The organism is Desulfitobacterium dehalogenans ATCC 51507 (genome assembly GCF_000243155.2).
In the GTDB taxonomy this organism is placed as follows: domain Bacteria; phylum Bacillota; class Desulfitobacteriia; order Desulfitobacteriales; family Desulfitobacteriaceae; genus Desulfitobacterium; species Desulfitobacterium dehalogenans.
The window spans coordinates 2880361-2995703 of the sequence record NC_018017.1 but is presented as its reverse complement, the minus strand read 5'-3'; the positions used below and the strand labels follow the sequence as shown (position 1 = coordinate 2995703).

The 115343-nt window shown below is 45.9% G+C and carries 130 protein-coding genes (2 of these 130 only partly in view); 113 read left to right on the top strand and 17 right to left on the bottom strand.

The genetic code is table 11. The features are described 5' to 3' along the window. The 22 genes from DESDE_RS14530 to DESDE_RS14430 form a co-directional block, all read left to right on the top strand. A protein-coding gene (locus DESDE_RS14530; RefSeq protein ID WP_014794777.1) for a hypothetical protein crosses the window boundary here: on the top strand, positions 1–119 show its 3' portion. The gene continues 76 nt to the left of window position 1, outside the view; the window shows 119 of its 195 coding nt (coding positions 77–195); its start codon lies beyond the left edge, outside the window; its stop codon occupies positions 117–119. A 22-nt stretch (positions 120–141) separates the two neighbouring features. Next, positions 142–273, top strand: a complete 132-nt coding sequence (locus DESDE_RS22805) for a hypothetical protein (RefSeq protein ID WP_014794776.1) — start codon at positions 142–144, stop codon at positions 271–273. A 156-nt stretch (positions 274–429) separates the two neighbouring features. Continuing rightward, the gene (locus DESDE_RS14525; protein ID WP_014794775.1) at positions 430–1464 is read left to right on the top strand and encodes an AI-2E family transporter; all 1035 of its coding nucleotides are present in this window, start codon (positions 430–432) and stop codon (positions 1462–1464) included. Positions 1465–1583: 119 nt separating this feature from the next. After that, the gene (locus DESDE_RS14520) at positions 1584–1856 is read left to right on the top strand and encodes a type II toxin-antitoxin system Phd/YefM family antitoxin (protein ID WP_014794774.1); all 273 of its coding nucleotides are present in this window, start codon (positions 1584–1586) and stop codon (positions 1854–1856) included. A gap of 1087 nt (positions 1857–2943) precedes the next feature. Then, positions 2944–3234 (top strand): hypothetical protein, encoded by a 291-nt coding sequence (locus tag DESDE_RS14515; protein WP_014794773.1) that lies wholly within the window; start codon positions 2944–2946, stop codon positions 3232–3234. Position 3235: 1 nt separating this feature from the next. Then, positions 3236–3427 carry a helix-turn-helix transcriptional regulator gene (locus DESDE_RS14510; RefSeq protein WP_014794772.1) on the top strand — a complete coding sequence of 64 codons (192 nt, stop codon included), beginning with the start codon at positions 3236–3238 and terminating at the stop codon, positions 3425–3427. 617 nt (positions 3428–4044) lie between these two features. Continuing rightward, positions 4045–6672, top strand: coding sequence for an alanine--tRNA ligase (gene alaS, locus DESDE_RS14505; RefSeq protein WP_014794771.1), 2628 nt, complete (start codon positions 4045–4047; stop codon positions 6670–6672). Positions 6673–6755: 83 nt separating this feature from the next. After that, positions 6756–7007 (top strand): IreB family regulatory phosphoprotein, encoded by a 252-nt coding sequence (locus tag DESDE_RS14500; RefSeq protein ID WP_014794770.1) that lies wholly within the window; start codon positions 6756–6758, stop codon positions 7005–7007. Between the two features lie 57 nt (positions 7008–7064). After that, positions 7065–8027, top strand: coding sequence for an aldo/keto reductase (locus DESDE_RS14495; RefSeq protein WP_019850923.1), 963 nt, complete (start codon positions 7065–7067; stop codon positions 8025–8027). 15 nt (positions 8028–8042) lie between these two features. After that, positions 8043–8471: a Holliday junction resolvase RuvX gene (gene ruvX / locus DESDE_RS14490; protein WP_014794768.1), complete on the top strand. Its 429-nt coding sequence runs from the start codon at positions 8043–8045 to the stop codon at positions 8469–8471. A gap of 86 nt (positions 8472–8557) precedes the next feature. After that, on the top strand, positions 8558–8863 hold the full coding sequence (locus DESDE_RS14485) for a DUF1292 domain-containing protein (protein ID WP_014794767.1): 306 nt from the start codon (positions 8558–8560) through the stop codon (positions 8861–8863). Between the two features lie 143 nt (positions 8864–9006). Further along, positions 9007–10314: a VanW family protein gene (locus tag DESDE_RS14480; protein ID WP_014794766.1), complete on the top strand. Its 1308-nt coding sequence runs from the start codon at positions 9007–9009 to the stop codon at positions 10312–10314. A 92-nt stretch (positions 10315–10406) separates the two neighbouring features. Beyond that, positions 10407–11432, top strand: a complete 1026-nt coding sequence (gene mltG, locus DESDE_RS14475; RefSeq protein ID WP_014794765.1) for an endolytic transglycosylase MltG — start codon at positions 10407–10409, stop codon at positions 11430–11432. A 47-nt stretch (positions 11433–11479) separates the two neighbouring features. Continuing rightward, the gene (locus tag DESDE_RS14470) at positions 11480–12772 is read left to right on the top strand and encodes a peptidase U32 family protein (RefSeq protein WP_041917279.1); all 1293 of its coding nucleotides are present in this window, start codon (positions 11480–11482) and stop codon (positions 12770–12772) included. Positions 12773–12856: 84 nt separating this feature from the next. Continuing rightward, positions 12857–13090: a DUF4911 domain-containing protein gene (locus tag DESDE_RS14465; protein WP_014794763.1), complete on the top strand. Its 234-nt coding sequence runs from the start codon at positions 12857–12859 to the stop codon at positions 13088–13090. A 169-nt stretch (positions 13091–13259) separates the two neighbouring features. Next, positions 13260–14009, top strand: coding sequence for an RNA polymerase sporulation sigma factor SigK (gene sigK, locus DESDE_RS14460; protein ID WP_014794762.1), 750 nt, complete (start codon positions 13260–13262; stop codon positions 14007–14009). Positions 14010–14185: 176 nt separating this feature from the next. Further along, positions 14186–15367, top strand: coding sequence for a thiolase family protein (locus tag DESDE_RS14455; protein WP_014794761.1), 1182 nt, complete (start codon positions 14186–14188; stop codon positions 15365–15367). Between the two features lie 12 nt (positions 15368–15379). Then, the gene (buk, locus tag DESDE_RS14450) at positions 15380–16462 is read left to right on the top strand and encodes a butyrate kinase (RefSeq protein ID WP_014794760.1); all 1083 of its coding nucleotides are present in this window, start codon (positions 15380–15382) and stop codon (positions 16460–16462) included. Positions 16463–16473: 11 nt separating this feature from the next. Further along, on the top strand, positions 16474–17391 hold the full coding sequence (locus DESDE_RS14445) for a phosphate butyryltransferase (protein WP_014794759.1): 918 nt from the start codon (positions 16474–16476) through the stop codon (positions 17389–17391). Between the two features lie 231 nt (positions 17392–17622). Continuing rightward, positions 17623–18105: an Lrp/AsnC family transcriptional regulator gene (locus DESDE_RS14440; RefSeq protein WP_014794758.1), complete on the top strand. Its 483-nt coding sequence runs from the start codon at positions 17623–17625 to the stop codon at positions 18103–18105. A 20-nt stretch (positions 18106–18125) separates the two neighbouring features. Beyond that, positions 18126–18890, top strand: a complete 765-nt coding sequence (locus tag DESDE_RS14435) for an AzlC family ABC transporter permease (RefSeq protein ID WP_014794757.1) — start codon at positions 18126–18128, stop codon at positions 18888–18890. Continuing rightward, positions 18887–19222 carry a branched-chain amino acid transporter permease gene (locus DESDE_RS14430; RefSeq protein WP_014794756.1) on the top strand — a complete coding sequence of 112 codons (336 nt, stop codon included), beginning with the start codon at positions 18887–18889 and terminating at the stop codon, positions 19220–19222. Before DESDE_RS14435 ends, DESDE_RS14430 begins: the two co-directional genes overlap by 4 nt. A 27-nt stretch (positions 19223–19249) precedes the next feature. Here the strand turns inward: DESDE_RS14430 and DESDE_RS14425 are convergent, their stop codons facing one another. Further along, positions 19250–20152 carry a phosphatidylserine decarboxylase gene (locus DESDE_RS14425; protein ID WP_014794755.1) on the bottom strand — a complete coding sequence of 301 codons (903 nt, stop codon included), beginning with the start codon at positions 20150–20152 and terminating at the stop codon, positions 19250–19252. Between the two features lie 176 nt (positions 20153–20328). Here DESDE_RS14425 and DESDE_RS14420 point away from each other — a divergent pair, with 176 nt between their 5' ends. From DESDE_RS14420 to gltA, 36 genes are all read left to right on the top strand, one after another. Continuing rightward, positions 20329–20859 carry a YqeG family HAD IIIA-type phosphatase gene (locus DESDE_RS14420; protein ID WP_014794754.1) on the top strand — a complete coding sequence of 177 codons (531 nt, stop codon included), beginning with the start codon at positions 20329–20331 and terminating at the stop codon, positions 20857–20859. Positions 20860–20938: 79 nt separating this feature from the next. Next, positions 20939–21763: a shikimate dehydrogenase gene (aroE, locus tag DESDE_RS14415; RefSeq protein ID WP_014794753.1), complete on the top strand. Its 825-nt coding sequence runs from the start codon at positions 20939–20941 to the stop codon at positions 21761–21763. Positions 21764–21781: 18 nt separating this feature from the next. Beyond that, on the top strand, positions 21782–22258 hold the full coding sequence (locus DESDE_RS14410) for a prepilin-type N-terminal cleavage/methylation domain-containing protein (RefSeq protein ID WP_014794752.1): 477 nt from the start codon (positions 21782–21784) through the stop codon (positions 22256–22258). An 11-nt stretch (positions 22259–22269) separates the two neighbouring features. Then, on the top strand, positions 22270–23418 hold the full coding sequence (gene aroC, locus DESDE_RS14405) for a chorismate synthase (RefSeq protein WP_014794751.1): 1149 nt from the start codon (positions 22270–22272) through the stop codon (positions 23416–23418). Between the two features lies 1 nt (position 23419). After that, positions 23420–24037 carry a shikimate kinase gene (locus DESDE_RS14400; RefSeq protein ID WP_014794750.1) on the top strand — a complete coding sequence of 206 codons (618 nt, stop codon included), beginning with the start codon at positions 23420–23422 and terminating at the stop codon, positions 24035–24037. Beyond that, positions 24018–25100, top strand: coding sequence for a 3-dehydroquinate synthase (gene aroB / locus DESDE_RS14395; protein WP_174270175.1), 1083 nt, complete (start codon positions 24018–24020; stop codon positions 25098–25100). Before DESDE_RS14400 ends, aroB begins: the two co-directional genes overlap by 20 nt. A 193-nt stretch (positions 25101–25293) precedes the next feature. Continuing rightward, positions 25294–25710 (top strand): type II secretion system protein GspG, encoded by a 417-nt coding sequence (locus tag DESDE_RS14390; RefSeq protein WP_014794748.1) that lies wholly within the window; start codon positions 25294–25296, stop codon positions 25708–25710. After that, positions 25707–26090 (top strand): hypothetical protein, encoded by a 384-nt coding sequence (locus tag DESDE_RS14385; protein WP_014794747.1) that lies wholly within the window; start codon positions 25707–25709, stop codon positions 26088–26090. The genes DESDE_RS14390 and DESDE_RS14385 overlap by 4 nt, the downstream gene beginning before the upstream one ends. A gap of 35 nt (positions 26091–26125) precedes the next feature. Next, the gene (locus DESDE_RS14380) at positions 26126–26641 is read left to right on the top strand and encodes a PulJ/GspJ family protein (RefSeq protein ID WP_014794746.1); all 516 of its coding nucleotides are present in this window, start codon (positions 26126–26128) and stop codon (positions 26639–26641) included. Beyond that, entirely contained in the window at positions 26602–27012 is a 411-nt protein-coding gene (locus tag DESDE_RS14375; protein WP_014794745.1) for a hypothetical protein, read from the top strand. Before DESDE_RS14380 ends, DESDE_RS14375 begins: the two co-directional genes overlap by 40 nt. Then, positions 27005–28768: a GspE/PulE family protein gene (locus DESDE_RS14370; RefSeq protein ID WP_014794744.1), complete on the top strand. Its 1764-nt coding sequence runs from the start codon at positions 27005–27007 to the stop codon at positions 28766–28768. The genes DESDE_RS14375 and DESDE_RS14370 overlap by 8 nt, the downstream gene beginning before the upstream one ends. A 50-nt stretch (positions 28769–28818) precedes the next feature. Beyond that, complete coding sequence (locus tag DESDE_RS14365; protein ID WP_014794743.1) at positions 28819–30045, top strand: type II secretion system F family protein; 1227 nt, start codon at positions 28819–28821, stop codon at positions 30043–30045. Between the two features lie 33 nt (positions 30046–30078). Continuing rightward, a complete protein-coding gene (locus tag DESDE_RS14360; RefSeq protein WP_014794742.1) occupies positions 30079–30567 on the top strand; it encodes a type II secretion system protein in 489 nt (162 codons plus the stop codon). Between the two features lie 68 nt (positions 30568–30635). Beyond that, complete coding sequence (locus tag DESDE_RS14355; RefSeq protein ID WP_014794741.1) at positions 30636–31397, top strand: prepilin peptidase; 762 nt, start codon at positions 30636–30638, stop codon at positions 31395–31397. Positions 31398–31422: 25 nt separating this feature from the next. Then, the gene (locus DESDE_RS14350; protein WP_014794740.1) at positions 31423–32883 is read left to right on the top strand and encodes a PilN domain-containing protein; all 1461 of its coding nucleotides are present in this window, start codon (positions 31423–31425) and stop codon (positions 32881–32883) included. Then, positions 32876–33379, top strand: coding sequence for a hypothetical protein (locus tag DESDE_RS14345; protein WP_014794739.1), 504 nt, complete (start codon positions 32876–32878; stop codon positions 33377–33379). The genes DESDE_RS14350 and DESDE_RS14345 overlap by 8 nt, the downstream gene beginning before the upstream one ends. A gap of 21 nt (positions 33380–33400) precedes the next feature. Then, the gene (locus DESDE_RS14340; RefSeq protein WP_174270148.1) at positions 33401–33973 is read left to right on the top strand and encodes a LysM peptidoglycan-binding domain-containing protein; all 573 of its coding nucleotides are present in this window, start codon (positions 33401–33403) and stop codon (positions 33971–33973) included. A 265-nt stretch (positions 33974–34238) separates the two neighbouring features. Further along, a complete protein-coding gene (gene aroQ, locus DESDE_RS14335; RefSeq protein WP_014794737.1) occupies positions 34239–34676 on the top strand; it encodes a type II 3-dehydroquinate dehydratase in 438 nt (145 codons plus the stop codon). Positions 34677–34813: 137 nt separating this feature from the next. Continuing rightward, the gene (gene efp / locus DESDE_RS14330) at positions 34814–35371 is read left to right on the top strand and encodes an elongation factor P (RefSeq protein ID WP_014794736.1); all 558 of its coding nucleotides are present in this window, start codon (positions 34814–34816) and stop codon (positions 35369–35371) included. 92 nt (positions 35372–35463) lie between these two features. Further along, on the top strand, positions 35464–37122 hold the full coding sequence (locus tag DESDE_RS14325; protein ID WP_014794735.1) for a ribonuclease J: 1659 nt from the start codon (positions 35464–35466) through the stop codon (positions 37120–37122). A 221-nt stretch (positions 37123–37343) separates the two neighbouring features. Then, on the top strand, positions 37344–38423 hold the full coding sequence (gene spoIIIAA / locus DESDE_RS14320; protein WP_014794734.1) for a stage III sporulation protein AA: 1080 nt from the start codon (positions 37344–37346) through the stop codon (positions 38421–38423). Next, positions 38420–38929: a stage III sporulation protein AB gene (locus DESDE_RS14315; protein ID WP_014794733.1), complete on the top strand. Its 510-nt coding sequence runs from the start codon at positions 38420–38422 to the stop codon at positions 38927–38929. The genes spoIIIAA and DESDE_RS14315 overlap by 4 nt, the downstream gene beginning before the upstream one ends. 18 nt (positions 38930–38947) lie before the next feature. Continuing rightward, positions 38948–39145 carry a stage III sporulation protein AC gene (gene spoIIIAC / locus DESDE_RS14310; RefSeq protein WP_014794732.1) on the top strand — a complete coding sequence of 66 codons (198 nt, stop codon included), beginning with the start codon at positions 38948–38950 and terminating at the stop codon, positions 39143–39145. 12 nt (positions 39146–39157) lie between these two features. Beyond that, positions 39158–39544, top strand: a complete 387-nt coding sequence (gene spoIIIAD, locus DESDE_RS14305) for a stage III sporulation protein AD (RefSeq protein ID WP_014794731.1) — start codon at positions 39158–39160, stop codon at positions 39542–39544. A 9-nt stretch (positions 39545–39553) separates the two neighbouring features. Next, a complete protein-coding gene (gene spoIIIAE / locus DESDE_RS14300; protein ID WP_014794730.1) occupies positions 39554–40723 on the top strand; it encodes a stage III sporulation protein AE in 1170 nt (389 codons plus the stop codon). A 13-nt stretch (positions 40724–40736) separates the two neighbouring features. Next, a complete protein-coding gene (gene spoIIIAF / locus DESDE_RS14295) occupies positions 40737–41327 on the top strand; it encodes a stage III sporulation protein AF (protein ID WP_014794729.1) in 591 nt (196 codons plus the stop codon). A gap of 851 nt (positions 41328–42178) precedes the next feature. Further along, complete coding sequence (locus tag DESDE_RS14290) at positions 42179–42739, top strand: stage III sporulation protein AH (protein WP_014794728.1); 561 nt, start codon at positions 42179–42181, stop codon at positions 42737–42739. After that, positions 42736–43305 (top strand): SpoIIIAH-like family protein, encoded by a 570-nt coding sequence (locus DESDE_RS14285; RefSeq protein ID WP_014794727.1) that lies wholly within the window; start codon positions 42736–42738, stop codon positions 43303–43305. Before DESDE_RS14290 ends, DESDE_RS14285 begins: the two co-directional genes overlap by 4 nt. Before the next feature lie 233 nt (positions 43306–43538). Further along, a complete protein-coding gene (gene accB / locus DESDE_RS14280) occupies positions 43539–45410 on the top strand; it encodes an acetyl-CoA carboxylase biotin carboxyl carrier protein (RefSeq protein ID WP_014794726.1) in 1872 nt (623 codons plus the stop codon). Between the two features lie 16 nt (positions 45411–45426). Beyond that, a complete protein-coding gene (accC, locus tag DESDE_RS14275; RefSeq protein WP_014794725.1) occupies positions 45427–46773 on the top strand; it encodes an acetyl-CoA carboxylase biotin carboxylase subunit in 1347 nt (448 codons plus the stop codon). Between the two features lie 90 nt (positions 46774–46863). After that, a complete protein-coding gene (locus tag DESDE_RS14270) occupies positions 46864–47262 on the top strand; it encodes an Asp23/Gls24 family envelope stress response protein (RefSeq protein WP_014794724.1) in 399 nt (132 codons plus the stop codon). A gap of 62 nt (positions 47263–47324) precedes the next feature. After that, positions 47325–47849, top strand: a complete 525-nt coding sequence (gene amaP, locus DESDE_RS14265) for an alkaline shock response membrane anchor protein AmaP (RefSeq protein WP_014794723.1) — start codon at positions 47325–47327, stop codon at positions 47847–47849. Positions 47850–47931: 82 nt separating this feature from the next. Beyond that, positions 47932–48378, top strand: a complete 447-nt coding sequence (gene nusB, locus DESDE_RS14260) for a transcription antitermination factor NusB (protein ID WP_014794722.1) — start codon at positions 47932–47934, stop codon at positions 48376–48378. Then, positions 48356–49309, top strand: coding sequence for a tRNA (adenosine(37)-N6)-threonylcarbamoyltransferase complex transferase subunit TsaD (locus DESDE_RS14255; protein ID WP_014794721.1), 954 nt, complete (start codon positions 48356–48358; stop codon positions 49307–49309). The genes nusB and DESDE_RS14255 overlap by 23 nt, the downstream gene beginning before the upstream one ends. 76 nt (positions 49310–49385) lie before the next feature. Then, positions 49386–50234, top strand: a complete 849-nt coding sequence (locus DESDE_RS14250) for a sulfide/dihydroorotate dehydrogenase-like FAD/NAD-binding protein (RefSeq protein WP_014794720.1) — start codon at positions 49386–49388, stop codon at positions 50232–50234. 2 nt (positions 50235–50236) lie between these two features. After that, positions 50237–51628, top strand: a complete 1392-nt coding sequence (gltA, locus tag DESDE_RS14245; RefSeq protein WP_014794719.1) for an NADPH-dependent glutamate synthase — start codon at positions 50237–50239, stop codon at positions 51626–51628. An 88-nt stretch (positions 51629–51716) separates the two neighbouring features. On the opposite strand, the gene DESDE_RS14240 is transcribed toward gltA, so the two are convergent. The 9 genes from DESDE_RS14240 to DESDE_RS14200 all read right to left on the bottom strand — a co-directional run bounded on the left by DESDE_RS14240 (position 51717) and on the right by DESDE_RS14200 (position 57233). Further along, a complete protein-coding gene (locus tag DESDE_RS14240; protein ID WP_014794718.1) occupies positions 51717–52193 on the bottom strand; it encodes a DUF4829 domain-containing protein in 477 nt (158 codons plus the stop codon). A 93-nt stretch (positions 52194–52286) separates the two neighbouring features. Beyond that, complete coding sequence (locus DESDE_RS21280) at positions 52287–52865, bottom strand: amidase domain-containing protein (protein ID WP_014794717.1); 579 nt, start codon at positions 52863–52865, stop codon at positions 52287–52289. Further along, positions 52826–53146 (bottom strand): hypothetical protein, encoded by a 321-nt coding sequence (locus DESDE_RS14230; protein WP_041917277.1) that lies wholly within the window; start codon positions 53144–53146, stop codon positions 52826–52828. Before DESDE_RS14230 ends, DESDE_RS21280 begins: the two co-directional genes overlap by 40 nt. A gap of 158 nt (positions 53147–53304) precedes the next feature. Next, complete coding sequence (locus DESDE_RS14225; protein WP_019850899.1) at positions 53305–53634, bottom strand: hypothetical protein; 330 nt, start codon at positions 53632–53634, stop codon at positions 53305–53307. Between the two features lie 537 nt (positions 53635–54171). Then, positions 54172–55107: a hypothetical protein gene (locus DESDE_RS14220; RefSeq protein ID WP_014794716.1), complete on the bottom strand. Its 936-nt coding sequence runs from the start codon at positions 55105–55107 to the stop codon at positions 54172–54174. Between the two features lie 65 nt (positions 55108–55172). Continuing rightward, positions 55173–55601 (bottom strand): hypothetical protein, encoded by a 429-nt coding sequence (locus DESDE_RS14215; protein ID WP_014794715.1) that lies wholly within the window; start codon positions 55599–55601, stop codon positions 55173–55175. Positions 55602–55914: 313 nt separating this feature from the next. Continuing rightward, positions 55915–56382: a hypothetical protein gene (locus tag DESDE_RS14210; protein ID WP_014794714.1), complete on the bottom strand. Its 468-nt coding sequence runs from the start codon at positions 56380–56382 to the stop codon at positions 55915–55917. Positions 56383–56399: 17 nt separating this feature from the next. Next, a complete protein-coding gene (locus DESDE_RS14205) occupies positions 56400–56837 on the bottom strand; it encodes a hypothetical protein (protein WP_014794713.1) in 438 nt (145 codons plus the stop codon). Between the two features lie 213 nt (positions 56838–57050). Further along, positions 57051–57233, bottom strand: coding sequence for a response regulator transcription factor (locus DESDE_RS14200; RefSeq protein ID WP_242831258.1), 183 nt, complete (start codon positions 57231–57233; stop codon positions 57051–57053). Positions 57234–57523: 290 nt separating this feature from the next. Between DESDE_RS14200 and DESDE_RS14195 the strand changes: the two genes are divergently transcribed. From DESDE_RS14195 to DESDE_RS14085, 23 genes are all read left to right on the top strand, one after another. Continuing rightward, positions 57524–58084 carry an RNA polymerase sigma factor gene (locus DESDE_RS14195; protein WP_014794712.1) on the top strand — a complete coding sequence of 187 codons (561 nt, stop codon included), beginning with the start codon at positions 57524–57526 and terminating at the stop codon, positions 58082–58084. Then, complete coding sequence (locus tag DESDE_RS14190; protein ID WP_014794711.1) at positions 58077–58838, top strand: DUF4367 domain-containing protein; 762 nt, start codon at positions 58077–58079, stop codon at positions 58836–58838. Before DESDE_RS14195 ends, DESDE_RS14190 begins: the two co-directional genes overlap by 8 nt. A 120-nt stretch (positions 58839–58958) precedes the next feature. Continuing rightward, positions 58959–59813: a bifunctional 5,10-methylenetetrahydrofolate dehydrogenase/5,10-methenyltetrahydrofolate cyclohydrolase gene (locus DESDE_RS14185; protein ID WP_014794710.1), complete on the top strand. Its 855-nt coding sequence runs from the start codon at positions 58959–58961 to the stop codon at positions 59811–59813. Further along, entirely contained in the window at positions 59813–60448 is a 636-nt protein-coding gene (locus tag DESDE_RS14180; protein ID WP_014794709.1) for a cyclodeaminase/cyclohydrolase family protein, read from the top strand. The genes DESDE_RS14185 and DESDE_RS14180 overlap by 1 nt, the downstream gene beginning before the upstream one ends. 562 nt (positions 60449–61010) lie before the next feature. Next, the gene (locus DESDE_RS14175) at positions 61011–61961 is read left to right on the top strand and encodes a magnesium transporter CorA family protein (RefSeq protein ID WP_014794708.1); all 951 of its coding nucleotides are present in this window, start codon (positions 61011–61013) and stop codon (positions 61959–61961) included. Positions 61962–62045: 84 nt separating this feature from the next. Further along, positions 62046–63257: an exodeoxyribonuclease VII large subunit gene (gene xseA / locus DESDE_RS14170; RefSeq protein ID WP_014794707.1), complete on the top strand. Its 1212-nt coding sequence runs from the start codon at positions 62046–62048 to the stop codon at positions 63255–63257. A 27-nt stretch (positions 63258–63284) separates the two neighbouring features. Beyond that, the gene (gene xseB, locus DESDE_RS14165) at positions 63285–63530 is read left to right on the top strand and encodes an exodeoxyribonuclease VII small subunit (protein WP_014794706.1); all 246 of its coding nucleotides are present in this window, start codon (positions 63285–63287) and stop codon (positions 63528–63530) included. 4 nt (positions 63531–63534) lie between these two features. Continuing rightward, positions 63535–64404, top strand: a complete 870-nt coding sequence (locus DESDE_RS14160) for a polyprenyl synthetase family protein (protein WP_014794705.1) — start codon at positions 63535–63537, stop codon at positions 64402–64404. 8 nt (positions 64405–64412) lie between these two features. After that, positions 64413–64856 carry a divergent PAP2 family protein gene (locus DESDE_RS14155; protein ID WP_014794704.1) on the top strand — a complete coding sequence of 148 codons (444 nt, stop codon included), beginning with the start codon at positions 64413–64415 and terminating at the stop codon, positions 64854–64856. A gap of 23 nt (positions 64857–64879) precedes the next feature. Then, positions 64880–65485 (top strand): hypothetical protein, encoded by a 606-nt coding sequence (locus DESDE_RS14150; protein ID WP_014794703.1) that lies wholly within the window; start codon positions 64880–64882, stop codon positions 65483–65485. Next, on the top strand, positions 65463–67358 hold the full coding sequence (gene dxs / locus DESDE_RS14145; protein ID WP_014794702.1) for a 1-deoxy-D-xylulose-5-phosphate synthase: 1896 nt from the start codon (positions 65463–65465) through the stop codon (positions 67356–67358). Before DESDE_RS14150 ends, dxs begins: the two co-directional genes overlap by 23 nt. Further along, entirely contained in the window at positions 67351–68157 is an 807-nt protein-coding gene (locus tag DESDE_RS14140; protein WP_014794701.1) for a TlyA family RNA methyltransferase, read from the top strand. Before dxs ends, DESDE_RS14140 begins: the two co-directional genes overlap by 8 nt. 9 nt (positions 68158–68166) lie before the next feature. Beyond that, positions 68167–68973 carry an NAD(+)/NADH kinase gene (locus DESDE_RS14135; RefSeq protein ID WP_014794700.1) on the top strand — a complete coding sequence of 269 codons (807 nt, stop codon included), beginning with the start codon at positions 68167–68169 and terminating at the stop codon, positions 68971–68973. Then, positions 68966–69547, top strand: coding sequence for a tRNA 5-(aminomethyl)-2-thiouridylate-methyltransferase MnmM (gene mnmM, locus DESDE_RS14130; RefSeq protein ID WP_014794699.1), 582 nt, complete (start codon positions 68966–68968; stop codon positions 69545–69547). Before DESDE_RS14135 ends, mnmM begins: the two co-directional genes overlap by 8 nt. Further along, on the top strand, positions 69544–69996 hold the full coding sequence (gene argR / locus DESDE_RS14125) for an arginine repressor (RefSeq protein ID WP_014794698.1): 453 nt from the start codon (positions 69544–69546) through the stop codon (positions 69994–69996). Before mnmM ends, argR begins: the two co-directional genes overlap by 4 nt. Before the next feature lie 30 nt (positions 69997–70026). Beyond that, on the top strand, positions 70027–71691 hold the full coding sequence (gene recN, locus DESDE_RS14120; RefSeq protein ID WP_014794697.1) for a DNA repair protein RecN: 1665 nt from the start codon (positions 70027–70029) through the stop codon (positions 71689–71691). A 209-nt stretch (positions 71692–71900) separates the two neighbouring features. After that, on the top strand, positions 71901–73160 hold the full coding sequence (spoIVB, locus tag DESDE_RS14115; protein WP_014794696.1) for a SpoIVB peptidase: 1260 nt from the start codon (positions 71901–71903) through the stop codon (positions 73158–73160). Positions 73161–73471: 311 nt separating this feature from the next. Further along, on the top strand, positions 73472–74296 hold the full coding sequence (gene spo0A, locus DESDE_RS14110) for a sporulation transcription factor Spo0A (RefSeq protein ID WP_014794695.1): 825 nt from the start codon (positions 73472–73474) through the stop codon (positions 74294–74296). Positions 74297–74437: 141 nt separating this feature from the next. Further along, complete coding sequence (locus DESDE_RS14105; protein ID WP_014794694.1) at positions 74438–74782, top strand: helix-turn-helix domain-containing protein; 345 nt, start codon at positions 74438–74440, stop codon at positions 74780–74782. A gap of 39 nt (positions 74783–74821) precedes the next feature. Then, positions 74822–75697 (top strand): methionyl aminopeptidase, encoded by an 876-nt coding sequence (locus DESDE_RS14100; RefSeq protein WP_014794693.1) that lies wholly within the window; start codon positions 74822–74824, stop codon positions 75695–75697. A 158-nt stretch (positions 75698–75855) separates the two neighbouring features. Beyond that, a complete protein-coding gene (locus DESDE_RS14095; protein ID WP_014794692.1) occupies positions 75856–76344 on the top strand; it encodes a hypothetical protein in 489 nt (162 codons plus the stop codon). Between the two features lie 269 nt (positions 76345–76613). Continuing rightward, a complete protein-coding gene (locus tag DESDE_RS14090; protein WP_014794691.1) occupies positions 76614–77279 on the top strand; it encodes a hypothetical protein in 666 nt (221 codons plus the stop codon). A gap of 19 nt (positions 77280–77298) precedes the next feature. Beyond that, the gene (locus DESDE_RS14085) at positions 77299–77781 is read left to right on the top strand and encodes a hypothetical protein (RefSeq protein ID WP_014794690.1); all 483 of its coding nucleotides are present in this window, start codon (positions 77299–77301) and stop codon (positions 77779–77781) included. Positions 77782–77870: 89 nt separating this feature from the next. Here the strand turns inward: DESDE_RS14085 and DESDE_RS22100 are convergent, their stop codons facing one another. The 3 genes from DESDE_RS22100 to DESDE_RS14070 form a co-directional block, all read right to left on the bottom strand. After that, positions 77871–78023 (bottom strand): hypothetical protein, encoded by a 153-nt coding sequence (locus tag DESDE_RS22100; protein WP_014794689.1) that lies wholly within the window; start codon positions 78021–78023, stop codon positions 77871–77873. Positions 78024–78534: 511 nt separating this feature from the next. Further along, complete coding sequence (locus DESDE_RS14075; RefSeq protein WP_014794687.1) at positions 78535–79806, bottom strand: sigma-70 family RNA polymerase sigma factor; 1272 nt, start codon at positions 79804–79806, stop codon at positions 78535–78537. 168 nt (positions 79807–79974) lie between these two features. Further along, positions 79975–80835 (bottom strand): GGDEF domain-containing protein, encoded by an 861-nt coding sequence (locus tag DESDE_RS14070; RefSeq protein ID WP_014794686.1) that lies wholly within the window; start codon positions 80833–80835, stop codon positions 79975–79977. Between the two features lie 284 nt (positions 80836–81119). On the opposite strand from DESDE_RS14070, the gene DESDE_RS14065 reads away from it, so the two are divergent. The 22 genes from DESDE_RS14065 to DESDE_RS13965 all read left to right on the top strand — a co-directional run bounded on the left by DESDE_RS14065 (position 81120) and on the right by DESDE_RS13965 (position 103339). Continuing rightward, on the top strand, positions 81120–81485 hold the full coding sequence (locus tag DESDE_RS14065; RefSeq protein WP_014794685.1) for a helix-turn-helix domain-containing protein: 366 nt from the start codon (positions 81120–81122) through the stop codon (positions 81483–81485). A 134-nt stretch (positions 81486–81619) separates the two neighbouring features. Further along, positions 81620–83686 (top strand): beta-propeller domain-containing protein, encoded by a 2067-nt coding sequence (locus DESDE_RS14060; RefSeq protein WP_014794684.1) that lies wholly within the window; start codon positions 81620–81622, stop codon positions 83684–83686. A gap of 223 nt (positions 83687–83909) precedes the next feature. Further along, the gene (locus tag DESDE_RS14055) at positions 83910–84482 is read left to right on the top strand and encodes an NUDIX domain-containing protein (protein ID WP_014794683.1); all 573 of its coding nucleotides are present in this window, start codon (positions 83910–83912) and stop codon (positions 84480–84482) included. After that, positions 84479–85642, top strand: coding sequence for an endonuclease Q family protein (locus tag DESDE_RS14050; RefSeq protein WP_014794682.1), 1164 nt, complete (start codon positions 84479–84481; stop codon positions 85640–85642). The genes DESDE_RS14055 and DESDE_RS14050 overlap by 4 nt, the downstream gene beginning before the upstream one ends. Positions 85643–85731: 89 nt before the next feature. After that, positions 85732–86328: a stage II sporulation protein M gene (gene spoIIM / locus DESDE_RS14045; RefSeq protein ID WP_014794681.1), complete on the top strand. Its 597-nt coding sequence runs from the start codon at positions 85732–85734 to the stop codon at positions 86326–86328. A 243-nt stretch (positions 86329–86571) separates the two neighbouring features. Further along, positions 86572–86862, top strand: coding sequence for a FeoA family protein (locus DESDE_RS14040; RefSeq protein ID WP_014794680.1), 291 nt, complete (start codon positions 86572–86574; stop codon positions 86860–86862). A 72-nt stretch (positions 86863–86934) separates the two neighbouring features. Further along, positions 86935–87159, top strand: a complete 225-nt coding sequence (locus DESDE_RS14035) for a FeoA family protein (protein ID WP_014794679.1) — start codon at positions 86935–86937, stop codon at positions 87157–87159. Positions 87160–87219: 60 nt separating this feature from the next. Then, complete coding sequence (gene feoB / locus DESDE_RS14030) at positions 87220–89367, top strand: ferrous iron transport protein B (RefSeq protein ID WP_014794678.1); 2148 nt, start codon at positions 87220–87222, stop codon at positions 89365–89367. Positions 89368–89413: 46 nt separating this feature from the next. Next, the gene (locus DESDE_RS21275; RefSeq protein WP_014794677.1) at positions 89414–89590 is read left to right on the top strand and encodes a FeoB-associated Cys-rich membrane protein; all 177 of its coding nucleotides are present in this window, start codon (positions 89414–89416) and stop codon (positions 89588–89590) included. Between the two features lie 225 nt (positions 89591–89815). Next, entirely contained in the window at positions 89816–90196 is a 381-nt protein-coding gene (locus DESDE_RS14025) for a metal-dependent transcriptional regulator (protein WP_014794676.1), read from the top strand. A gap of 228 nt (positions 90197–90424) precedes the next feature. Next, positions 90425–91663: an acyl-CoA dehydrogenase family protein gene (locus DESDE_RS14020; RefSeq protein ID WP_014794675.1), complete on the top strand. Its 1239-nt coding sequence runs from the start codon at positions 90425–90427 to the stop codon at positions 91661–91663. Positions 91664–91747: 84 nt separating this feature from the next. Next, positions 91748–93499: a long-chain-fatty-acid--CoA ligase gene (locus DESDE_RS14015; RefSeq protein WP_014794674.1), complete on the top strand. Its 1752-nt coding sequence runs from the start codon at positions 91748–91750 to the stop codon at positions 93497–93499. 24 nt (positions 93500–93523) lie between these two features. Continuing rightward, complete coding sequence (locus tag DESDE_RS14010) at positions 93524–94684, top strand: 2-hydroxyacyl-CoA dehydratase subunit D (protein ID WP_014794673.1); 1161 nt, start codon at positions 93524–93526, stop codon at positions 94682–94684. Beyond that, entirely contained in the window at positions 94681–95910 is a 1230-nt protein-coding gene (locus DESDE_RS14005) for a 2-hydroxyacyl-CoA dehydratase subunit D (protein WP_014794672.1), read from the top strand. The genes DESDE_RS14010 and DESDE_RS14005 overlap by 4 nt, the downstream gene beginning before the upstream one ends. A gap of 25 nt (positions 95911–95935) precedes the next feature. Beyond that, entirely contained in the window at positions 95936–96721 is a 786-nt protein-coding gene (locus DESDE_RS14000; protein WP_014794671.1) for an acyl-CoA dehydratase activase, read from the top strand. Positions 96722–96746: 25 nt separating this feature from the next. Next, positions 96747–96977 (top strand): hypothetical protein, encoded by a 231-nt coding sequence (locus DESDE_RS13995; RefSeq protein WP_014794670.1) that lies wholly within the window; start codon positions 96747–96749, stop codon positions 96975–96977. Between the two features lie 71 nt (positions 96978–97048). Beyond that, complete coding sequence (gene xerD / locus DESDE_RS13990) at positions 97049–98014, top strand: site-specific tyrosine recombinase XerD (protein ID WP_014794669.1); 966 nt, start codon at positions 97049–97051, stop codon at positions 98012–98014. 23 nt (positions 98015–98037) lie between these two features. Beyond that, positions 98038–99204, top strand: a complete 1167-nt coding sequence (locus DESDE_RS13985; protein ID WP_014794668.1) for a phosphopentomutase — start codon at positions 98038–98040, stop codon at positions 99202–99204. A gap of 41 nt (positions 99205–99245) precedes the next feature. Further along, entirely contained in the window at positions 99246–100079 is an 834-nt protein-coding gene (locus tag DESDE_RS13980; protein ID WP_014794667.1) for a purine-nucleoside phosphorylase, read from the top strand. 90 nt (positions 100080–100169) lie between these two features. After that, the gene (locus DESDE_RS13975; RefSeq protein WP_014794666.1) at positions 100170–101462 is read left to right on the top strand and encodes a pyrimidine-nucleoside phosphorylase; all 1293 of its coding nucleotides are present in this window, start codon (positions 100170–100172) and stop codon (positions 101460–101462) included. 67 nt (positions 101463–101529) lie between these two features. Beyond that, positions 101530–102006: a CoA-binding protein gene (locus DESDE_RS13970; protein WP_014794665.1), complete on the top strand. Its 477-nt coding sequence runs from the start codon at positions 101530–101532 to the stop codon at positions 102004–102006. Positions 102007–102196: 190 nt separating this feature from the next. Beyond that, positions 102197–103339: a D-alanyl-D-alanine carboxypeptidase family protein gene (locus DESDE_RS13965; protein WP_014794664.1), complete on the top strand. Its 1143-nt coding sequence runs from the start codon at positions 102197–102199 to the stop codon at positions 103337–103339. 16 nt (positions 103340–103355) lie between these two features. Here the strand turns inward: DESDE_RS13965 and sigF are convergent, their stop codons facing one another. Genes sigF through spoIIAA form a run of 3 tightly spaced genes read right to left on the bottom strand, consistent with a single transcriptional unit; the run spans position 103356 to position 104942 of the window. Beyond that, on the bottom strand, positions 103356–104147 hold the full coding sequence (gene sigF / locus DESDE_RS13960; protein WP_014794663.1) for an RNA polymerase sporulation sigma factor SigF: 792 nt from the start codon (positions 104145–104147) through the stop codon (positions 103356–103358). Between the two features lie 13 nt (positions 104148–104160). Continuing rightward, the gene (gene spoIIAB / locus DESDE_RS13955) at positions 104161–104598 is read right to left on the bottom strand and encodes an anti-sigma F factor (protein ID WP_014794662.1); all 438 of its coding nucleotides are present in this window, start codon (positions 104596–104598) and stop codon (positions 104161–104163) included. Further along, complete coding sequence (spoIIAA, locus tag DESDE_RS13950; RefSeq protein ID WP_014794661.1) at positions 104595–104942, bottom strand: anti-sigma F factor antagonist; 348 nt, start codon at positions 104940–104942, stop codon at positions 104595–104597. The genes spoIIAB and spoIIAA overlap by 4 nt, the downstream gene beginning before the upstream one ends. 201 nt (positions 104943–105143) lie before the next feature. Between spoIIAA and spoVAC the strand changes: the two genes are divergently transcribed. The 7 genes from spoVAC to DESDE_RS13915 are packed head-to-tail and all read left to right on the top strand — an operon-like array spanning position 105144 to position 111834. Further along, positions 105144–105611: a stage V sporulation protein AC gene (gene spoVAC / locus DESDE_RS13945; protein ID WP_014794660.1), complete on the top strand. Its 468-nt coding sequence runs from the start codon at positions 105144–105146 to the stop codon at positions 105609–105611. A 49-nt stretch (positions 105612–105660) separates the two neighbouring features. After that, a complete protein-coding gene (gene spoVAD, locus DESDE_RS13940) occupies positions 105661–106665 on the top strand; it encodes a stage V sporulation protein AD (RefSeq protein ID WP_014794659.1) in 1005 nt (334 codons plus the stop codon). Positions 106666–106679: 14 nt separating this feature from the next. Continuing rightward, entirely contained in the window at positions 106680–107042 is a 363-nt protein-coding gene (spoVAE, locus tag DESDE_RS13935; protein WP_014794658.1) for a stage V sporulation protein AE, read from the top strand. Positions 107043–107102: 60 nt separating this feature from the next. Continuing rightward, on the top strand, positions 107103–108593 hold the full coding sequence (locus tag DESDE_RS13930) for a spore germination protein (protein ID WP_014794657.1): 1491 nt from the start codon (positions 107103–107105) through the stop codon (positions 108591–108593). A gap of 11 nt (positions 108594–108604) precedes the next feature. Further along, positions 108605–109714: an acyl-CoA dehydratase activase-related protein gene (locus tag DESDE_RS13925; protein WP_014794656.1), complete on the top strand. Its 1110-nt coding sequence runs from the start codon at positions 108605–108607 to the stop codon at positions 109712–109714. Next, entirely contained in the window at positions 109656–110795 is a 1140-nt protein-coding gene (locus tag DESDE_RS13920; protein WP_014794655.1) for a 2-hydroxyacyl-CoA dehydratase, read from the top strand. Before DESDE_RS13925 ends, DESDE_RS13920 begins: the two co-directional genes overlap by 59 nt. Continuing rightward, complete coding sequence (locus DESDE_RS13915) at positions 110782–111834, top strand: acyl-CoA dehydratase activase (protein WP_014794654.1); 1053 nt, start codon at positions 110782–110784, stop codon at positions 111832–111834. Before DESDE_RS13920 ends, DESDE_RS13915 begins: the two co-directional genes overlap by 14 nt. Here DESDE_RS13915 and DESDE_RS13910 read toward each other — a convergent pair. After that, positions 111787–112143, bottom strand: coding sequence for a hypothetical protein (locus DESDE_RS13910; protein ID WP_014794653.1), 357 nt, complete (start codon positions 112141–112143; stop codon positions 111787–111789). The genes DESDE_RS13915 and DESDE_RS13910 overlap by 48 nt on opposite strands. Before the next feature lie 327 nt (positions 112144–112470). On the opposite strand from DESDE_RS13910, the gene DESDE_RS13905 reads away from it, so the two are divergent. The 3 genes from DESDE_RS13905 to DESDE_RS13895 all read left to right on the top strand — a co-directional run. After that, positions 112471–113766 (top strand): LCP family protein, encoded by a 1296-nt coding sequence (locus DESDE_RS13905; RefSeq protein WP_014794652.1) that lies wholly within the window; start codon positions 112471–112473, stop codon positions 113764–113766. A gap of 88 nt (positions 113767–113854) precedes the next feature. Beyond that, positions 113855–114196 (top strand): hypothetical protein, encoded by a 342-nt coding sequence (locus tag DESDE_RS13900; RefSeq protein WP_014794651.1) that lies wholly within the window; start codon positions 113855–113857, stop codon positions 114194–114196. Positions 114197–114335: 139 nt separating this feature from the next. Further along, on the top strand, positions 114336–115343 hold the start of the coding sequence (locus tag DESDE_RS13895) for a CBS domain-containing protein (RefSeq protein WP_014794650.1). The gene runs 1614 nt beyond the window's last position; 1008 of the gene's 2622 nt are visible here — the first part of the coding sequence; its start codon is at positions 114336–114338; the stop codon falls past the right edge of the window.

Below are 115343 nucleotides of genomic sequence, written 5' to 3'. Positions count from 1 at the left end.
TGGAATTTACCAGCTCTACGGACAAAGTCGTTATCTATGATTTAGCTGAAGACGGTTCTTTAGTAGCGTGGAATGATCCGGCAATCAACGAAGAGCTCAGTGAGGCTGTACTGGAGTAAAGAAATAAGGGAGGGATATACCTTGAGGTCAGGACAAGTTATTGGAGGAATTGTAGCAGGTAGTATCCTTGGGATGACCGTCGGTTATATGATGCGTCCAAAGAATAAAGCTATGTCTGCGATGCGTAAGGGTATGAAGATGATGAAATTCTAGTCTCTCTCCACAGTATCAACAAAGAAAATCATGTGTTTCTTGGAAAGATAAGAGCGTAAGAACGGATTGAAAGCCGGTTTACGCTCTTTTTGCATTTAGGGTATAAAACCTTTCGGAACGGGGTAAGACAATCTCAAAAGAGGGTTGGAGGAAACTATGAAGAAGGAAAAATGGCGCTGGGCTTTCCTCATTAGTATTATTTTGTTAGGATTGCTCCTGATCCTTTCAGTGCGTTCTATATTGGGCCCTTTTATCCTGGCTTTTGTCTTAGCCTATTTATTGGCTCCTGTGGTTGAGGCTTTGGTGAGGCGAGGGGTTGGACGTAAAATGTCCATCGCTTTTGTTTTTATTGGAATTCTCCTGACTCTTGCCTTGCTCATCTTTATTGTTATTCCTAAACTTTATATCGAGTTATCCAAGCTGACTCAGGTACTGCCGGAAACCATCCGGACCCTGGAGCAGGCCATTCAAGATTTCCGGGCCAATTTCAGAGCGACCGGGCTTCCCAATCAGGTGGTCAGTGTATTGGATGAACATTTGGGTGAAGGAGAATCCTTCCTTATCCATTGGTTGGAAGACTTTCTGGATAATCTGCCTAAGGCACTGACCTCGATGAGTCTTTTTATCCTGTCACCGGTTATAGCCATTTATTTATTGGCAGATTGGAATCGGCTTCGGGTAGGATTTTTGAGAATAGTTCCTCAGCGCAAGCGGGTAGCCTGGCAGAGAGTAGTTCAGGATATTAGTCATATTGTCCGCAGTTTTATCCGTGGTAACGTTATAGTAGCTTTGATTGTAGGAATTCTCTCTGGTGTCGGAGTAAAGCTGGTGGGAATGGATTATGCCTTGCTGATTGGGGTGATTTGCGGTGTCTTTGATTTGATCCCTTATTTTGGTCCCTTAATCGGTGCCGTCCCCTCGGTGCTCCTTGGCCTTATTCAATCCCCCATGATGGCCTTAAAAGTTGCCGTAGTTATCCTTATCGTTCAACAGCTTGAAAGCAGTATTATCTCACCGAAGCTCATGGGAGACAGTGTAGGACTGCATCCTTTGTGGATTATCTTTGCCCTCTTGGCAGGAGGAGAAATCGCCGGCTTTTGGGGGATGTTGTTTTCGGTCCCCTTTGCCGCAGTATTGCGGGTTATCATTCGTAATATCTACTTCTGGCTGGTTTCACCTGAGATAAAATGAGGGGATTGATCCGCACTCCGACCAACATAATGCGGTTTACCCCCTTGAACCCTCTTGTTTTATTTTGCATATTCTTGATAAAATTATATCAGAAATACGATATAAGGTGCGTGTGGACTATGATAATCAAACCATCGGCAGCATTGCGGAATGAATACTCTACGATATCAAATCTGGCAAAAGAAACAAAAGAACCTATATATATTACAAAAAATGGCGGGGGAGATTTGGTTCTCATGAGTATTGATGCTTTTGAAAAAAGGGAACAGATACAGATTTTACAGCTTCGTGCCAGGATTTTACAGGCAGAACAGGAAAGAATCAGTGGAGCGGAAACCCTCAGTATTTCAGAAGCCAGAAGAAGATTAAGGGAGCGGGCAGATGAAGTATGACATTGGTTGAATGAACAAGGCTATCGGATGGTTATTTCTAAAAAGCATGCAGTGATTTATCGTAAGATTATGGATGTGATATATATTTACCATATCGCTGATACTCGGACAGAATACACGAAGTTATTTTATTGAGAGCCTGGCCGTGCGCCAAACTACTGAAATATTAACCTCCCTGTACAATTGAAGGTATAGGGAGGTTTTGGGTTTTGTGGAAGGAAGTCTCTTAATGGAGGTGGAATTATCAATTTAGGCAGAGAAGCTAAGTGTTGAAACGATTGGCAAAGGGGGAAGCCGAAATAAGCTTGAACGTCTCTACTCCCTCTATAAAGAGGAGATGTTTTATGTAGCTTATAGTAGACTAAAAGACTATCACCTGGCCCAAGGTACCCACTTATGCTGGAGAAGGGATTTATCCTTATCCGGATAGTGTGAAAGAAAATCAGTATGGTCCCTGCGGCCGGGGAAGAGACTATGTACATGGTCTATGACACTTGGATTCACGAAGGGATGAAAACCAACGAGTTTCCGGTGAAGGTGGATTATCGCTATAAGAAATAAGGACCGGTACACAAAGAATGTCCCAGAACGCGACAACGTTGTCCGTTCTGGGACAGGTTTCGAAGTGGATGATGGTGATGATTGTTTTTATGATTGAGACGAGCTGAATGATGCTACGGCTGCCCCCCATATAAGGGGGATTGGGGAATCTATAATTCATGTATAAGCGGGTGAAGTCATGTTTGTACCAAATACGAAAGGGCTTTCGTATTTGGTACGGACTGTGACTAACTCATAGACTACGGAATATCACAAAAGAAGGGTTTCTTTGATGACATTGCAAAATCCGTACAGGACGAAGTATTCTCTGGTGCGAAGAAATTTGTCTGTGCTAAAGAATAAAGGCGGTTAGCCCAGGAAATATTCAGAAACATAAAAAAGACTTCTCAAACAATAAATAGTTAAGAACTCTATTTCTAAAATGTCAAGAACTCTTGACATTTATTATTTTGCGCTCTATACTAAAAATGTCAAAGAAATTTGACATTTTTGGTTGAATGGCATGATATAGAAAGGAGTCAATTTTATGGAATTATCTGCACTAATTACTTTTGGTGTTGTCTTGCTGGTATTTATTGTTTTGGATATTGGTATGGTAGTATCATTGGTCAAACCGGGTGATGAACGCAATCAGATAATCGTATGGAAAGCCAGCACATATACCTTACTTGTAGCAGTGGGAGCAATGATTCTTGACGTCATTGAAAACCTTGTGACGGCACGGCCAGCGACGATAAACCCGTTCATCCAGTTGACAGTTACAGCCATAGTTTATTTTATTGCACTTCTGTTTTTTAAGAAAAGGCATAGTGGTTGATATGGAAAACATGATTAGGAATAGACGAAAAGAACTAGGATTGTCACAAGAGGAATTAGCCAAAAAATGTGGAGTTTCCAGACAGACAGTAAATGCGATAGAAAACAATAAATATGACCCGACATTGATGTTAGCATTTAATCTTGCAAAAGAATTAAATACAACAGTTGATGAACTTTTTAAACCCATTTAAAAGGAATTGGCAGCGCCTTATGGTACGAATCTTAGCAATTATGTAAAAGATAGAGAGAATGCCTCAACGCGACAACGTTGTCGCGTTGAGGGACCGGTTTTAGAGTGGATGATGGTGATAATTATTTTATGATTGAGATGAGCAGAAAGTTGACAAGAACCCAGGTCCTCCGCTATACTTTAGATTAATTTGTAAGATTTAAACTGATGACGGAATGAGTAATACCTAATTCCTTTGTAGAGAGGCTTTCGGAGGTGAAAGGAAGCCAAGGGATTTTGTATGAAGGCTATTCCCGAGGGCGAGGAAAAACCTTGACGAGGCATGCGTTAAATGCGATGACAGTAAACTGTCGCTAAGCGACTCATTCTGAGGAACCTCCGGATGAGTAAGCAGGGTGGTACCACGGTAATATAACCCGTCCCTGATTCAGGGGGCGGGTTTATCTTTTTTTACACTGTCAAGTATAAACTTGCGTTATATACTTTCTAAGCATAAGGGCAACCAGCGGCTTCACCTCGCTTGAGGTAGGCGTTTAAGGCACGGCGAAGCCGGGTTTTCTATGATTTTGTTCAAATTGGACGTTTAGATTATGATTCATTATTAAGGGAGGAATAATCATGTATACAGGTAACCAGCTCAGAGACATGTTCTTAAAATTCTTTAAATCCAAAGGTCATAAAATCTTACCCAGCGCATCCTTGATTCCTAAGGATGACCCCACCTTACTCCTTACCGTAGCCGGGATGGTTCCTTTTAAGCCTTATTTTATGCGCAAGGTCGAGCCACCTTTTCCTCGGGCTACCACATCACAAAAATGCGTCCGTACACCAGACCTGGAAGTAGTGGGTAAAACAGCCCGCCATCATACCTTTTTTGAAATGTTAGGGAACTTCTCCTTCGGCGATTATTTCAAATCCCAAGCCATTCCCTGGGCCTGGGAGTTTGTGACCGAGGTATTGAAGCTGCCCATCGATCAGTTGTGGATTACCGTTCATCCGGAAGATGAGGAAGCCAAGAACCTTTGGATCGAAAAGACGGGTGTTTCCCCGGAGCGGATTAAGTACGACCCGGAAAACCTATGGGCAGCCGGTCCTGTTGGACCGTGTGGGTATTGCTCGGAAATCTATGTGGATTTGGGAGAACAACGGAGCTGCGGCAAACCGGGCTGTGCCTTAGGCTGTGATTGCGACCGCTTCCTGGAGATCTGGAATCTCGTTTTTATGCAGTACAATCGGGATGAATCCGGTATGCTTACTCCACTGCCCAAGCAAAATATCGATACAGGGATGGGCCTGGAGCGGATTGCTTCCGTCATGCAAGGTGTGGCCTCCAACTTTGATACCGATTTATTCCTGCCTATCATTAATAAGGTAGCCGAGCTTTCCGGAACCCCTTACCATGATAATCCAAAAAGCGATACTGCGATGAAGGTGGTCGCCGACCATACCCGGGCTGTTTCCTTTATGCTTTCCGATGGCATCCGTCCGGGTAGCGAAGGCCGCGGATATGTGCTGCGTCGAATTCTGCGCCGGGCCATTCGCTATGCTCGTCTTTTGGGTATCGACAAACCCTTCCTGGAGCAAATCTTCCTGATCATTCAGAGAGACTACAGCCATCATTATCCCGAGCTTAAGGAAAATGAAAATTTCATCCTCAATCATTTACGCCTAGAGGAAAAAAACTTTCAAGCGACTTTAGAGCAAGGAACGCAAATTCTCCAGGAAAAAGTCAAAACCCTTCAAGAAGCCGGGGAAGCAGTTCTCAGTGGAGGGGATGCTTTCTATCTCTATGAAACCTATGGCTTCCCGGTAGAATTGACGGAAGAAATGCTCATCGAGCAAGGGATGAGCGTAGATATGGAGGCATTTAATGCTGCGGCTGAAGAGCATCGCCGTCTGGCTAAAGAGCAATCCCAGCAAATGAAGGCGGTTCAAGAAAGTGCCGCCATCTCGGAAAAAGCCAAGGCCTTGGGTACGACGCCCTTCCTGGGTTATCATGAACTGGCTGCCAACACTAAGGTGGAAGCCCTATTCCGGGATGGAGAAGAGGTTAAGGATGCCGCTGAAGGGGACGAGGTCCTGATCTTCCTAAGAGAGTCTCCTTTCTATGCGGAAAGTGGGGGGCAGATCTCAGACAGTGGCGTGATTCGCACCCAAAGGGCAGAGGCAAAGCTTATGGAAGTGAAAAAGGGTGTCACAGGTACCGTTTATCATCGCTTCCTGATCACACAGGGGGTTTTGAATACTGGAGATGAAGTAGAGGCTTTGGTGGATGAGCACCTTCGCCTGGCTACAGCCCGCCATCACAGTGCGACTCATCTTCTCCAATCAGCCCTTCGTACCGTATTGGGAGAGCATGTTCAACAAGCAGGCTCCCTGGTTACACCGGATCGTCTCCGCTTTGACTTTACCCATTTCTCTGCCTTGACTCCCGCTGAGTTACAGCGAGTAGAGGATCTTTTAAACGAGGCAGTCCTTGCCAATATGCCCGTTACAGCTGAGGAAATGAGCCTAGATGCGGCGAAAGCCAGCGGAGCCACTGCCCTTTTCGGAGAGAAATACGGGGACACCGTTCGCGTCGTCTCTATGGGAGATTACTCCATGGAGCTTTGCGGAGGAACCCATATTCATGCTACCGGAGATATCGGCCTGGTCAAGATTATCTCTGAAGGGGGTATCGGGGCGGGTTTGAGACGAATCGAGGCTGTAGCGGGAGCAGAGACTCTTAAATATATGCGTTCCCTCAATGATCAGATTCACGATGCGTCTCAACTTCTCAAGGCTCAGCCCTCGGATCTTACCAAGCGAATCCAGGGGCTCTTAGTCCAAGTCAAGGATCTGGAGAAGGAAGTTCAGCAGCTTCATGCCAAAGTGGCAAAATCCGAAGTGGAATCTCTCCTGGAACAGGTTAAGGATATCCACGGGGTACCTGTTCTGGCGGCTAAAGTCTCCGCCCAGGATATGGACGCTCTCCGCAATACAGCGGACCTTTTAAAGGATAAGATGAAGACCGGTGTCCTCGTTCTGGGAGCAGCTGTGGAAGGAAAGGTCAACTGGGTAACCGTTGTCACCCCGACAGGTTTAAGCGGGCTTCATGCGGGGCAGATTATTAAGGAAGTGGCCAAAATCACCGGCGGTGGCGGGGGAGGCCGTCCCGATATGGCACAAGCCGGGGGAAAAGATGCGGCTAAATTAGGGGAAGCTCTTGATCAAGTTCCGGCCATTATAAAGAGCTATTTAAAATAAAAACTTTTTGACCCCGAAATAAAGGAAAATCCCTTCTTCGGAGAGAAATATTCACCTAACTGGTAAGCAAAGGGGGAACGCTAATGGATCGTTTAGAACACACTATGATGTTTAAATCTCAGGGGGGCGATATTTCACCCCAGGAAATTTTGCAGCAAGTGTATGTGGCACTGGAAGAGAAAGGATATGACCCGATTAATCAGTTGGTAGGATATTTAATGTCCGGTGATCCGGTCTATATCACAAGCCACAATCAAGCGCGCTCCCTCATACGGAAGCTGGAACGGTATGAACTTCTGGAAGAGCTTGTTCGTTCGTATCTGCAAAAGAAGTAGTTCTTAGGAAACCCTCACTTCAAGGTGAGGGTTTCTGTGCGAGGAAGTGAAGCAACTATGAAACAAGTCTCTCTGGGTTGGCATGGCCCTATGGTATCTGAAGTATGTTTTGGCAGCTTAGCCATTTCTCCTCTGCAAGGGCGTGTATCCTTTGCGGAGGGAGTGAGGGTTCTTCGCTATGCTTTAGAGCAAGGAATTGATTGGATCGATACGGCAGAAATATACGCTAATTATTCCCAGATCGCCCAAGCCCTTCAGTATCACCCGGAAGTCAGGATGGTGAGCAAGTCTTACTCGGTGACAGCTGAAGAAATGTCCGAAAGCATTGAAAGAGCAAGAAAGGAACTCAATCGGGATGTCATCGACTTTTTCCTCCTCCATGAGCAGGAAAGTGCCCTTACCCTGAAAGGACATCAGGGGGCCTGGGAGGAATTGATGAAAGCCAAAGCTGATGGAAGGGTGAAGTACATCGGTATCTCTACCCATGCTGTGGATGCGGTGAAGGCCGGTGCCCTCCTTCCAGGTATCGATGTGATTCACCCCATAGTCAACCGTCAAGGGTTAGGTATCATCGACGGTATCTTAGAGGAAATGCTGGAGGCCATCCGGTTTGCCTCTGAGCTGGGAATCGGAATCTATGCTATGAAAATTTTTGGCGGGGGGCATTTGGCGACCCATCCTGAGGAAGCCCTGGACTTTATCACTGACATTCCTTGGATCCAGGCCATGGCCTTAGGTATGTCCAGTGTAGAAGAAATAGATTTTAATCTTAACTATCTGGCAGGCCAGGAGATATCTGAAGAATTAAGACGATCCGTCACCTATAGGGAACGTAAGCTCTATATAGCGGATTGGTGTCAGGGCTGTGGCCGCTGTTGTGAAGCCTGCCCACAAAGCGCCTTATCCCTGGAGGAAGTTGTAGAAGGTGGGATGGTGCAGGCTACAGTGGAAGCCGGTCAATGTGTCCTTTGTGGGTACTGCGGAAGGGTATGCCCTCATTTTTGTCTAAAAATTGTCTAAGTCAGGGGTGAGCCAATGAGAGTTATGGGTCTGGACTTTGGTGAACGGACCATCGGAGTGGCGGTAAGTGATGCTATGCTCCTTACAGCCCAAGGGATAAAGACTATCCGAAGGTCGAAAAAGGAGCTTGAAGAGCTTAAAACGATCCTTCAGGACTATGAGGTGGACCACATTGTCCTGGGTTATCCGAAAAACATGAACGGTACTCTGGGACCTCGTGCCCAAGCCACTGAGGAATTTGCCCAAATTCTCAAAGAGGAATTCGGGTTGCCGGTCACCCTCTGGGATGAACGCTTAAGCACCATGGGGGCACAACGGTCTTTGCTGGAAGCAGATGTGTCACGAGCAAAGCGCAAGCAAGTGATCGACAAAATGGCAGCTGTTTTTATTTTGCAGGGATACCTGGATTATATAAGGCTAAAAAATGGGCAGAATAAAGGATAAGTGAAAAATCTGAAATATTCAGATGTATTTGACATTCTTCCCCTCGGGGAGTACAATGACTATATCTTTAATAAGAGGTGAATCAAATGACCGAACATAAGCATGGTCCTCATTGCGACCACGAGCATGACGTTGAAGAGTTTGACACAATCATTCTGACCGATGATGAAGGAAACGATCATGAATTTCTCCATCTCGATACGTTGGAAGTTGAAGGGTCTACATATTTTGTTTTAATGCCTATCAGTGCCGAGGAAGATGAAGAAGCTGATGAAGCCATCATCCTCAAACTTGGCAAAGATGCTGAAGGCAACGAAATGCTCCTCGACATCGAAGATGATGAAGAGTGGGAAAAAGTCGCAGATGCTTGGGAAAGCATGGAAGAAGAATAAACATAAGTTTTTGAAAGCAGTCGGGTTCGAGTTATCGAATCGACTGCTTTTTTATTTTTTTACTCAATATTTTTTGATCAAATTGCAGACCCTATAGAAAGGTAAAATAAATGATAAACTTTCTATGCTAAGGGGGAAAAACGATGAGCCTAAAGTGGAAGTGCTGTTCCTATCTTTTCTTACTGGCGTTGCTGGCCTTTACAGGCTGCACGACGAATGAAGCACGCCTGTTAAATCTTACCCCGGAAGCCGTTTCCACTGACCAAAACCAGTTTCCCCCAGGGTCACGTCTGGACGACTTGGCACTAGGGGGAATAACACCCCAGGAAGCCAAGGAGAAGATTCAGAGTTGGTCCAAGGACAAACTGGAAGAAAATCTATTCTTAGTGTACAATGAGACGGAGATTCAGTTTACTCCGGAAGAGCTTGGTATTACGCTTGATTTCGAAAGAACTTGGGAGAACCTCTCAGAGAACACCGGCAAACAGACTCACAGTGTTTTAGCCATTAATGATTTAATGGCTAATCAGGTTCTACAAGAGAAGCTTGCTGAATTTAGCCGCTCCGCTGTGGATGCCACCTTCAAAGTTGAGAACGATCAATTTAAGATTACCCCGGCCACTTCAGGGGAGGCCGTAAATGTGGACGCTTTTTTGGCTGAGGTTAAGAAAGCTTCGTTAGGTGATTTGCCCAGGAGAATCCCCATAACAAGTGTAGAGATTCCCGCTACGGTCACTACCGAGTCCTTAAAAGCGTTAGCTTTTGATGGTGTCATCGGTGAATATACCACCAAATACAATGCCGGTGATAAAAACCGTACCGCTAATCTCATAGCAGCCGCGCAGAAAATGGATAAAGTTCTTTTAAAACCCGGGGAAAGCTTTTCCTTTAATGGAACCATTGGACCGCGGACAGCGGAGACAGGTTTTAAAGACGCCTATATCGTCATCAATAATGAGTATGTCAAAGGAATCGGGGGAGGAATCTGTCAAGTATCCTCTACCTTATACAACGCTGCGCTGCTGGCGAATCTATCAATAGTGGAAAGACACCCTCATGCGGTTGTGGTTGCCTATATTCCTCTTGGCCAGGATGCTACGGTCAATTATCCCACCCTTGACTTGAAATTGCGCAATGATAGTTCATCCTATATCTATTTCCGTACCAAAGTAGAAGCGGGAAACCTCACCATTAAGATATACGGTAAAAAAACAGGAGCAAAGGTTCGCTTTGAGAAGGAGATCGAGAAGGAATTGAGTTATCATACTATACGTAAAATAGATCCTGACTTGCTTCCCGGTGCGGTGATTCAAGAACAAAGCGGAAGCAAGGGATATATCGTAAAGACCTGGAAGATTGTCACCGATGCTCAAGGTAAAGAGACGAAACAGCTCTTAAGCCGTGATAGTTATGCGCCCACCAATAGAATTCTTAAGATTGGTGCCGACTAAGGCAGATTAATAGGAGATTACACCGAGGGTCGGTATAGCCTTTAAGGGTGCAACTAATATGTAGTAGAGGAAGAGAAAGAGAGAGTGTGAAGATGGGAAGACGCTGGTTAAAAGGGTTATTCAGTACTTTATTCATTATAGTAATTCTTGCAGGGGTGGGAATTGCAGCCTGGTGGAATTGGGCTATACAACCCTACGCTGAGGAAGGAAGCAATGCAGCAGAAGTGCAGTTCATGATCGTCCCGGGAATGAATGCTTCCCAGGTAGCCCAGGAGCTGGAGCAAAAGCAGCTTATACGCAATGCTTTGGCTTTTCGCTTTTTGGCCAGTCAGCAAAATGTAGATTCCAAGCTTCTCGCCGGAGAATACCAGCTTTCTGCCCAAATGGCTCCTCAGGAAATGATCGATAAAATTCTTAAGGGACCTGCCGTGCATACTGAAAAAATAACTATCCCCGAAGGATATACCACGGCTCAGATTATTGATCTCTTTGTGAAGAACGGGCTGGGAACAAAAGATGACTATCAGAGGGTCATTGAAAGCGAGTCCTTTGGCTATTCTTTTCTTGCAGATATCCCTTCAGGGCCGCAGCGATTGGATGGGTTTCTTTTTCCTGATACCTATTTCTTTGATCCGGAGGCCAACCCCAAGGAAAATATCAATCGAATGCTTCAACGCTTTGAGCAGGAAGTAACCCCGGAAGTGATGACTAAATTAGCGGAAATGAATCTTACTCTGCGGGAGTGGGTGAATCTTGCTTCCATTGTGGAAAAGGAAGCAGGTAAGGATACGGACCGTCCGATTATTGCTGGAATCTTCCTCAATCGTCTTAAGATCGATATGGCCCTCCAGTCCTGCGCCACTATTCAATATGTATTGGGAACTCAAAAGTACATTCTCTCTCTGGAGGATATCCAGGTGGAGTCCCCCTATAATACCTATAAATACCCAGGATTACCCCCCAGTCCCATCTCCAGTCCAGGGCATGCTTCTCTGGATGCGGTGCTCAACAGCACAGCGTCGGACTATCTTTATTTCTTAGCTACCCCAAGCGGAGAAACGATTTATGCGAAAACTCATCAGGAACATTTACAGAATCAGGCTAAGTATATGAAATAGAAAATAAGAATGATTTTGTGTTTAGAGAGAGGTTGAAGATAACCGTTATGATAGATCAAAACAGACTGAAGAAACCCGAACTCCTTGCACCGGCAGGAGATTATGAAAAATTGAAATTCGCCATCGCCTATGGAGCCGATGCGGTCTATATGGGCGGGCCTGCCTTTGGGCTTCGAGCTTATGCAGGAAATTTTACCATGGAGCAAATGGGGGAAGCTATTCGCTATACCCACGATGCCGGCCATAAGCTCTATGTGACGGTGAATATCTTTGCGCATGAGCAGGATTTTGAGGATTTGGCTGAGTATTTAAAGCAATTGGAATCATTAGGAGTCGATGGAGCCATTGTCTCAGACCCCGGCATTATCGCCCTGGCACAAGAAACAGCTCCCCGCCTTCCGCTGCACCTCAGTACTCAGATGAATAGCACCAATTCTTACAGCATGAACTTTTGGCTGAAGCAGGGAATTGAGCGGGTTGTTCTGGCCCGGGAGTTGACCATTGAAGAGATTCAAGCTGTAGGGGAGAAGGTCCCCGGGGAACTGGAAATGTTCATTCATGGAGCTATGTGCATGTCCTACTCCGGAAGATGTCTTCTGTCCAATTATCTCACCGGAAGAGATGCCAACCGAGGAGAATGTACCCAGCCTTGCCGTTGGGGATACGGTCTCGTGGAAGAAAAACGGCCCGGTCAGGTATTTCCCGTGGAGGAAGATGAGCGGGGAACCTATATATTTAACTCCCATGATCTTTGTCTGCTGCCGTATTTGCCCATGCTTAAGCCTTTAGGAATCGAAAGCTATAAGATCGAAGGCCGCATGAAGAGCATTCATTATGTATCCAGCACGGTGAAGGTTTATCGGGAGGCCATTGATACCCTTTGGGAACAGGGGGAAGAGGAGTTTGAAGCTAAACTCCCCGGCTGGCTGGAAGAGATGGATAAGGTCAGTCATCGTGATTACTCTCCGGGATTCCTCTTTGGCAAGCCTGGAGCAGAATCTCACAATATTGAGAGTTCTAATTATATCCGGGATTATGAGTTTGTAGCCTTTGGCTTAGCTTCAGATAATCGGGAACATCCCCAAATTCCGACCTCAGTCAAAGATGAATTCAGTCAGGGGTATTGGGTAGAGCAGCGTTATCATTTCAAAAAAGGGGAGATGATCGAGGTCTTCTCACCCAAGGAAGAGCCCTGGTCCTTTGAAGTCAGAGGAATCTATACGGTGGAAGGGGAAGAAGTAGATGTTGCCCGACATGCCAAGGAGATCCTCAAGCTGGAGCTGCCCAGACCGTTACCGCCTTTTGCTATCTTGAGAAGGGCGAAGAAGGATAAGAAATAGGTCCACGCTTCTGCCTTGCTGAGGGTAGGGAAGTATCTAATAAATTTTTTAAGTGGGTTATAAGGTTTGGAAAGGAAATTATAAATGAATAGAGAAATACCTTATGCTGATTCTGACGTGCTTATCAAGGCTCAGGTCCCCAGATCAGAAATCCAGATGTTGGTGAAATATGTGGAAGGTCTCGGGCATTTAGGAGTGGTCACCACTACGGATCGTCAGGCCGGGGAAGTGCTGATCCAGGCGACTCAATATACCTGGCCGGATCTAAAAAAGGCTCTGGAGGCTATGCCATTTGAGATTGTCTTCAAAAATGAATAGAAAGTAAAACGAGAATGCTGAGCGATCGGATTAAAATGACCCAAAGGGTCATTTTTTGTTATATAAACTTGATATCATAAAAATGGGTTTGAATTAAAAAGGCCAGGCAGAAATTGGACTCCTTTTGCATAGGTATTAAAACGTAGGCGTGAAAGGAGTGGCTTAAACCATGTTGACAGAAATCCTTGTTGTCAGTGTTGCTTTAACTGTCTTGAAGGGGGTAACCCTTCTTGTCTCCTATATCAATAATAATGCTTTTCCTCATCCTCTTAATGAGCAGGATGAAACACACTACCTTAAAGTTCTCAGAGCCAGCAAAAGTCCGGAAGCTACTCTCAAAGATCTTACCAAGGCCGAGTATGCCCGGAATAAGTTGGTAGAGCATAATTTGCGGTTAGTGGCCCATTTAGTCAAGAAGTTTGATGGGACGGGGGAAGACAGTGACGATTTGATTTCTATCGGTACGATTGGCCTGATTAAAGGAATTGACACCTTTGATCCTGGGAAAGGGACGAAGCTCGCCACCTATGCGGCCCGCTGCATTGAAAATGAGATTCTCATGCACCTTAGATCCCTCAAGAAATCCCGCGGTGAAGTCTCTATCTATGATCCCATCGGTGTGGATAAAGAGGGGAACGAAATCTCGCTTATGGATGTTCTGGCGTCGGAAGGGGAGGCAATATCGGATCGGATCGAAAATGAATTTGAGCAGCGAATTCTTCTGGATAAAGTTAAAAATTTGACTCGTCGGGAGCGGCATGTTTTGCAGCTTCGCTATGGCTTAATGAACAGCCCTAGAAGAACTCAACGAGAGATAGCTAAAGCTTTGGGCATCTCCCGGTCCTATGTCTCTCGCATTGAGAAGAAAGCCATTCAGAAGTTGATGGAGCAGATGGAGGACCATGATCCGAAAAAATAAAAGAACCCGTACGTACCCGCTAGTTCTGCTTTAGTGAATGGCGGGTTCTTGATTTTTTTGGAGGAGTTTAAACCAAAAAGAAAAAAGGAAAAAAGACAAAGTGGTAGAATATTAGGAATATTCGTATAAACAAACGCCTTTAAAGGCGAAAAAGGGATTAGAGGAGGGGTTTATCCATGCATGAGGTTGTCATTGTCAGCGGTATGAGAACACCGATCGGAGATTTTAATGGAATGTTAAAGGATTTCAGGGCTGTGGATTTGGGAATTGTGGCTCTCAAAGGGGCACTGGAAAAGGCAAAGCTAGAGCCATCTCAGATCGAAGAGGTAATCGCAGGTCAGGTTTATCAAGCCGGCTGCAAAGGGAATACAGCCCGCCAGGTAGCCATGGGGGTCGGTTGCCCGGTGGAAACAGTGGCGGCAACGATCAATCAGCAATGTCCCTCCTCCATGCGGGCAATGGAGATGGTCAGCCAGGAAATTATGCTGGGCAAGATCCATATGGGGGCGGCAGTGGGGATTGAGAGCATGACCAATGTCCCTTACCTCCTCTTAAAAGCTCGGGGAGGTTATCGGATGGGTTCCGATACCCTTTATGACGGCCTATTATACGATGCCTTAATCGACGCATTCTACGACTATCACGTGGGGGTTACCGCTGAGAATCTGGCGGATCTTTATAGTATTTCCCGGGAAGAGCAGGATGAATTTGCCGTGGAAAGTCACCGGCGGGCTTGCCAGGCCATACAGGAGGGGAAGTTCAAAGAAGAGATCGTTCCTGTGGAGCTTGTGACGAAAAAAGAAACCAAAATTTTCACAGAGGATGAGCATCCGCGTTCTGATGCTACCCTGGATGGTTTAACTAAGCTAAGGCCGGCCTTTAAAAAGGAGGGAACGGTTACAGCGGGGAATGCCTCCAGTCTTAGTGACGGAGGGGCGGCCCTGATCTTAATGTCCAGGGAGAAGGCTGAAGAGTTGGGACTGAAACCCCTGGCCCGGATTGTGGCAACAGCTTCCGCCTCTGTAGATCCCAAGTTCATGGGAATCGGCGTGGTGCCCGCGGTGAAGCGCGCTTTACAGTATGCAGGGATGAGTATTGGCGATATTGATCTCTGGGAAATCAATGAAGCCTTTGCAGCCCAGGTCTTAGCCTGCAACCGCGAACTTAAGCTGGATCTGAACAAACTTAATGTCAACGGGTCGGGGGTTTCTCTCGGACATCCAGTGGGGATGACCGGTGCCCGGCTTATCTTGACCTTAATCCAAGAAATGAAGCGGAGAAAGAACCAATTCGGCTGTGCTTCACTTTGTGCCGGGGGAGGGCCGGCTATGGCTGTAATTATCGAGGCATTGGCTTAAGGAGGCATTGGCTTGGGTGACAGAATATTACGGATCTTAGCCGTCAATCCTGGTTCCACCTCCACTAAAATTGGCTTATATGAAAATGAACGGTGCATTCTGGAGAAGAGTATCCGTTATAATCGCTCCAATCTGGAAGGGTTCGCCGGCATTTTAGAGCAAAAGGCAATGCGTAAGACCTTTGTCATGGATTCCCTTGAAGAAGCGGGTATACCTTTAAATTCCCTGAATGCAGTGGTGGGCCGTTGTGGAATGGTCAAGTCTGTAGAATCAGGAACCTACTTAATTAACGATAAGCTTCTTCATGATTTAAGCCATGGGGAAGCGCTGCAGCATGCTTCAAGTCTAGGGGGAATTATTGCTTATGAACTTGGTCGGAGTTTGTCCATACCGGCTTATGTAGTGGACCCTGTTACGGTGGATGAAATGATTCCCGTGGCAAGAGTTACGGGAATAAAGGATATAGCCAGAAGAAGTATCTTCCACGCCTTGAATTCCCGGTTTGTAGCCAAGCGTTTTTGTCGGGAACGGCAAAGAAAATATGAGGAATGCCACCTTATTGTCGCTCATCTTGGGGGAGGAATCACGGTGAGTGCCCATCTTAGGGGCAAAACAATCGACGTTAATGATGGTTCCGCCGGAGAAGGCCCTTTTTCCCCGGAAAGAACCGGAGGACTGCCGGTCTCAGCCATTATCAATCTCTGCTTTTCCGGTTTATATACAAAGGAGCAGCTTCTGGCCTTGGTCATGTCCAACGGTGGCATGCAAATGCTCTTAGGAACCAATGATCTCCGGGAAGTGGAAAGAAGGATCGACGATGGAGATGATGAGGCCCTATTGGTAGTGGAGGCCATGGCTTATCAAGTAGCGAAGCAAATCGGAGCTATGGCTGCTGCTCTGGAAGGAAACGTCGATGGAATCGTACTTACAGGCGGTCTGGCCTATAGTCAGCGTTTCATCCAATTAATCCGGCAGCGAGTAGAAAAAATGGGACCGGTGACTGTATACCCTGGGGAAGACGAACTTCAGGCTATGGTGGAGGGTGCCTTAGCTGTATTGACTGAGCAAGAGCAAGTTAAACACTATGGAACATAAGGAGATAGGCTATGTTTGAGCAAATTTTAAAGGAAAGCAAAAAGTCCCCCCAAAAGATTGCAGTAGCAGCCGCCCAGGACAAGGCTGTTTTGGAAGCGGTTTTTAGCGCGAAAGAGAAAGGAATTGCTCAGCCCATCCTGGTCGGGGCTGAAGGGCAGATACGCCAAATCGCTGAGGAAATGGGTGTGGATCTTGCTGATACTCCCCTTGTCCATGAACCTAATGCCATGAAGGCCGCCTTATATGCCAGCAATCTGGTCAGGGAAGGTCAAGCCGATCTATTGATGAAAGGGATGCTGCAAACCTCTGAAATCCTTAAGGCTGTCCTGGATAAGGAAAAGGGCTTGAGAGAAGGTACAACCTTAAGTCATATAGCTATTATCGAGGCTGCAGGTTTTGACCGTTTATTGTTCATTACTGATGCAGGAATGAATATTGCCCCGGATCTGAAGCAAAAGGCCGATATCATCCGCAATGCGGTGACTGTAGCTCAGGCTTTGGGAGTGCAGAGGCCTAAAGTTGCGGCCATCTCTGCATTGGAAATTGTGAATCCCAATATGCCGTCTACTCTGGACGCGGCTATTCTGACCCAGATGAATCGGCGGGGGCAGATCAAGGACTGTGTGGTGGATGGACCCTTTGCTCTGGATAATGCCTTAAGCTTGGAAAGAGCGGAACATAAAGGAATCCAGGGCAGCGAAGTCGCAGGTCGCGCCGACATCATTCTGGTGCCGAATATCGAGACGGGCAACGCTATCTATAAATCAGCCACTTGTATGGCCTCTTTCCGTTCCGCTGGCATGGTCGTGGGGGCAAAAGTACCGATTATCCTGCCCAGCCGTGCGGATAATCCTGAAGCGAAATTCCTATCGATTCTGTGCGCTTCCCGTGTGGCGGCTTATTTGGCAGAACGCAAAGGGCAAGGGTGATCATAAGGAGATAGCAAGAAAACACCAGCCGTGCTTTTCTTTAAAATCGTCGACGCTGACGATTTTGAGGAAAAGCACGGCTGCTATTATTACAGTAATGGATGCGGTGTTTTACTGAGGAAGTGCGGACGAATAATCTTTTTTGCTTGTCAGAATTCGAAGAATAATATATATTAAAATGTAAAAGAACAGAATTATATTTTGAGATGGCTCCTGAAAGGAGAATTAAAATTGGAGACTGACTTTGATATACAGGATAAAGCGATTATTCATGCTTTGCAGGAAGATTCCTCTATTTCTAACTTAGAATTATCAAAGAAAATTGGTTTATCTCCTTCCGCATGTCTGGCACGAACGAAAAACCTGAGAGAACAAAGGGTTATCAAGCAGTATACGGCATTTGTTGATGAAAAAAAGATCGGTATTGAATTAATCGCGTTTACAATGGTGAATCTTTCCCCGCTCAACCGGGAGATTGCCAATAATTTTTTAGCTACAATTAACGAAATACCCAATGTTCTCGAATGCTATACGGTTACCGGCAGCCGGGACTTTTTATTAAAGGTGGTAGCGAAGGATATCGCAACGTTCCGGGATTTTATTATCGATACGATTATGGCCATTCCAGGGGTGGATAAAGTAGAAACCAGCATTGTCATGAATACGGACAAACGCACGCTAACCATACCCTTGGACTTGGATCAGGTAAAATAGTGGAAGAGGAGTAATCCAGAATGCAGGAAAAGAGAAAAGCCCTGAAAGCCGCCTTTCCTTATACCCTACCCGTTATGGCCGGTTATCTATTTCTCGGCATGGCCTTTGGTATTCTTTTGAATAGTAAGGGATATCACTTTGGCTGGGCCATACTTATGAGCGTTTTTATCTACGCCGGCTCCATGCAATATGTGGCTATAAACTTGCTTACCATGGCTTTCAGCCCTTTAAATGCCTTTCTTATGACTCTGATGGTTAATGCCAGACATTTATTTTACGGACTTTCCCTCTTGGGAAAATTCAGCGAAGGGGGAAAGAAAAAGCCCTATCTGATGTTTGGGCTGACGGATGAAACCTTTTCCATTCTCTGTGCCGCGAACCCTCCTCAGGGAGTGGACCGAGGGTGGTTTATGTTTTTCGTCACTTTGCTTAATCAGAGTTACTGGGTTTCTGCCTGTGCATTGGGTGGAATTTTAGGCTCCATGGTGTCCTTTAATACGAAAGGAATCGACTTTGTCATGACGGCCTTGTTTGTTGTCATCTTTCTTGAACAATGGAAATCGCAAAAGCAGCATGCACCGGCTCTGATCGGAATAGGAGCGTCAGTTTTTTGCTTATGGGTGTTTGGACCGGTAAACTTCATAATTCCTTCAATGGCTTTGATTATTGCTGTTTTTTCACTGTTCAGGAGGCCTCTGGAGAATTTAGATAAGCTCAATAGGTTGGATATTCTCGATGAGGCCGACGGCACAGGAAAAGTTCTTAAGGAGGAGAACGTCGTATGATGCTCACCGCTCAACAGTCACTCATTATTATCGTCGTGATCGCTCTGGGGACCTTTCTCACCAGGTCCTTGCCCTTTCTTTTATTCCCATCCGGCAGGGAAACTCCCCCTTTTATCCTTTATCTGGGGAAGGTGATTCCCTTTGCTGCCATTGCTATGCTAATCGTTTACTGTCTAAAAAATGTATCCCTCCTGACCGCCTCATATGGGCTGCCTGAAGGGATTGCAATTGGGTTTATTGTCTTGATTCATCTCTGGAAGAATAATGTGCTTCTGAGCATCGGCGGGGGAACAGTGCTCTATATGGCCTTGGTACAATTCGTATTTGTGTAAGAGGGGGTGCCGCAGCAGCATGGCCGCCTACCCTGAAAAAGACCCGCCCCGGACACCGACTTTTTCACCAAAGAGAACATAGGTCTCATAACCTAATTTCGTTTGCTCAATAATTTCCGGGTCGATCCTAACCTTATTTTCTTCGAAAAAAAGCAGAACGGTGGAGCCGCCGAACTTAAAATAGCCTTTTTCATCTCCTCGAGCCACTTTTTGATGGGGAGGGTAAGTCTGAATGATGGAGCCTACAAAGGTAGCCCCTACTTCAATGGTAAGGATATCTCCAAAATGATCAGAATGGAAAATGCTCCATTCTCTTTTGTTTTCGCAAAAAAGCTTTTCAACCTTTTGCAAGGCAACGGGATTAACTGAATAGTAAGCTCCTTTAATACGGTGAGAGGGCTCACAGATACCGCTGTCGATAAAATGAAAGCGGTGGTAATCCGTAGGGCATAGCCTTAGAATTAAGCAAGTGCCTCTGTTGTATTTTAACGCCACCTCTGGGCTTTTAATCAGTTCTTGAAGGCTATAGGTAATACCTTTAACCTGAACCAAACGGTCTAAATTAATATGTTCATAAGCCAGTAATTTCCCATCCCCCAAAGAGATGAGGGAGTCCTTATGTGGGTCAATAGAGCGGGCTGAAGGTTTTAGCTTACGGTAAAAGAAATCATTAAATGAGGAAAATTCTTTTACGTTCTTCTCCGCAATGGATAAGTCCAAATCAAATTTATGGACAAAAGGATGGATTTTCCGCCGGCTGATTCGCTGATCCAGATACCAGCCATAAAAGCTGGAGCACATTTTTTTCTTGACTACCGCTTCCAGAAGTCTCATCCCTACAGGAGAGGTATAAGTCCAGCGAATCATTTTCTCTCCGGCCACTTTTTCTGTCTGATAGGTTTGGGTTTTTCGGTCATAATATTTAATCAAGCAATTTCAACTCCTATACAGGACATTTTATGATATTTTCTCAGGTTTCACCAGAGGTTAGTGAATGAATATATTGTAAAAGAACCTCGATATTTCTAAAGCCCTATTCCATTTAGCTTGCCCAGAGTAAAACTCTGGGATATAATAAGTAAAAAATGCCATGTGGGGAGGACACTATGTTTGATCTCTTCAAACCGACTTTTCAAGCGGATTCACTGGATAGTATACCCGTGGACGTTTTGAAGAGGGATGGTATTCGCGGGCTTATTATAGATCTTGACAACACGATGACGCCCTGGAATGACTTAGAAGTTGGACCAAAAGTTGTAGCATGGTTTGAGAAACTTAAAGCGGCAGGGATTCAGGCATGTGTCGTATCCAATAATAAGCGCAAACAACGGGTGGCCGTTGTAGCGGATCGTTTAGGAATACCTTTTGTTTTTCGGGCAACGAAACCACGTCGTAAGGCTTTTCAAGCAGGAATGAATATTTTGGGGACCGGGATTTCGGATACCGCTGTTATTGGGGATCAATTGTTTACTGATATCCTGGGAGGGAATCGTATGGGAATGTATACGATTTTGGTTCTTCCCATTAATGATAAGGAATTTATCGGTACACGGTTCTTGCGCAGAATGGAGCGGGTCTTGGTCTGGTTGATGAAGCGTTATGAAACGTCGGAGCCCCATGGTACAAAGGTACGCTAAACAAGGAATTTCATGACGAAGATGACGGAATGGGAAAACCATTCCGTTGTGCTATCCAAAAGCTTTGGGGGGTGTAAGCTTGGTAAAGCATTTTGCAGTGATTGGCTGCCCGATTGCTCATTCCCTATCTCCGGTGATGCATAATGCAGGATACAAGGCTTTAGACTTAGCCGCAGACTATCAAAAGTTTCAAGTAAGCCCTGAAGATTTGGGCGAGGCTGTACTTGGTCTTAAAGCCCTGGGGTTCAGCGGCTGGAATGTGACCGTCCCCCATAAAGAAGCCATCCTCCCTTTTCTGGATGAACTGACTGAGGAAGCCAGGCGGGCTGGAGCGGTGAACACCGTAAAAGTGCACAAGGGTCGGTTGATCGGCCATAATACCGACGGTTCAGGTTTTGTTCGTTCCCTGCAGGAACATATGGAGCTCGGTGAGGGCAAGAAAATTGTTCTCCTGGGGGCTGGAGGTGCTGCTAAGGGGATTGCCATGGCCCTGGCACCTTTCGGAGTCCAGCTTTGCATTATGAATCGCACTCCTGAGCGAGGGGCGGAACTGTTGGAAAAAATACGGGAGTGGGGCGGACAGGCACGCCAAGAGGTATGGGGAAGGGGAGAGTGGCTGACACAGGCGGATTGTGTTATCCAAACGACCAGCCTGGGATTAAAAAAGGAAGACTACCCTTTTTCACTGGAAGGGATACATCCAGGTACTTTGGTGGTGGATATCATCTTTAACCCCTGGGAAACTCCTTTTTTACAGTCGGCAAAAGTCTTGGGCTGCAAGATTGTCAACGGAATGGATATGCTTCTTTATCAGGGTGTCAATGCCTGGGAATTTTGGCTGGAAGATAAGGCCCCTGTAGATGCTATGAGGAAGGCTTTGTATCAAGCCTTGGCTCAGGTGTAGCAGAAGGAGCGAGCACGAATGAGGAGAAAGAGTCAGCCTAAGGACGGCCAATCTGACAAAGCAAGGGGTTTTACCCTCCTTGAGGTCCTTCTGGTCCTGACCCTTTTGGCAGGGGTAGGCTTTGTGCTTTTGGTGAAGCTCCCTGTGGAGGCGGAAAACCGTAATTTGTCTTTAGCCAGCACTCAACTCATTCAGGAACTGCGGGATGTAAGGGCAAGCGCCCTAGCCGAAAATACCTGGTATGAAATCCGCTTTTACCCAAGCAATAATACCTATCGCATTTTTAGAGAAGGTGTGTTGGAGAAGACTATCGCACTTCCGGAGAAAATTAGTTTCGCCAATCAACCGAATACTGTGCGCTTTTCAGCAGAGGGAGTCCCTATATTTCTAGGGGGGCCAATCCTAAGCGGCAGTATATTCTTAACCAATGGAAAAGACACCAGGTATGTCATTACAGCCTTGATTACGGGAAGAGTTCGGGAAGAAATCAGGTGAGGAGGTAAGGAATGCGTTATTTGACAGCAGGTGAATCTCACGGACTAAAGCTTGTAGGAATCCTCGAAGGGGTTCCCTCAGGGGCTAAGATAGATAAGGAAAAGATCGATCAAGCATTGCAAGAACGGCAAAAGGGTCCCGGCCGTGGGGGGAGAATGAAGATTGAGAAGGATCAGGTCACTATTCTTTCCGGAGTCCGGGGGGGGCTGACCACAGGTGCGCCGATAGCCTTAGAGATTATCAACCGGGACTGGTCCAATTGGGAAAAAATTATGGCTTGGGACGATGAAGCGGATTTGGAAAGTCGTAAAGTCATCACACCACGACCGGGCCATGCGGATTTGACGGGACATTTGAAATATCGGACAGAAGTGCGCAATGTACTGGAGCGGGCCAGTGCCCGGGAGACAGCCATGCGGGTCGCCATCGGGAATATTGCCTTGCAGATCTTGGAAGCCTTAGGGGTGGAGATGGGCGGGCAGGTCCTATCTGTCGGAAAAATCCATATGGACAGCGAGGATACCCCTGAGTATTGGGAACGGGTCCAGGCTTCCGAATGGAAGGTAGGAGATCCCAAGGGTGAAGAAGCGTTATATGCCCAATTGCAAGAGGCTCGGAACAAAGGAGAATCATTGGGGGGCATACTTCGGATCCAAGTGAAGAACCTGGTACCGGGCTTAGGCTCCTATGTCCAGTGGGATAGAAAATTGGATGGCCGGTTGGCTCAGGCTGTCTTATCTGTCCAGGCGATGAAGGGAGTATCCTTTGGCATGGGCTTTACAGCAGGCCAACGCTTTGGGTCCGAAGTCCATGATCCCATCGGTTATGACAGCGGGCGGGGGTATTACCGTTATAGCAATAATGCCGGCGGGATTGAAGGCGGAATGACCAATGGGGAACCGGTGATGATTGAAGCAGTCATGAAGCCAATCCCTACCTTATACAGTCCTTTGCCAACGGTTAATCTGGAGACGAAAGAAGTCATGGAGGCCAGTGTAGAGCGCAGTGATGTGTGTGCGGTTCCTGCCGCCCTGGTGGTTCTCAAGCATGTAGTGGCTTGGGAAATACTTCAGGCTGTCCTGGAAAAATTCCCTTCCGATACATGGGATGAGCTGTATAAGGCTTGGCAGGATTATAAACGATTTGTGAGTGAGCAATAGTATGAGCAATGACTTTTCTAATAATGAGATGAACCCCTATAAAAACAATCCCCCGGAGTTAGAACCTGAGGGACCTCCACATGCCGTACCAAAGGATAATATTGTTCTTGTGGGGTTTATGGGTACCGGCAAAAGCACCGTGGGCAGGCGCTTGGCCAAACTCCTGGAACGGGAGTTTATCGATACGGATGTGGAGATCGAAAGATTAACGGAAATGACTGTATCAGAAATTTTCCGCCGGCATGGAGAAACCCGTTTTCGTTCGGAGGAGCGGCTTTTGGTGAAACGCTTGGCTGAACATAAAGGGTATGTTATTGCTACGGGGGGAGGAACCGTGTTGAATCCTGAGAATTGGCAGGATTTAGCACGAAGCGGTGTTATTATCGGCTTATATGCGCCGCTGGATGAGATCTACAAACGGATTGGTTATCGCAACGACCGCCCTCTCTTAAGAGGAGACCGCCAAGAGGTTGAACTGCTGTGGGCAAAGAGACAGCCTATTTATGACCAAGCGGATTGGACCATCGATACCACCCATAAAGGAATTGAAGAAGTGGTAGAAGAAATTTTCAGCCTATATGAAGGAGGTTTTATGAATGATGCAAGGACAGAGGATTGATGTTGTCTCTGTGAAGCCCTATCCCGTTTTCCTGGGGGCCAGGCTGGAAGATCTGGGTGAGTATCTGACCACCCGTATCGGGGCTGGAGAGCATCTTTTAGTGATTACTCATCCTAATATTGCGGCTGACTATATGGATACCTTGAAAAAAGGATTAGGTGCATTTAGTGTAAATACCCTGATTGTACCTCAAGGTGAGGACGAAAAATCCTTGAACCGTCTCAGTGATTTAACCAGTGAAGCCATTGCTTGTGGTGCGGATCGCAAGACTGTGGTCTTGGCCTTAGGCGGAGGGGTTATTGGAGATTTAGCCGGCTTCTTTGCCAGCATGTTTATGCGGGGGATACGTTATGTTCAGATTCCCACCACTCTTCTGGCTATGGTGGATAGCAGCATCGGTGGTAAGGTCGCGGTAAATCATGCTGCAGGGAAGAACCTGCTGGGGGATTTTTACCCACCTCTGGCTGTATGGACTGATTTTAGTACATTAGAGACCTTGCCTTGGGAAGAAATGCTCAATGGCTTGGCAGAGACTATCAAGCATGCTGTCATTGCTGATGGAGAACTTCTCTCCTTTATCGAAAAACACCAGGAAGAAATCAAAGCACGGAAGCCTGAGTTGTATAAGGAATTGACTTCTCGCTCCTCAGCGGTAAAAGTCAGGCTGGTTTCTGAGGATGAGACAGAACAAGGGAAGAGGATGTTTCTTAATTACGGTCATAGCTTTGGCCATGCTCTCGAGGCTGAGATGGCCTATCAAGGGATTACGCATGGACAGGGTGTCAGCATCGGCATGGTAGCGGCTGCGCATCTGGCTCATGAACGAGGATTTATGAATAATGGGGAAGTGGAACGACTGATTAAGCTTCTCAAAGGTTTCGGTCTGCCGGTAACCATTAAGAATAAAGATTCTCAAGCATTGATCAATCTTATGGGAGCAGATAAAAAGAACTACAAAGGACAAAAAGTTCTGGTCTTACCTAAAGGGATAGGTCAAGGGATCGTGATTCGTGATGCGGATAATGAGGAAATTCTAAGAGCTTGGAATAAAGTGATTGAGTAAGAAATTTAACTTCAAACATAAAAGAAAACCACGGCTTTGCGTCGTGGTTTTTTAGTATCTCTACGGTTTAGGGTCTTTGAAGAGCCTTAAAGTCGAATAGCACTAAAATAAGTAAGAAAACCTTTGAATAAGAAAAATTCTCCCTAAATTAAAGAAAGATTGTCTAATAAGAGTTCTAAAGAAGGAATTCTTCATGGAATTGGTAGAATATTATGTTTGTATCCAAAATAGGACTAAATTACTATGGAATATAGGAGAATGGTATGATTTTATGGGGAATCAACGTAAACAGGAAGGTTTTACACTGCTTGAAGTCCTTTTGATTCTTTGTTTGATGATGGTAATTATCGGTATTGCATCACCCCGATGGAGCTCAGCTGAGAATTACACTTCTACCCAAGGAGATTTAGCCAATCGAGTGCGTATCGAAGGGGCAGTGGAGCTGTACAAATTGGATACAGGAATGTTGCCTGAAGGAATTGATGCTTTATATTCACCCCCTCCGGGAATAAAAGGCTGGCGGGGGCCTTACCTCAGACAAGATTTTGTCAAACCTACCCGTAATGGAGAAAGTTATGAACTTAATGAGCGAGGTAAAGTCATCCCATGAAAAGTTATGGTGAAAAAGGCTTTGTTCTCTTGGATGTCATCCTGGCCCTCTTTCTTTTTACCGTAGGTTTTGTGGCTTTGTATGGTTTAAGCGAGAATGCTTTGGCTGAAGCGGACCAAGCCCTTCGTCTTACGGAAGCGGCCAATCATGCTCAAAGTATCATGGAAACCTTAGGGGCGGAGTCTTGGCTCGACAACATCCATAGAGGACGCATTATTCCTGGTGGAGAAGTGGGAGGGGAAGAGGGGCTTTTCCGCTGGAAAGTTCATGCCGATTGGGATATCCCGGACGAACTTTTGAGAGTTAAGGTAGAGGTTTCCTGGCCGGAACAAGGAAATGTTCAGAGTTATGCCTTAGAAAGCCTCTATTCATTGCAATGAATCCAATAGTCCCGATTAGGCGGAGGGGCTTCGTTATGCAAAATATTCGAGGGAATCAAAAAGAGCGTTTAGACAGAATAGGACAGGATAGGGGCTTTACCTTAATAGAAGTTTTATTTGCCCTTTTAATAACCGGCATACTTTTAACTGTCGCCTTGAGGTTTTTTTACGGGGAGTGGAATACCAGCCGGACCATAAAAGATAAAATGGAGGCTCATTATGCTGTGGTCACTGCCGGAAGATGGGTGAGTGATGCCATCCGCGAAGCCGAGTCGGTTCAGTGGGCCCATCTAGGAAAATGGACTCTGACAGTAACCCCCAGCGGGGAGACCTATAGTGACCAGTATTATCTTGATGATAAAGATTATGATGGGGTTAAAGATTTGTATCGTTATCATAAAGGTGCCCATAACCCCGTAGTGGGCGGGATTGTGGATTGGAATTGCACTCAAGGAGTATCAGGGTTGTGGACGATAACCTTTCAAGGAGAAATAGGGAAGCAGAAGGTTTATTGGCAGGGAAGGATCAGAGCAAGGGACGAGGTGAATTAGGGTATATTACCCTCTTAATCCTCATTCTCGTTGCCACATTTTCGTCGTATGGTTTGGAAATGTATGTGAAGGCCCATTCGGAAAATAAGATTGCCCGGCGGGAGGTGAGCTCCCGTCAGGCAATCTACGGAGCTGAAGGCGGTATTGAATGGGCTAAGGTGATGCTGGAAAAGGATCCGACCTTTATGGGAGGAGACATCAGCATCGGGGAAGGTACAGTGAAGGTTAAGGTCATAGCCAGGGAAGGAGATTATACTATAACTTCTTTGGCTCAATACGGCCGGGCCCAACGGAAGCTTAAAGTGGAACTGGAAAAGGTGGACGGGCGTTGGCTGATTACAAAGTATCAGGAGATTCACGGGAATGAATAAGATACCCCTTTGGCTGAATCGTCGCAAGAGGGCTGGAGGCCAGGAGAGTTTTCGAGAAGAGTGGAAGCAACAGACCTCCCGTGAGGGAGGATTTGGACAATATTTAATAAGTCAACAGAAAATTGACTTCGGTCAGTTGTCCAGTGCTTTACAGGAGCAAGAAAAAACAGGCGCCCGTTTGGGAGAAATTCTTGTCCGGCATAAGGCACTCGCCTTGGAGGAATTGCTCATCGAGCTTAGCAGATATCTGGGTGTCGTTAAAGTGGATTTGACTCAGGTCGATATCGACCCTGAAGTAGCCTCCCTGCTGAGTGAGCAGGCTGCATTGCGTTATGGTGCTATTCCTGTAGGACTTAAGGATAGAATTTTGCAGGTCGCCATGTTTGACCCGGGAAACCATCGTTATGTGGAGAATATTCGGATATTAACAGGTTTTGAGGTCGAGCCCCTGCTGGCAGAGGAGGCCCAGGTGGTGACGGCCATCAAGAAATATCTCACTGTGGAGAAAAGCATTGCGGAACTCACCTTAGGACAGGATGAACTATGGGGCAAAAGGAGGGGGCGGATAGATACACTTGATTCCGAGGAGGGAAAAGATGCCCCAACGATTCAGTTGGTGGATTTTCTGCTTCGGGATGCCATTATGCTGGGAGCCAGTGATATTCATTGGGAGCCGGGTGAGGTGGTAATGCGAGTGCGTTACCGGATTGATGGGAAGTTGGAAACCAAGCGTACCTTTCCCTTGGGGGTTGTCCGAAATGTGCTGGCCCGGATTAAGATTATGTCCGGCATGGACGTGGCGGAGCGGAGGCTGCCCCAAGACGGAAGAAGCAGCTTTTTTGTCAGCGGAAAAACGATTGATCTACGAGTATCCAGCCTCCCAACGGTCTATGGGGAGAAAATCGTAATACGTATTCTGGATCAGGATACGGCACAACGTTCCTTGCAATCTTTGGGGATGAGCGGATCGGTTGAAAAGAGTATTCAACGCTTAATCAAGGAGCCCCACGGAATTATCCTCGTAGTAGGTCCTACCGGCAGCGGGAAAACCACTACCCTTTATGCTTTGCTGCAAGAGCTCATTTCTGAGCAGCTTAATTTGGTCTCCATCGAAGATCCGGTGGAATATCAGTTGCCCGGAGTTGTATCTGTTCAGGTTCAGCCAAAGATTGGTCTAACCTTTGCCCAAGGGTTGCGCTCCATATTACGACAGGATCCCGATGTAATTATGATTGGGGAAATACGAGATGAAGAGACAGCCCGCATTGCTATTGCTGCGGCCTTGACGGGCCATTTGGTTTTGTCTACCTTGCATACCAATACAGCTGCTGAAGCGTTTACCCGCCTTTTGGATATGGGTATAGAACCCTATCTGGTGGCGGCCGTTTTGAGGGGAGTTCTGTCACAACGTTTGGTTCGCCGTCTTTGTGAACATTGTAAAGAACTTTGGCGCCTGGATTCCCATGAAAAAGATGCCATGGATTTACCGGAGGGCATCCAGCAGGTATTTAGAGCAAGAGGCTGCCCTCAATGCCGGGGCACCGGTTATTCCGGACGTATCGGCATCCACGAATTACTGCTTTACCACCAGGATATCAGGGATTTGGTGTTGGAAGGTCAAGGCGCAGGGGCAATAGAAGAAAAAGCTATTGCCAATGGAATGATCCCCCTGCGCCGGGACGGGTATAGCAAAGTACAGCAGGGCTTAACAAGCCTGGAGGAAATCTGGTATTCAACCAGCGGCATAATGAGATGAGGAGAAGCCACTCAAAAAGTATACAGAGTGCGGGGAATGAGGGATGGTTTATGAGATGTCGTACCTTTGCATGGAGGGCTTTGGATCAAGAGGGGAATATACTCGAAGGGATTTGGGAAGTCCGGCAGGGGAGAGAAGTCAGAAGCCGTTTATTTGCCAAAGGATATTACCCTTTATCCATCAGCCCCCGCCGCCGCAGGCTTTTCGATATCCTCTCATACCTTGAATTCCTGAATAAGAAAAGTGATCAACTAAGGATCTGGGCAGGTATCACTCAGCACCTATCCCTTCTTTCAGGGGCTGGTCTGCCTTTGCTCAAAGCTATTAATATTTTGGAAAAGCGGAGTAAGGGACTGCGGATAACACCCTCAGCCTGGATTGGGGCGAAAGAACAACTGGAAGCGGGTGTGGAATTATCAGAAGCCCTTGACTTCCTGATACCCCCTCCTACACCTTATATCCGGGCCATGGTTCAGGCCGGTGAACGTGCTGGCAGATTGCCGGAGATTCTCGATAATCTTTCCAGAGACCTTTTTGAGGAGCATACTTATCGTCACAGACTCAAAGGCGCCCTGGCTTATCCTCTATTCTTGCTTGTGCTGACATTAGGGTTGATTTATGTTCTAAACCGCTTGGTTTTACCTGTATATGAACAGATCTTCCTAGATATGGATGCTGAATTATCAATTCTGACTCAAGTCATATTTCAGGTCTCCCATGGTTTGCCGTTTTTGGTCCTGGGGGTGTTAATCGTGGGAATTATTTATTTTCTCGTTCTGCGCTTTCGTCGGCCGGATGATTGGAGAGAGAAACTATGGGATGCACTGAGTAAGGTACCTCTCTTTGGAAGAATATATCAGCTTAATGATTATCTGCAATTTTCTCAGGTGCTGGGGACATTACTGGAGGCAGGAATTCCACTTCTGGAGGCCTTAAAGCTGACCCAAGGGGCAGTACTCACCTCTTCTATGAAAAGAGTGGTCGGAGACCTTGAGGAAGGGGCACGGACGGGGAAGGGGCTGGCTGCTGTTCTGGTCAATCGATCCGATTTTCCTGGGGATGCGGCACAGATGCTTGAAGTAGGAGAGGAATCGGGTCAACTGAGCACAATGCTGCACCACTTGAGTCGATTGTTTCGGATGGAGCTTGAAGAGCAGATGAATAAAGTGCCCCACCTGGTGGGACCGCTGCTCGTCATGGTTTTAGCGGGAGTCATCGGCCTGGTGGCTGTCGGTGTACTATTGCCTATCTTTGATTTGGGGACGCACCTTCAATAGGGAGGAGTTTTGATAAAGGGAGAGTAGGATATGATGCACTTTGGGCAGAGAAAAAGAGGCAAAGGACAGGAGGGCTTTACCTTAATTGAAATATTAATGGTGGTCTTTATCATAGCCATACTGTCTGCAATCATCATTCCCAGGGTAAGTGCAAGTTCAGAAACAGCACGGAAGAACTCAGATATTGCTACAGGTCATCAAGTGAAGTCTGCTTTAGATCGTTATCAAGTGGAGAATGGGAGATATCCAAAATCCGCCGAAGTAACCCAAGATGGAGGGAATATTTCTATACCTGTACTTATCCCTAAATATATCGCCAAGTTGGGTGTGCACACTACACAGCAAGAAGTGTCTGAAGGGAAAAAGGGCTTTGGCATCGGAACCTTGGCTGCCGATGGGTCCATACCTGAGGGTAGCCAGACCCATCTTATTATGCTCTATCTCACTGCCGATGGATCGGCTGCGGAAGTACGAGTCTATGACGCAAACTTAACCAAGGTACTTTGGAGCTCAGCTAATTAAGCCAGCGAGCTCATTGAACTAACCTTCAGTGATACATCATTATTTCCATAATAGAAAGGACGAAGCGAGTGGGAGTTGAATTCAGTATATTATCCGGAATAGTGGGGGTGATCATCGGGAGCTTTTTAAATGTGGTGATTTATCGTGTTCCTCAAGGAAAGTCTATTGTTTTCCCCGGTTCTCATTGTGCCGCATGTGGTCATAATCTTCGCCCTTGGGAACTGGTTCCGGTTCTAAGCTTTCTCATCTTAAAGGGACGATGTACTCAATGTCAGGAGAAGATTTCATGGCGTTATCCCTTAATTGAGGTCCTCAATGGATGTTTGTATTTTTATGCTGCTTGGCTAAACAAAAGTGGCTCATTTCTCCAGTTGGGGATCAATTTCTATTTTCTATCTGTGCTTTTAGTTCTCGCTGCTATTGATTGGGATACCTACAGTCTGCCGGATGTTTTCACTCTTCCTTTACTGGGCGTCGGCATTATGGCAGGCTTTTTTCTGCCCCAGGGTCCATCGGGGTGGGAAAGTCTGGCTACAGCTCTGGGGGTAGGTGGAGTATTTTGGATGATCACTCGGATCTATCCTGAAGGGATGGGCTTGGGGGATATAAAGCTTATTGCCGGACTGGGCGCATTTTTGGGGTTTCCGGAAGCTTTAATAGCTATTTTCATTGCTAGCTTTACAGGGTCCATAGGTGGACTTTTGATCCTATCCTTCAAAAAAAGAAGTTACAGGGATCCGATTCCTTTTGGACCTTATTTGGTATTGGGGGCTTGGATTGTGTTCTTTTGGGGACAAGATATCCTTTCTTTTTATAATTCTCTGTTTTGATATTGGTTTTTGGAGGATTTGATGCATGAGGTTTGCAGATCAAGGTCGAGTCTGTGTTGAACTAACCGATCACGAACTGCGTTGGCTTTGGTATACCCAAAAAGGGAAGGACAAGTGGTCTTTTCTACCTACTCAGTTCGAGATTACCCCTCTTCCCAGAGGGTTAATAAAGCAGGGAAAAATTCTCCATCCAGACACCTTCCTGGCGATTTTACAAGGATACCTTGAGCAACGAAAGGCGGATTTCAAATTCTATCGTAGCCCAAAGATTTGTATTGGGTTACCTCTCCAGAACCAATTCATTCGTGAGTATCATTTGCCTTGGGTGAAAAAAGGAAACCGTGCCGGACTTCTTCACTATCTGGCTGAGGAAGAAATCCCTATTCCTCAAGAAGAATTGGTTTACGATTACTCCCTTGAAGAGCAAAAGGAGTCATCCCAGGGATTGAAGGTGATTTTATCAGGGATAAGGGATTCGGTTTTATCTCCGGTCATTCTTTGCTTTAGGAAAGCAGGCTTTGAGATTAACAGGGTATGCTTTTCTCAGCTGGCTTGGGGAAAGGCATTGGGGTTTGGCTCAGATGGGAATACTCTGTTTCTCAGGGAAGATGAGGGGCAGATTCAATATATCTTCTATAAAGGAAGGATACCTGAGATCGTTCGCAGCCTTCCCTTCGCCCTTCAATCCTTCGGCGAGAAAGAATGGAATCATGAGATTTATCGGATGCTGCTCTATCTTTCATCACTTCATGACCAAGTGGAGTTGAATAGAATCCTCTGGGGCCAGAACAGGGAGGCCGAAAAAACAGGGAAAAGAATAGGGGAATACCTAAAGGGCGTCGGAGGAAAAGTACCCGCCTTGCAAGGGGTGGATGAAGCTTTCTATGCTTTTTGGGGAGCGAAATCTTTCGATGCCTTTCATTCTTATGACCCGGAAAAGTACTTAACCGTATTAGGGCTGGCCCTTGAGGAGGAGAAATGGGCGCTGAATAATTTCCATAGAACCGAAAATCTAAGGAAAAAGGAACAACAGATAAAGTGGATTGCCGCAGGGGTCATGTTGCTTGTGAGTATAAGCGGTTCGGGAATGCTTGTATCCACCCGGCAGACCCTTGATAGCTTGCAGGTAGAGGCTCAACGGCTAAGTGAAATAAACACCAGCCAGACTTGGGAGAATGAGAAGCAAACTGCCCAAAAGCAGACCTGGGATAAGATTGCGGGGAACCCCACCGCTGTGGGTCAGGGGATAAAGGAGTTAACAGCCAATGCACCTAAGGGGATTCACCTTGAACGGATTGAGATTAAAGGGCGGACTTTGTCAATACAAGGCCTTGCCACAGAATCCCTGGAGGTTCAAAGGATGTTTCAGCAACTTCAAGCATTAGGATGGGGGAAGGTCCAATTGGCAAAATATCAAACAGCAGGGGATTCAATTAGGGAGGGAATGCTGATTCAATTCGTTTTGAAGGCGGAGGGATATGATTAAAAAGAAAGAGATCATGAGGAAACACCTCCCAAAGCTCAGCCATATCGTCCTGTTAACCCTGGTGATTGTGCTCTGCCTGATTGGTGGGATATTGGTTCTTCGCCGACAAGAGGTTGGGGCTCTTCGCAAAGAGATAAGCCATATAGAAGGGCTTATCCTTCAGACTTCGGCAAAAGAGGCTGCTTCAGATCCATTGCTGATGGATGATTTGCTTGTGATCATGGATGAATGTGTTAAGGGTTTCACGGATGAAAAGCTAACGGTCTTTTCTTATCATCTTGAAGGGATTCTTGAAGGAGAGGTTAATCCATCTATTCTCCGCTTCGCATTAATTCGTTTACGGGTGCAAGGCTCGTGGGCAGAGATAGAGAGAGGATTAACCCATATTGAAACCATGCCCCGGGGTGGTATTCATGTGGAAGAAGTAGTTTTAGAAGAGAATGGGGGAGAAATTCTCCTTAAGCTCTTTTTCCTTGAACCTGACAATCTCTCTTAACCATAAGATGGGTAAGAGGGGGTGGACCCAGTGGAAGACTATCTGATTCAACCGGGAGATACCTTTTACCGGCTTGCCCAAAGATGGGGGGGAACCTGTGAGGAGTGGCAATTAGCCAATCCGGGGATGAACCCGGATTATCTGCAAATTGGCCAGAAGGTTTATCTTCCCCGATTGGCGAATCCCAGAGGGAATGAGCACTATGCTGTTATTACACCACATCAGGGAATGGAGTATTCGGGAGATCATCTTGACGAAGTGGAGATGGAAGTCGAGGGAGTAAAGTTCAGAATCAAACGGATAGGGGAAAGTAGAATTCCTCATGAAGTTCATCTTACAGTACCGAGAACCGAAATACGTAAGATTCAGCCTTATGGTGATAATGGTCCCTGTGAAGTACAGATTATGCTAAGTAATGTCAATCTCATTCATTCTCCCCGCTTAATGAGCGATCGGCCCCGCACTGAAACCCAGAATAGCGCTACAACCCAAGGTAATCAAGAGAATGCTCAGCAGAATAATAGCGGAGCGCCGGAACTTTCTCAAGTCAGGGAGCTTTACTCCGATGTGCGGCAGGATCGGCCTATTTTTTAGTCATTTGACGACCGATGGAATCCCTTGATATGGCAAAGAATAGAATATCATGACTTTTTGGGCGTATGCTAATATTCGTTTTTAGAAATGATCTTACACCTAACCGTAGGGAGAGACCTCTGTGGTATTCTGAAAGGGAAAAAACCTTCCTTTTCGGATGTTCTGAGGGTCAATCTCTACGTTTTTTTGTCGTGGACACTGGTGGAAAGAAGAAAATTATGATAAAATTCTGGGGTGTACGGCGTGTATTAAGGAAGTGAATACTATGGGAAAGATTTGGGTGCTTCATGGCCCTAATTTGAATTTGTTGGGACGACGTGAGCCGGATAAATACGGGGTTCAGACTCTCGAAGAAATTAACAAGGAACTTATACATAAGGCTCAAACTGTAGGAATTCCTATACAGGTGGAGCAGACCAACTTCGAAGGGGAGTTAATTCAGTGGATTCATAGTATGGGACCGGATGACTTTCTGATTATTAATCCTGGAGCATGGACCCATTACAGCTACGCTGTACGGGATGCCATAACCAGCGTTCAGGTGCCGGCTATCGAGGTTCATTTATCCAATATCCATGCCCGGGAAGAATTCCGAAAGACCTCGGTCATTGCTCCTGTCTGCCGTGGACAAATTTCCGGCTTGGGTGGAAAAAGCTATAGTTTGGCCTTGGATTATGCCCTGGAGGTCTTGACACAGAATTAAAGAAAGTTCATTATATAGGAAGCTTGCTTGTTCACAAGCTTAGCCGACTTATCCTCTGTGAGGACAATTAAGAAGTAAATTTGGTTCGATTGGGATAAGCTAAACAACAATAAAAATGAATATTTAGGAGGATAATTATGATTTCATCCAATGAATTTAAGACGGGTCTAACAATCGAAGTGGACAATGATGTGTATACAATTATTGAGTTCCAGCACGTTAAGCCAGGTAAAGGTGCGGCTTTTGTAAGAACTAAATTGAAGAATGTAAAAACCGGCGGTATTATCGAGCGGAAGTTCAATGCAGGTGAAAAAGTGCCGAAGGCTCATGTGGAGCGTCGCGAAATGCAATATCTCTATAAAGATGGCGAGCATTTCGTGGCTATGGATAATGAGACCTATGAGCAAACCTCTTTGACTGAGGCTCAAATCGGTGATGGAGTAAAATATCTTAAAGAGAATATGAACTTAGGTATCCTTTTCTTCAACGGCACTGTCATTGGCGTCGACCTTCCTAACACCGTAATTCTTGAGGTTGCTCATACTGAACCCGGTGTTCGCGGCGATACAGCTACAGGCGGCTCCAAACCGGCAACTTTGGAGACTGGTGCAGTGGTTCAGGTTCCTTTCTTTGTCAACGAAGGAGAAAAATTGATCATCGATACCCGCACAGGAAACTATGTCCAACGGGCTTAAGGATAGCATATCTTCATAGATTCTCGAATCATAATACCTCCTTTAGGGAACCCTTTTGTTAGAAAAGGTGTACCAGAGGGGGTTTTTATTGTATGAAGTTAAGTATTATCCCTTTAGGGGGAACCGGTGAAATCGGCAAAAATCTCTTGGTATTTGAATTTGGAGATTCCATTATTGTCATTGACGGTGGGGTTAAATTTCCCGACGATGAACTTTTAGGAATCGATCTTGTTATACCGGATATTACTTATTTAGAGAAACGGAAGAGCAAAATTCAAGGTATCTTCATTACCCATGGCCACGAAGATCATATTGGCGGTCTGCCCTTTATTCTGCCTAAATTAGAAGCCCCCGTTTACGGCACTAAGCTCACCATGGGTTTGGTTCGGGCTAAGCTAAGAGAACGTGGCGGATACCCGGAAAATTTACTGAGGATCATTAATCCAGGGGAGCCTGTTAAGATGAGGGACTTCGAGGTCGAAGCCTTTAGGGTAACCCATAGTGTACCGGATGCCGTAGGATATGGAATTCTGACTCCCATAGGACGAGTGGTATACACCGGGGATTTTAAAGTGGATTATACTCCCATTGATGGTCAGGAGATGGATTTAGGAAGGTTGGCAGCCTGGGGTCAGGAAGGAGTTTTGGCGCTGCTCTGTGATTCTACCAATGCAGAGCGCAGCGGCTCCACCATTTCAGAGAAGGTTGTGGGGAAAACTTTGAGGGATGCTTTCTCCAGGGCTGAAGGAAAAATAATTATGGCTACCTTTGCATCCAATGTTCATCGTATACAACAAGCACTTGAGGCAGCGGCCATACTTAAGCGGAAGGTATGCGTGGTAGGCCGGAGTATGGAAGCGGTAGTGGCCACTGCCAAGGAACTAGGGTATCTCCACTTTCCTGATCCGGATATGCTGATTGATCCCGGTTCAGTGAATGAGATATCACCATCCCGTTTACTTATCCTAACCACGGGCAGCCAGGGAGAACCCTTGGCGGCTTTGACACGGATGGCTACCGGAAGTCACCGTCAGGTGAATGTTTCGGCAGGGGACACTGTAGTTATCTCAGCCACACCTGTTCCAGGGAATGAAAAACTCATTGGAAGAACGATCAATCATCTGTTCCAGATAGGAGCAGAGGTCATTACGAAGGATATGGGATTGGTTCATGTCTCCGGACACGCCAATCAAGAGGAGATTAAGCTCATCATTCGCTTAACCCGGCCGAGATTTTTAATTCCTCACCATGGTGAAGTAAGACATCAGGTGGCCTTCCGCAAGATTGGCAATCTTATGGGTTATGATGATCAAAAGATTGCCATAACTCAGATTGGAACTCGTGTTCTTCTGGATACGGATAAGATGGAATGTGCCGAACGGGTGGAATCCGGCAGCGTTTTTGTGGATGGATTGGGGATTGGTGATGTGGGGCAGATCGTCCTCAGGGATCGTCAGCAGCTCTCCCAGGATGGAGTGGTAGTGGTAGTGGCGGCACTTAGTAAAGGATCTCCTACCACATTGGTGTCAGGACCGGATATTATCTCCCGCGGCTTTACTTTTATGAAGGAGGCAGAGGAACTGGTGGAGGGGGCAAAGAAGGTTGTCGCGGCCAGTATCGAAGCTCAGATCAGCAAAGAGCGCTGGGAATGGGGAGTTCTCCGAGGGTCCATCCATGAATCCTTAAGTCAATACCTTTGGGATAAAACCCGCAGAAGGCCCATGATCCTACCTGTGCTCCTCCAGTTTTAGGAGCTATGGCTGGGAACCAAGGGAACTGATAAAGTGGTCCTCCGGACCAAGGTGCTTGTTGTGACAGCAAAGAGACTCGATGAGCCTGGATAGGCAATCGGGTCTCTTTTTTTTCCTGAAAAAGGTGACTGCCCATGGACAAGTTTTTTGGCGGGGAGTACGAAAAGCATGTCTAAAACTTTAGGTACAGACATACCTTTTTAACAAAGGGGGACAACACCGTGTCGCTGCGTTATACCTTACATTCCGCGAAACCCAATCCTGAACTCAAATCCAAATCGATAACTTTTTCTGTAAATCAGGAGAAAGAGGAAGAAAAAAAGTCCCTGGAGGATTTTGGACGTTGGTTCGGAAACAATCTCGCTCATATTTTCATGCAGATTCATGCTATGGCTTTCAAAGATATGGAAGAAATCCGCTTGCGCGTCAATCGGCCCCTTTTGATCCGGGGTCATCATAAAGAACTGTTCATTGATGGACAGGGTAGAGTTGTTGCAGCAGAAAAAGGGTATCGGGTTCAGCGGGAAGATGTTTTGCAAGCCTTGGAACGCATGACTCAAAGCTCCCTATATGCTGCCGAGGAGGAAATGAAACAGGGGTTTATCACTCTGCCTGGGGGGCATCGGGTTGGGATCACGGGTGAAGCTATCATGAAGAACGGGGAAGTACAGACTCTGAAGCATATTTCAGCTTTGAATATCCGCTTGGCCAAGGCCGTTGAAGGCAGGGCAGAGCTTATTTTACCAAAGCTTTTAACGAAAGAAGGGGCTTTGCATCATACTTTAATTCTTTCACCTCCACGAGGAGGGAAGACCACCCTGCTGAGAGATTTAATCCGAAGACTCAGCGATGGCAGTCCTGGACTAAACCTGCCGGGGCAGACTGTAGGGGTGGTAGATGAACGGAGAGAACTGGCCGGTATGTGGCAGGGGATTCCTGCTTATAACTTAGGGTGCCGTACCGATATTCTGGATGGCTGTCCCAAACGCATGGGCATCAACATGCTCATCCGCTCCATGGCTCCTCAGGTGGTGGCCGTGGATGAGCTAGGGCATCCTGAAGATGTGGAGGCTGTCTTGGATGCTTTGAGAACGGGGGTAAAAATTTTAAGTACCGCCCATGCATCCAATATGGACGAGGCATTGAAACGTCCCACCCTAAGGTCTTTGTTCGAGCTCGGGGTTTTTGAACGGGTGGTTGTACTCAGTCGCCGCCAAGGGCCCGGAACCGTGGAAGAGATTATCATTTTGGAGCAAATGCATAAGAGCCATTTAGGGATGGTAAGGGGGAATGATCTTTGATTTGGGTGGGTGCTTTTTTAATGATTATGGGTTGCGGAAGTTTAGGGCTCTATAGTGCCGCCCGCATCCGCAAAAGGCCGGTGGAATTGAGGGAGTTCCTGACGGCTCTAACCCTTCTTGATACGGAAATCTTTTGGGGGAATACTCCCTTGCCGGAGGCTTTTTCAATTTTAAAGGACAGGACGGACGGAGCATGGTCCGGTTTTTTTGCAGAATTAGCTGAACGGCTGCATAAAGGAGAAGGGGCCTATGATGCCTGGAATGCTACTATTGAACACCAAAAGAAGAATTTTTGCTTAAAGACTGAGGATTGGCAGGTGATAAAAGACGCAGGTAAAGGCCTGGGACGCTCTGATCGTCAAGAACAGCATAAGCAAATAGAGTTGGTCAAACAACAAGTTTCTCTTGTTAAAGAACATGCAGCCCAATGGTCTGAGAAACAAGCCAAGATGTGGTCCTATCTCGGATTTTTGGGGGGAGCCGCTGTAGTTCTCTTCTTAATTTAGGCAGATGAGGTGGAGAATATGGATTTTTACATGGTGATGAAAATAGCGGGAATCGGGCTTCTGGTGGGAGTTCTCGTCATGGTTCTGGAGCAGGCCAACCGCAAAGATATTGCACAGCTTACCGTTTTGGCAGGGGTTGTGGTCGTTCTCTATATTGTAGTTCAGGCTGTGGCTGACCTTTTTAACCTTGTACGCAGTGTATTTCAGATCTATTAGGGAGGTCTGAATGTGGAGATATGGCAGATTGTAGGAATTGCCTTAGTGGTAGCCATTATCGGGGTGGTTTTAAAAGAATTACGCAAAGAAATTGCCCTTCAATTGACAATATTGACCGGAGTCATTATCTTTACCCTGATTCTGGACAAAATCAAGATCGTCATCGATTTACTGCAGAATCTTGCGGATCAGGCCAATATTAGCTCTTACTACTTGATTATTGTCTTAAAAATTGTTGGGGTCGCCTATCTGGCGGAATTTGGTGCTGATATCTGTAGGGATGCGGGAGAAAAAGCCCTTGCAACTAAAATAGAGATCGCCGCCAAAGTGGGGGTCTTAGTTCTGGCGATTCCTATTATCGTAGCGATACTGGAGTCCGTTATGCGACTTGTGCCGTGAGGTGAAAAAATGCAGCGAGTAATTCTAATCTTTCTTTTCTTTTTTTTCATAGGAAATGGGACAACTCCCTCCTTGGTTTATGCTGAAGGAGAAATCACTGAACCTTCGGCAGACCTTGCCGTTCAAGTGGATCTGACAGAAGTTCGGGGATTTCTGGAGCAGATTGATCGGGATGTTCAGGAGTCTTTGCCCAATTTTTCCTTAGCTAAACTCTTTGATGACCTGCGCCAAGGTAATATTAATCTTCACCCTGTGGAGATTGGCAGAACACTGCTCGCTTTATTAGGAAAAGAGATTCTCGAGAGTGCTCCCTTAATCGGAAAGCTCTTAATTCTGGCTGTATTGACCGCTGTTCTTCAACAACTTCAATCGGCATTTAGCGGTGAAGTGGGAAAAATGGCTCAGATTCTTGCTTATTTAGTGCTGATGGGGATTGCCCTGGCCACCTTCCAAATAGCCATAAAAGTGGCCTCTGATTCCATTCAAACCATGACAGGGTTCATGCAGACCCTCCTCCCGGTCATGATGACCATGCTGGTGGCTATGGGAAATTTGACCACTGCCGCCTTATTCAAGCCTATAGTATTAGGCAGCTTGACCTTTTTGGCTACCTTAATCAAAACTGTAGCCTTACCCTTGTTCTTTTTAGCTGCAGTACTGAAACTCTTTAATCATATTTCCAACGAATTCAAACTCAGCAGACTAGCCGGCCTCCTGGAGTTTACCGGAAAATTAAGCTTAGGTATTATCCTAACCGTCTTCATTGGAGTCATGGCGGTTCAAGGGGTTACGGGAGGAGTGGCTGATGGAGTGGTTCTGCGTACAGCAAAATACTCCGCAGACCTGATCCCTGTGGTGGGTAAATTCTTTAAAGATGCAGTGGAATTGGTGGTTACTTCAGGACTCTTGTTAAAAAATGCTTTAGGGATCGTAGCCATTATCGCCCTGGCTTTAATTTGTTTAGGTCCGGTGGTTAAGCTGGTCGCCATGATTCTGGTTTTTAAAATCTCCTCGGCTTTGATTGAACCTCTTGGACAAAAGGAATTAGCGGATACCCTTCAAGAAATGTCCAAGAGTTTGATCTTTATTTTTGCATCCGTAGCCTCTGTAGCGATCATGTTCTTTATGGCCATTACCGTGGTGGTGGGGTCCGGCAATTTAACAGTAATGCTGCGGTAGGGGGGTGAGGTTTTTGGAGAGTTTACAAACTCTTGTTCGCAATTTAGCTATCATCTTGCTTTTGGCAAGCTTTCTGGAGATGCTGCTCCCTAATAAGTCCATGAAGGGCTTCGTCAAACTGGTTATGGGATTGTTTGTCATTTCGGCGATCCTTACTCCCATTACTTCATTATTGGGAATGACCATGGAGAGCACAATACCGGCTTGGACCGAAAGCTCCGCCCAGGAGTTGGCGGTTCTTGCCTCTGGGGAAGAGGGCGAGACCATCGGTACCAATGCAGTGCAAGAGCAGTACAAAGCCATCGTCGTCAACCAGATTAAAGCCTTAAGCGTCGGAATTGAGGGAGTTAAGGAGCTTCAGGTGAACGTGGATTTGGCTGAAGGCTCAAGAGGATTGACAGATATACCTCGCATCAACCGGATTATGATTCATTTGGATCCCGAGGAACAGGGAATCCAACCTATTGAAGACATTGTGATCAGCATGGATGAGCCCAAGTCGGATAAGGAGCCGGTATTGTCGGCAGCAGCTCTGGAAATCCGGGATAAAGTAGCTGTCTTTATGCAGATGCCCAGGGAACAGATCATTATAACGGAAGGGTAGATTTTCATACTGCCTGCGGCAGTGCCGGCAGTGGGTGAAAAAGCTGCTTGGGTCGTGTAGCTTTGCGCACAACGCTCACTCTATAGCTCCGGGGCTGGTCAACCCGCTTTCTTAACAGTCAAGCCAAACCTCTGGGTAATACCTGATGTGAACCGGTGGCTCGTCCAAGTTAAGAAAGCCTTGTTGACCCGACCACCCCTCCGCTAAAGCCGTTCGCCCTTGTGCGTAAAGCTACGCTTGTAGGTCTCTTTTAGCACTTCTTTAGAGCATATTTTATGAGCCTTTTTCAGATCTATTTTCTGGGTAGACTCCCATGCTGCTGCTGCAGCACCAGCAAAAGATGAGAAGTGTTATCCGGGTCAGGTAGCGTACCTATATCACACCGCTCAGACCCGAAAGGCAGCCCAAGGATTTTGCTTTACAGAAGTGAACGGATTTAAGCGAGCAGGTAAGCAATCTTTGCGAAAGACTGCAGCGGAGTCGGGTTGGAAACAGGACGTTTCCAACCGGCCATTGAGAACAAGTGCGAAAGCAGTGCTTTCGAGGAGCGATTTGGCCGGACCGAAACCCGGACGAGGGTTTCGCCCAAGCCGCCACACCACAGAGAATGACTTAACGGCGCAGGTACCGACGGAGTGGAGGTCTTGAGCGATTAGATTGCTCCGCATAGCTTATGGAGTGAACGGCGTAAAGCAAAATCCTGAAGATCCCCGCCCCGGGACCCCTGTTTCTGGAGAATCCGCTTCCAGCCAACCGGCTTGCAACTTTTTTTCGCAGTCGTTGCCCATGCTGCTGACAGCACGATCAATGATAAAAACAGAAAAGATTAGAAAGTAAGGGAGGAATAACTCATGAATCTTTTTAAAGATATCCAGCCCAAAATCCTAATTCCCGCTGTGCTCGTAGTAGCTGCGGTATGTATGCTGCTCTATAGCAAAGGTGGGGGCAGTGCGCCGGTGGTGCCCATGAATCAGGCCGTGGAGACCCGGGATCCCGTTGAAGTTACCCGAATCAGCACTTTGGAAAAAGAAATGGAGAAGAAGTTGGTACAGAACCTTCAGCAGATGTCAGGGGTTGGAAGTGTTCAAGTATCCGTAACCTTATCCTCCAGTCTTCGTTCCGATTATGCTACCAATGGCAGTGTGACCAAGAAAACGACGAAAGAGTCCGATAAAAGTGGCGGGACACGGGAGTCCACAGAGGTCACCGAAAACAATCAGCTGGTGATGCCCAACGGTGCCAGCCAACCGGTGATTGTCATGGAAGAACGGCCTAATGTTGCAGGAGTTCTGATCATTGCCGAGGGGGCCAGCGATCCGAATGTCCGGGAAAATATCCATAACGCCGTACGAACTTTATTAAATATTCCTTCCGATAAGATCAATGTTCAGCCCATGGGAGGGGTACTATGAAAATCATGACTCTGAAACGTTGGGGTGATTTAAGCAAAGGACAAAAATGGCTGCTGGTGGGAGTTGTCATGGTAGCGTTTCTGCTGCTGTACACTATTTGGCATCTGGTTCACGGCAATGAAACCTTTAGCCGTCCCACTCAAGAAAGTGTACCGGTCCAGGCACAGCCGGAAAGCCGGAGCATTTATTTTTCCTCGGAGGTGGTCAAGCCTTTGCCTCAAGGAGGGGATTATTTTGTCAATTATCGGCTGCAGCGGGAAGCTTCCCGGCAAGAGGCCAAGAATATGCTGGCTCCCCTTTTAGATTCCAGTGTTGTAAAAACAAGGGAGGAAGCCCAAGGAAAATGGCTACAGCTGAGTCACAAGATTCAAAAGGAAGAAGAGATAGAGAATCTCCTTAAAATCAGTGGAATTAAGGATGCCATCGCTGATTTTGGGAATAATGAAGTTGCAGTTATTGTCTATGCTCCCAATCTGGAAGCAGCAGAAATCAAGCTCATTCGCGACATTGTTCTTCGTGTTACCAATACTTCCAAAGATCAAATCCGAATATCTTACCGTTATTAACATCAAAAAGATTCTGTGCATGGCAGCCATGGGATTATCAAAATATAAAGTACAGAATCTTTTCGATTTGCGCATAGATCCGATCTCGAAGTATATACTGTATACTTTGGCGTGATATTGTATACTTGACGATGTTTCGTTGAAAAAGATTTACCAGTTTCATATAATAAAACATAAACCAAATTTAGAAAGAGAAAAGTGATACAGGGTATTAGAGAGAGGGGTTATGCTGGATGAAACCGGTAAAAATTACGGATACGACACTGCGTGATGCTCATCAAAGCCTTTGGGCTACCCGGATGAAGACAGAAGATATGCTCCCTATTCTAGCAGAATTGGATCAAGTGGGATATCATTCCCTTGAGGTCTGGGGCGGAGCGACTTTTGATGTGTGCCTGCGTTTTCTTGGGGAAGATCCCTGGGAAAGATTAAGAACAATAAAACAGCATGTCAAGAAAACCCCATTGCAGATGCTGTTAAGAGGGCAATCTTTAGTGGGGTATCAGCATTATCCTGATGATGTGGTTCGGGAATTTGTTCAACTGAGTGTAAAAAATGGAATTGATATTATTCGAATTTTCGATGCTTTAAATGATGTTCGCAATATGATTGTTCCCATGGAAGCGGCCAAAGCAGCCGGAGCCCATGTTCAAGCTTCCGTGGTCTATACCATCAGTCCTGTGCATACTTTGGAGCATTACCTGGAAACAGCTAAAGCCCTTGTGGATTTAGGAGCGGACTCCATTTGCATTAAGGATATGGCTGGTCTGCTGACCCCACAGCGTGGGCATAAACTCGTCAGATTGCTCAAAGAGGAACTAGGGGTCATGGTTCAGTTACATACCCATTATATCGGCGGTATGGGAACCATTGCCTATCTCAAGGCTGCCGAAGCGGGTGTGGATGTTATCGATACAGCCAGTGTTCCCTTAGCCTTCGGTGCAAGTCAACCACCCGTAGAGCTTGTGGTACGGGCGCTTCAAGAATTTGAATTCGCTCCGGAGATGAACATTCCTCAGCTCTTTACCATTGCCAATTATTTTGAGGATCTCCGCAAGAGCAGAGGCTTTGAACGGGGAATCACTCGCATTTCGGATATGCGTGTCTTTGAACACCAAGTACCCGGAGGAATGATCTCCAACCTCGTATCCCAACTGGAAGAGCAAAAAGCCCTTAATCGCATCAATGAAGTGCTTGACGAGATACCCAGTGTTAGGGCAGAATTGGGTTATCCACCCTTGGTAACGCCAACCAGCCAAATCGTGGGGACTCAAGCTGTATTGAATGTGTTGAGCGGGGCAAGATATAAATTAGTGCCTGCCGAGGTTAAGGCCTATGTCCGTGGGCTTTATGGCAGACCTCCCGCACCCGTGGATCCCGAGATCCAGAAGCTGATTATCGGAGATGAAGAAGTCCTCACTATTCGTCCTGCGGATAAATTAGAACCTGGTCTTAAAAAGGCAGAACAGGAAAGCAAAGAGTTTGCCTTATCCCGGGAGGATGTCTTGAGTTATGCCCTGTTTCCACAGGTGGCTAAAAAGTTCTTTATTGAGAGAGAGAAGGGAGTCACGGTCGCTGCTAAAAGCCCGTCGGTCCCAGTTTCGAAGGAGGATTCCAAAATGGATTTAAAAGAAATCAAAGAGCTCATAAAACTTATCGGAGACACCGATATCACAGAGTTGAACCTTGAAAGCCAAGGAGTAAAAGTCGCCATCAAAAAGGGCAGTACGGCCGTACCGGCCATGGCACTGCCTGTAATGGGAGGAACGGCCACGGAAGTCAGCCTCCAGCCTGCATCGACAGTGGTCGGTGCACCGGTGGTTAAAGCTTCCCCAGAAATTCAAAACCCTGCTGAAGCTCCTAAGAAAAACCTACAATACATCAAGGCGCCTATGGTGGGAACCTTCTATCGTTCGCCGGCTCCAGATGCTCCATCCTTTGTTGAGCTGGGACAGATGGTTAAAGAGTCCCAGACGGTATGTATTATTGAAGCCATGAAACTCATGAATGAGATAGAGGCGGAAATCAGTGGACGAATCGTAGAGATTTTGGTGGAAAACGGTCAACCGGTGGAATTCGGTCAGCCTTTGTTTGCAGTTGAATAATGAGGAGATAGGCAGCATGTTTAAAAAGATATTGATAGCGAATCGGGGAGAGATTGCCTTACGGATCATAAGGGCGTGCCGGGAAATGGATATTGAGACCGTGGCCGTCTTTTCCGAGGCTGATCGGGATGCTTTGCATGTCCGGGAAGCTGACCAGGCACTATGCATCGGTCCCCACCCTTCAGCCAGGAGTTATTTGAATATCCCCAATATCATCAGCGCTGCTGAGTTAACCGATGTGGATGCTATTCATCCCGGTTATGGGTTCTTATCGGAGAATGCACGATTTGCCGAGATTTGTGAATCCTGCGGTATCACCTTTATCGGTCCTTCGCCGAAAGCGATTGAAACCATGGGCGATAAAGCGACTGCCCGTAAGACCATGATCGAAGCCGGGGTCCCGGTGGTTCCCGGTTCCAAAGAGGTGCTTACCGATGTGGAATCCGCCTCGGTTTTGGCCAAGGAGATTGGGTATCCTGTCATGATCAAAGCCTCGGCGGGAGGCGGAGGTAAAGGGATGCGCATTGCCCAGAACCCCAAAGAACTGGCCAAATCCATTCAAGCTGCTCAAAGTGAAGCTCAGGCAGCCTTTGGCAATTCGGAGATTTACTTAGAGAAGTATGTGGAGGAACCTCGTCATATCGAGTTTCAAATTCTGGCGGACAAACATGGCAATGTGATTCATCTCGGAGAACGAGACTGCTCCCTGCAAAGGCGGAATCAAAAATTACTGGAGGAAGCTCCTTCCAGTGCCCTTACTCCCGAGCTGCGTCAAGCCATGGGAGAAGCGGCAGTAAAGGCTGCCAAAGCTGCCAATTATTCCAGTGCCGGGACCATCGAATTCCTTCTGGATAAGCACGGAAATTACTACTTCATTGAGATGAACACACGAATTCAAGTCGAGCATCCGGTGACGGAGCTTATAACCGGGATTGATCTGTTGAAAGCGCAGATCCGCGTTGCAGCCGGTGAGCCTTTAGGAATTAAACAAGAAGATGTTCAAATTCGCGGCTGGGCTATGGAATGCCGGATCAATGCAGAAAACTCAGAAAAGAACTTTATGCCCTCACCGGGGACCATCGAATTCTATCATCCTCCGGGCGGCCCGGGAGTTCGGGTGGACAGTGCTGCTTATCAGGGCTATACCATCCCACCTTATTATGACTCCATGATAGGAAAGCTGATCGTTTGGGGTGCTGATCGGGAAGAAGCCATCCAAAGAATGAAGCGTGCTTTGGAAGAGTTTTATATCGAAGGAGTTCACACCACTATTCCCTTCCATCTCAAAGTGCTGGACAATGCTTTTTTCCGTCGGGGAGAAGTGTACACAAACTTTATACAAAGGCGGATTTTAGGAGAATAGATAGTACATTCACCTTTGCCAGCATGGTATTCTTTTGTTATAATGACAAAAGATACTTATGGATTTATTAAGTGGATATGAGGTGAAAATATGGAAAAACCAGATATAGAAAATACACTGGGAACGATAAAGATTGCAGATGAAGTGGTAGAAATCATTGCCGGTCTGGCTGCTTCTCAAGTGGAAGGTGTAGCCGGCATGAGCGGTGGTCTTGTGGGAGATATCGCCCAGATGCTTGGTCGCGGCAAGAACCTCTCCAAGGGCGTTAAGGTTGAAGTTGGAGAACAGGAAGCTGCTGTCAATCTTTATCTCGTTGTGGAATATGGTGTGTCTATACCTGAGGTGTCTTTAAAGGTTCAAGAAGCCGTGAAAGAGGCTATTGAAGGTATGACCGGTCTATTAGTAGTAGAAACCAATGTCCATGTCCAGGGAGTTAATTTCCGCCCTGTTCCAGAGATTAAAGATGAAGAACTTGCTCGGTTAAAATAAGCGAATGGATTTACCCCCCCTGGTGACCAGGGGGGGTAAACAAATATAAGGTGGTGACCGATTTGATAGGGTATAGTGTTGGTGCCTTATTGGTAGTCATAGGGGGATATATTTTAGCCATAGGTACTGGGTGGAGACTTCCTTATGAACTTATATTGGATGGATTAAACTGGTTAAGAGCCAATACTTGGGAAAGCTTAATCATAGCCATCTTTATTATAGTTCTGGGAATATTGCCCTTCATAAAACCCCGAAAAAGCATAGACCATACCTTCCGCACAGTTTCCCAGTTAGGTGAAGTGCGGGTTACTGTGGATGCCATTGGGGATCTAATTGTGCGCAGTGCTCAGAGTAAAAATGGGGTGCGTCTGGTCAAGCCTTTGATTAAGCAGAGGGAAGATGGACTGGAAATTCTTCTGGACTGCCAATTTAATCCTGAAACGGTGATTACAGAGGTGTCAGAGCAACTGCAGACTCAAATCAAAGAGGATGTAGAACGTTTCACCGGAATTAAAGTTGCTGAGGTGAAAGTGTTGGTGCGCCGTTTGGATCCTGTTCAGCCCAATCGTTCCCCGCGAGTCAGGTAAGCTTTTGAACGGAGAGTAATACATAATATAGTGATCTATGACATAAATCCGTGACCTAAATTAATAATTCTAGGAGGAACCTATGAGCCGCAGATTAGCTCGGGAGACCGCATTGCAAGTTTTATTCCAGCTGGACATGACCGGGGAAAACCAAGATCTGAAGCCCACAATTCACAAATGGGCGGAGGAATTTGCTGTTCCGGAAGGAAGCATTCCTTTTGCGGAGGAACTGGTGGAAGGAACATGGACCCATAAAGAAGTGATCGATGAGAACCTGGAGAAATTATCCGAAGGCTGGTCATTATCACGCATGGCCAATGTGGATCGGAATCTTTTACGTCTTGCCAGTTATGAAATTCTCTTTCGGGAAGATATTCCCGGCCGGGTGACCATTAATGAAGCCATAGAGATTGCTAAACGCTATGGTAGTGAAGAATCCGGCAAATTCATCAATGGGATATTGGATAAGGTCGTAGAAAGCGTCAACAAAAGGGATGAAAAAGGGAATGACACTCTACCTCGGAATTGATACAAGTGCATATACCACTTCATTAGCGATTGTGGATGAGCGGGCTGAGCTGGTCTATGAAAATAGGAAGGTTTTGACCGTTCCCAAAGGTGAAAGAGGGCTCGCTCAATCGGCAGCCCTTTTTCAGCATGTTCAGAATTTGCCTCAACTGGTGACCTCGGTGCCGTCGGAATACTGGGAGAAAATCAGTGCTCTGGGAGTAAGCACTGCACCTCGTCCTCTCAGAGAGTCCTATATGCCGGTTTTTCTTCCCGGATATGGTGTGGCATCGGCTATGGCTTCTGCCCGCTGTATCCCCTTGGTTGAAACCAGTCATCAGGAAGGCCACTTGGCGGCAGGAATTGCCTCCAGCAAGCTGAAAGAATCTCATTTTCTGGCCGTTCATATTTCAGGGGGAACCACTGAGCTATTGGAAGTTCATCATGTTCAGCCGGGAAAACTCGATATACGGCTTTTAGGAGGGACAACGGATCTCCATGCCGGTCAATTCGTTGATCGGGTGGGAGTCCGTTTAGGTCTGCCCTTTCCAGCGGGCAAAGACTTGGAGGAGTTGGCCCGCAAGGCCGATCCAGAGGCAGCGGCATGGCTTCCTTCGGCTGTCAGGGGATTTGAAGTGAGTTTTTCCGGAGTGGAAACCGCTGCGCAAAGGTTAATCGATCAGGGCAAAAATCCCGCCGATGTGGCTCGAGCCGTGGAAGGGTGTATCGTTCGAACCTTAGGAAAACTACTGCGGGCAGGAATGGAAAAGACAGCATTAGCAGAAATTCTCATTGTGGGTGGTGTAGCTTCCAATCAATTCATCCGCAAAGAACTGGAAAAGAAACTTGTTAAACATGCCAACCTTCACTGGGCACAACCCGATTGGAGCCGGGATAACGCGATTGGTGTGGCAATACTTACCTTGGAAAAAGTCAGGGGACGTATAATATAGGCAGGAAATATGACAGACCATATCGAATAGTTAGAAAGTTGTTATCTTTTTGTATAGAAATTAAGGAGGAGTGCACGTGTATCGGGTAGTGAAAAGAAGGCAGCTCGCTTCAGCTCCCTGCATCGTTTTGCTGGAAGTTGAAGCCCCAGCAGTCGCAGCAAAAGTCGAACCAGGCCAATTTGTCATTGTGCGTATGGATGAACAATCTGAACGTATCCCGCTCACCGTCATGGACTTTGATCGGGAAAAGGGCACCATAACCATTGTTATTCAGGATGTAGGCTATTCCTCAGCTATGATTAACTCCATGGAGGAGGGGAGCTACTTCCTTGATTTTGTAGGTCCCCTGGGGGTTCCTTCCGAAATTGAGAATCATGGTACAGTGGTCTGCATTGGAGGAGGACTCGGCGTGGCACCGGTATACCCCATTGCCCGGGCCTTAAAAGAAGCAGGCAATAAGCTTATTTCTGTCATTGGTGCACGGAGTGCCGACATCCTTATTCTTGAAGAAGAAATGGCTGCTATCAGTGATGAGCTTGTCATTGCCACCGATGATGGGAGCAAAGGGATCAAAGGCTTTGTCACCAATGGCCTGGAGCAGATTCTTGCTCAAGGGACTAAGATCGATGCCATTTGGGCTATCGGTCCGGTGGTCATGATGCGTTCCGTAGCCAACTTTACCCGTCCCTTAGGTATCAAAACCATCGTCAGCATGAATCCCATCATGGTGGACGGTACGGGGATGTGCGGTGCATGCCGCCTTACTGTAGGGGATGAGACCAAGTTTGCCTGTGTGGATGGGCCTGAGTTTGACGGTCACCTGGTGGATTTTGATCTGGCAATGAAGCGGCTCAGTTTTTATAAAGATGAAGAAGAGCGTGCCAAAATCTCTAAAGACTGTGATTGCGGAAAGGGGGCGCAATAATAATGGCTTTAAAAGTACCCCGTCATGAAATGCCCTGCCAGGACCCAAAAGAGCGTGCTCACAATTTCAATGAAGTCGCCTTGGGATATGCTTCGGAAACTGCTATCGAAGAGGCTCAACGTTGTCTTCAATGTAAGAATCCCAAGTGTGTTCAGGGCTGCCCTGTGAATATTTCCATTCCAGAATTTATCCAAAAAATTACGGAAGAGGATTTTGAAGGAGCTGCAGCAATTATTAAGCAAAGCAGTTCCTTGCCCGCAGTGTGCGGTCGGGTCTGTCCCCAGGAGTCCCAGTGTGAGGCTAAATGTATCTTAGGGATCAAGGGTGAATCGGTGGCCATTGGCCGCCTGGAGCGCTTTGTTGCTGACTACGAAATCAGCAAAGGATGTAAAATTCCTGAGGTGGCTCCACCCAGCGGTAAGAAGGTTGCCATCATCGGTGCGGGGCCGGCAGGCTTAGCCTGTGCCGGCGATTTGGCCAAGGCTGGGCATAAAGTAACGATCTTCGAGGCGCTCCATGTCGCCGGCGGAGTTCTGATGTACGGTATTCCTGAATTCCGTCTGCCCAAAGATATTGTTCAAAACGAAATCTGTAACCTAGAACCCATGGGTGTTGAGATTCTGGTTAACCAAGTGGTGGGTAAGGTGACCTCTGTCCATGAGCTTTTGCAAAATGGCTATGATGCGGTGTTCATCGGCACAGGGGCCGGACTGCCTAATTTCTTGGGAATTCCCGGTGAAAATTTAAACGGAGTCTATTCCGCCAATGAGTTCTTAACCCGTACCAATCTTATGAAAGGGTATCGTTTCCCTGAGTACAAGACTCCGGTTAAAGTGGGCAAGAAAGTTGTTGTCTTTGGTGCCGGTAACGTAGCCATGGATGCTGCCCGTACAGCGCTGCGTTTGGGTGCGGAAGAAGTCAGCATTGTCTACCGTCGTTCCCGGGCGGAAATGCCTGCCCGTCATGAAGAGCTTGAGCACGCAGAGGAGGAAGGGGTTAAATTCCAACTTCTTACCAACCCGGTATCCATCCAAGGGGATGAAAAGGGTGCGGTCAAGTCCCTTACCTGTCTCCGCTACGAGCTGGGAGAACCGGATGCCTCCGGTCGTCGCTCTCCCGTGCCCATCCCTGGATCTGAGTTTGACATTGAAGTGGATACTGTCGTTGTCGCGATTGGGCAAGGCCCCAATCCCCTGGTCACTCAATCCACTGAAGGATTGGAACTGAACAAATGGGGCAATATCGTAGTCAATGAAGAAACCCTGGAAACCTCTATTCCCGGAGTTTTCGCAGGGGGCGATATTGTGACCGGTGCCGCTACGGTTATTCTGGCTATGGGCGCCGGCAAGAAAGCCGCTGCGGGAATTAACGCCTATCTTAAGAATAAGGGTTAATTCCAGGCAGTAGAATTCAGGCAATTCAATAGCCAAAAAATAAAGCAAGCCTCTGGAGAATCATCTCTCGAGGCTTGTTTCGTATTTTTCAACCCCCCCAATCATGGATAACCCAGGGAGATTCTTCGGTTTCTTTAATGAGAATATAATCCCAATTATCCATACCTCTTCCTTCCCAGCCTTCGGAAAAAATCACATGAAGGCACATGGATTTATAGGGGTCCTGACCGTAGTTGGTACGATAGCTGCTCGGGGGAATGTTAGCTGTGGTATATTGACCCGGATATTCGATAGACTCAATTTTTAGTGTGTAATTACCAATGTTGCCATTGTTATAAAGCTCTTGTTTATACCTGCCGATTGTTTTGTTTAACGCTTTTAAATCTCCGTTATTTAAAGCATCAATATGATCTTTGATCACTTGTTTGCTTTCTTCGATATCTTTCGTGGTAATATTTTGCTCGACTAAAGAACTATTATTTTGAGTGTTGTTTTGCATAGGGGAGCAAGCTATCACAGTGAAGGAAAAAATGAATAGGAAGGCGGCTAAAATGAGCCTTTTCATGATTAAGGATCGCTCCTTTCGATATTTAAGTAAGGATGAGAACGGAATTGCTGAATCATTCAAAACAAATTCCGTTCTCGTGATATAGTTTGATTAACTACTGAAATTAGCGCTATTAAAGGACATTTTTCTGATATAGCAATTATTTCCGCCCCATGCTGTAATAAGCTCCCAAAGGTTACGGTTATATTTATCGTATGTGTGTTGAGACACCAGTACCTGGTTATATTCCGTTGTCGAAGAATCCAAGCTGTAGGTTACAAATACTGAGTGAGCATACTCTCCAGAACTACCGCTTCTAATCTGTAAAGCATTTCCATAATAGATGCTGCTTGGTGGAAGGTTATAGTAGGGCTGATTGTTGTTTGCTCCTGTTGCTCGCGGTCCGTCTCCTGTATTTGTCGTAACATAGTTCCACAGATTGGTGGCATTTTCCCAATTAGGAACTCCTCCTCCTCCGATTGCACCCGCTTGCCATACATTGTTAACCATTCTGACCCTATTAAAGATATTATTTTTGGTCTGCGTATCATTTCCTTCAATATATCCTCCGTAACCGGCCCAAATACATTGAGAGACAAAATTGGTACAATCATTTCCGCAAGCAGTATAAAAGAACCGGTCAGATTCACCTAGTTCAGCAAATCTATGCGCCCAATTACGGGCAAGCATTCTATTAAAGGAGTTTTATTTCCATCAATGAAAACCTCGTGCATTTTCTTATATAATAAGGTGTTTTCGTTCTCTTCAACCAGATCATCTGAATCGATAAGCTCAAGGGTCTGATATGATTTGAAATAATTGTCAAAATACTGGGAGATCACAGATTTGACCGCCTCTTCCGCAGATAAAGGATTTGAATTACTTGTTGCTGCCAAAGTGTTAGGCGCAATACCGAATACAAATAACACAGCTACGAGCAGGAAAGCGAAGAAGTTTCGTCTGGTTTTCATTAAAATCAACCTCTTTCCAACTAAAAGGAGTGTTAATTTGGAAATAAAACATTCCGCTTGTCAATACCAATAACTTGAACTTGTGTAATAAGCCTTCTCTACCGATGCATCATTCTGATAAACTGCCCCTGTCGAAATCAGGCGGTAATAATACCCGCTTACGACATACTTTTTTGGACTAAATACCCGCTGTTGCTGTTTGAAGTACTCGCCCAGCTTTTAACCGTTTGCCAGCTTCCATTGGTGTATTGCTGGATGCTGGCGTCTATGACGACTTTATTTATGTTGCTGCGGGCATAAAGACTGGTATCAAATTGAGCTAAACCACTGCTGGAAATGTCAAAGGAATTGGTGAATTCAGTAATATTGACCCACATTGGGCCTACTTCTGGCTCCATTGCCTGACTTGTGCTCTGAGCAAATATCTGCATAGGGGTCAGACAAAGAATAAAAAGGGACAGGGCAAGAATTACTGCTTTTCTCCTCATGGTAATCACCCCCCTTCTTTGACTTAAGCATATACTTATGCTTTCGCCTATGTCTATTTTCGCAGGGGGCGATATTGTGACCGGTGCAGCTACGATTATTCTGGCCATGGGAGCTGGAAAGAAAGCCGCTGCGGGAATTAACGCCTATCTTAAGAATAAGGGTTAATTCCAGGCAGCAGAATTCAGGCAATTGAATAGACAAAAATAAAGCAAGCCTCCGGAGAAGTGTCTCTTGAGGCTTGCTCATATTATTCAAATTCCATAATCATGGATAACCCAGGAGATTCTTTGATTTCTTTAATATAACATGGAAGCACATGGATATATACCTTTGCCTCAAAGATTGCTACGTTCTAATTAGTTAGATAAAGTACATACAAAACGCACCATATTAAAGCGCAAACAAGAGTCATAATGAAAGTTTCTATCTTGGTGCTTTTATTGTCGCGAATTTTTTTGATTGCGGTGATGAGGGTCACGGGAAAGATAAGGACTCCAACCAGGCTTCCAAGTATTGCAATTACTTCAATAATCATATTAGTAGCTAATAATGTTTCCAGTATTGGTCATTCTTACAGCCTTTTCGACCATTTTTTCAACACCTGCAGAAAATCCTATACCAAACGCAACAGGTAATGAGAGAGAAGGTTCCAGAGACAAGATAGTATGTCCGTATCCAAAAACAAACGCAGCCTCTTTAATATGGTTAGTTCCTGTTCGACTTACTGTAACTATTAAAGCTCCTTTTTTGACATAATCGCTACTACTACCATTAATACTCATTGGAAATTTTGAGTAAGCGTGACCATAAGGGTTATCTGTTGCAACAGATGCAGTCGTTGAGAATTGATAAGTAGTACCGGTATAATTATAATGGTGTAATGTACAAGACGAAAATTCAAGTGCTAAATTGATTGGTTGACCAGCGGTATCTGTACCTTGCCATCTTATGCCGACAATATCCTTAATGGCAGGCCCAGACAGTATCGGACAATTCGACCAGTCCCAACTGAACTTAATTGAAAGAGTACCAACAGTTGCCGAAATCCCCTCAACAGTACAAGTCATTGTAGCAAGGATCGCACGCAGCTCTGGCGATTTTTCAATAGGAGAACCATCATAATTTTTTATGATTTGTGCTTGCTCTTTAGTGTATCCATACTTTTCTATCAGTTCTTCTGTAGGCATCTTAGAATACTTGAGTAAAGTTTCTTCAATTAAGTTAGATTTGATGGCTTTAATGGTTTCTGTTTCATACCCCTCTTTAAGCAATTGTTCATTTGTTTTATTTCTTGTGGAAACATAGACATCATATTCGTTAACAGTAAATGTATATGGTTGTGAATTGGTGATTTTTTCATCTAAAGAATTAGTGTTTAACTCTGAACTAGAAATTTCAGTTGCTAATACAGTAGTCCCCATAGTTAAAATCAACACAAGAGACAAAACACTTGAGAGTAGTTTTTTAAACATAGATATTCCCACTTTCTTGCTGTTTAGATTTGAATTATGTTGCTAGTCTATCAAACTAAATTAACTTAATACCAATAGCTTGACCCTGTGAACGAAGTTTGCTCCATCAGCACATCATTCTGATAGACGGCTCCTGTCGAAACCAGCCGGTAATAGTATCCGCTCACGACATACCATTTTTGAGCCAGATAACCGCTGTTGGTGTTGGAAGTGCTCGTCCAGCTTTTAATCGTTTGCCAGCTTCCATTGCTGTATTGCTGGATGCTGGCCTCAATGACAACTTTGTTTACGTTGCTGCGGGCGTAAAGACTGGTATCAAATTGAGCTAAACCGCTGCTGGAAATGTCAAAGGAATTGGTGAATTCAGTAATGTGGGTCCACATGGGGCCTACTTCTGATTCTGTTGCCTGACTTGTGCTCTGAGCAAACATCTGTATTGGGGTCAGACAAAGAATTAATAGTGACAGAGCAAACGCTATTATTCTCTTCCGCATAATATCACCTCCCTTCATTGTCCTTCATACCAATTAACAAATGAGGGATGAGAAATGTTACACATATTGAACAAAACTTTCAAAAAGATTTAGGGCGATTCTTATAATGCACTAAGAGATTGGCCGGAACCTGTAAGATAAGTCCTGCATAGAGAGAGCTTAAATGGGGATGTTTTCCTCTAGTTTGGTTTTTTCCACAAGTACAAGAGGGTGTCGCAAAACGTATTTTCATCACGTTTTGCGGCACCCCCAAGGACTTTACTGTGCCTATGAAACACATATACACATTACTATTGGAGTCGGCTTAAACGATCTACTCAACATCTTCAACGCCAGCATTATTGAGCAGTTTATTCACTATTTCTTTACTGTCTTCAGCTAAAGGGTTAAAGATTTTAAAGCTACCAACGACAGTCACACCATCAAAATCATATAGCGGTACTTCGCGATATGCTGGAGCGCTCTCCAGTTTTTTGTTCCACTCCAGAGCTTCTGTTGGGTTTTTAGGTAAATCATTATTAATATCAGCCTTTTTTATATACCCTTGAACACCATTATCTCCATCTGCCAAAATTAAGTCGGGTAAGCTTAAAGAATCAGGTGCATACATCCCGGAGCCATACGTCTGGCCATTCTCGTTAATTTTATATTGAGGAACAGCAGCAGTCGTTTGAACGGTCTCGGCAAATAAAGATATTGGACCAAAACTTAACGATCCAGCTATTAGACCTATAACAAGAGCGCCTGCGATAGTTAAAGCATGAGATCTTCTTTTAATCATAACTGTTACTCCACCTCCTAATTGTGTAAATATGGGGTATAACCACTAAACTTCTCAGTATAGTCATAGCCATTATATATGTTGAAATTACCTCTTGCTCTATAGTAGTCACTATAACCGCTATACCAATCCGTTGAAGTCCCCCATGACGTAGCAGTGAGTGAGTTGTAAGACCATTCAGAAAGACTTACATAAGATCCCACCGATTGCCTATACAAATACGCACGTGCTCCCATGTAACCTGCAGGTGCTGAATTGCCGCATTCTATGCCAGCGGATCCAGCGGCATGTCCACTATCGGTAAAGACAGTTGCATCACCCCAGTAAGCGTGATTATAAATGGTTCCAAATGATGATAGTGGGCTGGATGCACTAGCTGCTAAGGCCACAGCTGAAAACGAGAGAAAAAAACCCAAAACGAAAGTAAAAAAGGTAATTCTGAATCGCTTAAACATAATTTTCTCCTTTCATAATTTATACAGGTAAGTTATCCATGAATCTGAGGTTTAATATAGATACTCACCTCCCTTCTTTGACCTAAGCATATGCTTATACTTTCTTTTATGTCTATTCTGCATCGTTTTATAATGCTGGTCTATCCTCCACATGGAGGATATTTTCGACTGTTTTCTTCCTAAATGTGCATTTTATACACGAATTGAATCAACTCAATTTGGCTTGAAACTCCTAGTTTTAATATGTTTGAGATGAGTCCTTACTGTAGTTATTTCAATATTTAATGTAGCTGCGATTTTTTTACTGCTATAGCCTTTCGCCCTTAATCGCAGTACTTCCTTTTCTCTGTAGGTCAAGCTTTGGATAACCCGGTTTTGATCAGCCGGAAAATTCATGCCTTTCCTCCTTCCTAAAACGTTACACTTTAAAAGAATTAAAACTATAGTGCTGGATGCCGGCACCAATAATGATTTTGTCCTTCATACTAATTAACAAATGAAGAAGGGAGTCTGTTACACTTATTAAGAAAAAACTTTGAAAAGATTTAAGGATAATTGTTATAAGAGTTGCCTGTTTCTTGAAGAATCTCCAAACCTGTAAATTTAAGGATATTGTGCTATAATATAATAACCTTATTGCCCTGCCCAGATCACTAAAGCTCACCCTGAAAAAGGAGGATAAACTCATGCTGATCGCTTTGGCATTCGTACATAATAAAAAAAGCCGCAGCCAGCTGGAAGTTTTATATAGAGATCATGCATCCGCTATGTATAAGGTAGCTTATCGAATCCTGAAGGATGAACATCTGGCCGAGGACGCTGTTCAGGAAGCCTTTATCAATATCGCCCGCAACCTTGATAAAACCATGGGCACCGAGTGTAACAAACCAAGAGCTTTATGCGTTATTATTGTTAGGAACTCCGCCATAAATATTTATCGGCGAAGAAAAAAACAATATAGCGTGGCTGCGGAAGAGATTGAAGAACATATCTCTGAGCCGGGCCCCAGTGTTGAGGACATCATCCTGGGCAATGAGGCTTTTACCAGAGTAACAGAACTTATCAAAGAATTACCGCCTGCTTATGCCGATATTCTTTCCCTTAAACTCTATTACCACTATAACGACGAGGAAATAGCCCGGGTGTTGAATATTACGCACGGAAGCGTCCGCACCCGGCTCCATCGGGCCCGCAAGAGTCTGCTCAAGTTATTATCCCAAGAACAGGAGGGAAGGCATCATGAGTGAACAAGAATCAGCAAAAATACTAGCCAAAGAAAAAATGCTGGAAGCCCTCCTGGAATATGCTGCGGCCTGTCATGTGGAAAATATAAACTCTGAGTATCCTCTAGAGGACGATTCCTCTTCCGAGGTCACACTTCCGCCTGATTTTGACCAGAAAATGCAGAAGCTGATTGCTAAGCATGACAGAAAGGAAACATTGACCAGGATAAAAGAACGAACCATCAGGTTCCTGCCTAAAGCAGCTGTTTTCTTGCTGGTTTTATTAGGAAGCTTTACAATCGTCGTGGCCAGTGTTCAAGCATTAAGAGTAAAGGCTTTAAATATCATTCTGGATATACAGAATCAATACACCAGTATTCAATCCACAGACAAACATAAAGGGCAAGCTAACCAGGGACATAAGCAAATTCCGCCGGATTGGCAGGGGTATGCTCCTAGCTATGTTCCTCAAGGATTTAATGTGGACAAAACAGAAAAGCGGGAGCATCTGGAAATCATTTACTACTCCAACGACCAGGGTCAAACCATCCGTTTCACCCGATATTTGAACAGCAATACCGATGTGAGAATAGATACGGAAGGCGCCGTGCTGCAAAATATTTTAATTCACGACAGAGATGCACTTTTAGCCGAAAAGCAGGGCTTGGTCAGCATTGTCTGGGAAGATGATTCATTGTTTTCCCTTATCGGAGAAGTAGACCGAGCAGAGTTGATTAAGATGGCCGAAAGTGTCAAAGAAAAATGGATGACAGAATAATCGAAAGGTTTACAAAAATACTTCACAAATTGCTTCCAAGGAGAGGGAATTCAAGTCGTAATGGAGAATAGTAAAGGGCGAACTTATATTTCATACATGAAAGAGAGGAGTGGGATTTCATTGGCTCAATTGTTAGACGGAAAAGAAATTTCTAAAGTCTTAAAAGAAGAGATCAAGGAAGAAGTGAAGAGGTGGAAGGAACAAGGGGTGAATCCTAAGCTGGCGGTGGTTCTCGTTGGGGACGACCCGGCCTCTGTGGTCTACGCGAAATCCAAGCAAAAAGTAAGTGACAGCTTAGGCATTGATTTTGAACTTTCCGTTTTGCCTGCCGACAGCTCAGAAGAATCCATCCTGGCCCTTATTGATTCCCTTAATGCCAATCCGGATGTTCATGGTATTATGATTGAGCTGCCCTTACCGAAGCATATCTCAAAAGAGCGTGTCATGGCAGCCGTGCGTCCTGATAAGGATGTGGACGGAGTTCATCCCATTAATCGTGGATATATCCTTAGCGGAGAAGAAGGCCTGTTCCCAGCGACTCCCGAAAGCTGTATTGAAATTATGCTCCGTTCAGGGGTTGAAATTGCCGGAAAGCATGTGGTCATCATCGGGCGGGGAGAGACGGTAGGAAAGCCTTTGGTCTTCCTAATCCTTAAACATAATGCTACTGTAACCATCTGCCATTCCCGTACTCCGGATCTGGGGGCCTTTACCCGCCAGGCAGATATCATCGTAGCAGCTGTAGGCAAAGCGAAACTCGTCAAGAAGGATATGGTAAAACCAGGTGCCATAGTCGTTGATGCCGGTATCAATGAGATCCCGGGCGGAATCTGTGGGGACGTCGATTTTGAGGAAGTTAAAGAAGTCGCCTCTCTCATTTCCCCAGTACCGGGTGGAGTAGGCTCATTAACGACTGCGTTAATCATGAAAAATGTTCTGAAGGGGATTACCTTGCAGCATAAGGAGGGTCAATAATGTCTGAGAACACAATCTGGCAATGGACAACCGCGGAATTTTTAGCACAGTCCGCCAGCGCTGCCCCCACTCCCGGTGGCGGAAGCGTGTCTGGATATGTAGGAGCTTTAGGCGCCTCCATGGTGTGCATGGTTGCAAATCTGACTGTAGGTAAAGAAAAATATAAGGATGTAGAGCCTCAAGTCCAGGTAATCTTGGAAAAAGGTGAGAAGCTGCTCCATGACCTTAAGAACGGCTTGACTCAGGATATTGAAGAATTCTCCAATTTTATGGCTGTATTGAAGCTGCCTAAGGATACGGAGGAACAAAAACAAGTGCGCTCGGCAAAAATGCAGGAAGTCTTGGTTTCAGCTACGGATACTCCCTTGGCAATTGCTCAAAACTGCTACGCAGTTTTGGAGTTGGCACAAGAACTGGCCCCCATCGGCAATAAAGGGGCCATTAGTGATGTGGGTGTGGCCGCCTATCTAGCCGAAAGCGCCCTCAAAGCAGCCATGTTCAGTGTGGATATTAATCTTCCCCAGGTCAAAGACAGCGACTATCAGGATAAGGTGAAGCTAGAGCGGGAACGCCTCTTTGCCCAAGCTGAAAGGCTTAAGAATGAGACCGTAGCTGTGGTGCAAAGCAGACTGTAGTTCTTGACGCCTAACCTTGAACTTTTTTGCGAAGTTTGGATTAAACAATGGAAGCTCTGTAATCCAGGGTTGTATATAAATGTTAGTGTTTGATTAAAAATGGGAGTGTCGTAAAACTACTTGCTTTAAGGTAGCCGACGGTGCTCCCATTTCATATCTTAACACTATCCTAAAAGAGACCAGAAAAGAGCAAAAAAGACCCGCAAGCGGCATGGCCAACTACCCTGAAAAATGACAGACGGTGATAGAAGTATGTTTATGTTTTTCTTTTGGCCATAATAGTAATATCTTTTAACCTATTTTTCCAGTGTTTTGGAGAGAAGCTTTTGCCTTTGAGAATAAAAAATATGTAACACTATGCATTTTTATAAGAGAGTAGCTTATTGACACATATTAGTTCAAGGAGTATAGTTCTAATGTAGCTTAGAATGATGGGATGTGATTAAACTGGACGCAGGAGGCCCTAGTCGAAGGAAATTGAATAGTTTATCCAAAAATAAGGGTGTGTCCGGTTTTGAAGCAAGGTTTGTGATTCAGCCGGCCACCTAAAGGGGGGGACCGGATGCTCAAAATTTGTAAAAATGATGCGGGCAATTATCAAGAATTATCTTTGAACGATCTGGTTAAAGGAGTCTGGATTCAACTTGTGAATCCGACCTCATGGGAACTCAATGCCGTAGCTGAGGCTACGGAAGTGCCCATGGATATTCTCAAAGCTGCCTTGGACGAAGAAGAACGATCACGTATTGAACTGGAAGACCATTGCATATTGGTAATTACTAATATTCCTTTGATGATTAACGAGACCAATTACGATACTCTGCCCCTGGGGATGATTGTGACAAAAGATCATATTATTACGGTCTGCTTGGAAGACAACCCAGTGTTTGCGGAGTTTAATGCCGATACTTGTCGGAGCTTTAATACGGCGAAGCGGACCCGCTTTTTATTCCAGCTCCTCTATAAATCTGCTTCCTATTATCTGAAGTACCTGCGCCAGATTAATAAGTACACGGATCAAATTGAGATGGACCTGCGCACTTCCATGAAAAATCAGGAGATTTTTCAATTGATGGATCTGCAAAAAGGATTGACCTATTTTACGGTCTCACTTCGCTCCAATGGAGTGGTCATGGACCGTTTGATGCGTTTACGTTCCAATAGTCAAAGCCAGCACTTGATTAAGATGTATGAAGAAGATGAGGATTTGCTGGAAGATGTCATCATTGAAAACAATCAGGCGATCCAAATGGTTGAGATGTACAGCCATATTATCGTTGGTTTCTCCGATGCTTTTGCTTCGATCATCTCCAACAATCAGAATATGGTCATCAAGCTTTTGACTTCTATAACCATTATTATGGCGGTACCGACCATGTTGGCCAGCTTTTGGGGAATGAATGTTCCCGTTCCTTTTGGGGATAACCCTTACGGTTTTGGCTTGGTTACCGTGATTGCGTTTAGTATTGCCGGTATCAGTGCCTTGGCCTTGTGGAAAAAGAAAATGTTCTGATAGGGAGGGAAACCTCCCTTTTTGCTTTTACTCTATCTTGAAAAGTCGCAGGCGTCTTTGTATTATGAGTAAGAGGTGAAAATTGTGCCCAAGATTTGGACAGTTGCTGAATTAACCCGAGAAATCGGTCAGACCCTCAATGACAACCCGGATTTTATAAATTGCTGGGTCAGCGGGGAAATTTCCAATTACAAAAACCACCGTCCCTCGGGACACTGGTATTTTACCTTAAAAGATGAACATTCCAGCATTAAAGGGGTCATGTTCCGAAGCCGTGCCGAACGGGTTCGCTTCACCCCTCAAGATGGAATGAAAATCCTGGTGCGGGGAAGTATTCGCATCTATGAGCGGGATGGCACGATTCAGCTTTATGCCGAGGAGATGCAGCCCAGCGGGGTAGGTGCCCTTTATTTAGCTTTCGAACAGCTAAAGGAGCGTTTAGCCCAAGAAGGTTTATTTGCTCCGGAACGCAAAAAGGCCATTCCCCGCTACCCCCGTCGCATAGGTATTGTTACCAGCCCCACGGGAGCTGCTATTAAAGATATACTGAAGGTCATGTTTCGCCGTAATCCGCAAATTTCCTGGATTCTGGCACCTGCCGCTGTTCAAGGAGAACTTGCTCCCAGGGAAGTAGCTCAGGCTATAGCCCGGCTGAATCGGCACTCTCAAGTGGATGTGATCATTGTCGGCCGCGGCGGAGGCTCCCTGGAAGAGCTTTGGGCTTTCAATACCGAAGAGGTAGCTCGTGCCATTGCCGCATCCGGGATACCGGTGATTTCTGCAGTAGGCCATGAGACCGATGTGACCATTGCGGATATGGTGGCAGATCTGCGAGCTCCCACTCCTTCGGCTGCCGCTGAACTGGCTGTTCCTGTGTGGCTGGAATTAAAAACCGATCTCGAGCAGTTGAAGTCTCGGCTACACAGCGCCATGAACTCGCAGCTTCAGCGCAAAAGGCAGCGGTTGGACAGCTTGAAAGGAATAGGGCCCCTTTCCAATCCTTTCTGGCGTATCGACCAAAATCGCCAACGCTTGGATTCCCTCAGTGAACGTATGGAGCAAGGGATGACTAGATTTGTTTCTGATAAAAATGGTATACTAAAACTATTGACTGCGAAGCTGGATCTACTAAGTCCTTTAGCGATTTTGGGGAGGGGTTACTCCCTCACTTATGGTCCGAAAGGGAATGTTCTGCGCAGGAGTGAAGATATCAATGTGGGTCAACAGGTGCAAGTACGGCTGCAAGAAGGTATACTGACTTGCGCCGTATTAGCTAAAAGTGTTGATTCCAATTAATAAGCAGATTCTTAAAGGGGAAATACGATGGAAACAGTGAATAAAGAACTATCCTTTGAAGAGGGGATCGAGCATTTAGAGCGTATTGTACGGGAGCTAGAGCAAAAAGAAGTACCCCTTGAGCAGGCTTTGAATCTCTTTCGCCAGGGAATAGAGCTTGTTCAGAATTGCAATAACCAGCTTGATTATGCTGAAAAGCAAATGCAAATTCTCTTGGAAAATCCCAATGGGGAATTAGAAGTACGTCCGGCAGATTTTCCTGTGGAAGGATGATTTAATGTTTCAGAAGGAATTAGATGATTATGCTCGATTAGTGGACTCCTATTTGGCACGACTTCCTTGGCAGGCCGGTACCCTTACTGAAAGCATGAAGTATTCCCTTTCTGCAGGGGGCAAACGCATTCGCCCTGTTCTGGCTCTTGCGGCGGCTCATGCTGTGGGGGGTGAAGGTGAAGATATCCTTCCGGCAGTCTGTGGTTTGGAGCTTATACATACCTATTCCTTAATCCATGATGATCTTCCCGCCATGGACGATGACGATTACCGGCGGGGGAGTTTATCCAATCATAAAGTTTTCGGGGAAGGACAGGCCATTCTTGCCGGTGATGCCCTTTTAACTTATGCCTTTGAACTTCTTGCTCAACCCATGGGCGGGGTAGAGCCCCAACGTCAGCTTCGGGCCATCAGGGAAGTTGCCCAGGCAGCAGGACCTGCGGGAATGGTAGGTGGACAGGTGCTGGATTTGGAAGCTGAAGAAAAGCAGCTGAACCTTTCCGAGCTGGAGCAAGTCCATCGTCTGAAAACCGGGGCGATGCTGGTAGTTTCCGCTCGTTTAGGAGCTATTCTTGCCGGAGGAACGGAAGAGAAGATCGACGCTTTGACCCGGTACGCCCAAGCCATCGGTCTCGCTTTCCAGATTAAGGACGATATCCTCGATCTTGAAAGTGATAGCGAAACCCTGGGTAAGCCCGTTCATAGCGATCTCCGACAGCATAAATCCACCTACCCCTCTTTAATGGGACTGGAAGGCGCTAAGCTGGAATTGAAGGTAAAGACCGATGAAGCTCATGCCGCCTTGGAGGTTTTAGGAGAGCGGGCCGGCTTTCTGCACGAATTTGCTGATTATATTGCTCAGCGGAAGCATTGAGGTGAAGCATGAGCGTAATATCAGGAATTCTCGATAATATCATACTTATCTCTGCTATTATGGCCTGGTTTATTGCCCAGACCTTGAAACTTATCATCAACTTTTCCATTCATAGAACCTTTGATGTGGGCTTCCTCTTCAGCTCAGGAGGATTTCCCAGTTCACACTCCGCTACAGTGAGTGCCCTGGCCATTGGGGTTGGGAAATACTATGGATGGAGTTCGCCGATTTTTGCTATTGCTGTGATTTTTGGCATGATTGTTATGTATGATGCGGCCGGGGTACGAAGGGCAGCCGGCAAACAAGCCGAAGTGATCAATCAATTGGTTGAGGAGCTTTATCAACAAATGTCCCATCTGTCCCAAGAACGCCTTAAGGAATTAATCGGTCATACCCCTTTTGAGGTTTTTGCCGGGGCGATTGTGGGTATTATTGTCGGGGCGTTGATGTAACGGATCGATTTGGAGGGTCACTATTGGGGTATAAACGCAAGAGTTGGAAGCATATCGCCTTTGTCTTCCTGCTTAGTTTTTCATTAGCGGTCATTGCCAGCTTGGGAACCGAAATTTTAATGCGAAAAACAAATATTTTTTTAGCCCTCGTTCTTTTGCTGGTCATTATTACTATCAATATTGGTTTTGATATAATTGGGATCGCTGCCACGGCTGCCACGGAGAAGCCTCATCATGCCAAAGCGGCAAACAAGGTTCCCGGTGCACGGCAAACCGTCTTTTTAGTCCGACATGCGGATACCGTTGCCAATTTTGCCAATGATATTGTCGGCGATGTGACAGGTGCCATAAGCGGAGGGATGTCCGCCTCCATTGTCTTAGAAATCATTAGGACCTACCCTACCCTGGAAGCCCATGAGATTTGGATCAGTACCTTGCTGATTGCTCTGGTGGCCTCCGTTACAGTGACGGGAAAGGCGGCGGGTAAGACCTTTGCTATTCAAAAAGCCGACGAGATTATAGGGCAGGTGGGAAGTCTCATGGCCCGAGTTGAAGATTTAACAGGTTGGACAGTTACAGATAAAAAACGGAAGGGGGGGAAGCGTAGTGGGGATTCTCGAAGAAATTGACCAGCCCCAGGATCTAAAAGGGCTGACTTATCCCGAACTAGAACAGCTTGCCCAGGAAATCCGCACAGAAATGATTGATGTGGTCTCCTCCAATGGAGGGCATTTGGCTCCCAATCTTGGAGTCGTAGAATTAACCCTTGCCTTGCATCGCGTTTTTGACAGCCCGAAGGATAAAATCATCTGGGATGTGGGCCATCAGAGCTATGTTCATAAATTAGTCACAGGTAGACAAAAGGAATTTAAAAGCTTACGACTTTATAAAGGCCTATCCGGTTTCCCCAAACGCTGTGAAAGCCCTCATGATTGCTTTGAAACAGGTCATTCCAGCACCTCCATTTCGGCAGCTGTCGGCTTTGCTAAAGCAAGAGATCTGCGCAAAGAGAAGAATCAAGTGGTTGCTGTCATCGGTGATGGAGCTATGACCGGGGGAATGGCTTTTGAAGCATTGAACCACGCTGGTCATACCAAAACCAATATGATTGTGGTCCTCAATGATAATGAAATGGCTATCGCCCAAAATGTAGGGGCTATGTCCTCTTATCTTAACCGGTTGCGTACAGACCCACGCTATGATCGCAGCAAAGATGAGATCGAAAATCTCCTCAAGAGGATTCCGGGAATTGGTTCCAAGGTGGCCAAAGCCGCGGAGAAAGCCAAAGACAGCTTGAAGTATCTGCTGGTGCCGGGACTATTATTTGAAGAAATGGGATTTACCTATCTTGGCCCTATTAACGGTCATGATCAAATTGCTTTGGAACAGGTTCTCGAACAAGCCAAAATGGTGAAGGAACCTGTACTTGTCCATGTTTTGACTCAAAAGGGAAAGGGCTATGAGCCTTCAGAAAAAAACCCCTCCCTCTTCCATGGGGTGGGACCTTTCAATAAGGTGACAGGGGAAGTAATCAAAAAGCCGGCCCCACCTACCTATACCGAAGTCTTTGGGAAGACCCTGTGCGAGATTGCTGAAACAGATCTGCGGATTGCAGCGATTACTGCGGCCATGCCTGGTGGCACAGGCCTTAATCTCTTCGCTCAAAAATTTCCCGACCGTTTCTTTGATGTCGGAATCGCGGAACAGCATGCGGTGACCTTTTCAGCGGCCTTGGCCTTTGGGGGGATGAAGCCCGTGGTGTCCATCTATTCTACCTTTTATCAACGTGCTTATGACCAGGTTCTCCATGATGTCTGCTTGCCCCATGCCAATGTGGTCATGGCTATTGATCGTGCCGGCGTGGTCGGGGATGATGGACCGACCCATCACGGAGTTTTTGATATTTCCTTTTTAAGGGTAATACCGAATTTGGTCTTTATGGCGCCGAAGGATGAGAATGAGCTGCGCCATATGCTTTACACTTCTTTGCAACTGGACGGACCTGTCGCTTTACGTTATCCCCGTTCTGTGGGTCAAGGGGTGGAATTGACTGAAGAGCTCAAGGAACTTCCCGTGGGTAAAGCCGAGGTCATTCAAGAAGGCAAGGATATTACCCTGATTGGGATTGGTCCTATGGTGTATACCTGCATGGCCGCGGCAGTGGAGCTCCGTCACCGCGGAGTGGAAGCAACCGTCATTAATCTGCGTTATATCAATCCTTTGGATCGAGAGACGATTCTTCGCTATGCCCGGATGACCAAGCGCCTCATTACAGTCGAGGACCATATGCTGGCAGGGGGCATGGGAAGCGCCATTATAGAAGTTCTGGCTGATGAGGGATTGGCCGATGTGGTCGTCGAACGTTTAGGTTATGACGATTATGTAGATCAAGGAGCCATTTCTTTGCTGCATCAAGGGTATGGTTTATCTGTTGTTGGTATACTAAAGGCAGCGGAGCGTTTAAAGGTTTTACAGCGGATTGAGGGTAGAAGCAGTGTCTAAAGGAAAAGAACGACTGGATAGTTTGCTGGTAAAAAAGGGTCTGTCCCCAAGCCGGGAAAAAGCCAAGGCCGCCGTCATGGCCGGGCTGGTCTTCAGCCAGGGACAGCGGCTGGATAAACCGGGCTTGGAACTGGCAGAGGATACTGTCCTGGAAGTCAGGGGAGACTTGATACCCTATGTTTCCCGGGGCGGCCTCAAGCTGGAGAAGGCTCTCAAAGTATTTCCCGCATCCTTTGCCGGAGCTGTTGTAGCTGATATTGGGGCCTCTACCGGAGGGTTTACGGATTGTGCTTTGCAAAACGGTGCTCAGCGGGTCTATGCCATCGATGTAGGCTATGGTCAGTTGGATTGGAAGCTGCGCACGGATTCTCGGGTTGTCTGTATGGAACGCGTCAATGCCCGCTATCTTAAGCGGGATTCCTTGCCGGAACAGGTGGATTTTGTGGTGTCTGATGTGGCCTTTATCTCCGTCACGAAAATATTTCCGGCCATGCTGGAGATACTCAAAGAGGATGGCCAAATTATTACTCTGATTAAACCACAGTTCGAGGCGGGACGGGAGCATATCGGGAAAAAGGGAGTTGTGAAGGATCCCCAGGTTCACCAAGGGGTCTTAGTCCATGTTCTTGAAGAGGCGGAGAAAAATGGACTTAAGGTTAAAGGCTTGGATTTTTCCCCTATCCGAGGCCCAGAGGGAAATATCGAATATTTGGCTTGGTTAAACCGTGAACAGGATCATAGTTTGCCTTGGCGGGAACTGATTCCTGAGATTGTACAAGATGCTCAACTAGGAAGGTAGTGAAAAGCTGTGGATCGAGTCGGCTTATGGATTAATCGCAGTAAACCTGAAGCCATAACCTTAGCCGAGCAGATCACCCATTGGTTTGAAGAACGTGGGTGGGATGTTTATACCGATTGGGAAAAGATCACTGCTCAGGGTGTGAGTTTTCTCATCTCCTTAGGAGGAGACGGGACATTGCTCGAAGCTTCCCGGGAGGCTGCTCCTTATGCTATTCCCGTCCTAGGTGTCAATCTTGGCCGCCTGGGTTTTCTTTGTGAAATTGAACGAAATGAGATCTTTGATGCTTTAGACAAGGTCATTGATCATGAGTATAACATCCAAGAACGTCTTATGCTCACAGCAACAGTAAATGATTCAGACCAGGCTTTCTGTGTGTTAAATGATGTGGTCTTTTTAAGAGATCCTTCTTCAGCCATGGTTACCCTGCAGGCTAACCTAACGGGAGAACCCTCTGTAAGCTACCCGGCCGACGGCTTGATTGTATCCACGCCCACAGGCTCTACTGCCTATGCCCTATCCGCAGGGGGCCCCATCATGAGCCCTAACGTAGAGGCCATATTGCTGATTCCACTGGCAGCTCATTCCTTATCAGCCCGTCCCATGGTCATTTCGGCTAAGGAGAACATTGAAATTATCTTAGCCCGTGGGGAAGAGTGTATCGTCAGTTTTGACGGCTATCATCGTACGGTTGTCAAATATGGCGAAAAGGTAGTTATTAAGCGGGCTTCCATTAACGCTTTATTGATTCGCCTGGGGAAAAGGAGCTTTCCCCATGTGGTGCGGGAAAAGTTAAAGGATCGTTGGCATGAATAACCGACTTCAAGATATACAAGGATTTCTGAGGACTATTCTTAGGGCAAGTATACAACCAGGAGATATTGTCTTGGATCTCACAGCCGGCCGGGGACGGGATACTCTGTTTCTTGCCCAGCAGGTGGGAGGGTCAGGAAGGGTTTATGCCTTTGATGTTCAGGAGGTTGCCCTTCAGCAAACCAAAATACTTCTCGAGGAACATCAAGTTGAAGATCGTGTTTGTCTGTATCATTGGGATCATGGGCGGTTACTGGAAAAGGTTCAATGCCCCGTCCAAGCAGCTATGTTTAATTTGGGATACCTGCCAGGGCATAGTCAGGAGATTACCACCCAAGCCGCCTCAACCCTTGCGGCCCTGGAGGCTGTACTCCAATTGCTTCGCCAAGGCGGTGTCATCGCGCTTACGGTGTATCGCGGTCATCCCGGTGGGGTGGAAGAAGCGGCTGCAGTGGAGGAGTTCTTAAGCTGTTTACCTCGACGAAAGTACAGTGTTTTGCGGGGAGAGTATATCAATCAAGCTCTTAATGCGCCGTACTGGATTTTGGTTCAGAAGAATAAGGGGGATACTGAATGAAGACCCGTCGCCAGATGAAAATCCAAGAAATTATTAATAATCAAGTGATTCATACCCAGGAGGAGCTTGCAGAGTTATTAAGGAAGGAAGGCTTTGATGTAACCCAGGCTACCGTATCCCGTGACATCAAAGAAATGGGATTAATCAAAGTACCTACCTCAGAAGATGATTACCGGTATGCTGTTCCGGGTACGACTCAGCCTCTCAGCACACCGGATCGGTTAAAACGACGGATGAGAGAAACTGTAGTTACAATTAATGACAGCGAGAATTTAGTGGTCCTGCGGACCATTCCCGGAAATGCGCAGGCCCTTGCCAGCCTGATCGATCACAGCAATTGGGAAGAAGTGATCGGAACGGTGGCAGGGGATGATACCATTCTCTTAGTGGTAAAGCCTGCCGATGCGGTCCCCATCGTCCGGGGACGTATCGCTCAGTTCATGGAATAGGGTCATTAGCCAAAGGGGAGATGGATGGACATGTTAACAGAAATCCATGTGGAGAATTTCGCCTTGATGGAAGCGGTGCAATTATCCTTTTCCAGGGGATTGACTATTTTTTCGGGAGAAACGGGTACGGGTAAATCCATGCTTATTGATGCTCTTGGGGTATTGCTTGGGGGTAGAGCCAGCACGGATTTTATTCGCCATGGTATGGAAAAAGCTTTGGTGGAGGGAATTTTTGAAGAATGTCCCCCGGAGGTTATTGAAGGTCTGGAAGAAGCCGGTTATCTTCTTGAAGACGGCCAACTTATCCTTTCCCGTGAAATTAATCGCAGTGGCAGAAATATCTGTCGTGTTCAAGGAAGAACAGTCCCCTTAACCCTCTATCGAACCTTAGTCCAGGGTTTGGTGGATATCCACGGTCAAATGGAACACCAATCCCTGTTTAACCCGGACAGTCATCGCGGGTTACTGGATGCTTTCGGAGGAGAGAAGCAGCTGGTGCTCCTTAACCAGGTAAATCAAGCGGCCAGAGCTTATCGCACTCTTCTCCAAAGAGAGCAGCAACTTCTGCGCAGCGAAGCGGACAGAGAGCGTCGTGAAGATATTTTGCGCTATCAAATCGATGAGATCACCTTGGTCGATCCTCAACCGGATGAAGAGGACTCATTATTACAGGAAAAGAAGCGTTTGGTCAATTCGGAAAAGATCATGGGAAATATTACGGAAGTGTATGCCCTTTTATATGAGGGCAATGGGCAATCCTCCGCTTTTGATCAAATCGGACGGATAAGGAAAGCATTGCAGGAAATCCTCCGGTATGATGAGGACTGCAGCACTATGCTTGAGCCTATCGAGTCCATTTATTACATGATTGAAGATTTGGCCTCTCAAGTCATGTCTTACCGGGAAGGCTTTGACTTTGATCCTGGTCGCTTAGACCAAATCGAGGAACGCTTAATCCAATTGCAGCGTTTGCGAAAATACGGACACACGGTGCAGGAGGTTCTCCAAACCAAAGAAGAGATGTTGAAAGAGCTTCATACCATAACCCATCTCCAGGGTGAGCTTGAGGCTTTGGTCCGGGATAAGGAAAAAAGCCTCAAGGGCTATGAACAAAAAGCCAAGGTGTTATCCCAGCTCCGGGGATTTCAAGCTCAACGGTTAGCAGAAGGTTTGAAAGAAGAATGTGCTGATTTGGGGTTGGAGAAAAGCAGTTTCGAGGTTCATTTCACAGCCTTGAGTGAGCCTCAAGTCGGTGGATCCGAACAGGCTGAATTTTATTTTAGTGCCAATGTGGGGGAACCCCTTAAGCCTCTGGCCAAGGTAGCCTCGGGTGGAGAGATGTCCCGCTTAATGTTGGCCATGAAAAGCTTACTCTCGAAAATTGAAAGTGTGGGAACCTTTGTCTTTGATGAAGTGGACAGCGGTGTCGGTGGGCGTACCATTCAGAAGGTAGGAGAAAAGTTAGCCAAGATAGCCGAGGGAAAACAGGTTTTTTGTATAACCCATGCTGCTCAAGTGGCCGCTTTTGGGGATCATCATTTTGGCATTCAAAAAGAAATTATCAATGAAAGAACGCGAACCCGCATTCAACAGTTAACGGAAGAAGAGAGGATTCATGAATTGGCCCGTATGCTGGGCGGAGATGAAGAAACGATTGCTCTGGAGCATGCACGCAACCTTAGGAAAAAAATTTAATAATCTCTTATAGAAATGAACTATTATGGAGATTTTATAGAATAGAAGGTGAATTTGGCCTTCTATTTTTTTATTTGGTAATTCAGAACGGAATTGACAGGATGAAAAGAAATCGCAATGGTTAATTTATTATTAGATTCCGAAAAAAATAATTGCATAGGGAGAAAGGAAGAACATGGGGAGACAAAAAGACGGAGGGTGATAAGAGAGTGAAAACGAAGAGAGCCATGGTCTTCGCCAGTGTTCTTCTCTGTACCTTTCTCAGTCTTAATCCAACACTCCATCAGGTAGCCAGGCTTCCGGTGCTCCAAGAATCCAGTCAGAGCAATCTTCCACAACTGACGGGAGTTTTGTCCAACCTGATCGTTACAGAAGAAGTAAAAGCTGCCGAAACGGACGCGATCATGGCTGCGAATACGGGAAAGTCTGAAGTTGTTCAGGTCACTTACAAACTGTTTGGACTGATTCCCTTTAAATCCAGTGCCATTCAAGTCATGCCCCAGCTGATGCTTTTACCAGGTGGACAATCCATTGGAGTAAGCTTACAGGCTAAAGGTGTCATGGTGGTCGGTCAAGCAGCAGTACAGAACCAAGAGGGGAAATTAGTGTATCCGGCCAAAGATGCAGGAATCGAAGTGGGAGATATCATACTAAAAATTGATGGCCGCGAAATGAACAGTGATCAGGATGTAGCCAATGCCATCAATCGTGCCGGTGAAAAGCAAGGATTCTCAGAAATTCTTTTAAATCACAATGGTCAAACCACTCAAAAGCGGGTGTCAACAGTCTATTGCCCTGAAACCAATCGTCATCGGGTAGGTCTTTATGTAAGAAATGAAGCGGCGGGTGTAGGAACTTTAACCTTCTACGATCCTACAAGTCACAAATACGGAGCCTTAGGTCATGTCATCAATGATGTGGATACCAATCAAAGAATTGAGATCCTCAACGGCAATGTGGTAGCTTCCACAATCTATGCCATTGAGAAAGGGAAACGAGGACATCCCGGAGAAAAAATTGGCTCATTCGTTAACCAATCAAAATTCTCAGGCAATATCGAGAAGAACACTGTCTCTGGAATTTTTGGTTCTTTAAAAGGAGAAGTCAATAATCCCTACTTCAAAGAACCTGTTCCCGTAGGCTGGGAATCTGAGATTAAAGAAGGGCCGGCAAAAATTTACACTGTATTAGAAGGAGAACGAATTGAAGAGTATGATGTACAGATAGAGCGGATTATGAACAATCGTATGGATAGCAAAAATATGGTTATTAAAGTAACCGACCCGGAGCTTATCGAGAAGACGGGCGGGATTATTCAGGGCATGTCAGGAAGTCCTATCGTTCAAGATGGCAAAATCATTGGAGCGGTCACTCATGTTTTTGTCAATGATGCTTCCCGTGGATATGGTGTTTTCATTCAAAATATGCTTAAGGATGCCGAAATAATTGATAAAAAAGAAGTAGCATAATTAAATCTAAATCACCTTCCTTGCTTCCATTGAGATGTGTTCTCAATGGAAGTATTTCTATTTGGAGAGATTTATTAGATTTATTGTCGAATAATAAAACATTTGACTGAATGTTAGAAAAATTTGGGAAGTAGTCTTGAATAGTTCATTTCAAATGGTATACTGTAATAAGTTGCTTAATTTTTTCACAAAAAGTAGAAAATTAAGAACTAATTAAGCTAGGATTGTAAATTTATCTGTGTATAGCAGGAAATAAATGTACAATTGTCGAAAGACTAACCATGTTTTCGTGCAAGGGGGAGCCGTTTTTTATGCAAAAGCCCATCAGAGTTTTATTAGCCGATGATAATCGGGAGTTTGTAGAGGTTTTAAAGGAGTATATTATACGTCAACAGGATATGCAGCTGGTAGGAATTGCCTACCATGGTAATGAAGCATTGGACCTAATCTACCGTGAACAACCCGATCTGGTGGTCTTGGACATAATCATGCCCCACCTGGATGGTCTGGGAGTTTTAGAAAAACTTCAAGGAGACATTAAGAAACCCCGCGTGGTTATACTTACAGCTTTTGGCCAAGAAAGTATGACCCAAAGAGCTGTTCAACTGGGTGCGGATTATTTTATTCTAAAGCCTTTTGACTTAGAGATACTGGGCAAAAGAATCCGCCAACTCCAAGGCGTCATTCCTTTGGCCAAATATAACAATAATGAGAACTCTGGAAACGGTGCGGCTCCGGTACCTCCTATTGCTTCGGCCTCCCCTTCAGCCGTTGGTACGAATCCACGCAATCTTGAAGTGGAAGTGACCCGTATGATCCATCAGATGGGTGTACCTGCTCATGTCAAGGGCTATCAATACTTAAGAGATGCTATCGTCTGTGTGGTTCAGGATGTATCTCTCCTGGGAGCTGTGACAAAAGAGCTTTATCCAATGATTGCTGAAAAATACAATACCACTCCCAGCCGGGTGGAACGAGCTATCCGCCATGCAATTGAGCTGGCTTGGGACCGTGGCAATATCGAATTTATGAATCGCTTTTTCGGTTATACTATCAATGTGGACCGGGGTAAACCCACCAATTCCGAATTCATCGCGATGGTGGCGGATAAATTAAGAATGGCGAAAATGCTGTAAAAAAACCACCCTTTTCAATCAATAGTCCCTATTGATTGAAAAGGGTTTTTTTATGGTTAAAATAGTATGAAGTAAAAAGTTTACAACTTATATCAGGCATTTGATTGATAGTTTTAGTAAAATAGAATGGGAGTGAGGCAAATGTCAGTGCAAACCATAGAAGCCATGGCAAAATGGGTCGAGGATAATATCGCCAAGAATCCAACCTTGACAGAAATGTCGTCCTATGTGGGATATTCACCTTACTATTGCTCGGCGAAGTTCCACGAACATATCGGCATGACATATAAACAATTTCTTGCCCAGTGCAGATTGAAGGCCGCTGCACACGATCTGCTCAATACCAAAGATAAGATAACGGAAATTGCCTTCCGTTATGGTTATTCCTCGTCGGAATCCTTGACGAGGGCTTTTGCCGCCGTGTTTAAATGCTCCCCGAGTCAATTCCGGAAATCTCCGCCAGGCACATCTTTTCCTGAGCTTTAAACGGGGCAGGATTCTATTTTTTCAAGGTGGGGTGTCTTTATGTTGAATAAATTAAGCAGGAATGAAGCGTGTTGGTGTGGCAGCGGACAAAAATACAAAAAGTGTCATGCCATTCTGGATGAAAGAATAATAAGTTATGCCGCAAAAGGTTATGAGATACCGGAACGCAGTTTACTGAAAAACCCAAAGCAGATTGAGGGTATCCGCGAGAGCAGTAAGCTCAACATAGTCCTGCTGGACTATATAGAAGATTTTGTCGTTGAAGGTGTAACCACCGAAGAGCTTGACCGTCTCATATACAACAAAACAAAAGAACTGGGCGGGATACCTGCAACCCTGAACTACAAGGGATTTCAAAAAAGTGTTTGTATTTCTATCAATGAGGTGGTATGCCATGGTATCCCGTTAAGCCGGGTAAGGCTGCAAAACGGGGATATAGTCAATATTGATATTTCCACTCTATACAGGGGCTATTATTCAGATTCCTCACGCATGTTTTGTATTGGCGGAGTCTCTGATGAAAAGAGAAAACTTGTCGAGGTGGCCAAAGAATGTACGGAGCTGGGAATACGACAAGTTAAACCCTGGGGATTTCTTGGGGATGTGGGGCAAGCGGTGAATGACCATGCGAAAAAGAACGGTTACTCTGTAGTTAAAGAGATAGGGGGACATGGCATTGGTGAGAAGTTCCAGGAAGATCCATGGGTGAGCTATGTATCTAAACGAGGTACAGGAATGCTGCTTGTGCCTGGACTGGTGTTCACTGTAGAACCGATGATCAATATGGGCAAGGCAAACATAGTTCTCGACCAAAAAGATGGCTGGACAGTTTATACAGCTGATGGCAAGCCCTCTGCCCAATGGGAAAAGACGGTTCTGGTTACGGACACAGGATGCGAAGTGTTGACCTATTAAAGTGGCATATTTTGACGGTGGCTTTGAGATTAAAGCTGCCGTTTTTTGGCACTTTAATACAATTTGTTTTAGTCGGGCGCAGAAGAAAGAATTTCTCTTTACCGTCTATACTATTAAACAGAATACATGATACTATGATAAAAAGGGAGGGGGAAATCTTGGTGGGCTTTTCGTTAATCATGGTTTTAGGAATAGCCATAATAGTAGTTGTCTTGGTCATCGCAGGAATTGCGTTATCAGTACGCTCACATAATCGGAATGAAGAACCAACTGAGCAAAAGGAAAGGGGAAAAGGAATGATTAAGACTGTATACACCTATTTGATATTGTTCGCTACCTTGATGATGACCATCGGGGGAAGTGTGGCGGCCTTCATGGCTGTGGCGGATTTATTGGCTCCTCAGAGTTACTATATGTCTTTCGAAGAATATAAACGGAGCCAGAGCTACGATAAAGGAATGGAAACCACGCCCCCTGCTGTGAAGAAAACTGAAGAACAGCTAAAAGCAGATTATCAGACCATGGTGAATGATGAGAAAAACAGATCTAAAGAGCGGGCTTTAAACAGCCTGATTAAGAGCTTTGGCTGGATCGTGATTCCTCTTCCTGTCTTTATTTATTATCAGCGTCGTTTAAAGCCGGAATAATGAACGGAGTATAGGTTGCTACCTGTACAGAAGTGCAGCCCAAGGGCATTTGAACTTTGGGCTGTTTTTTTTTGCCGTCCAATTCCCGTTGAATGCCTTAACTACTGCTGATTGCCTTTAGTAGTACATGTTGATTTTTTGATTATAATGGATAAAAGTAAATAATTAGGTCGAAATTATCAATATTGACTGTTCAGGAAAAATATAGAATAATTGGATTAAATAGATTTTCACAGGATAGAAAAAAGAATTTAGAGGAGGATTTTATTATGAAAAGAATTAAACAGTTTTTAGTTGTAGCGCTAATGACAGTCATTGTTGCGGTAGCACCAATGAGCGCTTTTGCCCAAACAGAGGCTGGACAAGGAATAAGTGATTTAAGTCAAGAAAAAATTGATATGAGAATGAAAGCGGTTTTTGAATATTTAGATGAAAACGCATATTTAATGGAAGAAGACAGTCAAGAACCATGGAGTTTTAGCATACCTGTAGATGAAGGCGTTATTGTTGATGTTAAAATTACAAATCAAGAAGACTTAAAAGCTAGAGGTGATGCTGTAGGACGGAATACTTACAATGTCACTTCATATAGTAACTATAATTACACATTAACGGTTTCTAATGTGCTAGGTTATGGTGACACAACCTTGTATAAAGTGAACTATACCGTAGGTGGCTATGTAGGCTCAACTACCTATCATTATATAACTGTTAACCAAGTTACGATAAGTGGTACTCCTCCAACGGGCTATAATGGATACACCACCTCAACTTATATAGATCAATCTTTGAATGGTGGTATTATCGTTCCTACTTCTGGAAGTATCACATACACTAGCCCAATTTTAGCGAATAAAAAGATAACATTTAGGGAAGTTTCGATCAATTCTATACCCAATGATAAAGTGGATATTGATTATTGGTATGAATATTAATGAGTGAGGCAATATTTCGATGATGAAATCGAAAAAGATAATCCTTTCTATCCTGTGCATTTTTCTATTTTTTATTGGCATTCTTATTGTAAAACTACCGGAGAAAGTACCGACTGTTGAAGTGGAAATGTCTGAAGTTTTGTCAAATGGACAAAGTAAGGTTATACCTCCAATTATTAGCATTGAAGAAGTAGTCCCCCTTTGGATACGTGAAAAAGAAACTAATCTAGCATCATTAGTAGCCGATAAAATGGCAGTAGATCGTGACATGGTGCGTATTCACTTTACGACTGTACCGGATGGGGATGCTGGCATGGTTTCCTGCTCCGTTGTGTTGGCTGTGGAGCAAGGGCTGAAGGAGGAGACGCTCAACAATATCCTGGACTTGATTGTAGAAGAGGCTTCGGAAGCAGGTACACAACAGACAATGCTTCGTAAAGAGGATATCATTATTTTAAACAGTAAAAATGAAATAGTTTATCCCGGCAATGCGCGGCTGTAGCCGCGCATTTTTTGATTTGCCTAGCATGGGTGACGTAGCTAAAGTGAAAAGGGAGCATCGCCCACTATGCCATGCTCCCTCCAATATTTTTAGAAAATCACGCCTAAAGCAATAAGAATCAAGATAGCAATAGCTATAATTCCTACACCGATCCCTGAGCCGAATCCGCCGCCGCAGCAAACTGGGGTGATAGGTTGAGGGCAACATCCCCCGCCCATTCCAAAAGAACCCATTCCGTACATAGTTTTACCTCCTAAGAATTTATTTTAGAATACGATTCCTAATGCAATTAACAACAGAATGATAACCACAATAATTGCAATCCCTGCACCGAAATTAGTGCCGCCTGCGCAACCAGTGCCAAATGCCATTTTGAGTTCCTCCTTTGTGTGAAGATACTATAGCTTATGAAATCTCTTATGAATTGCCACAATATGGAAATTGATTTTTTATTCTTTTTTAAAAGAAAGAAACCAGCCCGATAACGATAGTTAACGCGCCATTGGTTCTTAGCCAAAATGCCGTCTCATGGCAGGGCATGACCTTTTTACAGACATCAATGCCCTGTAGCCGGGGATATGGAAGAATTAAAGGCTAACTATTCCTGCGAAAACTCTTGATTATAAAGCCGATTAAATCTATCCACTAAAAGCAATAACCAACAACTTTGAAGTAAACACTTTCTTGGTTGTTGGTTATTGCTATTAATTATTTGTATGCTTTTAAACGGTAAAAATTGTGAAGAGGCGGTAATTAGATTTTTTTAATACCGCTGCTTACAAGGAGGGGAATTTTAACAAGTTCCCCTTCTTGTGTTGTAGAGCTAAAAACACAGTCCTTTTCTTCCTTGATATCTACGCTTTCCAAGCCGGCTTCATTTAACCATTTCGCCATCTGATCTGGATTAAAGCCGGACCATAGATCTCTGTTGTTTTTAACAAAAAGGTTATAATTGTGAGAGCCAAAATCGCCAATGATCAGCTGACCACCAGGCTTAAGGGTCCTGGTCATTTCTTTAATCGCTTTACCGGGATCATAAAGATGGTGAAGAACTACCAGGCAATACCCAATATCTAAAGTCTCATCTTCTAAAGGGATAGAATTTAAATCCGCAGGTAAACAATGGATATGGTGAAGACCTTTGCGCTTAAAGCGCTGTTTGGAAAAGTTAATCATATTCGGAGAAATGTCAAAGGCATAAGCCTTTTTGAGATTTGTTGAGGAGGAAGCTTTCAATGTAAATTGTCCGGTTCCTGAACCGAAATCACCAATCATATGGGGATCCTCATTTAAAACTCTGCTTAAGATAATTTGATCCAGATGACAGGGGTAAAGAGAATTTCTAAATTTATCAAAAGAGTCGGCAGAGTTATCAAAGTAATTCTTAGCCTTATGAACGATCTCCTGTTCCGGGTTCTCCGGCCAAGCATCAATGCCGAACCAACGGTATAAGACAGTGTACTCCTTAGGGGTAAAAAGACCCTTTTCCATTTTTGTGCAAGGAGCCATGATTAGTTTAATGAACCTATTTCTTGCCCGACTTAACAATGAAGTATAGGCTGACACACTTATCCCCATAATTTCAGCAGCATCGTCATAGGACAATCCCTCAATTTCACGAAGGATCAGTGCTCTTCGCTGCTCACTTTTTAATAGATTTAAAACCTTATAAATTTGTTCGGCTGTCTCCTCATTTTCAATTGCTGCCAGGGGCTTCAAAGCTATATCTTCACACTCTAGAGCATCCTTAAGCAACAGTTCACTGTTGCTAATTCTTTTGTTTTTTCGCCAATAATCATTGCAAAGATTCCTGGCTATGGTATGCAGCCAGGCAGAAATATTATGATTCGGTCTTGTACCTATATTAACAAAAGCCCGTAAAAAAGTTTCCTGTGCTAAATCCTGGGCACAATCTTCGTCTTGGGTCATCCACCGAATAAACTTATAGATACAGGGATAATACTGCATGAAAATATCATCAAATTTTAATGGCTCCTTCGTCGACTCAGCTAAATCCTTAGACATTATCCCTCACCCCTTTTAATAGACAAAATGAAAAAAGTCTAGATGAGAATGCTTACTTATATTTGTAATGTACTAATATATCTTATCCAATAAGATATGAAATTACAACAATGAGCTGCTAAACAATTGGCTTTTATTCAAAAGAAGCGGTTTTTGTCTGCGGAGGTATCATAATGAGCACACTCTGTTGCGTCCTTCATTCTTCGCCCGATATAGATTCTTATCTGCCATAGCTATCAATTCAGATACGTTTGCTACGCCAGAATCTTTAAAGATTGTCTGGATGCCTATACTGCAGGTGACAATGAGTTCTTTTCCTTTATAGTGAAAAGTACAATTTTCAATCGCTTCTCTGAGCCGATTGGCGACGCTCTTGGCGATTTTTTTTCCGCTGCCAGGCAGGCAAATGAGTATCTCGTCCCCCCCGTACCGGGCAACCCATCCACTACCCCTGCGCAGCTGCTTTTGCAGCAGGAGAGCCAGCTTCTGAAGAACTTGGTCACCTGCCATATGTCCATTTTGGTCATTGATTCTTTTAAAGTAATCAATATCTATAAAGAGAACGCTTAAAGGCTGATCCAATTCGAAAGAACTTTGCATATCGATGGGTAGCCGTTCATCAATATATCTTCGATTATAAAGCTTTGTGAGGGAGTCTGTGATAGCCATTTCCTTTATTTGATGGATAGATAAATCTTCGAAATTTCGAGATTCTGGACTGTAATGGATATTTTTCCGGATAAACTGTCTGAACTCCAGTGAATAAGGTTTATCAGCAATCAGGATGGGTATTGTTGTTACGGCAGTAACCCAATTATCAATGAAGAGAATTCCAAATGCAGCGTTTCTGGAACGGTAAAATCCATTGTCAATTTTATTATGATCATCCGGACGGAGATTTTGCTTATGATCTTTCCTTGCGCTCTCATAAATGATGTTATGGTCAATGTCTATAATGTTAATTGAGGTATTTGCCGACTCCAATGCTTGAATACTAGTTAAGGCTTCCGCTAAAGTATTAAAGACCATTTTATTCACCTTTCTTTCAGGAGTATAAGGAAATGACGCGCCTATGCGCGTCATTTTGGGAATCGGTCGATGTTATCCGCAGACTATTTTTTTTTGTCTTTCCATACACATTATATGAATATAAATTTTGATTCACAAGGTGAGTCACCATGAATAAAATCCCCTTATTTACACATTATAAATGTATCATTAAGTATTGTACATCAATAATGGATTTATGTCAATACATCAGTAATGTGTATGGTATCATTTCATACACCGATAAAATGTAGAAGGGGCGAGTCATGAAAAAATCATATGAAATAATCCGTGGGCTTCGGGAAGATAAAGATTTGAGGCAACGCGATATTGCAGAAATTATTGGAACGACACAACAGCATTATTCCCGATGTGAGCAGGGAGAATGTGATCTTCAAACCCGGGCGATTATTAAACTGGCGGATTTTTACAATGTTTCAACAGATTATCTTTTGGGCAGAACGGAATGCCAACAAGGAATTGAAGCACTGAATCAATCTCTCGTGGGAACTTACACAACCGGGCGTCTTTTGACAGAAATACTCTCCTTAAATAATATCGGACGTTGTGCAGTAGTTGAGTATATCGGACTTCAAAAACTAAAAGAGAAAATTCATAAAACCAGAGAATAGCGGTGTCATCATAGTACTTATCCTAGGCTTTCGAATTAAAACCGAAGGAACCAGTTTTTCTTCGGTTTTTACGTCTATAGAATAAAGTGAGAACGAAGCGGCGGATAGTAATTGTGTATTTGGGGGGATAACAGGTGAAAGGTCAAAAGATTGGGCTGGCTCTGGCGATGGTTTGTTTAATCACTGTTTTGGGTTGGAATACTTACCTGGAGACGACAATAGCGGCAAGCGACGATAGAAAAGCAGAGAAGGAAATTCAGCAAGAAATACAGGTGGAACCGCTGCCCCTTGTAGGATCTTTCGATAATTTCAAAAAACTGATGGCAGAAGCTGAATCCAACACTCGGACTATAAAGATGTACAGCGGTCGCGATACGGTAGCAGCTGAGAGTGTTTTAAACGGTGATGACGGTGGGAGGGCCGGGTCTGCCGATCAAAATAGTAAGCAGAATTATTCCGGAACCAATGTCCAGGTTTGGGGCGTGGATGAGGCCGATACCGTAAAAACAGATGGAGAGTACATCTATAAGATCACCGATAATCAACTGATCGTAGCCAAAGCCTATCCTGTGGAGGAGATGGAAGTCGTTTCAGCTCTACAGTATGACGGGGAAGTCTACCCGCTGGAGATGTATGTGGATGAACAGTATCTTACTGTTATTCTTAACCAAAGCTATTACCATGGGAGAGAAATCTATCCGTCACCGGTTTCTTCTTTTCAGAACAGTGTCAAGGTCCTGGTCTATGATCTGGCCGACCGCAGCAATCTGAAACAGGTCAGAGAAATAGAGCTGGATGGCAACTATCTTTCCTCAAGAAAAATCGGCCCTATTCTCTATCTGGTCAATAATAAATACATTCCCCTCTACCGGCTGCAGGAACAGCCGGAAGCACTGACGACACCCGGATACAGAGACAGCCTGGAAGGCGGGGAAATGAAGCGGATCGGTTATGAAGAGATCTGCTATTTTCCGGGGTCCCCGCAACCGAATTACCTGCTGATTGCCGGAATTGATCTTGAGAATCTGAGTGCAAAGAAGATGGAGTTGAAAACCTATCTGGGAGCAGGCGAGAGTATCTACAGCTCCTTGGAAAATCTTTATGTGGCCGTACCTGAATATAAGTACGATCAAGACCGGCCTCTTCCGGAGCCAGCAGATACGGCAGTAAGTGATACCCCTGCTCTGTCCAGGATGATTGCGGTTATGCCGGCGGAAGTAAATACCCGTGTTTATAAATTCAACCTGCAAAATAGTGAGACGAAGTATCTGGGGATGAGCAGCGTACCCGGTAATATTTTGAACCAGTTCAGCATGGATGAGCACAACGGTTATTTCCGGATTGCCACCACCCTTCAGAAGTTTTCTATTCGGACAGGGGAGGCGGAACTGACCAATAACCTTTATATTTTGGACCAAAACATGAATCAGGCGGGAAAAATAGAAAGCATCGCTCCTGGAGAGAGGATTTACTCAGTCCGTTTCATGGGGGACAGGGGCTATATGGTCACCTTTAAAACAGTAGACCCGCTGTTCGTCCTGGACTTAAAAGACCCGAATCATCCTGCTATTCTCGGTGAACTTAAGATTCCGGGCTACAGCAATTACCTCCATCCTTATGATGAGAATCATATTATCGGTTTTGGGAAAGAAGCTGTAGAGGTGGAAGAACCTCACTGGTCGGGAGAAGGCACAGTGAAAAATGCCTATTATCTTGGCATGAAGGTGGCTCTCTTTGATGTCAGCGATGTGAACAACCCCAAAGAAAAATTCAAAGTCGAAATTGGGGACAGAGGGACAGAGTCAGAACTATTCTCGAACCATAAAGCCCTTCTTTTTGATAAAGAGAAAGGTATCCTGGCTTTTCCGGTGACGGTTTGCGATGTGGACCCGGCCATCGTAAACAAAGACGATTACCTGGCTCAGAAAGATCCGCGCCTAGCTCACGGGCAGCCGGTTTTTCAGGGAGCCTTTGTCTATAATCTTTCCGCATTGGACGGCTTTACCCTTAAAGGAATGATAACTCACCACCCCCCGGGAGCGGTGGCGAACCTCCAGCATACCGGGCGCTATGACTATAACCGGAACATTTCCCGCATCCTCTATATCGGAGATACACTTTACACCCTATCCAACGGCTATCTGAAAGCCCATGATTTAAACACCCTGGAGGAGCAGGGAGGGATAGAGATTCTCAACTGATCTCTTCCTTCCTCGGCAGTTCCGCGAGTCTTTAGTATCGATCAAATGGTGCACCGGTGCACCATTTGATCGACGGATGGGAGATTAAACATTAAAGCCGCCTTTTGAAAACTGCACCCCCAAAGTGCCAAAAGGAACACCTTCTGAGGGAGAATGATGAAAAGCTTAACTATTTGAGTTAGAATAAGATTAGGAGTAAAATGGTACCTGGGAGTGAATATTGATGAATAATAAACCTGAACCAGAAAAAGGCGGCAGAGCGGTGATTGACAAATTGGAAGAGAAATGCCTGGAAAAAGAAATCGTCTTTGCCGGGCGGATGCTGAGAATGGACCGGGACAGGGTTCGTTTGCCCAATGGTGCGGAAACCACCCGTGAAGTGGTGAGACACCCGGGGGCAGTGGGAATCTTACCCTTTAAAGGGGATGAGCTGCTTTTGGTCCGTCAATATCGTTATCCTATTCAGCAGGCTACCTTAGAGATGCCGGCGGGTAAGCTGGACCCAGGGGAAGAGCCGCTGGTCTGTGCCGAGCGGGAATTGAGAGAAGAGACGGGTTATCGCGGCACCTTGGAGCATTTGGTCAGTATTTATACGACCCCGGGCTTTACCGATGAGATCATTCATCTCTATAAGGCAACGGAATTAGTTTGGGATCCTCTGCAAGCTGATGAGGATGAATTTTTGAATGTGGTGAGTATGCCTTGGGCCCAAGCCAAAGAACAGGCTTTATCCGGTAAACTTAATGATGCCAAAACCATGCTGGCCATATTATTGTTATTAGGTAAAGAACAGTGACACGTTACTATACCGATCTCCATATTCACATCGGCCAAAGCTTAGATGGAAAACCAGTCAAGATTACTGCGGCTAAGTCCATGAATCTACCCGGCGTCATCCAGGTTGCCCGTGATATCAAAGGTCTATCCATGATCGGGATAATCGATTCCCAATCCCAAGGAGTGCGGAAGGATTTTCTTACTTTGCTTCAAGAGGGTTTACTCCGGCCTCTCGAGGGAGGAGGATATACGGCCCAAGGATTGATAATTATTCCGGGTACGGAAATCGAACTCTCTCTGGGGACGGGTTCCGCTCATTTTCTTGCTTATTTCCCTACCTTAGACCACCTGGAAAAATATATCCGTAAACTACAACCCTATGTAAAGAATTGGCAGCTTAGCTCTCAAAAAGCTCATCTGAGTGTGGAGCAATGGCTTGAAGCCGTAGCGGTTGGTGAGGGCATCTGGCTGCCTGCTCATGCTTTTACACCCCACAAAGGGATTTATGGCAATTGCTGTGAGAGCCTCCTTGATGTTTTGCCGGGAATGCCCCTGGCCTTAGAGATTGGTCTGAGCGCGGACCGGCAAATGGCGCGCTCCATCAGCGAATTGGGTAAGGTCGTGCTCTTCAGCAATTCAGATGCCCATTCTCTGCCCAAGATCGCTCGGGAGTATAATCTGCTGAATCTATCTGAGGGCTCCTTTCAAGGGCTGCAAGAGCTGGTCCATAGGATTAAAGGCGAAGTTTTAGTTAACTATGGACTGCCCCCTGTATTTGGCAAATACCACAGAACCTATTGTTTAGTCTGCGAAAAGGTCGTTGAAGGGGAGCCGCCCTTACTGGGATGTTCGACTTGCGGTGGTGGACATGTGGTCATGGGTGTGCTGGATAGATTGGTCAGTATTGCGGATGCCGAAATTCCTGCTGAACCGGATCCGCGCTATATTTACCAGCTGCCTCTTAAGGACTTGCCGGGAATCGGACCGAAAATGGTCCAACGCTTACTCCAGAGTTTTGGTACTGAAATGAATGTGCTTCATCACGTCCCTATGGAAGATTTGGTGAAGATAGCAGGAGAAAAGGCCGCGCGCTGGATATACCTTTCCCGCCAGGGAAAGCTGCATTTACAAGCAGGTGGGGGAGGAGTATTTGGCAAGGTAGTGGACATACTTTCCTAGTTTTCCGAATAGGATGTCTATAGAGGATGTCGACACATAATTTTGTGTGTTGCGAGCCATTGTGCGGCTATAGACGGGAGGCTGGAGGTATGCGTAAGCTTGGAGAGCATATCCGACAATATTGGGTGATTTATCTGGCTCTGGTCAGTGTTTATCTGGCGGGAGTCATCTTTGGAGCAGTGGGCGTGGGTGCCTTAAATAGTGGGGAAATCCAGGAACTCAGCAGTTTTCTGGACAAGCTTCTTGCCGGTCAGCCGACCACCCTTGACACTGATTTCCTTCTTCAGCTGGCCAGGGAGCAATTCATCATTATGGCCGGTATTTGGCTTCTCGGCTTAACCGTCATTGGAACGCCCTTAATCTTTCTCATCATATTTACAAGAGGATTTGTATTCGGCTTCACCTTAAGCTTCATTATTGGCATGAAAGGACTCTGGGGGTTTGGACTTGTTTTGATTTCCATACTGATTCCGGCCTTGGCGGGTATTCCCTTCCTTCTTTTGGGGGCGGGTTTGGCTACCATCTTCTCGGTAATGCTCTTAAAAGGTAAACAAGTCGGAGAATCCTTACGGCGGGAGTTTATGTATTATTCCGTGGCGACTATCCTGGTCTCTCTGGGAGCTGTCTTTATCGGTGTTTCCCAGGGATATTTCTCCATTTTGGGGGCGCGTTTCTTTAACCTCTGAGAAAAAGAATGATTTTCCAAGCGATTGATATGCCTGAAGGGTAGGAGCCGGGACAACGGACTGCCCTTCAGGCATTTTTTCTGTTATGGCCCTACCTAAATCGGCAATGTATCATAAGCAATTCTTATAAAATTTGTCGGGAAATAAACGTAAAAACATATTGATTAATGGAGTTAGCAGTGGTAAACTATACCTAGTTAGCACTGCCTTACTATATTTTTTGTGAATTAAGGAGTGATCATAATGACAACACAAACTCTCGGTCTCCCGATTGGAAATTTAAATGGAGCCGCTTTGGTACCGGCTGCTGGCTTAATGCCATTAGCTATGGTAACCCCCGGTGAGGATGTCAAAGTCGTTTCCATTAAAGGAAGAGACAATACCAAACGCTTTTTGGAAAACTTGGGCTTTGTGGAAGGAGCGGTTATCGCTGTGGTCACGGAGCTTGCCGGTAATGTCATTGTTTCCGTTAAGGATGCCCGGGTTGCAGTAAATAAAGCCATGGCAACACGGATTCTTACGGTTAAAGCATAAATGTGAGCATAAAGAAGTTCTTTTTTAGCTCTGCAATGAAGATTCGTCAAGGACGATGAAGGAGGAACAGGAATGTCTACCCTGAAGGATGTGAAGGTAGGTCAAACGGTAAAGGTGGTAAAGCTCCACGGTCAAGGAGCTATTAAACGCCGTATTATGGACATGGGGCTGACAAAAGGCACGGAGGTATGTGTGCGCAAAGTAGCACCTTTGGGAGACCCCATCGAGCTGAATGTTCGTGGGTATGAGCTTTCCATTCGAAAAGATGATGCTGCGAATATCGAAGTTGAATACTAGGATACCTATTTTTTTTGGCCCGCAGTTAGCCTGGGCTAACTGCGAGAAGGAGGAACAATGATGCCATTGAAAATTGCACTGGCAGGTAACCCTAACAGTGGAAAGACCACCCTGTTTAATGTCCTTACGGGTTCTAATCAAACCGTAGGAAACTGGCCGGGAGTAACTGTAGAGAAAAAAGAAGGCAAGCTTAAGGGACATAAGGATGTAACCATCGTTGACCTGCCGGGAATTTATTCCCTTTCACCCTACACCCTGGAAGAGGTCGTCTCCCGGAATTATTTAATCGGTGAAAAACCGGACACTATTATTAATATTATTGATGGCTCGAATTTGGAGCGGAATTTATATCTTACAACTCAACTCATTGAAATTGGAATTCCCGTGATTGTTGCCATTAATATGATGGACATCGTCAATAAGAATGGGGATAAGATTAATACAGAAAAGCTCTCCAAAGCTCTGGGCTGTGAAATTTTCGAGATCTCGGCCATCAAAAAGATGGGAATCTCCGAATTAGCGGATAAAGCGGTAAAGACAGCACAAAACCATCGAATAAATCCTTCCCGGCTCGTTTTTCAATCGGAAATCGAAGAAGCCCTCAAGGATATTGGCAGCAAACTCCCTGGAGGTATTCCTGAGGAACAGAAGCGCTGGTATGCGGTAAAACTCTTCGAACGGGATGCAAAAATCCTTGAACAAATGACCGCTGTGGATGTGGAAGAGGTCATTGCCGCTGTAGAAGATGCTCTGGATGATGATAGTGAATCCATTATCACCAATGCCCGGTATAATTATATTTCTTCAATTATAAAAGGAAGCTACATTAAAAAGAGCTCCTCTAAAATCACTACCTCGGATAAGATCGATAAAGTGGTAACCAATCGCTGGCTGGCCCTTCCTATTTTTGCGGTCATCATGACGATGGTCTACTATATCGCCATTACGACAATCGGTGATCTTCTTACCGGATTCACCAACGATACCCTCTTTGGGGAATGGATCAGCGGGCCCCTGGCAGCTTGGATGGAAGGAATCGGTACAGCCGGTTGGTTGAACGGACTTGTAGTGGATGGGATCGTCGGCGGAGTCGGTGCGGTACTTGGCTTTGTTCCCCAGATGCTCGTTCTCTTCTTCCTCCTGGCCATTCTCGAAGAATGCGGCTATATGGCACGGATTGCCTTCATTATGGACCGGATATTCCGCCGCTTCGGTCTTTCCGGAAAATCCTTCATCCCCATGCTGGTTGGTACCGGGTGCGGGGTGCCTGGGGTTATGGCCACACGGACCATTGAAAGTGATCGCGACCGGAGAATGACCATTATGACCACCACCTTTATGCCCTGCGGTGCAAAGATGCCGATTGTGGCGTTGATTGCCGGGGCAGTATTCGGCGGTGTATGGTGGGTGGCTCCCAGCGCTTATTTTATCGGGGTTGCGGCTATCATTATTTCCGGTATTATTCTCAAAAAAACCAGTCGTTTTGCCGGAGACCCTTCTCCCTTCGTCATGGAGCTGCCGGCTTACCATATGCCCACTGCGGGAAGTGTTCTGCGCAGTACCTGGGAACGGGGCTACTCCTTTATTAAGAAAGCCGGAACCATCATCCTGTTAGCCAGCATCTTCATTTGGTTCCTGTCCTCCTTCGGTATGGTCGATGGAGCCTTCCAGATGGTTGAAGACATGGATGCCAGTATCCTGGCTGCCATCGGCGGAGTTGTGGCACCAATTTTTGCACCCCTTGGTTTCGGTACTTGGCAAAGTACGGTAGCTACTATCATGGGACTGGTTGCTAAAGAAGAGGTTGTTGGCGTGTTCGGGGTTCTCTACGGAGTGTCGGGGGATGCGCTGGGATTGGTTGAAGAAGGAGCTTTTGGCAGCCTGGGTGCAATAGCTGCTCACTTCACAGCTCTTTCCGCTTACTCCTTCTTGATCTTTAACCTCTTGTGCGCTCCTTGTTTTGCAGCTATCGGAGCCATCAAAGGGGAAATGAATGATATGAAATGGACTTGGTTTGCCATCGGATACCAAATGGTTTTTGCCTATGCCATTGCCTTCATGGTATTCCAATTCGGTTCCTTGTTCAGCGGCGCAGGGTTTACGGCGGCTACAGCAATTGCAGTCCTTGTCCTGGCGGGGCTATTGTATTTCCTCTTTAGACCCAATCGGTCTACCCCAAGAGTCAGCGGGGTTCCGATAAAAGGGTGACATCTATAAGTAAGATTTGATTCCTAGTAGTAAGAAGGTGAATGCTATGCTTGAATGGATAATATCCAATGGAGCGAATTTAATTATCGGTGCTGTTGTTCTTGCTATCGCTGCCCTGGCTGGGCTCAATGTGTACAGAACAAGAAAGAGCGGTGGATGCTCAGGATGCTCCAGCAGCTGTGGTAGCGGGAGTGAATGCAGTGTGTCCGATCATAAGCCATAATAATCAAACCAATAGCTAAATAATAATACGATGAAAGCCGCCGCTGTATATCAGTCAGCGGCTTTTTTTCACAAAGTGGACTGAATTTTGCTTGTGCAAAGGTCCCGCCGACTCTTTAGCAAAGTTTGACAGCGAACGATTGATTTTTCCGCTTAATTATACTATGCTTTTATAGAGTCGTATTATAGGAAGCTTGTATAAATAATGTAAAAAGGAGCTATAGCCATGAGTATTCAAGAATCCGGCGAGATGTATCTCGAGACTATTTATATACTTCAGAAGAAAAAAGGCGATATTCGCTCCATTGATATTGCCAATGAGCTTGGTTATACAAAGCCGAGTATAAGTCGTGCGGTAGGAATTCTTAAGAAGAATGACTATATCGAAGTAGATTCTTCCGGTGTTATTACCTTGACCGATGAGGGAGAGAGGATTGCCTCCCATATCTATGAACGTCATGATATCATCACCCGATATCTGGTCTATTTAGGTGTGGATAAGGAGACCGCAGCACAAGATGCTTGCCGTGTGGAGCACGTCATTAGTCAGGCTACCTTTGAGAAAATGAAAGAAGAGTATCACAGACGAATGAAAGAACAGAGCTAGAATAGAGTGCTATGTATGGAATAGAGGGCTGTTGCAAAATGAACTGTAAAGTTCGTTGAGCAACAGCCTTTTTTGCTCCGGGCTATTCGATATTCGGGATTTAATTCGCTAAAATAAGTATTCTTTTCTAAATTTAAGAAGGGTATTGACGTACATATCTGCCAGTGTCAGAATATTCATAATAATAGACAAATGAATGACTATTCACTTTAGAAAAGGAGAGAGAGTATGTTTGATTTCCTCTTGACCCCGGGACAAAAACTCCTCCAAGAAGAGGCGGCAAGGTTTGTCAAAGAAAAGGTGCCAAAACAGCTTATCCTGGATATGGATGAAGAAAAGGTAACCTATCCAAAAGAATACCTAATGGATTTAGGTCAAGCAAAACTTCTGGGCTTGCGCTTTGCTGAACAGTATAGTGGACGAGGCTTGCAATGGGTGGATGAAGTTTCAGTTCTCGAAGAGATCGGGGTTTTGGGTACGAGCTTGGCCTGTCTCTACTCCTTACCTTCCATCGTCGGAGAAGCGATTAATCATTTCGGCTCGGAGGTACTGAAGAACCGTTACTTAAAGCCCACTTTAGAAGGAAAACTTTACACCGCCGAAGCTTTGACTGAGCCTAGGGGAGGATCGGATTTTTTCGGAGCGACCACTTTAGCCCGGCGTGAAGGGGATTTTTATATTCTCAATGGGCAAAAGCGCTTTGTAGTGGGAGCAGAGGGTGCTGACTACTTCATGGTTTACGCCAAGACCGATCCGGAAGGACCCGCCCATCAGAGTATTAGCGCCTTTATCGTAGACCGTGGCCCTGGAGTGGAAGTGGAACATATCTATGGCTTAATGGGAACCCGCGGAGGTGGCGCAGGCCGTGTGGTTTTCAAGGATGTAAAAGTTCCCGCAGAAAACCTTCTCGGTGTGGAAAACGGGGCAGCAGATATCTTTTATCAGATGATGATCCCCGAACGATTAACCAGCGCTGCAGGAGCTTTGGGGATGGCCCGGGCTGCTCTGGAAGTAGCTTCGGATTATAGCACCAAGCGCAAAGCCTTTGGCAGAAAAATTAAAGATTTTCAAGGAGTCAATTTCAAAGTGGCTGATTCAATCACCCGCTTGGATGCCGCCCGCGCTTTGGTCTACGCTACCGCCCGGGCAGTGGACTCAGGTGTACCGGGGAATGTGGCGCGCCGTCTGGTCTCAGAGGCGAAAAAGTTCGCAACGGACTCGGCTTGGGCTGTGGTGAATGATGCCATGCAAATCATGGGAGGGATTGGTTACACTAATATATTCCCCATCGAGCGGTTGCTGCGGGATATCCGCCTTATCATGATTTGGACCGGTACCAATGAAGTAATGAATCTTATTATTCAACATGAGTATTACAAAGAGCGTCGAGAGAATTTACAGCCCCACCGATCCTTAGAAGAGGATGCAGTGAATGCCCATTTGACAGAGGAAAAAGTATATGAGTAGCAATCTGTAACTATATAGAAGTTAGGGTCCGGGGATTAAGGGTTAGAGAGTAAGAACCATATTAATGGAGTTGGGAGGTATATCATGAGTCAGGAAAACAAAATGTCTGAATTTCCCTGGAGAGCTCAATACGACCAACAGGTTCCCCATCAGCTAAACTACCCTGAAGAGACTGTGGATGCGTTGTTCCGAAAGAGCGTGAAGAAGAATTCCAAAGATATTGCCCTAATTTATTTTAATAAAAAGATGAAATACGAAGATTTGGGTGATAAAGTTGAACGATTGGCCGGTTCTCTGCAAAAGCTGGGTATTAATCCGGGGGATCGGGTTGCCCTTTTACTGGCCAATTGTCCTCAATATGTTATTTCTTATTATGCTATTCTTAGCATTGGCGGGGTGGTTGTTCCTGTTAACCCCCTCAGCACTGAATCGGAATTATTGCATATCTTTCGGGATGCTCAGGTCAAAGTAGTCATTTGTCTGGACCTTTTGGCAGAGCGGCTGGAAAATGTGAGAGACATTTGCCACAACGCCGGAGAAACCCATTTGTTGTCGCATACCTTCTATACAGCCCTCAATGAGTACATGCCTTTTCCTCTGAAATTCCTGTATCCATTCACACGGAAGTTGTCTCCAGGAGGTAAAGCCCGCCTAAAAGTGGCTAAGAAGTTTAAGGATTTGCTGAATCAGAGCAATAGTCCTGAAATAAAGGAACATCTATCGCAAAAGGTTGATGTCCGGAAGGATGTTGCGGTCCTTATCTACACCGGCGGAACCACCGGACGTCCCAAAGGAGTTATGCTTTCTCATTATGGCTTGCTTACGAATGCTTACCAGGCTATAGCCTGGGTTGAAATGGACAGTAAGGATCGTTTGGTTACGGTTCTTCCGGCCTTTCATGGGTTTGGCATGTCTGTATGCATGAATGCTCCTCTGTTCTCAGGGGCTTCTACGATTTTGATTCCGCGCTTTGAAGCGAAGGATGTACTAAAAGCCATTCACAAACATAAGCCCACTTATTTTGCCGGAGTTCCTACGATGTATATAGGTATGATTAATTATCCCCAATTAAAACGCTATAGCCTTTCCTCCTTAATCGGGTGCTTTGTAGGAGCAGCGGCCTTGGCTCCCGAAGTAAAAAGAAGCTTCGAAGAGCTTACCGGAGCCCGGCTTATGGAGGGTTACGGTCTCACAGAAGGGGTCAATGCCCTATGCTGTAATCCTCTGCGGGGTGAAAATCGAACTGGCAGCATCGGCTTCCCCTTTTCGGATGTAAACTTTAAAATCCGGGATATCGACACAGGTGAAGAGGATCTGGCCCCCGGCGAATCTGGGGAGCTGGTTATTCAGTGTCCGGATTTAATGCTTGGCTATTATAACCGGCCGGAAGAAACAGCCTATGCGTTAAGGAATGGCTGGCTGTACACCGGGGATATTGCTACCATGGATGAGGATGGCTATTTTTATCTCGTGGACCGTAAAAAGGATATGATCATCACCGGAGGGTTCAATGTCTATCCGCGGGAAGTGGAGGATGTGCTCTATGAACACCCGGCTGTTAGGGAAGCCTGCGTTATTGGGATCAAGGACGGCTACAGCGGGGAAAAGGTGGTGGCTTTTGTCAGCCTTAAAGATGGGGCTGCAGCTACAGAACAAGATATCATCGCCTTTTGCCGTAAACACCTTGTTCCCTATAAAGTCCCTAAAACCGTAGAGTTCCGTACCGATTTACCCAAAACTGCTATTGGTAAGATTCTGCGCCGGGCATTACGGGACACTCCCCCTGCAGAAGGGGAAGGGGAGAAGAGTTCCAAGGAAGTGGCATCGACCAGATAATTTGAAAGATAGGAGGATGCCCAGATGTTGGAATGGAGTATGTCTGAAGAGAAAAGGGATTCTCTAAACTGGCTTTTAGAGGAATCCGCCCTTAAAGGCTTGAGACGCGGGACTCGCTACCCTAATCATCGTTTTTTCGGAATACTGTGTTCCTATTTTCCGGAAGAACTGATTATAGCCTTTGGCCTTGAGCCCCTGCGTCTTTTGCCGGATTCCACCAATCGGACCCCTGCGGAGCTACCCACATTTTCCTGCTCATTAGCCCGGGGGGTATTGGATATGGAATTGCAAGGTCAATGGGAGGATCTGCTGGGGGTTGGCTTCGTCCACACCTGCGATACCATGCAGTGTCTAAGCGGCATTTGGGAATTCGCCGGTAAACAAAAAACCGTGAACATGGTTCCCCCAGTTATGCTTAAAGCACCTGGGGCTAATCAATATTATCAGGAAGAGGCCAAGGGGGCCTGGGAGCAATTGAAAGAGCTGAGCGGTCATGAGCCCACAGAGGAGGAACTGCGGGAAGCCATCCGCTTATGCCGGCGCATAAGGGAAAAGGTTAGTGAGGTGGAGGAACTGCGGGGGAAATTACCCTCCCCTTTGACGGCGGCCCTCCTGCAGGCCGGACAGCTCATGCCCAAGACAATCTATGAAGAGGCCCTGGCAGAAGTGCTGCCTGAACTCCATGCAAGAGCGGAAGAGTCCTCTTCAAGAGCACGCCTCATGATTACGGGGGCCGTTCTTGAAAACGATCATTTATATGCGATGATCGAGGATTTAGGGGGAAGAGTAGTAGTGGATGACACCTGTACGGGTTACCGCCACTACTCCGGCCCCCTACTGGAGGACTCGGATAACCCCTGGTATGATCTGGTGAAGCGTTATGAGGATATGCCTCCCTGTCCCTGCAAGAACCAAAGTCTTAACGCCCGTCTGGAGTATTTGGAGAATTTAGCCTCCCAGCGGCAGGTGGAAGGAGCGGTGCTGGTCATACGCAAATATTGCGAACCCCACGCCTGGGATGCAGTCCCTTTGGCGGAGACCCTCCAAAGCCAGGGAATTCGCACTTTGGTCCTTGAATTAGAGGGAGCGGATGTAGGGGGACAGGAGAGGACCCGGCTTCAGGCGTTTTTGGAGAGTATTCTCGAGAATCGGTCTTCAATCTCGGAGGGGAGGGCGCAAAAATGACCCAGAAAGCACAGAAACGAAATTATCGCCCTCTGCGGAGTACGGATACTCTGAAAAGGACCATGAAGCGCTACTATCTTTTAACGGGATATCACCGCTATTGGGGTAAGCCTGTGGGCCGCAAGATTGCCTGGGTGACCAGCGGGGCTCCCATCGAAATTTTGCGTGCTTTTAAGATCCATCCGGCCTACCCGGAGCAATATGCCGCTATTTACAGCACCAATAAGGCCACGGCCCAGTTATGTCAGGTGGCAGAAGCTGCAGGCTATTCCCAGGATCTGTGCTCCTATGCCCGCTCCAATATCGGTGGAGTTTTACGGCCTGATCTGGCCCCTATGGGAGGAATGCCCAAACCCGATCTCCTGGTGGCCTGCAATAATATCTGTGGTACGGTATTAAAGTGGTATGAGGCTCTGGCCCGGCATTTTGAAGTTCCTTTGCTGGTGCTGGATACCCCTTACCTAACAGCGGAGATGACGGACCAAACGAAGAATTATGTCTTGGAGCAGCTCAAGGGAATGATCGTGGAGCTGGAGCGTATTACAGGCAGGGCATTGGATGAAAAAGAACTGGAAAACCAGATGAAGCTCAGCCGGGAAACCACCGATCTATGGAAAGAAGCCCGTAGAGCCTGTCAATCCCGTCCCTCCCCCCTGAATGCCCCCGATCTCTTTATCCATATGGCCCCCATCGTGGTGATGAGGGGAACCAAAGCTGGACGGGATTATTATCAACTATTTTGTGACGAGGTCAAAGAGCGGGCGGGCCTCTCCCAGGGTGCTGTGGAAAATGAGCGGATTCGTCTGGTCTGGGATAATATTGCGATTTGGCCCAAAGTATTTAGTTTTAATAAGATGTTTACGGAACGGGGAGCATGCTTTGTGACTGATACTTACAGTGGGGGATGGGCCATGGATCAAGCACCGGGAACCCCCCTGGAAAGTTTGGCCGTCACGTATACGGAGGTTTTCCTGAACCGCTCTCCGGAGTTTCGTACTAAGCAACTTGTAAAGCTCATTCAAGATTATCAGGCTGACGGCTTCGTGATGCACTCCAATCGCTCTTGCAAGCCCTATTCTTTGGTCCAGGAGGTTATTCGCAGAAGGGTCATGAAGGAGACGGGTGTTCCGGGATTAATGATCGAGGCCGATATGGCTGATCCCCGGGCCTATGCTGAAGAACCCATCCGCAATCGTGTTCAGGCATTTTTGGAGACGTTTGATTGAGGTGGGCAAAGGAAAGAGGGAAGGTATGGCCAAGATTTATGTAGGGGTCGATATCGGCTCCCTGACGGTGAAAGTCGTTCTTATAGACCAGGAATTGGAGATTATTGCTTATGACACGGCCCGGGCCGGGTATAGTGGACGGGAAGTGGCGACTCAGATGGTGGCTAAGCTACTCTCGGAGTCGGGACTTGGCCAGGGGGATGTAGAGGGGACGGTTGCTACCGGATACGGGAGGATTACTTTTCCTGCCGACCGGGAAGTGTCGGAAATCACCTGCCAAGCCCGGGGAATTCATCATCTTTTCCCCACTGCCCGAACTATTATTGATATCGGGGGACAGGACAGTAAAGTCATTCAATTGCTGCCTAATGGCAAAGTCGTGGATTTTGCCATGAATGATAAATGTGCAGCAGGAACAGGACGCTTTCTCGAAGTCATGGCCTCAGCTTTGGAGATTAGTTTGCATGAAATAGGAAGTCTTTCGGAAAAATCTCAGAATCCCACGGCCATATCCTCCTTTTGTACGGTCTTTGCGGAATCGGAAGTGATTACTCATGTATCGGCGGGAAGGCCGAAAGAAGATATTCTAGCCGGGGTCTGTGAATCCGTAGCCAGCCGTGTGGCATCCTTAGCACAGCGGATTGGCTTATTGCCGGATATTGTGTTTACCGGTGGGGTAGCCCGCAATCAAGGGGTATTGGCTGCACTCCGTCGGCAATTGAATCATCCTCTGCTGGTGTATAGTGAACCTTCTATTACTGCTGCTTTAGGAGCAGCCTTAATGGCATCAAGACAATCCTCTACTGCATAAGTTTTAGGGATTGGGGGTCGAAGTTATGCAGAGAGGTAAAAACTGGCCGGAGTTTTTCTTAACTATCGTACGGATCCTTCTCTTAATGATGTTGCTGGCAGTTATGCTACCCAAGCTGGTCACAGTATGCAGTCTCATCATCACATCTCATGGGGATAAAGATGAGAAGCCCAGCGGTAATCCTATGCGGGTTGAAGAGGAAGGCAGTATTTGGAGCGAATTTGTTATACAGCTCTTTCCCGATATAAAAAGATAGAGATTCTCCGGTTCAAACCGCAGGAAAACCTTTCCCTCTTGTAGAATTTTCTAAGCTAGGGAGGGATTGCTGTGGTTCAAACAGAAGCTTGGATTAAAAAATATTTGACATACCTTAATGTAGAACGAGGACTTTCCCCAAATACCCGAATCAGCTATGAGCGCGATCTGAAGAAATTCACAGCATTTCTTCAACAACGCGGGAAAAACTTTATATCTTGTGATGGAAATGACCTTTTCTTATTTCTTCTCCAGGAGAAGAATCAGGGGAGGTCTGCTCGCACATTGGCACGGCACCTCGCAACCCTGCGAGGTTTCTTTTCTTTCCTCCTAGGAGAGGAGATGCGGGAGGATGACCCTACTGAGTACCTAACCACTCCGAAGCTTGAGCAGCATCTGCCTCATGTTCTGTCTGAAGACTCCATTTATAAGCTTATGGGCGAAGGAGGAGAACCGGACAAAGGACGGGATAAGAATGGAAAGAGTAATGAAAGAACCGGAACTACTGACTCCCAGGGGAAGGATAAAGGACTATTGATGCGTAATATTGCTATGATTGAGGTACTCTATGGTTGTGGTTTACGTGTCTCCGAATTGGTGGGCTTAAAGGTTTCGGATATCATCTTTGAGACAAGAACCTTGCGTTGCCGGGGAAAGGGGAACAAAGAGCGGATTGTACCGATAGGAGAATACGCTCTTGAGGTTTTGCAGGATTATCTGGATCATTATCGGGAGGAGCTGAAGGGCAAGAATAAAACGGAAATTCTCTTCCTTAATTCCCGAGGTACGGCTCTGACCCGGCAAGGGGTCTGGGATATCCTCAAAAAATGGGCGCAAGACCATGGCGTCAAGGAAACTATCTATCCACATAAATTCAGACATAGTTTTGCTACCCATCTCTTGGATCATGGAGCAGATTTGCGATCCGTCCAGGAAATGCTGGGGCATGCAGATATTTCAACGACCCAAATTTATACCCACCTTTCCCGTCAAAGACTTCTGGAAGTATTCCGTAGAGCTCACCCTCGGGCCGATTAATGAAATAAAGGAGGAATTACTTTTTGAAACGAGTCATCTTAATTGTTTTAGATAGCGTTGGCATAGGCGAAATGCCGGATGCCCATGAATACGGAGATATGGGGAGCAATACCTTAGGCAATATTGCCAAGGCCCGTGGAGGCCTTCATTTGCCTCATCTTCAGGAATTAGGCCTGGGTAATATTGCGCCTATCCAAGGGGTGAGTCCCAAGGCAAGCCCTAAAGGCGGGTATGGAAAAATGGCGGAAAGATCCCCGGGTAAGGATACCACCACGGGACATTGGGAAATAGCCGGCGTGGTATTGGAAAGAGCCTTCCCTACTTTTCCCCAGGGCTTTCCGGAAGATTTTATCCGAGCCTTCGAAAAGCGCATCGGTCGCCAAGTTATAGGTAATGAAGTGGCTTCCGGCACAGAGATTATTCAGAGGCTGGGACAGGAACATGTCCAAACAGGGAAACCTATCGTCTATACTTCTGCAGATTCAGTGTTTCAGATCGCAGCCCATGAAGAGGTGATCCCTTTAGAGAAGTTGTATGGAATCTGTGAGATAGCCCGTGAAATGCTGGATGGGGATTTAAGAGTAGGCCGAGTCATAGCCCGCCCCTTTTTAGGCAGCGAAGGAAACTTCTACCGGACCACCAATCGTCATGACTATGCCATTGAGCCGCCCCACAAAATCCTTCTGGATGTGGTAAAAGAAAAAGGACTTCATGTCATGGCTGTGGGAAAAATCAAAGACATTTACGCAGGTCATGGGGTCACAGACCATGTTCCCAGCAAAGGGAATAAAGATGGAGTGGATAAGACCTTAGCCTTTATCAAAGAGAAGAAGCCGGGTTTCATCATGACCAATCTGGTGGATTTTGATATGCTTTATGGTCATCGCAATGATGTGGAAAATTATGCTAAGGCCCTAGAGGAGTTTGATGGGAGATTGCCGGAAATCCTTGATTTGCTTGAAGAGGAGGATATCCTGTTCATCACCGCAGACCATGGTTGTGATCCCACCACGGAAAGTACGGACCATTCCCGGGAGTATGTCCCCTTACTGGTCTACGGAAAAAAGGTTATACCCGGAACGAATCTAGGGATCCGTCCCTCCTTTGCCGATTTGGGAGCTACCATTGCCGATTATTTAGGGACGGAAGCTCTGCATAATGGTCAGAGCTTTCTTAAAGAATTAATCTGAAATGAACTCATTCAAAAAAAGCTGACAAGGAGAAGATAACTATGATACGTGAGCAAGAATTTATGGACAAACTCAGTGAAACCCGGCGGTATATTATTGAAAAAATAAATATGGAACCCCAAATGGGGATTATCCTGGGCTCAGGATTAGGTGGTTTTGTGGAACTGATTGAAGATAAGGTGTCTATTCCTTATCAGGAGATTCCGAACTTCCCGGTTTCCACCGTTGAGGGGCATAAAGGACAATTGGTGTTTGGAAAAGTCTTGGGTAAACCTGTTGTAGCCATGCAAGGGCGCTTTCACTTCTATGAAGGGTACCCCATGCAGGAAGTGACTTTTCCCGTTCGGGTCATGCAGGTTTTGGGAGTATCCGGACTGATTGTAACGAATGCTGCCGGCGGAATTAACCCTGCTTATCGCCCAGGGGATCTGGTTTTGCTCAAGGACCATATCAATATGATGGGAGACAATCCCCTTCGCGGAGCCAATCTCAGTAACCTGGGGCCTCGTTTTCCCGACTTAAGTGAAGGTTATGATCTTGAATGGCGGCAAAAGGCTCTGACAATAGCCCGGGAGGTAGGTATCTATCCCCAGGAAGGGATCTACGCCGCTATGAGCGGTCCCAGCTATGAAAGCCCGGCTGAGATTCGTTTTCTTCGCACAGTAGGAGCCGATCTTGTGGGAATGAGCACCGTCCCCGAGGTTATCGTGGCCAACCACGGAGGAATGCGGGTTCTTGGCATTTCCTGTGTTACAAACATGGCCGCCGGAATCCTTTCCCAGCGCCTTAGCCATGCGGAGGTCATGGAGACTGCCGAGCGTATCGAGAAGCAGTTTGTACGGTTTGTGCAGGCTTTGGTTAAGGGGCTGGCGTAATCATTAGGCATTGTTTGAGGTAGGGTGCGGGTCACTTCCGTGTGATCCCCGAAAAATGAGGAGAGTAAAAAGAACTTAGGGGGCAAAGCAATGCGGGTAGTTGATATAATTAACAAAAAAAAGATAGGTCACGCCTTGACCCAAGAAGAAATAGAGCATTTCGTACAAGGTTATGTAAAGGGTGAGATTCCCGACTATCAGATATCTGCTCTTTATATGGCCATTTACTTTCAAGGGATGAATGATGAGGAAATCGCCAACTTGACCATGGCCTATGTGAACTCTGGCGAGACCATCGACTTATCCGGTATCGATGGAGTAAAAGTAGATAAGCATTCAACTGGGGGAGTGGGGGATAAGATAAGCCTAATCGTCATTCCCCTGGTTGCTTCATTAGGAATCCCTGTGGCTAAAATGAGTGGAAGAGGGTTAGGTCATACCGGCGGTACCATTGATAAACTTGAAGCGATACAAGGATTCAGAACTGCCTTAAGTACGGAGGAGTTTATCGCCAATGTGAATAACCACGGAATGGCGGTAGTGGGTCAAACAGCAAACTTAACCCCTGCCGACAAACTTACCTATGCCTTAAGAGATGTTACAGGAACCGTGGATAGTATTCCGCTCATAGCAAGTTCAATCATGAGTAAAAAGATTGCCTCTGGGGCAGATGCCATAGTTCTTGATGTTAAAGTAGGTTCGGGGGCTTTCATGAAATCCCTCGAGGAAGCCAAAAAACTTGCAGAGTGCATGGTGCAAATAGGGAAGTCATTAAAGAGAAGGACCATCGCTATAATTACAGATATGAATCAGCCTCTTGGACATGAAGTAGGGAATGCCAATGAGATAAGAGAGGTTATCGATGTTCTAGGCGGAAAAGGAGCTGAGGACGAAACAACTGTTGCTTTGACGATTGCCGCTTATATGGCTATTGCCAGTGGAAAATATCATGATTTCCAGTCAACTTATGGGGAGCTTCTGCAAGTTATTGCCTCAGGTAAGGCCATAGAGAAATTAAAGGAGCTTATCTCAATTCAAGGAGGAAATCCACAAATTGTCCATGAGCCGTGGCAACTACCGCAAGCGAAACATCATATAGAAATCCTCTCAACCCATGCGGGATATGTAAGCTATATTGACGCTGAATACATTGGGCTTGTTGCTATGCAGTTAGGGGCAGGAAGAAAGAAGAAGGACGACCCCATTGATTATGCAGCAGGGGTAACTCTTTTGAAGAAGGTCGGAGATTATGTTGACCTTAATGAACCACTATGTATTCTTCATACCAACCTTGATCATGTGGAAACGAATGTTTTAAAGGCCTATGCATTTCAAGATAGCAAGCCTGCCCCGATGGAATACATTCATGAGATCATAAAATAGTCTAAGAGTCATAGGATGAGCTGCTTTCACGTAATCTTTTAGTACCTAAAGTTAGGAGTGACTACAGATGCGTGAAAAGAAAGTGTATTCCCTGGCAGGGGAGACCACAACAGCTCATCGTTACGCTGTGGTGGGCAATGCAGACCGCTTTCTAAAACATAAACATGCCTATAAGGCTTGGGAGACCTTGAAGCTATTCGGCTGTGTCGTTCATCCCGTGGCTGAAGATTTGCCGCGCTTGGAAGGTTTTAAGGTCTATTCACGACTGTCGGCTTTGCAGGATAAGGTGGATGTGGTGGTTCCCTGTTTGAAAGCGGAATTGATTCCTGATATTATCAGTCAGGCTCAGGAATGTGGGGCCCAATTCGTTTGGTTTCAAGAACGCAACTGGACTGAAGAGTTTCAGGAACAAGCGGATGCGGCGGGAATTAAGGTGATTCAAGGCTGTATTTTGAAACATAAAATTTACCCCAAACTCTTTGGCTACCTACACCCTTGCTACTGGCATGGGTTACACTCTCCTAAGGCCCCTAAACGTCGTTAGGGACAGAGGGATAGGATTACAGAATACAAGAATAGTGTACAAAAAACGTTCTCCAGATAATTATGGAGAACGTTTTTTGTTTTTAGTTCTTTTCAAAGAGCGTAATTTTTGGATAAATCGTCCCTTTCGATATAATTTATTTTTCTGGGGATAATAGAATAAATATGTTTCATAAGGGGGTTAAAAACGAATGCGTAAAGCACTAGCTTTGATTTTTGCCTTGGCGTTATTGGTCGGGAATCTGGTTGTTCCCCATCAGGCCTACGGTGCAGTATTAGAGACCGACGCAGTAAGTGCCATCCTTTTGGATGCTAAATCCGGTCAAATACTTTTCGAAAAAGAGATCCATAAAGAGTTGCCGCCAGCCAGTGTGACAAAATTGATGACACTGTTAGTAGCTGCCGAGGCGGTTGAATCGGGACGCGTAAGTCTCACCGATAAAGTTACAGCCAGTGAAGGTGCCAGCAGTTTAGGAGGCTCACAAATTTATCTGGAGCCGGGAGAAACTTTTTCTCTGGAAGAAATGCTGATTTCGATAGCTGTGGGCTCGGCCAACGATGCCTGTTATGCCGTAGGGGAACATATCAGCGGCACTCATGAGGCCTTTGTGGAAGAGATGAATAAGAAGGCTAAAGCGATTGGCGCCAATCATACCCACTTTGTGAATGCCTATGGTTTACCGGCAGAAGGGCATTATACCAGTGCCTATGATCTGGCCCTCATGGGGCGAGAAGCTTTAAAGTATCCCCTGATCCGTAAATTGACGAGTATGAAAGAGTACGATTTGCGCGGGGGCAAATTCAAGCTTTGGAATACCAATAAATTGCTTTGGTGGTATGAGGGAGCCGATGGATTTAAAACCGGTTGGACCAGTGAAGCCAATTATTGTCTCGCCTCTACTGTTGAGCGGGATGGGTTGCGCCTTATTGCCGTAGTCATGGGAGTTCCTCAAGTGCGAGGACATTTTACTGAATCCATGAAGCTGTACAATTATGGCTTTGCTAATTTTGCCTATAAAGAATATGCTCCTGCCGGTCAGAAGCAGGGAGTCATTAAGGTTCACAAGGGAATGGAGGAAGACCTTGTAGCTGTCACAGAAAAAGCGCTGGGAGTCACCGTGCAGAAAGGAAACGACAAAAATATCTGGGCAGAGACTAAGCTCAACCCAGATGTAGAGGCACCAATAAAAGCGGGTCAAAAGGTCGGAGAAATCCTTCTCTATCGTGATAATGAAATGTTGACTTCTGTGAACCTGGTGGCGGAAAAGGATATTGAGAAAGCAGGGATTGGCAAGCAAATCATCCGTACCCTTGAAGGGGTATTTGGATTTTAATGGAGAGGATCCAGGGTTACAGATCACCTTGATGATCAGGTTCATGAAGAAATTGACGAATACGGTGCAGAGCAGCCCGCTCAATTCTTGAGATTTGGACTTGAGAAAGGTTAAGGAGTGCAGCGATCTCACTTTGAGTCTTATCTTCATAAAAACGCATCATCAGGACGAGTTTCTCACGTTCAGGGAGTTTATCCAGAACTTCTTTCAGGGCAATCTTTTCGAACCAACCGGCATCAAGCTCCTTCTCCATAGGAAGTTGATCCAGAATATAGATGGGATCGGAGTCATCTTGATAGAGAGTATCATGAATGGAGGTGGGACTTTGGACCGCTTCTAAGGCGGATACAATATCTTCTCGATCGACTCCGATATTTTCTGCGATTTCACCGATGGTAGGGTCCCGGCCCAGGGTTGCAGACAAACTTTCCCGTGATTTATTGACCTTATACACCAGCTCTTTGTAAGAGCGGGGGACCTTAACGGGATGATCGTCTCTCAAGAAACGGCGTATCTCCCCGATGATCATGGGGACGGCATAGGTTGAGAACTTTACACCATAAGTAAAGTCAAACTTGTCGATAGCCTTGATCAGGCCGATGGTGCCGATTTGAAAGAGATCCTCCAGTTCATACCCACGGTGGGAAAAACGTTGGACAAGATTGAAGATCAGCTTAAGATTGCAGTTGATCAGCCGCTCTCTGGCTTCAACATCTCCTTCCTGGGCACGATGGAGCAGATCCATCATCTCTTCATCAGATAGAAGAGGAAAGCGGGGAAGGTTCATTTCCGTTAGTCTTTGAATCATAATTCTATCCCCCCTAATGCGTGGAGGGCTGGATTTTGTCAAGTTGCTTAATCATTGTGACGGTAGTACCCTGATTGACCGCAGACTCCACCTGAAGATCATCCATGAAGGATTGCATAAAGACAAATCCCAACCCCATGCGCTCAGGATCTGTACTAAAGGCCGGTTGCATGGCTTGCTCTACATCGGGTATTCCACATCCTTCATCTTTGACAATGATTTTTAAGGCTTCGGGGTTTTGCTCGATGGTTAAATGAACCAGCTTGTCCGGATGATTGGCATAACCATGAATAATCGAATTGGAAACCGCTTCACTGACTACTACCTTAAGTTCTTCAATATCGTTGAGGGAAAGGTCCAATTGGGCGCCGACGGAGGCGATCAACATCCGGGTGATCCCCACATTTTCAGCCAGACTATAGAACTTAAGATCTAAAAGGTTTCTTTTCATACAGTTTTTCCCTTCCTTCCATCTTCCTGGTTCAGCATATCTTCAAATTGAATGATACGAGGGAGACCGGATAATTCCATAATCTTATAGATATGGGGAGGTACCCGGGTTACGATGACTTTTCCCCCCATAGGGAGAAGCTTCTTGTAGCGTCCAAGAATAACGCCAAGCCCCGAACTATCGATGAAGCTGATGCTCTCCAAATTAAGGATGACCGTCCGCACTCCACGACGTTCAATCTCATTATCTATGGCCTGGCGTAGACTTTCAGAGGTATTCATGTCAAGTTCTCCCTTTAAGGTTAAGAGCAAGGTCTGACGCTCTAGTTTTTTGTCAATAAGCAATGGTGTTCCCCCCTATTGAGTCTTCTCAAAGTTCAATTCGACGACATCCATAATTTTCCTGCCTGAGTGTAAAAAATATTTATTATAGTAAAAATATGGAAGATAAAATTAAGGCACGCATAAAAAGGGACTTCAGGATTCATACTATGTTTTAGCACTATTGACAATTATTAATTAGGGATAATGAAAGGAGTGATTTCCTTGGCTGACCAAAAACTTCGCCCCCCAACGCTCAATGTGACTCCTGAGGAATACAGCAAATTAGCAAAATCCATGACTCCAAAGCCTACGCTCGCTAAAAATATCGTCAGGGCGTTCCTTGTCGGCGGAATCATTTGCGCTTTCGGACAAATTGTCATTAATTTTTTAGTCCAAATGGGGCTGCAAAAAGACGATGCTTCGACAGCCGCAACGGCTTTTCTTATCTTATTGGGGGCACTCCTCACCGGATTAGGTGTTTATGATGAAATCGGAAGATTTGCAGGGGCCGGATCCATTGTTCCGGTCACGGGATTTGCTAACTCCATAGTGTCCCCGGCCTTGGAGTTTAAACGGGAAGGTTATGTGATGGGTGTCGGTGCCAAATTGTTTACCGTAGCAGGACCAGTATTGGTATACGGGATTGCCGCTTCGATTGCTATAGGCATAATCACCTATTTCCTGCGCTAGGGAATCGCACTTAGTATGGAAAGTAATACGAAATGGGGATGAAAAAAGAATGAACCTAAAACGTATGGGGAATCAAACCGTAGTTTTCTCGAATCCGCCCGTAATTCTCTCCTCATATTCCGTAGTTGGACCTATGGAGGGTCAAGGCCCCTTGGGTAAGTCTTTCAGTAAGGTATGGAAAGATAATATTAATGGGAATTCCTCCTGGGAAGTTGCCGAAACCAAAATGATGGAGGAAGCCTTGGAGGGAGCAGTCAAGCAATCACAAATCAATAAGGACGAGATCGATTATCTCTTGGCCGGGGATTTGTTGAATCAGCTCATTTCTTCGAATTTTGCTGCCCGAACCATGGGCATCCCTTTCATCGGTCTGTATGGAGCCTGTTCCACCATGGCTTTAAGCATGTCTGTGGGAAGCATGCTCATCGATGGGGGATTTGCCCGTAAGGCGCTTGTGGGGGTATCCAGCCATCATGATACAGCTGAACGCCAGTATCGCTTACCTACGGAGCAGGGCGGTCAACGGGCTATGAGCGCTCAATGGACTGTGACCGGGGCAGGAAGCCTCGTCCTCGGTCAGAGTGGGGAGGGGCCTCGGATCACGGCTTCCACAATCGGCAGGATTGTGGATTTCGGGGAAACAGATGCCAATAATATGGGGGCTGCGATGGCTCCGGCTGTAGCCGATACGATTCTCAATCACCTTCAGGATATGAACCGTACACCGGAGGATTATGATCTGATTATTTCCGGTGACTTAGGTTCTGTAGGATTAAATCTTGCCCAAGAAGTACTGAAAAAGTCGGGGCTTCATTTCAAAAATTTCTCGGACTGTGGAGTATTAATTTATGACAAAAGTCAGGATGTCCATGCAGGAGCCAGTGGCTGCGGCTGCTCAGCAGTGGTCTTCGCCGGACATATTCTTAAAAAAATTAAATCTGGCCAGTATAAAAGAGTCCTTCTCGTGGGGAGCGGGGCTTTACATAGCCCTACTTCCAGTCTCCAGGGAGAGTCCATACCAGGAATTGGGCACGCCGTAGTCATCGAGGCATAAAGGAGGAAAAGGAAATGTTTGAGCAGATTATTCCAGCGTTTGTGGTAGGCGGTCTGATTTGCGTAGTTGGTCAACTTCTTATGGATTTAACGAAACCCACTTTTACCCCGGCTCATGTGTTGGTAACCTTTGTCACCGGCGGAGCTGTTTTGGGTGCTCTCGGTTTATACGGGCCCTTGGTGCAATTCGCCGGAGCGGGAGCGTCGGTGCCCCTGTCAGGATTCGGTTATTCCTTAGCCAAAGGAGCAATGGATGCTGTGGGAGAAAAGGGCCTTCTGGGGGCTTTTTCAGGCGGGGTAGAGGCGACAGCCGTAGGGATCGCGGCGGCAGTCTTTTTTGGCTATTTAGTTTCCGTAACCTTTAATCCCAAGGGATAAGATAAATGCGAATTTGATCCGGCTTAAAGGACTATGGGAATTGCGTCTGGAGGAAGTAGTTTGGATAATTCAAGTGAGCGCAACCTCAAGGTAAGCAAAAATTTTCAAAAGAATCTGGACTATCTTAATCGGGAACTAGGGGTTCCCGATAGCTTTGATATCATCCTTCGGGAAATGTCCATAGGCGGGAAAAAGATTGCCATCTACTCTGTGAATGGCATGGTAAACACGGAAGTTGTCAGTATCATCCTGGATGCCCTTGTGGATCTTGAGCGGGCTGATCTCGTGGTGAACGCCCTACAGACTTTAGTGAAAGGCCGTATCGTAGGGCTGCAGGTGTCCGAAGTGGACACCATGGATAAGATCCTCTATTTCATTTTGTCCGGTCCCATGGCCATCTTCGTTGAAGGCCAGGACAAAGCTATTATCGTTGACGCGCGGAGTTTTCCGGCCCGCGCTCCCAGTGAACCGGATATTGAACGGGTTACCCGGGGGGCCAGGGATGGTTTTACGGAGACCTTGGTCTTTAATACAACCCTGATACGCCGCCGCTTACGTGATCCCAAACTTAGAATGAAATTAATGCAGGTAGGGGGGCGGTCCAAGACCGATGTCTGCGTGGCCTATATCGAAGATGTTACCAACGAAGAGCTGGTCAATGAGATATCTGAAGAAATTCAGAAGATCAAGATTGATGGAATTCCCATGGCCGAAAAAAGCGTGGAAGAATTCATTCTCGGAAGCAAGATATGGAACCCCTATCCCAGGGTTCGCTATACGGAACGACCGGATGTGGCAGCCGTTCACTTGTTAGAAGGCCATGTGGTGGTATTGGTGGATACCTCTCCTTCGGTTATGATTGCCCCGGCGACCTTTTGGTCCCATACCCAGCACGCCGAAGAGTATCGTCAGGAACCAATCGTTGGGGCCTATTTGCGGTGGATCCGTTTTATGGGCATTTTTGCAGCACTTTTCCTTTTGCCTTTATGGCTGGCCTGTGCTTTAAACCCCCACCTCCTTCCCGAATGGTTGCAATTTTTAGGGGTTGAAAAAGTAGGGAAGATCGGGCTGATTCCACAAGTGTTTTTGGCGGAATTCGGGGTGGATTTGGTCCGCATGGCTGCCATTCATACACCAGGGCCGCTGACCGTGGCACTGGGTTTAATTGCAACCTTTATGATTGGTGATGTGGCCATTAAAGTTGGACTCTTTGCTCAGGAAATTATTGTTTATCTTGCCATAGTCACGGTGGGTACCTTTGCTACTCCCAGCTATGAGCTTGCCCAAGCCAATCGCCTGGCCCGTCTGTTCCTTCTGGTCATGGTTGCCCTCAATAACTTTATCGGTTTTGCCATCGGCGTCCTAATTTTATTCTTCTTACTATGGAGGACGAAATCCTTCGGTGTTCCCTATTTATGGCCTTTATTGCCTTTGGATTTAAAAGCCCTGGGTACAGTTCTGGTGCGGTCTCCTCTGCCTATAAAAAATAAGAGACCCAGTATTCTCAAGCCGAAGGATACCATACGCCAGCCTCAAGGGCATGATGAATAAGGAGGATTCTGATGAGACTAGGGTTTCCGCGGGCTTTGTTGTACTATGAATATTACCCATTTTGGGCAGGATTTTTTTATAAATTAGGAATTGAACTGGTTACCTCCCCTCTAACCAATCGGGAGATCATGGAAATCGGCCTGAAGAAGGCTCCTGATGACACCTGTCTGCCGGTAAAGATACTGGTAGGGCATCTCACGGTCCTAAGGGGTGTGGAGGGGATATTTCTTCCCCGTCTGGTGAGTATGGAACAGAATACTTATCACTGTCCCAAAATTCTCGGGCTCCCGGAGAGCATTTTCTATGCTCTTCCCGCCGAATCCAAGGTGTATACCGTAGATATCAATTGGCGGGGAGGGAAGAGGGAGGTTATAAATAGCCTTATGGCCTTCGGGGGGGGAATTGGGTGCTCAAAAGGTCAGATAAGGGAAGCCTTTGCGGAAGCTCAGCGTTGGCAGAAAGCTTACCAGAGAATGCGTAATGCAGGGTGGTCCTTTGAAGAAAGCATGGAATGCTTTGAAGCTTTAGCAGAACCCATGAAGCTAAAGGATTTGGGATTTAGCCAAGAGGGCAGTCGCCGTCAGAAGCCTGCTGAATTTGAAGATGGGTGGTTGCTGGACCATGAAGCCCAGGCCGGCAGCAGGGAGAATCAGCCCAAGATTGCTTTAGTAGGGCATAGTTACCTGACCTATGAATCCTATGCCAATATGAACTTGTTGCAGCGGCTTCGCGAAAAGGCCCAAGTATTTGTGGTAGAGAATGTGGGCTCAGCCCCCATCGAAGAACAACATAGTAAGCTCCAGAAAAAAATCTTTTGGAGTCATGCCAAGAAGATCTTCGGAGCAGGCTCAGCTTATGTGGAGGATCCGGAAATTGATGGCTTAATTTATCTTTCCTGTTTTGGCTGCGGAACGGACTCCATGACCAACGATTTACTGGCCCGCCGGGCCCGCAAGAATCAAAAGCCATACTTAGTGCTTACTTTAGATGAACACAGCGGAGAGGCAGGCTTGGTCACCCGTATCGAAGCCTTTCTTGATATGCTTGAAAGGAGGAAGGACTATGAAAGTCACCTTTCCTCATATGGGGAACGCTTGGATAGTCATTCAAGCCTTACTTGAGAATTTGGATGTGGACTATGTAGTGCCGCCGCCCAATAGCAAAGAGACACTGAACATAGGGACCCAGCTGGCACCGGAATCTTTCTGCCTTCCTCTTAAGCTGAACCTGGGGAATTTTGTCCAGGCTGCAGCCCAAGGTGCAGATACGGCTCTCATGACGGGAGGAGTTGGCCCTTGTCGCTTTGGCTATTATGGGGAGATGGAGAGGGAAATTTTACAAGAAGCGGGATATCTCTTTGATGTCATAACCCTCGAACCACCCGATGGAAGTTTATTAGGACTTGCTGAGCGAATTCGTAAACTTGCCGGTACCAAGAACACCTGGAACCGCATCCTTAAAGCCATGCTTTTCGCTTACCGAAAAAGTGTGGTCATGGATCAGATCGAAGATATGTTTCATGGTTTTCGTCCTCTTGTTAAGGCTCCCAAGGAGGCCGATCAGCTTTATGAAGAAGCTAAAGGACGGTTGGTTCAGGCTATGACGGATCAAGGGATGAAGGATGTTTTGCAATGGCTGAGGGAGCAGATGGATGATAAGAGCTCCGGAAGTGCAAAGGAGGAGGGAGAGAATCCGCTAAAAATTGCGGTCATCGGTGAAATCTATACCCTATTGGAGCCTTTTATCTCCATGGATGTGGAAAAGGAATTGGGTAACCTTGGAGCGCTGGTGGATCGTTCCCTCTATTTGTCGGGATGGGTAGGTCAGCATGTATTCCGCGGCTTGGCCCAGGGGTACCGTCCGATAAAATCCTATTACTCACTGGCCAAGCCCTACTTAAATCATTTTGTCGGGGGCCATGCCCAGGAAACCATCGGGGCTGCGATACAGTTCGCCCAAGAGGGGTATGAAGGAATCGTTCAACTCCTGCCTCTGGGCTGTATGCCAGAGATTGTAGCGTCCAGTATTTTGCCAAAGATTCAAGAAGATTATGGAATACCCATTATGACCTTAACCGTGGACGAGCATACGGGAAAAGCCGGTGTACAAACACGGATTGAAGCCTTTGTGGATCTGCTGGAGCGGTCCCGTCAAAAAGGAAGAGTGAACAGGGAGGGAGTGTTGGATCTTGCCGGTAAGTAAGTTTTTTCTTGGCGTCGATGTGGGTTCGGTCAGTACCAATATCGTGCTTCTCAATGAGGAGGGAACCATAGCCCAGACCATGTATTTGCGGACCCAGGGACGCCCCATGCATACAATTCAGGAGGGAATGCGGGAGCTTCGTGCCCGTATTGGCTCCGGTGCAGAGATTATAGGGGTGGGAACCACAGGAAGTGCCCGTCAATTAGCCGCTACCCTTTTGGGGGCCGATGTGGTAAAAAACGAAATAACAGCTCATGCTGTAGCCGCTTCCCGTATGAATACCAATGTCCAAACCATCTTAGAAATCGGCGGACAGGATTCTAAAATCATCATATTACGCAATGGGGTCGTCGTAGACTTTGCTATGAATACGGTCTGTGCAGCAGGGACCGGGTCATTTTTGGACCAGCAGGCGTCACGTTTAGGTATTCCCATCGAAGAGTTCGGGGTATTGGCCTTAAAAGCCCAACATCCCGTACGAATCGCCGGACGGTGTTCTGTTTTTGCGGAGTCGGATATGATTCACAAACAGCAGTTAGGTCATCCTCTCCCGGATATCGTAGCGGGGCTATGTCAGGCTATGGTGCGAAACTACCTTAATAATGTAGGGAAAAATAAAGAGATCCTGGGACCGGTATTTTTCCAAGGGGGTGTGGCGGCCAACCCGGGTATTCGCAGAGCCTTTGAAGAAGAGCTGGGACAAGAGGTCGTCGTACCGGAGCATTTTTCAGTCATGGGAGCCCTGGGAGCTGCTTTCCTGGCTCAAGAACGCTTCCTGAACAAAAAGGGTCCGGCCACTAACTTCCGAGGGTTAAAAATGGCTGAAAGCCACTTTAAAGCATGTAGTTTTGACTGCAAAGGCTGTAGCAATCGCTGCGAGGTGGTGGAGATCAGGCAAGAGGATAAGGTGCTGACCCGTTGGGGAGATCGCTGTGGGAAATGGTCTGTTGCGGATTCGGAGTCTTTAGAAGGGATAATGGCTGAACAGAGCCTAGCGTCTGGGTCTTACAAATATCAGATCCAGGGCAACAAGAATTAATATAGCAATCAGAATGGTCTCTAAGCCCCGGTTAGGAATGATAATTCTTGGTTCACCCCAGCCATAAGTTAAGGTATTGGGGTAAGCGAAGGCCGGAGGTTGTGCAGGGGATATCATCGGATAGGGATAAGAGGGGAGATGGGGCTGACCATGAAATAGAGTGGGATTGCTATAAGGACAGGGGCGATGAAGGTGGGGGGAGTAATAAGCAGGATACCCACCGGAATACCCATAAGGATATGGGGGATTGGGATAGTAATTTCTTGGGTATTCATAAGATTCCCGAGAACCGAACAGGGTGGAGTTCATAGGCTACCTCCATTCAAACCGATTTATTTGGGGTCAGCCGAATTATAAGAGAGAGTGGCTTGTGCTGAGAGAAGAGGAGTAAGCACAAGCCTTTTTCGTGCTGCACATGTTTAACCCTTATCTTGAATGAACATAATTTAGAGAGATGAGAATGACAAGGTCTTTATGTGGTATTATATTCCAACTTCCTTGGTTTGCTACCTTTAGGTGAGACAGAATAAGGATAGAGGTAAAACAAAGATAAAAAATTTCTTCCAGGGTGTATAATGCCTTACAAATTGTTTGATGCTATGGGAGGGAATTTTTATGGATATGGAGTGAGAGAAGATGGATAAAAAGAACATTAAGAATCGGCTGATTCACTTCATTCATGCTTATGGATTTAATGCTGTTTTAGGATTTGGCTTAGGAATAGCTATTGTCTTGGCTGTGTTTATGATTTCTGGAAGACCGGGGCTTTTTGATCTGGAAGCACGCAGCAGCAATATGAACCGAACTGCTTCCAAAGAGGAGAACTTGGGTAAGAATCAAGAATCCTTTGGTCTCGGTGAAGCAGGAGACTTAAAAAATACAGTGGACAAAGAAGTGCCGGAAGGAAACCTAACCGATGAAATCTCCAATGAACTTGCTCTGAAGGACCGGGTTACAGTGTTGCTTATTGGCATGGATAACCGTCCCGGGGAAGTGCTCAGCAATACGGACACTCTGATGGTGGCCAGTCTGGATCAAAAGAGTAAAAAAATGATTTTACTTTCTATTCCCCGCGATACCCAGGTTATTCTCAATAACAAAAAAGAGAAAGTCAATGCCATAGCCCGTTTGCAAAAAGGAGCAATCTCCACTCAACAGTATTTACAGGAGCTGATCGGGGCGCCTATTGACGGTTATGTCCTGACCAATTTTCAAGGATTTAAAAATATTGTGGACAGCTTAGGCGGGATTTCCCTTAATGTGGAGAAGGATATGTATTACGATACCGGAGATGAACAAGATCGTTTTATCAATCTTAAAAAGGGTATACAACGCCTCAACGGTACTCAGGCCTTGCAATATGCACGTTTTCGCAATGATGAACTTGCGGATATTTCCCGGGTTTCCCGGCAGCAGGAAGTGATAAAAGCTATTGTGGCTGAGGCCACAACCCCCCGGAATATTCCCAAGCTTCCCATCATCGTCCCCAAGATCTACCAGGCCATAGAGACCAATCTCAATCTAGGACAGATCTGGGCTTTATCCATGGCCTTTAAAAATAAAGAAACCTATGAAGTGATTAATCAAACCCTTCCGGGTCAATTCTCAGATGAAGAGGGTATCAGCTATTGGAAAGTCAGCCCAAAGGAGACTAAGGTCATTCTGAATCAGCTTTTTCAGGGTAAAACATCCCCAATTTTCGAAACGATCCAAAAGGTTAATGGACCGGCTAAGCCTCCCGTAAAAAAAGAAACCAAGCCTGAGATTGAAGCAGATAAAGTTAAAGATAAGGAGAAAGATAAAAATCAAGATAGTAAGGAAGCGCCTATAACCATGGAGGTTTTGACCACTGAAGCCAATAAAGCAGAAACACGAAGCCAGGAAAAGATCAATACAATAGAGGAAGATATAACCTTCGAGATCCTTGAATAGAATAAGTATCTTGTCATTTCCTGTAAACAAAGGTATAATATTTGAGGCGTTCCTAGATGGACATAGGATACAAAATGGAGGTTATTTGATGGAGAAGTTGTTCGAGAAGTTGAAGGAGTATTTACATATGGATACTGAGATTCCATTTGATGAATTCTCTCAATACTATAAGAGCCTGATTGAATGCTTAAATACCACGTTTGAGGAAATGGATCAAGATACCCACCTAAAAGCTCGTTATGCTTGCTCTATTGTGCAAGCCAACGCAGAATCCCGTGAAAAGAGTGAAAAGAAAAACGCTAAAGCTTATAAGAAGATCAGTGCCAAAACCGCTTTTTGGATGAATGCCATTAACTATCGGCTCATTAAAGAGGGTATGACTCAAGCTGAGATTGATCAAGCTATTGAAGCCATTAATGATAGTATTTAATACACAGGAGAAATCTACAAAGCACTTCGTTCGCGAGGTGCTTTATTTATAGGTGTTCCTTTTCTTGCTGGAGCTGCTAGGTAAATGATATAATTATGGTTAATCTTTTGTATAGAGAATGAATGATAAGGAAGTAAACATGATTGTCATATTAACCCATCGCCAAATGGATTTTGATGCGTTGGCATCTATGGTAGCTGCACAAAAGATTTTTCCAGATAGCTTTATGGTCGTGGACGGGAAATCCAACCCCTATGTTCAGGATTTTATCGCCTTGGCCAAAGACAGGCTGCCTTTTTTGCGCCCCAAAGATGTGGATTGGACCAGAGTGGAAAAGATTGTGTTGGTGGATACCCATAATTTGCAGCGGGCAGCGGGAATTAAGGAAGAGGTATTCGACCAGATACCTCTCATTGTTTATGACCATCATCCTTATTATGGCTCCCTTACTGATCAGATGCATATTGAGAGCATCGGCTCCTGTACCACCTTACTCATTGAAGAGATCAGGAAAATGGCCATACAACTCAGCCCTTTTGAGGCGACCCTTCTTGCTCTGGGTATCTATGACGATACAGGCAGTTTGCTTTTTGAGAGTACCACGGTACGGGATGTCAAAGCCGTGGCCTATCTCCTTGAACAAGGAGCGAATCTGGGGGTTGTGGCGGAATATCTTCGTAAGCCTTTAATTGAAGATCAAAAAGAACTCTTGCAGCAGCTCCTGGATAATGGAAAAACTAAGGATTTTCAAGGTCAGCCCGTCTATATTTCTTGGGCTGAAGGGGATGAATATGTAGGGGGGCTTGCCCTTTTAGCTCATCGGGTGGGAGAAATGGAAGGGGCAGAGACCTTATTTCTAGTAGTTCAGATGGAGAATCGCGTCTATCTGGTAGGCCGCTCACGAGGACGAGGGCTTGAGGTCAATCGCATCGTGCAAACTTTTGGCGGAGCGGGACACGCCCGTGCTGCTTCAGCTACAGTGAAAAATGCTTCTGTGGATGAGATTCTGAAGCAACTCGACGGTGAATTGGAACGGCAGGCTCACCGCATTAATCGGGTGAAGGATATTATGAGTTATCCGGTTAAAACCGTATCTCCGGAGATGAAACTCAGTGAGGTAGAACAAATTCTGCTGAAATATGGTCAT

Bases quoted from the DNA above. Each gene is read 5' to 3' on its own strand.
- DESDE_RS14495 (WP_019850923.1), top strand. From the start codon at position 7,065: ATGAAACAAGTCTCTCTGGGTTGGCATGGCCCTATGGTATCTGAAGTA.
- spoIIIAE (WP_014794730.1), top strand. From the start codon at position 39,554: ATGCAGCGAGTAATTCTAATCTTTCTTTTCTTTTTTTTCATAGGAAAT.
- aroC (WP_014794751.1), top strand. From the start codon at position 22,270: ATGCGTTATTTGACAGCAGGTGAATCTCACGGACTAAAGCTTGTAGGA.
- DESDE_RS14215 (WP_014794715.1), bottom strand. From the start codon at position 55,601: ATGCGGAAGAGAATAATAGCGTTTGCTCTGTCACTATTAATTCTTTGT.
- DESDE_RS14240 (WP_014794718.1), bottom strand. From the start codon at position 52,193: ATGAAAAGGCTCATTTTAGCCGCCTTCCTATTCATTTTTTCCTTCACT.
- accB (WP_014794726.1), top strand. From the start codon at position 43,539: ATGAAACCGGTAAAAATTACGGATACGACACTGCGTGATGCTCATCAA.
- DESDE_RS14225 (WP_019850899.1), bottom strand. From the start codon at position 53,634: ATGAGGAGAAAAGCAGTAATTCTTGCCCTGTCCCTTTTTATTCTTTGT.
- DESDE_RS14070 (WP_014794686.1), bottom strand. From the start codon at position 80,835: ATGGTCTTTAATACTTTAGCGGAAGCCTTAACTAGTATTCAAGCATTG.
- DESDE_RS14510 (WP_014794772.1), top strand. From the start codon at position 3,236: ATGGAAAACATGATTAGGAATAGACGAAAAGAACTAGGATTGTCACAA.
- DESDE_RS14525 (WP_014794775.1), top strand. From the start codon at position 430: ATGAAGAAGGAAAAATGGCGCTGGGCTTTCCTCATTAGTATTATTTTG.
- DESDE_RS21280 (WP_014794717.1), bottom strand. From the start codon at position 52,865: ATGCTTGCCCGTAATTGGGCGCATAGATTTGCTGAACTAGGTGAATCT.
- DESDE_RS22100 (WP_014794689.1), bottom strand. From the start codon at position 78,023: ATGTACGGAATGGGTTCTTTTGGAATGGGCGGGGGATGTTGCCCTCAA.
- DESDE_RS14360 (WP_014794742.1), top strand. From the start codon at position 30,079: ATGCACTTTGGGCAGAGAAAAAGAGGCAAAGGACAGGAGGGCTTTACC.
- DESDE_RS14160 (WP_014794705.1), top strand. From the start codon at position 63,535: ATGTTTCAGAAGGAATTAGATGATTATGCTCGATTAGTGGACTCCTAT.
- DESDE_RS14285 (WP_014794727.1), top strand. From the start codon at position 42,736: ATGAAAATCATGACTCTGAAACGTTGGGGTGATTTAAGCAAAGGACAA.
- DESDE_RS14220 (WP_014794716.1), bottom strand. From the start codon at position 55,107: ATGTTTAAAAAACTACTCTCAAGTGTTTTGTCTCTTGTGTTGATTTTA.
- DESDE_RS14230 (WP_041917277.1), bottom strand. From the start codon at position 53,146: ATGAAAACCAGACGAAACTTCTTCGCTTTCCTGCTCGTAGCTGTGTTA.
- DESDE_RS14325 (WP_014794735.1), top strand. From the start codon at position 35,464: ATGAAGTTAAGTATTATCCCTTTAGGGGGAACCGGTGAAATCGGCAAA.
- DESDE_RS14470 (WP_041917279.1), top strand. From the start codon at position 11,480: ATGATAGATCAAAACAGACTGAAGAAACCCGAACTCCTTGCACCGGCA.
- DESDE_RS14090 (WP_014794691.1), top strand. From the start codon at position 76,614: ATGAAAAGAATTAAACAGTTTTTAGTTGTAGCGCTAATGACAGTCATT.
- DESDE_RS13900 (WP_014794651.1), top strand. From the start codon at position 113,855: ATGGAGAAGTTGTTCGAGAAGTTGAAGGAGTATTTACATATGGATACT.
- DESDE_RS13965 (WP_014794664.1), top strand. From the start codon at position 102,197: ATGCGTAAAGCACTAGCTTTGATTTTTGCCTTGGCGTTATTGGTCGGG.
- DESDE_RS13970 (WP_014794665.1), top strand. From the start codon at position 101,530: ATGCGTGAAAAGAAAGTGTATTCCCTGGCAGGGGAGACCACAACAGCT.
- DESDE_RS14005 (WP_014794672.1), top strand. From the start codon at position 94,681: ATGACCCAGAAAGCACAGAAACGAAATTATCGCCCTCTGCGGAGTACG.
- DESDE_RS14410 (WP_014794752.1), top strand. From the start codon at position 21,782: ATGAGGAGAAAGAGTCAGCCTAAGGACGGCCAATCTGACAAAGCAAGG.
- DESDE_RS13920 (WP_014794655.1), top strand. From the start codon at position 109,656: ATGAAAGTCACCTTTCCTCATATGGGGAACGCTTGGATAGTCATTCAA.
- DESDE_RS13910 (WP_014794653.1), bottom strand. From the start codon at position 112,143: ATGAACTCCACCCTGTTCGGTTCTCGGGAATCTTATGAATACCCAAGA.
- DESDE_RS14270 (WP_014794724.1), top strand. From the start codon at position 46,864: ATGGAAAAACCAGATATAGAAAATACACTGGGAACGATAAAGATTGCA.
- DESDE_RS14455 (WP_014794761.1), top strand. From the start codon at position 14,186: ATGCATGAGGTTGTCATTGTCAGCGGTATGAGAACACCGATCGGAGAT.
- DESDE_RS14105 (WP_014794694.1), top strand. From the start codon at position 74,438: ATGTCAGTGCAAACCATAGAAGCCATGGCAAAATGGGTCGAGGATAAT.
- DESDE_RS13925 (WP_014794656.1), top strand. From the start codon at position 108,605: ATGAGACTAGGGTTTCCGCGGGCTTTGTTGTACTATGAATATTACCCA.
- aroB (WP_174270175.1), top strand. From the start codon at position 24,018: ATGCAAGGACAGAGGATTGATGTTGTCTCTGTGAAGCCCTATCCCGTT.
- DESDE_RS13980 (WP_014794667.1), top strand. From the start codon at position 99,246: ATGATACGTGAGCAAGAATTTATGGACAAACTCAGTGAAACCCGGCGG.
- DESDE_RS14210 (WP_014794714.1), bottom strand. From the start codon at position 56,382: ATGATTAAAAGAAGATCTCATGCTTTAACTATCGCAGGCGCTCTTGTT.
- DESDE_RS14420 (WP_014794754.1), top strand. From the start codon at position 20,329: ATGTTTGATCTCTTCAAACCGACTTTTCAAGCGGATTCACTGGATAGT.
- DESDE_RS14015 (WP_014794674.1), top strand. From the start codon at position 91,748: ATGAGTCAGGAAAACAAAATGTCTGAATTTCCCTGGAGAGCTCAATAC.
- DESDE_RS14345 (WP_014794739.1), top strand. From the start codon at position 32,876: ATGATTAAAAAGAAAGAGATCATGAGGAAACACCTCCCAAAGCTCAGC.
- xseB (WP_014794706.1), top strand. From the start codon at position 63,285: ATGGAAACAGTGAATAAAGAACTATCCTTTGAAGAGGGGATCGAGCAT.
- DESDE_RS14480 (WP_014794766.1), top strand. From the start codon at position 9,007: ATGAGCCTAAAGTGGAAGTGCTGTTCCTATCTTTTCTTACTGGCGTTG.
- DESDE_RS14075 (WP_014794687.1), bottom strand. From the start codon at position 79,806: ATGTCTAAGGATTTAGCTGAGTCGACGAAGGAGCCATTAAAATTTGAT.
- DESDE_RS14380 (WP_014794746.1), top strand. From the start codon at position 26,126: ATGCAAAATATTCGAGGGAATCAAAAAGAGCGTTTAGACAGAATAGGA.
- DESDE_RS14400 (WP_014794750.1), top strand. From the start codon at position 23,420: ATGAGCAATGACTTTTCTAATAATGAGATGAACCCCTATAAAAACAAT.
- DESDE_RS14205 (WP_014794713.1), bottom strand. From the start codon at position 56,837: ATGTTTAAGCGATTCAGAATTACCTTTTTTACTTTCGTTTTGGGTTTT.
- DESDE_RS14035 (WP_014794679.1), top strand. From the start codon at position 86,935: ATGTCTACCCTGAAGGATGTGAAGGTAGGTCAAACGGTAAAGGTGGTA.
- spoIIIAC (WP_014794732.1), top strand. From the start codon at position 38,948: ATGGATTTTTACATGGTGATGAAAATAGCGGGAATCGGGCTTCTGGTG.
- DESDE_RS21275 (WP_014794677.1), top strand. From the start codon at position 89,414: ATGCTTGAATGGATAATATCCAATGGAGCGAATTTAATTATCGGTGCT.
- DESDE_RS14290 (WP_014794728.1), top strand. From the start codon at position 42,179: ATGAATCTTTTTAAAGATATCCAGCCCAAAATCCTAATTCCCGCTGTG.
- spoIIM (WP_014794681.1), top strand. From the start codon at position 85,732: ATGCGTAAGCTTGGAGAGCATATCCGACAATATTGGGTGATTTATCTG.
- DESDE_RS14445 (WP_014794759.1), top strand. From the start codon at position 16,474: ATGTTTGAGCAAATTTTAAAGGAAAGCAAAAAGTCCCCCCAAAAGATT.
- DESDE_RS14200 (WP_242831258.1), bottom strand. From the start codon at position 57,233: ATGAATTTTCCGGCTGATCAAAACCGGGTTATCCAAAGCTTGACCTAC.
- alaS (WP_014794771.1), top strand. From the start codon at position 4,045: ATGTATACAGGTAACCAGCTCAGAGACATGTTCTTAAAATTCTTTAAA.
- gltA (WP_014794719.1), top strand. From the start codon at position 50,237: ATGGCTTTAAAAGTACCCCGTCATGAAATGCCCTGCCAGGACCCAAAA.
- DESDE_RS13975 (WP_014794666.1), top strand. From the start codon at position 100,170: ATGCGGGTAGTTGATATAATTAACAAAAAAAAGATAGGTCACGCCTTG.
- DESDE_RS13995 (WP_014794670.1), top strand. From the start codon at position 96,747: ATGCAGAGAGGTAAAAACTGGCCGGAGTTTTTCTTAACTATCGTACGG.
- DESDE_RS14485 (WP_014794767.1), top strand. From the start codon at position 8,558: ATGACCGAACATAAGCATGGTCCTCATTGCGACCACGAGCATGACGTT.
- DESDE_RS14000 (WP_014794671.1), top strand. From the start codon at position 95,936: ATGGCCAAGATTTATGTAGGGGTCGATATCGGCTCCCTGACGGTGAAA.
- DESDE_RS14190 (WP_014794711.1), top strand. From the start codon at position 58,077: ATGAGTGAACAAGAATCAGCAAAAATACTAGCCAAAGAAAAAATGCTG.
- DESDE_RS14500 (WP_014794770.1), top strand. From the start codon at position 6,756: ATGGATCGTTTAGAACACACTATGATGTTTAAATCTCAGGGGGGCGAT.
- DESDE_RS14435 (WP_014794757.1), top strand. From the start codon at position 18,126: ATGCAGGAAAAGAGAAAAGCCCTGAAAGCCGCCTTTCCTTATACCCTA.
- DESDE_RS14175 (WP_014794708.1), top strand. From the start codon at position 61,011: ATGCTCAAAATTTGTAAAAATGATGCGGGCAATTATCAAGAATTATCT.
- aroQ (WP_014794737.1), top strand. From the start codon at position 34,239: ATGGGAAAGATTTGGGTGCTTCATGGCCCTAATTTGAATTTGTTGGGA.
- DESDE_RS14255 (WP_014794721.1), top strand. From the start codon at position 48,356: ATGACACTCTACCTCGGAATTGATACAAGTGCATATACCACTTCATTA.
- DESDE_RS14065 (WP_014794685.1), top strand. From the start codon at position 81,120: ATGAAAAAATCATATGAAATAATCCGTGGGCTTCGGGAAGATAAAGAT.
- DESDE_RS14025 (WP_014794676.1), top strand. From the start codon at position 89,816: ATGAGTATTCAAGAATCCGGCGAGATGTATCTCGAGACTATTTATATA.
- DESDE_RS14365 (WP_014794743.1), top strand. From the start codon at position 28,819: ATGAGATGTCGTACCTTTGCATGGAGGGCTTTGGATCAAGAGGGGAAT.
- spoVAD (WP_014794659.1), top strand. From the start codon at position 105,661: ATGAACCTAAAACGTATGGGGAATCAAACCGTAGTTTTCTCGAATCCG.
- argR (WP_014794698.1), top strand. From the start codon at position 69,544: ATGAAGACCCGTCGCCAGATGAAAATCCAAGAAATTATTAATAATCAA.
- DESDE_RS14430 (WP_014794756.1), top strand. From the start codon at position 18,887: ATGATGCTCACCGCTCAACAGTCACTCATTATTATCGTCGTGATCGCT.
- DESDE_RS14100 (WP_014794693.1), top strand. From the start codon at position 74,822: ATGTTGAATAAATTAAGCAGGAATGAAGCGTGTTGGTGTGGCAGCGGA.
- DESDE_RS14520 (WP_014794774.1), top strand. From the start codon at position 1,584: ATGATAATCAAACCATCGGCAGCATTGCGGAATGAATACTCTACGATA.
- DESDE_RS14390 (WP_014794748.1), top strand. From the start codon at position 25,294: ATGGAATTGGTAGAATATTATGTTTGTATCCAAAATAGGACTAAATTA.
- DESDE_RS14195 (WP_014794712.1), top strand. From the start codon at position 57,524: ATGCTGATCGCTTTGGCATTCGTACATAATAAAAAAAGCCGCAGCCAG.
- accC (WP_014794725.1), top strand. From the start codon at position 45,427: ATGTTTAAAAAGATATTGATAGCGAATCGGGGAGAGATTGCCTTACGG.
- mltG (WP_014794765.1), top strand. From the start codon at position 10,407: ATGGGAAGACGCTGGTTAAAAGGGTTATTCAGTACTTTATTCATTATA.
- DESDE_RS13905 (WP_014794652.1), top strand. From the start codon at position 112,471: ATGGATAAAAAGAACATTAAGAATCGGCTGATTCACTTCATTCATGCT.
- ruvX (WP_014794768.1), top strand. From the start codon at position 8,043: ATGAGAGTTATGGGTCTGGACTTTGGTGAACGGACCATCGGAGTGGCG.
- nusB (WP_014794722.1), top strand. From the start codon at position 47,932: ATGAGCCGCAGATTAGCTCGGGAGACCGCATTGCAAGTTTTATTCCAG.
- DESDE_RS14515 (WP_014794773.1), top strand. From the start codon at position 2,944: ATGGAATTATCTGCACTAATTACTTTTGGTGTTGTCTTGCTGGTATTT.
- DESDE_RS14350 (WP_014794740.1), top strand. From the start codon at position 31,423: ATGAGGTTTGCAGATCAAGGTCGAGTCTGTGTTGAACTAACCGATCAC.
- DESDE_RS14155 (WP_014794704.1), top strand. From the start codon at position 64,413: ATGAGCGTAATATCAGGAATTCTCGATAATATCATACTTATCTCTGCT.
- DESDE_RS14465 (WP_014794763.1), top strand. From the start codon at position 12,857: ATGAATAGAGAAATACCTTATGCTGATTCTGACGTGCTTATCAAGGCT.
- DESDE_RS14385 (WP_014794747.1), top strand. From the start codon at position 25,707: ATGAAAAGTTATGGTGAAAAAGGCTTTGTTCTCTTGGATGTCATCCTG.
- DESDE_RS14010 (WP_014794673.1), top strand. From the start codon at position 93,524: ATGTTGGAATGGAGTATGTCTGAAGAGAAAAGGGATTCTCTAAACTGG.
- sigK (WP_014794762.1), top strand. From the start codon at position 13,260: ATGTTGACAGAAATCCTTGTTGTCAGTGTTGCTTTAACTGTCTTGAAG.
- sigF (WP_014794663.1), bottom strand. From the start codon at position 104,147: ATGATTCAAAGACTAACGGAAATGAACCTTCCCCGCTTTCCTCTTCTA.
- DESDE_RS14180 (WP_014794709.1), top strand. From the start codon at position 59,813: ATGTCTGAGAACACAATCTGGCAATGGACAACCGCGGAATTTTTAGCA.
- DESDE_RS14040 (WP_014794680.1), top strand. From the start codon at position 86,572: ATGACAACACAAACTCTCGGTCTCCCGATTGGAAATTTAAATGGAGCC.
- DESDE_RS14020 (WP_014794675.1), top strand. From the start codon at position 90,425: ATGTTTGATTTCCTCTTGACCCCGGGACAAAAACTCCTCCAAGAAGAG.
- DESDE_RS14085 (WP_014794690.1), top strand. From the start codon at position 77,299: ATGATGAAATCGAAAAAGATAATCCTTTCTATCCTGTGCATTTTTCTA.
- mnmM (WP_014794699.1), top strand. From the start codon at position 68,966: ATGAATAACCGACTTCAAGATATACAAGGATTTCTGAGGACTATTCTT.
- feoB (WP_014794678.1), top strand. From the start codon at position 87,220: ATGCCATTGAAAATTGCACTGGCAGGTAACCCTAACAGTGGAAAGACC.
- spo0A (WP_014794695.1), top strand. From the start codon at position 73,472: ATGCAAAAGCCCATCAGAGTTTTATTAGCCGATGATAATCGGGAGTTT.
- DESDE_RS14370 (WP_014794744.1), top strand. From the start codon at position 27,005: ATGAATAAGATACCCCTTTGGCTGAATCGTCGCAAGAGGGCTGGAGGC.
- spoVAE (WP_014794658.1), top strand. From the start codon at position 106,680: ATGTTTGAGCAGATTATTCCAGCGTTTGTGGTAGGCGGTCTGATTTGC.
- DESDE_RS14055 (WP_014794683.1), top strand. From the start codon at position 83,910: ATGAATAATAAACCTGAACCAGAAAAAGGCGGCAGAGCGGTGATTGAC.
- efp (WP_014794736.1), top strand. From the start codon at position 34,814: ATGATTTCATCCAATGAATTTAAGACGGGTCTAACAATCGAAGTGGAC.
- spoIIAB (WP_014794662.1), bottom strand. From the start codon at position 104,598: ATGAAAAGAAACCTTTTAGATCTTAAGTTCTATAGTCTGGCTGAAAAT.
- recN (WP_014794697.1), top strand. From the start codon at position 70,027: ATGTTAACAGAAATCCATGTGGAGAATTTCGCCTTGATGGAAGCGGTG.